Below are 113087 nucleotides of genomic sequence, written 5' to 3' on the forward strand. Positions count from 1 at the left end.
CCTCAATACAACGATTCCAAAACGCAATAGACCATAAATTGGTTCGCGCGAACGAGTCACCTATCCATCGCAATATTGCAAACGCACGTGCTGTTGGATTCGTCTAAATCCATCGAAAATTCGGAATCGTCCGAGCGAGGCAGTTTGCCGTGGTTTCGCCCTATCTGAACAGTTTTATTTCCCGATGAGCGGGTGCCTTTGCTCAGAATTTTTCTCTTCCGCTTTATCTCGATTTAGAGCCTTTTGTGACGCCATTTGAGTGCTTCGCTTGACGGCCAATCCGCGCGATAATCTGCCGCTATTTGGAAATTGGATGGAGCAGGCAGGTATGAAGTATTCCTCAATAATGCGGCGTGCCATGTTGCTCGTGGCCTCGTGTGCGCTGTTGAAGCATGGCGGCTTTGCGCACGCGGCGCAAAGCGCAGAAGCGGCATTGATAGCCGGTATGCGGCCGGTCGTGAGCGCGCCGTCGTCCGACGTCGCCGCGCTGCCTGGCGCGCAGGCGGTCAAGCCCGACCCAACGAACGCTTCAGACGCAGCGAACACAACGAGCGCACCGGACGCACCGGCCAACGATGCGCAGGGCAACGTCGCCGAATTGATGCAGATGATTCACGACGCAAAGCTGAGCGAACTGCGCACCGCCTATAACGGCAGCTATGGCGCGAGTCTGTTCTTCTATTCGCAGCAGGTGACGTACTACGTCGCTTTGTTTCAGAACAAACATTTCTGGCGCGTGATCAAGTCGGAGAACATGGATCGCGCGGAAGCGATTTACGCGGATTTTGCACAGCAAACGGTGCAGCTCTCGGAAGTCGAAATTCGCCGCATACGGTTGCAGGCGCAGAAGGCGTACATCGAAGACATCATTACGATGTCCCAGGATCAGGCGAAGCGCCTGCAGGCCGATCTCGACGTAGCGCGCACGCAGCAGGCCAAGGTCAACGACCATCAGCGGCAAACGCTGGGCGAGGCGGTCACGCTGCATGCCGAGAAGGAAAAGGCGCAGGCGGAACTGCGTCAGGTGCAGAGTGAAGTCATGCAGTTGCAGCGGCAGACGGAGTTTGGATTGCCGGTCTCGAAGCTGCCGTAGTGAATGAAAGAAGCCCGGCTTATCAACAGCCGGGCTTTTTTGTGCCGCGATTTTCCGGGCGGCGTCGCATCGACGCTTACTTCGCGAACTGATCCGGGATCTCGGTCACGCGACGCTGCGACATGTGACTCATCCATTCGCTCGAACTGGCTGCGGGCAGATTGTTCGACATGGCGGAACGGGGCGACGCTACGTCGCGCAAGTGCGTCGCGGCGGACATCGTCACGTCAGCGTATTCGTCGAGACCGAGTTGTGCCGGCGCACGCGGCGAGTAAGCGCCGGCGGCCGACGGTCGGGGCAGCGCTCGGTGCGCAGTTCGCGGGACGGCCATGCGCGGCATGTCGTCGTTCATTGCCGCGAGTCGCGAGGACGGGTTTGCCGCGGCGCTGCGCGCGGTGTGACGGCGGATTTTTTCGCGCGGGCTGTCCACCACTTCGCGGACGGCATTTCGACGACGCGAGAGCGCATTGTTGACCATTGCATGCGCCGCTGCCGTGGCTTCGGTCGAAGCTGGCATACGCGCAGGGTTAGGCACAACGCGCCCGCTTGCGGATGTCATGCTTCCAGGTCGCGCATCGACCTTGCCGGCAGCCGCTTCACTGACTATTTCGCGGACCACCCTGTGGACCGTAGCCGCATCAGGCGCGCGACGCTCCACTGCCTGTACGTCGCGGCTCGCCGTCACCGTGTCCCCGGGCTTCGCCTCGTCGACCGCCTGGCGATGCGCCAGATGAGTGAACGCGATCCACGCAAGCATTGCCGCGCCGCTGAGTGCGCACACGCCGCCTGCCAGCGCTCCCCAATGCGGCGGCGCGCTCCGGGAAAGGGTGGCGAGCGCGGGCCGTTTCACTGCCGGCAGCACCGTTGCTTCGCCAAGCACATGCGGGGCTTGTTCGCGCGGCGCCTCGAATACCTTTGCACGCTTCGCCGTCGCAGGGGAAGCAGAAGCCGCGCCACGCCGTGCGCTCAACGGCACCCATCTGCAAAACGACAGAATGGTCTGGTCGCTCATACAGAAGGTGCGCAGCATCGCTGCATAAAGCGCCTTGAGTTCCGCCCGCCAGCTGTGGCCCGGTGGCAGCAGCGCCCAGTCACGGCCGAAAGGTGCCGGCAGACGATCGAGCGGCCGCAGACGCGGCATTGCAATGGAGCCTTCGATCAGGGTGAGCGGAATGGTGGACATCGGTCTCTCGCGGCGCCTCGTAGTGGGGCCGCCGGTGGGCGGCCGCGGGGTCGTAGGGACTCAGGCCTCGGGCGATGCGGGCGAAGCGCTTTCATGCACGCCGTACGTCGGTGCGCACGCGCCGCTCCGCTTCGCATGCCGCATGCGCGTAAAGCGCAGCGCTCGACACGAACAGATGATGGATGCGTGGGCGCGACACGGTGAAGCCATCGGTTACAGACGATGATGCTTGCAGGCCGCCGATCCGGCCATCAGACAGTTCCGAAAAATAGTGACACTTCACGCAGGCCCGGCTGATACACGGCCGACGGCCTCGCTCCGCGAAAGGTGCGATCAGCGTTTCAGCCTGTACACGTAGCGCAACGCGGTGATGTCGACGCCGCCCATATGATCCGGCTCGGCGCCGACAAACTGCCAGCCCCGTCGTTCGTAGAAGCCGATCGCCGGCGCGTTGCCTTCGAGCACGTACAGATACAGTTGCGTCTCGCCTTGCGCGCGCGCCCAGTCCTCGGCGGCGCGCATCAGCAGCTTGCCGACGCCGATGCCCTGGTAGCCGGGCAGCGCGTGCAGGTTGTCGAGCAGTACACCCCACGCCGACTCCGGCTGCCGTTCGACGCATACGAAGCCGATCGGCTCGCCCGCCAGTTCGGCGATCAGCACGATGCGGCGCTCGCCGCCTGGTGCGCCCAGCCGCGCTTCCCAATAGGCGGCGCGTTCGCGTGTGATTTCACCGTCGAGGAACGCGTCGGGCAGCAGCCCCCGGTATGTGGCCTGCCAGCTGGCGCTGTGGATCGAAGCAATCAGCGCGGCGTCGTCGAGAGTCGCGGGGCGCAGCGAAAGAGCAGGGGTGGTTCGCATCGGGATCGTGTTCAACGGAAATGCCGGGCCGCAAAGTCTACCGCGATGATGGTCGCCTAACGCGACGGTGGGAAGTACGGCCCGTAAGCAACCTGTATGCATTTCGCGACAACGCCATCACCGGTAACATTACCTGGCGCGGCTCCCGCATGAGTCACAACGTTTACCCTGATACCGCGTAAATGTGTTCAGTATGACAATGCCGCGCCCCCGGCGCGTCCTTTCCTTTCTGTTCGCCTGCGGCATCCGCTCGCCCCATCGCGGCGGATTGTTTCAACTGCCTGGCCGTCACGTCCATATGGCGGCAGGCTTCTCAGAGAATGTCATGTCTACTGCGTCACACGCTATTCCTACCCAGGAAGAATCCAAGGTCAAGACAGTTTTCCGCGTGGTCAGCGGCAACTTTCTTGAGATGTACGACTTCATGGTCTACGGCTATTACGCCTCGGCGATCGCCAAGACCTATTTCCCCAGCGGCAACGACTTCGCGTCGCTGATGCTGTCGCTGTCGGTGTTCGGCGCGGGCTTCCTGATGCGGCCGCTCGGAGCGATCGTGCTGGGCGCCTACATCGACCATCACGGCCGCCGCAAAGGCCTGATCCTCACGCTCAGCCTGATGGCGCTCGGCACGCTCACGGTCGCGTCGATTCCGGGCTACGCGACGATCGGCCTCGTCGCGCCGGTGCTCGTGCTGTTGGGCCGGCTGTTGCAGGGCTTCTCCGCCGGGGTCGAACTGGGCGGCGTGTCGGTGTATCTGTCGGAGATCGCCACCAAGGGCAACAAGGGCTTCTATTGCTCGTGGCAGTCGGGGAGCCAGCAGGTCGCCGTGGTGTTCGCCGCGCTGATCGGCGTGCTGCTGAACAAGCTGCTGCCCGCCGACCAGATGACCGCATGGGGCTGGCGCGTGCCGTTCCTGATCGGCTGCCTGATCGTGCCGTTCCTGTTCATGATCCGTCGTTCGCTGAAGGAAACCGAGGAGTTCAAGGCGCGCAAACATCGTCCGAGCATGAGCGAGATCATGAAGTCGATGGCCACCAACTGGGGCGTCGTGCTGGGCGGCATGGGCATGGTGATCATGACCACCGTGTCGTTTTACATGATCACCGCGTACACGCCGACGTTCGGCAAGGAAGTGCTGAAGCTGTCGGCCATCGACACGCTCGTCGTCACGGTCTGCGTGGGTCTGTCGAACCTGGTCTGGCTGCCGCTCGCGGGCGCGCTGTCGGATCGTATCGGCCGCCGTCCGGTGTTGCTCGCGTTCACGATCCTGACCATCGTCACCGCGTATCCGGCGCTGCAATGGCTGGTCGCCGAGCCGTCGTTCGCGCGCCTGTTGGCGGTCCAGTTGTGGCTGTCGTTCCTGTACGGCAGCTATAACGGCGCGATGGTGGTGGCGTTGACCGAGGTGATGCCGGTCGAAGTGCGCACCGCCGGGTTCTCGCTGGCTTACAGTCTGGCGACGACGGTCGGCGGCTTTACGCCGGCGATCGCCACGCTGCTGATTCACGTCACGGGCAACAAGGCGGCGCCGGGTCTGTTCCTCGGCGTGGCGGCGATTTGTGGGCTGATCGCGACACTGGTGCTGTATCGCACGCCGGAGTCGCGCAATCAGTATCGGGCGGCTTGACGGGGCTGTTTGCCCGCTGCGGGTCTGGTTGAGGAAAACCCCGCGTTCGTGAGAACGCGGGGTTTTTTTATTGCGGTGTGGCGTTGCGTGACGTGGCGCCGTGCCGTGCTTACCGTGCTCTGCGTGTGCTCCGCCAACTCGCGACGATCGCGCGGCTTGCGTCACGAACGGGTGCGGCTCGCTAGCCTTTGCGCAATTCGTTCGCCACTACATCGACGACCTCGTCCCACGCGCCGGTCCGCGGTTGACGCACCAGCGTCGCGCCCGGATACCACGGGCTGAGCGTGTCGCCGTCGAACCAGCGCCAATCCGCGGCGAACGGCAGCATCAGCCACAACGGCTTGCGCAGCGCGCCGGCCAGGTGAGCGATGGACGTGTCGATCGACACCACCGCGTCGAGCCGCTCGATGATCGCGGCGGTGTCCGCGAAGTCGCTAATCCGCGTGTCGAAGCGATGGATCGACGCCGCGTGCGGATGCGCGTCGAGCGCCGCCCGTTCGTCGGCGCTCAGGTCGGGCTGCAGCACTATCCAGTCGATGCCCTGAAGCGCGAACAACGGTTCGAGCGCGGCGAGCGGCATTGAACGTGTTTCGTTCTGCTGGATGCGTCCCGACCACGCGATGCCGATCTTGCGTTTGGCCTGGCCGCCGAGCGAGCCGCGCCATTTGCGCCCATACGCGGGCGGCACGTCGAGATACGGCGTGCGCTGCGGAATCGTGTCGAAGCTAGTGTCGAGTGCGAGCGGCAGGCTCAGCAGCGGGCATTGCAGATCGGCGGCGGGGCGCGGCGCGCCCTGGGCGATGAGCGTCACGCGCCAGGCCTGTGCGGCCGGCGCCAGTAAAGGCAGCAGTTGCGGCTGTACTTCGAGCACGACGCGCGCGGCGCGCTGTGCGGCGAGCGGCACGAAGCGCACGAATTGCAGCGTGTCGCCGAAACCCTGCTCGGCATGGATCAGCAGCGTGCGCTGCTCGATCGGCTCGCCGTGCCAGCGCGGCAGCGTCTGGATGACCGGCTGCGCGGCGATTTGCAATCGCCATTCGTACTCTGGCAGTCCACGTGCGAAATCGCGCTGCGCGAGCCACGCGAGCGCGCGGTTCAGGTGCGCGGACGCGAGGTCGGGGCGCAGCCGCAGCGCCTGGTCGAACGCGCGCACGGCGGGCGCATGCGCGTTCAGCGCCTGGTGCGCGGTGCCGAGACTCAGCCACGCAAGCGCGAATTGCGGATCGAGGCCGACCGCGCGCTCCAGATACGGCAACGCCTGCGCGTGACGACCCAGCGCCGCCAGCGCGTTGCCCATCCCGTAGATGGCAGGCGGCAGATTCGGCTGGTAGCTCAGCGCGGCCTCGAACGACGCGACCGCTTCGGCATGGCGGCCGGTGGCGTCGAGCGTATTGGCGAGATTGAAGTGCGCGGCGACGAAGCGCGGCTCGGCGGCAAGCGCCGCCTGGAACCGGGGGATCGCTTCGTCCGCGCGACCCAGCGCGTTCAGCGACATGCCCATGTTGTTCAACGCGCCGGCGTGGCCGGGACGCAGTTCGAGCGCGCGCCGGAACGACGCGATCGCTTCGGTGTGCCGGCCGAGCGCGTGCAGCGCATTGCCGAGGTTGTTATGTGACGAGGCGTCGTCGGGTTGCAGGCGCAGCGATTTCTCGAACGCGTCGGCGGCGTCTTCGTGGCGGCCCAGCGACGCGTACGCGTTGCCGAGGTTGTAATGCGCCATCGGGAACGACGGCGCGAGGGTCAGCGCATTGCGGAACTGTTCGATCGCGTCGTCGATCTGGCCGAGCGCCTTCAGCGCGTTGCCGAGGTTCAGCTGCAGCGCGGCGTCTTCCGGGCGCAGGTTCACCGCGCGCCGCACGAGGGCGGCGGCTTCGGCGTGCTGGCCTTGCTGGTGGCGTAGCACGCCCAGCAGGTGTAACGCGTCGACGTGCTTGGGATTGCCGTCGAGCGTCGCGCGATAGCCGCGTTCGGCATCGTCGAGGCGGCCGTCACGGTGCGCCGCGAAAGCGCGCTCAAATACAGGTTGCATGACGGGGGATGGCATTTGGGTGAGGCAGAGGCCGCATTTTCCCACACTCGCCGGACGACGCTCCGATTTGACCGGTTCCATTGCCATCTATAACATTTGAACATCTGTTCATATGTGTGGCTGCTATGTCTGTTTCGGTGCCGACTTTCATGGGGAATTCTTCGCGGGCTTTGGCTGCTTCTGCCGCTTCCGGCGGTTCCGGCGGTTCCGTTTCGGTTTCCGCTTTGGCTTTGTCGCCTGTGAGCGATCAGGGCGACGCGGCGGATTCGGTCGTGCCGCTGGCCGAGCTGTTCCGCCTGCTCGGCGATCCTACGCGTTTGCGCATCGTGCTCGCGTGCGTCGACGGGCAGCGCGCGGTCGGGGCGATCGCGCAGGGGCTGGACTTATCGCCGTCGCTGGTGAGCCACCACTTGCGGTTGCTGCGCTCGGCCCGGATCGTGCGCGCGCAGCGGCAGGGCAAGCAGGTGTTCTATCGCGCAGCGGATAGCCATATCAGCGCGATGCTGGTCGCCATGCTCGAGCACGTGGCCGAACCGGCCGACGACTTTTCCCAGGACGCGTGATGAAGAAAGCCGATGGGTCGGACCGGGATGATGAACCGCGTGGAGCGCAACAGGGCGGGTTTGCGGGGCTGGGTGCGCATGCAGGGCATCGCCGCGAGCATGGCGATCATGAGCACGGCGGCAACGACCTGAGTGGGCACGACCATAGCGATCACGATCACAGCAAGCACGATCACGCCAAGTCCACCAAAGCCAGCCACGCAAACCACGCCCACAACCACGACGGCCACCACCACCACGTCCACACCCCCGCCGCAGGCCACGGCCGCGCCTTCGCAATCGCCGTCGCGCTGAACGTCGCGATCGTCATCATGCAGGCGGTCTACGGCGTGCTCGCGCACTCCACCGCGCTGCTCGCCGACGCGGGCCACAACCTCTCCGACGTGCTCGGCCTGCTGCTCGCATGGGGCGCCGCGTGGCTCGCCACAAGGCGTCCGTCGGCACGCTACACGTTCGGCTACGGCGGCTCGTCGATTCTCGCGTCGCTGGTCAATGCGGGGCTGCTGCTGTTCGCATGCGGCGTGATCGTCGCCGAGGCGGTCGGACGGCTGATGAACCCGGCGCCGGTGGCCGGGCTCGCGGTGTTCGTCGTCGCGACGATCGGTATGGTGATCAACGGGGTTTCCGCATGGCTCTTCATGCGTGGTCAGAAGGAAGACCTGAACATTCGCGGCGCTTTCCTGCACATGGCCGCCGATGCCGGCATCTCGGCGGCGGTCGCGCTCAGCGGCCTCGTGATTCTTTACACACACTGGCTGTGGCTCGATCCGGTGATGAGCCTGCTCGTGGTCGGGGTGGTGGTGGCGGGCACGTGGGGCCTGTTGCGCGATTCGCTGCGCCTCGCGCTCGACGCGGTGCCGTCCGGCGTCGATCTGCAAAGCATCCGCGACTATCTGGCGGCGCAACCCGGCGTGATCGACGTGCACGACCTGCACGTGTGGGCGCTGTCGACCACTGGCAACGCGCTCAGCGCGCATCTGGTGATGCCGGCGGGCCATCCGGGCGACGAGTGGCTCGATCGCATCGTGATCGCATTGGGCGAGCGCTTCTCGATGCAGCACGCGACGCTGCAAGTCGATCTCGGCACCACCGAGCATCGTTGCGCGATGGATCATGCGCCGCACGCGCATTGACGCATCCAGCAACCCACGACGATATGCACGTTGCATGACGCTGCCCCATACAGCAAGCCAACGCGGGCACTCAATGATGCAGCGCACCGCTAGGCAAATTATCGGCGGCGTACACTAGAGCGGATTGTTGCCTCCGGAGTGCCGCATGGACGCTGCTGCATACGATGCGCCGCCGGTGCTGATCGTCGGCGCGGGTCCCACCGGACTTGCCGCGGCGATGAGTCTGGCGCGTGCCCACATCCCGGTGCGTCTGATCGACAAAGCACCGCAGCCGAACCCGTATTCGCGCGCCATCGGCATTCAGGCGCGCACGCTCGAACTGCTCGAACAGCATCGGCTGATCGAACCGTTTCTCGAACTCGGCCATCGCGCGCGCATCGCCAACCTGTTTTCGAACGGCATGCGTCTCGCGCAACTCGACTTCGACCCGCTGCACACGCGCTATCCCTATCTGCTGTTTCTCGATCAGTGCGTGACCGAGCGTCTGCTCACCGAGCATCTCGCAACCTTGGGCGTGCAGGTCGAGCGCGGCGTCGAACTGACGATGTTTTCGCAAGGCGCCGCGAGCCTCCAGGCAACGCTGCGTCGCGCGGACGGCCACACCGAGACGATGCGGCCGTCGTTCATGATCGCCGCCGACGGCGCGCATAGTTCGATTCGTCATCGGCTGGGTTTGAACTTCGAGGGCAAGTCCTTCGAGCAGACTTTCCTGCTCGCCGATCTGCACGCCGAAACCGATTGGCCCGAAGACGAGTTCCATATCTTCGCGTCGGGCGAGGGCCTGGTGGCGCTGTTTCCGATGGGGCACGGCCGCCATCGGCTGATCGCGGATCATGCGGTCGAACCGCCCGCCGTCGCCGCGCCTCCGAGCCCCGCAGTACTGGGCGAGCCGCCGCTCGACCGGGTGCCGGCGCCGTCGCTGGAGCAATGCAAGGCGTTGATCGCGCGGCGCGTGCGCGAGCGCGTCGACGTGTCCGAGCTGGCCTGGTCGTCGTATTTCCACTTGAATAGCCGGATGGTGGACCGGCTGCGTGTCGGCCGCCTCTTTCTTGCCGGCGACGCCGCGCACGTGCACAGTCCGGCCGGCGCGCAAGGGATGAACACCGGCATTCAGGAAGCGTTCAATCTAGGCTGGAAGCTAGCGCGCGTGCTGAAGGGCGCGGCGCCGGACCGCCTGCTCGATACCTACCACCTCGAACGGCATCCGATCGAGCGCGAGGTGCTGCGGCAGACTGGCTTCATCACACAGATGGCCGAGGCCGATCACGGGCCGCTGAAGCTGCTACGCGAGCGCGTGATGCCGGTGCTGGCCGCGCTCGGTCCACTGCGCGATGCCGCGCGTCTAACCATCAGCGAATTGTCGATCCAGTACCGGCGCAGTCCGCTCACGCTCGAACGGGTGCTCGACGGCGGCCCGCGTGCCGGCGAACGCGCGCCTGATGCGCTGGTGCATGTGGTGGACGGACCGCTTGGACGCGCACCGGGCGTCGGCTGCATTTTCGATTTACACGACCCGGCGTTCTTCTCGCTGTTTCTGCTGGTGCCGCCGCTGCCCGTCGACGATACGCCGCTCGATCCGGCCGCGAAACATGCGCCGCCGCCGGACGCGGAATTGGAGCGGCTCACCGCTGAGGTCGAGCGGCTGTTGCCGGGTGCGGTGCGGATCTGGCGCATCACCGATACGACCGGCGACGGCGGCCCGGCGCTCTCCGAGTCGTATGGACGCACGCGGCCGTCGTTCTATCTGGTGCGGCCCGACGGGTATATCAGCGCGCGCGGGCGTACCGGCTCCGATCTGCTCGGGCTGCTGAGGCATTGCGAAGCGTGGTTTACGGTGGGCGGCGAGATACCGGAGCAGGCCGCCCTGTGATGCCGGCCGCTTTCGACTTGTGCTGCCGATCTTTGACTTTGTGATTGAAGCGATGCGTGAAGCAACGCGGCGCGCGAGCGGTGCGAACCGCAAGCGCGCCCCCTGCTTACGACACCGCCGCCACAGGCATCAACCGCTCGCGATGTTTAACAAGCGCTTCCCTCACGAAGTCCGACATCGCGATGCCGTGCGCGTCCTGCGCGTCGTCGAGCGTCGCCAGCAGCGCGCGGCGCATGCGCGGTTCCCAGAAGCGGCGGATATGATCCGCGACGCCGGCGAGCGCTTCTTCGCGATCCGGCATCGAATCGAAGAAGTCGCCGATGCGGTTCGCCATGTCGATCAGGTTGTCAGTGTCCATCGTCGCCTCACTTGCCCGACGTCGCGTTGGCCAGTTCGCGCTGCTTCAGCAGATCGAGCTGCTCGGTATTGAAGCGCGAATAGTCCTGCTGCCATTGCGACGGTTGTTCGACCGGCGTCACCTGCACCGCGGTCACCTTGTATTCCGGACAGTTGGTCGCCCAGTCCGAGCTATCGGTGGTGATCACGTTCGCCCCCGACTCGGGAAAGTGGAACGTGGTATAGACCACGCCCGGCTGCATCCGCTCGGTCACCTTCGCGCGCAACACGGTCTGTCCCGCACGCGACTCGATGCCGACCCAGTCGCCGGTTTTGATGCCACGTTCCTCGGCGTCGTGCGGATGCAGTTCGAGCCGGTCCTCGTCGTGCCAGCGCGAGTTCTCGGTGCGGCGCGTTTGCGCGCCCACGTTGTACTGCGACAGGATGCGGCCGGTCGTGAGCAGTAGCGGGAATTTGCGGGTGACCTTTTCCGGCGATGCGATGAACTTGGTGATCACGAACTTGCCCTTGCCGCGCACGAAGGAATCGACGTGCATGGTCGGCGTGCCGTCCGGTGCGTCCTCATTGCAAGGCCACTGGATGCTGCCGAGTTCGTCGATCTTGCGGTACGACACGCCGTGGAAAGTCGGCGTGAGACGCGCGATCTCGTCCATGATTTGCGACGGATGCGTGTAGTCCATCTCGTAGCCGAGCGCGCGAGAGAGCAGCACCGTGACTTCCCAGTCGGCATAGCCCGGGATCGGCGGCATCACCTTGCGCACGCGCGAAATGCGGCGCTCCGCGTTGGTGAAGGTGCCGTCCTTTTCGAGGAACGACGAACCGGGCAGCAGCACGTGCGCGTACTTGGCGGTTTCGTTGAGGAAGATGTCCTGCACGACAATGCATTCCATCGACGACAGCGCCGCCGACACGTGATGCGTGTTCGGGTCCGACTGCACGATGTCCTCGCCCTGGCAATACAGGCCCTTGAAGGTCCCATGCACGGCGGCGTCGAACATGTTCGGAATGCGCAGGCCCGGTTCCGGCTGCAGCGTGACGTTCCACGCCTCTTCGAACAGCGTGCGCGTGAGCGTGTCGCTGATATGGCGGTAGCCCGGCAGTTCGTGCGGGAACGAGCCCATGTCGCACGAACCCTGCACGTTGTTCTGGCCACGCAGCGGATTCACGCCGACGCCTTCGCGGCCGACGTTGCCGGTCGCCATCGCGAGGTTGGCGATGCCCATCACCGTCGTCGAGCCTTGCGCGTGTTCGGTGACGCCCAGGCCGTAGTAGATCGCGCCGTTACCTCGGGTAGTCCCGTTGGGACGGCCGCCGCTCGCATAGAGGCGGGCGGCTTCACGCACTTGCTGGGCCGGCACGCCGGTCAGCGGTTCGGTGGCTTCCGGCGCGTTCTCCGGCAGCGCGACGAAATCGCGCCACTGCTCGAACGCGCGCGTTTCGCAGCGCTCGGCGACGAATGCTTCGTCCACCAGGCCCTCGGTGACGATCACATGCGCGAGCGCGTTGACGATGGCCACGTTGGTGCCCGGCCGCAATTGCAGGTGATGCGACGCCTTCACGTGCGGCGTATCGACGATATCGATGCGCCGCGGATCGACGACGATCAGCTTCGCGCCCTCGCGCACGCGGCGCTTCAGACGCGAGCCGAATACCGGATGCCCGTCGGTCGGATTCGCGCCGATCACCATGATCACGTCGGACTTGTCGACCGACGCGAAGGTCTGCGTGCCCGCCGATTCGCCGAGCGTCGTCTTCAACCCATAGCCGGTCGGCGAGTGGCACACACGCGCACAGGTATCGACGTTGTTGTTGCCGAACGCGGCGCGCACGAGCTTCTGCACCAGATAGGTTTCTTCGTTCGTGCAGCGCGACGACGTGATGCCGCCGATCGAATCGCGCCCGTGCTTCGCCTGAATGCGGCGGAACTCCGACGCGGCGTAAGCGATCGCTTCTTCCCAGCTGACTTCGCGCCACGGGTCGGTGATCTTCGCGCGGATCATCGGCTTCGTGATGCGGTCCTTGTGCGTCGCGTAGCCCCATGCGAAGCGGCCCTTCACGCACGCGTGGCCTTCGTTGGCCTGGCCGTTCTTGTACGGCACCATCCGCACCACCTGGTTGCCCTTCATCTCCGCCTTGAACGAGCAGCCGACGCCGCAATACGCACAGGTGGTGATGGCCGAATGCTCGGGCTGGCCGAGCATGATCACGGACTTTTCCTGCAGCGTCGCGGTCGGGCACGCGGCGACGCATGCGCCGCACGACACGCACTCCGATTCCATGAACGGCTGGTTCTCGCTGGCCGCCACGCGCGATTCGAACCCGCGCGCCGCGATGGTCAGCGCGAACGTGCCCTGGGTTTCCTCGCACGCGCGCACGCAGCGATTGCAGACGATGCACTTCGACGGGTCGTAGGTGAAGTACGGGTTCGACTCGTCTTTCTTATCCTTCAGGTGATTCGCGCCGTCGAAGCCGTAGCGCACTTCGCGCAAGCCCGTCACGCCCGCCATGTCCTGCAACTCGCAGTCGCCGTTCGCGGGGCAGGTGAGGCAGTCGAGCGGGTGATCGGAGATGTATAGCTCCATCACGTTGCGGCGCAGCGATTGCAGACGATCGGTTTGCGTGCGAACCTTCATGCCCGCTTCGACAGGCGTCGTGCACGACGCCGGATAGCCGCGCCGGCCTTCGATTTCTACGAGGCAGAGGCGGCACGAGCCGAATGGTTCGAGCGAATCGGTCGCGCACAGCTTCGGCACGTTGACGCCGGCTTCGGCGGCGGCGCGCATCACCGAAGTGCCGGCGGGGACCGTCACCGCCTGGCCGTCGATTTCGAGCGTGACGTCGACGTCCGCGTGACGCGCGGGCGTGCCGTAGTCGGTGTCGTCGAGAAAGGAGCGGCTTGCGCGTTGTTGCGCCTGCGACTTGCATGCGCAGTTACCGGAACCGCAGCCGCCGGTGGGGGAGTTGAACACGTCAGACATGGTGGGTTCCTGGGTCAGGCCGCGGCCGCGTTGGCGGACGCGTCGGCGAGGCCGAAGTCTTCGGGGAAATGGTCGAGCGCGGACAGCACTGGGAACGGCGTCATGCCGCCCATCGCGCACAGCGAGCCGGACACCATCGTGTCGCACAGATCACGCAGCAATTGCACCTGGCGCGTGGAGGTGTCGCCGTTGCGAATCCGGCCGATCACTTCGACGCCGCGCGTGGAGCCGATCCGGCACGGCGTGCACTTGCCGCACGATTCGAGCGCGCAGAAGTGCATCGCGTACTGCGCGAGTTCGGCGAGATTCGACGTGTCGTCATGCACGACCAGACCGCCGTGGCCGACCACCGCGCCGACCGCCGCATACGCCTCATAGTCCATGGGAATGTCCCACTGGCTTTGCGGCAGATACGTGCCGAGCGGGCCGCCCACCTGCACCGCGCGCGCCGGCCGGCCGCTTGCCGTGCCGCCACCGTAGTCGTACAGCAGTTCGCGCAGCGTCACGCCGAACGCGAGTTCGACGAGGCCGCCTTGCTTGACGTTGCCGGCGAGCTGGAACGGCAGCGTGCCGCGTGAGCGGCCCATGCCGTAGTTCTTATAGAACGCCGCGCCGCGCGCAAAGATGACCGGCACGGTGGCGAGCGTGATCACGTTGTTGATCACTGTCGGCTGGCCGAACAGGCCCGCGAGCGCCGGCACCGGCGGCTTCGCGCGCACGATGCCGCGCTTGCCTTCGAGCGATTCGAGCAGCGCGGTTTCCTCGCCGCACACGTATGACCCGGCTCCCTTCGCGACGAACAGCTCGAAGCGATGCGCCTGCGAGCCGAGCACGCTGTCGCCGAGCCAACCGGCGGCGCGCGCGCGGGCGATGGCCGCTTCGAGCGTCTCGATCGAATGCGGGTACTCGCTGCGCACGTAGATGTAGCCGACCGTCGCGCCGGTCACGACGCCCGCGATCAGCATCCCTTCGATCAGCATGTACGGATCGCTTTCCATCACCAGGCGATCCGAGAAGGTGCCCGAGTCGCCCTCGTCGGCATTACAGACGATGTACTTCTGCGCCGCCTGCGCGCCGCGCACCGTGCGCCATTTGATGCCGGCAGGGAAGGCCGCGCCGCCGCGCCCGCGCAGACCGGATTCGATCAGTTCTGCGCAGGCGGCGTCGCCGTCGGTTTGCAGCGCGCGGCGCAAGCCTTCGAGGCCGCCGTGCGCGAGGTAGTCGTCGATGGACAGCGGATCGGTGATGCCGATGCGCGCGAAGGTCAGGCGCTGCTGCTTCTTCAGATACGGAATCTCGTCGACCACGCCGACGCGCCGCGCATGCGCGCCGCCTTCGACGAAGCCGGCATCGAAGAGGGCTGCCACGTCGGCCGCTTCGATGTTCGCGTAGCCGACGCGGCCTTCGGCCGTCGCGACTTCGACGAGCGGTTCCAGCCACAGCAGGCCGCGCGAGCCGTTGCGTACCAGTTCGATCTCGACGCCGCGGCGCGCGGCTTCAGTTTGAATGGCCTGCGCCAGCTCGTCGGCGCCGAGCGCGAGCGCCGACGAATCGCGGGGAACGTAGATGCGCGTCATGCCGTCACCTCCACACATTTGCTGGCGGCGGCGAAGATCGCATCGAACTTCTGCGGCGTGACCTTGGCGTGCAGCGTGCCGTTGAGCATCAGTGCCGGCGACAGCGCGCATTGGCCGAGGCAATACGCCGATTCCAGTTCCACCGTCGCGCCATGTTGATGCGCGGCGTCGAAGCGGCAGCCGGTGTGCGCCTCGATGTGCTGCGCGAGCGCCTCGGTGCCCATGCTGCGGCACGCTTCCGCGCGGCACAGTTGCACGGTGACCGGCGCGGCGGGCTCGCTGCGGAAGTGGTGATAGTAGGTGATGACGCCGTGCACTTCGGCGCGCGACAGGTTCAGCGCACGCGCGAGCGGCGCAACCGCCGCCGGGGGCACGTAGCCGAGTTCGTCCTGAATCGCGTGCAGCACCGCTAGCAGCGACATGCCCGGTAGCGCGTGAGTCTGCACCAGCTGTTCCGGCGCGATGGCGTGAGAATCGTCCAAAGGGGGGCTCCTTCAAAGTCATATATGCACTTGTTATTCATAATACGTGCACGTATGCTTCGTTTATTCGGTATGGGATAGCCGAACAATAGGCGGGTGAATCGGCGCGCGCAATAGGAAAGAGTTCAACATATATGATCAGGATCGAATGTCAGGCGCAGCTGGTGGTGAAAGGCGTGGACGGCCGCGAGGCAAGCCTGTCGGACGTGGTGCCGCTGCTCGCGCTCGTCGACGAATCCGGCAGCATCGCGCAGGCGGCAGCGCTTAAGGGTTTGTCCTACCGGCACGCGTGGGGTTTGCTGCGCAGCATCGAAGAGCGTCTGGGTGGTCCGCTGATCGCGAAGGAGCGCGGACGCGGTTCGGTGCTCTCCGAACTCGGGCAAGCGGTGCTGCGGGCGCAGCGTCTGTGCGGCGAGCGGCTGAACGGCAACATGCAGTCGCTCGCGAGCGAAGTGGCGAGCGACCTGAACCGCTGGCTCGCTTCACCCGCCGACGACGTGCGCATACACGCGTCGCACGGTTACGCGGTGGCCGCGCTGGTGACGGCGCTGGTGGCGAACGATCTGCCGGTCGACATCAAGTACCGCGACAGCGCGGACGCGGTCAGCGCACTGGCGCGCGGCGAGTGCGATCTGGCGGGCTTTCACCTGCCGCTCGGCGAATTCCGCGCGGTCTGCGCCGATACTTACCGGCGCTGGCTCGATCCGCAGCGCCATGTGCTCGTGCATCTCACGCGGCGCAAGCAGGGGCTGTTCCTCGGCAAGGGCAATCCGAAGGGGATCGGCGGCTTGTGCGATCTCGCCCGCGACGACATTCGCTTCGTCAATCGTCAGCCCGGCTCCGGCACGCGTATGTTGCTCGATCTCGCGCTGCGCCAGCTCGGCGTGGATCCGGATCGGGTCAACGGGTATGCGTCGACCGAACTCACGCATTCGGCGATCGCGGCGTTCGTCGCGAGCGGAATGGCGGACGTCGGTTTCGGCGTGGAGCCCGCGGCGCATCACTTCGGGCTCGGCTTCATTCCGATCGTCGACGAGGATTATTACTTCGCATGCGACCGCGCGAATCTCGAACGCGCGCCGCTTGCCGACGTGATCAGGTTGCTGCGCGGCAGCGCGTTTTTGCACAGCGTCGAGCATCTGGAAGGCTATGATCCACGCGACTGCGGCAAGCTGGTCGATCTTGCGGCTGGCCTCGGTGAGCCGCACTGATGCGGCGCAGTAAAAGGCTGCGGTGAGAGGCAGCATTGAGAGCTCGCAGTAAGAGGCCGTAAACATCGCGCTGCCCGTGCCGCTGCGGATCGCTGCCGTTTCGGCTAATCTGTTAGCTTCCGTTCCCGCCTTGACCGCGCGACACGCCGCGCCCAAAACGATATGAAAGTTCTTCTACACGCATGTGCCGCCGCCGCGACGGCGGGTGTGCTGCTCGGCACCATTCCGCTTGCCTTCGCCCAGAATTCCCCCGGCGTGCCGGGCGGCATCCTGCAGGACGAGTTCCGCCTTGCCGAGCATCCGCAAATGCCGTTCGCCGCGTCGGCGCCTTCGGACAAATATCAACACGGCAGTAAGTCGGCCCAGCGCAAGCGCGGCGACATGGGCGACCCGAACGGCTGCAATCTGCAGTGCCCTAAAGACGAGTGACATCTCATTCGCTGCGGCGCCGGCGGTACGCGGGCGCCGCTGTTTGACCGCTGGTGTGCAACCAGCCGGCTGGCGCTCAAGGCTTGGCCGTGTGCCACATGTCCTTGAAGCCGTCTCCCTTCGCATCCCCCGCCTGCTTGTCCGCCGCGTAGCGATATAGCGGATGGCCCTTGTACGCCCATTGCTGTTTGCCGTCGGCGGCCGGAATCAGCGTCCAGTCGCCTGACGGCTTGTCCGTCGGGCTTGCCGTCGCCGCCGGCCAGTTGCTCATGCAGCCGCCGGTGCAGGCGCTCACGCCGGGCGTGGTGTCCTTGTCGAACGTGTAGAGCGTCATGCCGTCCGCGTTGACAAAGCGGCCGTTGCTCACCTTCGGCGGGTCGGCAAACGCGCTTTGTTGCAGCGCGACCAGCACGAGCGGGGCGAGGAAGAGGATCGTCTTGCGCATGATGCGGGCTCCCTGATTGACAACGTGTAGTTCGAGTATAGGCAGCGGGCGGGCAGTCGCGGGCTGCCGTTCGCCTGCCAGCAATAAACGCATGCGTGCGGGTGAATATTCCGCGGGTCGGGGTGATCCCTGGTGGGGCGAGGCGATTTTAGTGGCGAGATTAAATGGATGATTATTGACGAATGCGAATTCGTCGAAGAAATTTGGGAAATTTCTATTTGATATTTGGGATATTTATTATTGTGGATTTTTCTATTTGTTGGCTTATTTTGAAATGCGGTGTTGTTGAACGAGTGATTGATTTATCGTCTGAGACTAAATATCGTGTGAATGGATAATTAAATGACTGGAGTTCGCTTCTGGAGGCGCTGGGCAAGGGAATGTGAGACGCGCCAGAGGGCTGTGGCGGAATGGAGAAATGCGTATTGGGCTCGTATCCAATTCAGGCGGACAGCGCATGCTTTATAAAATAAGATGAAATTTGTCAAATAAAGCAAATTGTGGTTTGTGATTAATTTCTAATGTTAGGATTGCGTCGCTCGATGAGGCGGGGAATTGCTTACGAGCTAATTTGTTCAACCACTAAAAAGGTACTGAAAATGCAAAAGATCAATCGCAATGAACTGGCTAAATCCGCTGTTGCCGGTGGCTGCTGCAAGTGCGCCAACAAGACGACGCCGGTAGCAGCCACGCCGGTTGTCAAGGCGTAATAGTCTGGCATGCCGGGGAGGTCCTAGTGAGGACCTCCCCGGTCCAAAGCGTCAACGTGGAGTGAAACATGGGGTTGTGGGCCACGGCGTCAGTCATGCTGGCTTCGCTGCGGAACAGAATCGCGCATGCAAGGCGCGGACTGCAAAGCGGGTTGATCGCTCGCATGCCGGCTTCGGCAATCGAACCATTCGCCGCTGTCGTGTGGAAAATCCACAGTCTCGTCGACGCGCGCACGCGCTGGAACGGCATTGCGCGCTGCGAGATCGGCCGTGATGTGTTGCGGCTGGCGCCGTTCAACGCAACACATGTGTCGTCCGGCAGTCTGCGCGAAAGCCTGATCGACAAGCGGATCTATTACGGCCGGCTGTCGCGCGGCAGCGAAGCATGGCCGGATCTGCAAGGCGTTGCGGCAACGCTTGCCAGGAAAATCCGTCAGCTGCAGGCCGAGGTGCCGGGGCGGCCCGTCATCGTGTCGCCGTTTCACTACGTATCGCAATACGCAAACATTTACGTGATCGACGAACTGCGCGAAGTGCTCGGGCTCGAATCGATTTCGGTGGTGTCCGGCGTGCCGCGCGACATGTACGGCGACGACCAGACGCTGATCCCCAGCGTGACCGTGCTCTACACGTACGGCGACGGCGACCGCAACGGGCTGGGCCTGCGGGTCGCCCGAACGTTGAGACGCAACGACGTCGCGGTGCTGTTCGCCGATGTGCCGCCGTTCACGCTGCACCGCTACCCAATGGAGACAGTCGGCGTGTCGATATTCGGGCGCGACGCGCGCATTCATAACGGCGTGTTCCGGCTGGGCGCGCCGTTCGATGCAGTGCTGCTGCCGTTCTATCTGCGTTTCAAGCGCGGCCGGTTCAGCGGCGAATTGTTCGAGCCGTTGCCGCTCGCCGATCCCGACGCTCCGCAACGGCTCGCCAAGTGTATCGAAACAGCGGTGGTCGACAACTATCGCGACTGGCTCGTGGCCGGACATCCGTCGATGTACGCGTTCGCGCCGACCCGCTAGAAGCTTATCCGTGAGGCAATCCAGCCGCGCGGCACGACGCCCGCCCCGGGCGGACAGACACGGCGCCGGTTGCCAACCGGCGGCAATGACGCTATGGAACCCATCAATCTTCCCCAGTTCAGGGACGTCTCATGGCGCTGGATCGCGTATTCGACTTCCACGCTCGTGGCCGTCGCGATCGTGTTCGCGTTCGTTCACGACGTCGAATTGAAGCAGGACGTGCGCGCCGAAATCGTGTCGCCAGCCGAAATCAAGATTCAAGGGTTGAGCGGCCTCGTGTCGGATATCTACGTGAGCCGCGCGTCGCGCGTGGCGCAGGGCGAGCCGCTGTTTCGTCTCGACCGCGATTTCTCGCTCGCGAGCAACGGCCTGCAACGCAAAGCTTTCGACGAACACGACCGCGATGAGCAGATTCGCACGAGCGACGCGCAGTACCTTCAGCGCAAGGCCGATCTGAGCGCGCAACTGGATGCCGCGCGGCTCACCGCGCAAAGCCGGCGCGCGGAAATCGCCGCGCTCGACGATCAGATGGCGCAAAACCGCGCGCTCTCCGACGAGGCCGGGCGCAAGCTCGCGCGGCTGGAGTCGGTGGCCGACTACATCACCGCCGACCGGATTGAGCAGGCGAGCGCCGATACGCATCAGGCGAAAGTTGCTCTCGCGCAAAGCGCCGCGCGTCGTCAGCAGGTCGCTGCGGATCTGGGCGCCGCGACGAGCACCCAAACGGGCCTCGGCGCCCAACTCAACGAACTGGATGCGCGCCACGCGCGCGAGTTGCAGGATATTCGCATGCGCTTCGAACAGACCCGTCAGGACGCGACGATTTCCGCGCCGAAAGCGGGCGTCGTGACCTATTCCGGGCTGGTACCGGGGCGCTCGCTCGCGCCGGACGACGTCGTGCTCGTCATCTCGACCGGCGAGAAGGGCGCGTTGCGAGCCGCGCTGCGCATTCCGTCGCGGCGGCGCGGCTTCGTTCGCGAAGGGCAGATCGTGCGGCTCAAGTTCGACGCGTTTCCGTACGCGAAATTCGGCAGCTACCCGGCGCGGATCGACTCGATTTCCCGCACCACCGTTCGCTCGGCGATGTCGCCGGCGAGCGCCTCCGAGCCGAGCAGTTCAGAGGGTGATTACATGGCATGGGCCACGCTGAGCGGCGACACATTCAACTTCGAGCGGCAACGTTTCGACATTCTGCCGGGCATGGTTGCGACGGCGAGTATCGTGATCGAGCGCCGCACCATCGCCGAATGGGTGCTCGCGCCGCTGTTCCGCGTATTGCGAGGTTGACGGTGCGCGCGATCTATCAGAATGAAGTCGCCGAATGCGGTTACGCCTGTCTCGCGATGGTGCTGTCGCACTTCGGCCGGGCGACCGAGGTGCGCGAGTTGCAGGCGTTCAGGCCGGTCTCGGCGAACGGTTTGTCGCTGATGGACCTGTACGACGTCGCCATCGAATTCGGGCTGGCTGTGCAGGCGTACCGTTTCGGCAGCGGCGATCTGGCGAGCGTCAAACGCGGGTCGATCATGCATTTCGGCGGCGCGCATTTCGTCGTGTTCGAGAAGTACGGGCGCGGCTATGTGCAGGTGATCGATCCGGCGACCGGTCGGCGGCGCATTTCGATGGACACCTTCGTCGCCAATGTCTCCGGCTACCTGCTCGAATGCGCGCCGACCCCGACGATGCCGCGCATCCGCAACAAGTCGCGCGTGCCAGCGGCGCTTGCGCGGGTGCGCGCGCTGAATCCGCAGCTCAATGCGCAGATCGCCAAAGTGATGTTCATCGCGTTCGGCAGCCAGTTCGCGATTCTCGCGATGCCTTATCTCGGCAATCTGGTGCTCGACGACGTGGTCGCCGCCGACAACCTGAATCTGCTCAACGTGCTGGTGCTGACGTTTTCCGGCATCTTCGTCGTCGGCGCGCTGAGCCAGTACATCGAGACCTACCTCGTCGAGCTGTTGCACGGCCTCGTGCAGATGAACATGACCGAGGGCCTGCTGGCGAAGCTGCTGAGCAATCCGATTCCGTACTTCGAGAAGCGTCACGTCGGCGATCTGTTCGCGCGCGTGAAGGCGCAGGACGAGATCAGCGTGTACGCGACGCGCACCATGATCGCGCTCGGCATCGACCTGGTTGTCGGCTTGCTCGCGCTGGCTCTGATGCTGGTGCAAAGCCCGCAACTGACGCTGATCGCGCTGCTGATTTTCGTGCTCTACGTGGTGGTGTCGTTCGCGCTGTTCACGCGGATGCGCGACACGCACGCGCTCGTGCTCGAAGAGTCGGCGCGTTGCGACGACACGCTGATCGAGACGATTCGCGGCGCGTCGCTGATCAAGCTGTCGCAGGGCGAGACGCGGCGCACCGCGATCTTCATGGCGAAGTACCGCGCGTATTTCGCGGCGGTCGTGCACAACAGCCGCCTCGGCAGCGCACGCGACGCGATCCTCAAGCTCGTCAATTACGCCGACATGATCGCGATCACCTGGTTCGCCGCGCGCCTGATGCTCGGCGGCGCGATCTCGGTGGGCGTGTTCTATTCGTTTCTGATCTACAAGTCGTTGCTTTCGGAGCGCTTCGCGCACTCGATCAACGCCGCCTTCGCGTACTTCATGCTGAGCGTGCCGGTCGCGCGGGTCTGCGATATCGTCGACGGCGAAGCGGAGCGCTACACGCCGCCGGGCGATATGCACAAGACCGTCGAGGTGCGCAGCTTCGAGCGTATCGACGTGCGCGACGTCACGTTCCGCTACGGCGTGTCGGACCAGCCGGTGCTCAAACACGCGAACCTCGTGATTCGCAAGGGCGACAAGATCGTGATCACCGGCGCGTCGGGTAGCGGCAAGTCCACGCTGTTCAAGCTGCTCGCCGCGGCCGAACCGCTTCAGGAAGGCGAGATCCTGCTGAACGGCATCGCATGGCCGAATCTCACCGTCGACGAAATCCGCCGGCATGCCGTTCATATGCGGCAGGGCGATCTGATCCTGCACGGTTCGATCGCGGATAACGTGTCGCTCTTTGCCGGCAACGCGGACGAAGTGCGTATTCACGCGCTGCTCGATGAGGTCGGCCTGCTGCCCGACGTGATGCGTCTGCCGATGCGCACCCGCACGGTGATCAGCGACACGATCGCGAATATTTCCGCCGGTCAGCGGCAGCGTTTGCTGCTCGCGCGGGCGCTGTACCAGCAACGCGAACTGCTGCTGCTCGACGAACCGACGTCGAATCTCGATCCTGCGTCGGTGCGCAACATCGTCGCGTTGCTGCGGCGTATCGAGCGAACCGTCGTGGTGATTACGCACGACATGTCGCTCGCGGCCGCGTTCGATACACGTTATCGGCTGGTGGACGGCGAGCTGCTGTGCGAGGCGCGTGCGGAGGCGGTCGTCGATGAATAAGCGCACGGTGCCGGGCTTGCTGATCGCGCTCGCCTGCGTCGCTCACGCGAGCACCGCGGCGGCCGTCGATTTGCTCACGGTCGCCGAGCAGGCGGTCGCGCACGACGCGGACCTGGCGGCGTCGCGCGCAGGCTCCAGGGCCGCGCGGCTGGCGGTGCCGAAGGCCCGCGCGGCATTGCTGCCGCAACTGTCGGGCGGCTGGGGGCGCGCGTACAACCGAACCTCCATCGACGGCCTGCCGAGCGACAGCTACTGGCAAAACGGGTGGACCGTCACGCTGACGCAGCCGGTCTTCGACTGGAGTCGTTGGACTACGTACCGCCAGGCCGACTTTGTCAGCGCGCGCGGCGCGCTCGACGCTGCGCGCGCGCAGCAAGGGGCCATCCTGCAAGCGGTGCGCGCGTACTTCGACGAACTCGCCGCGGAAGACGAACTGGCGCGCGCCGATGACTACACGCTCGCGCTCGAACAGCATATCGAGCAGTTGCAGCGCAGGCAGGCGGCAGGCGAGGCGACCGTGATCGACTTGCGGGACGCTGAAGCGGCGCGCGAGCAGGCCCGGCTGCAGCAGACCGATGCCCGCAGCGATTTGCAACTGCGGCGCCTGGCGCTGGATCAGATCACGGGTGAGCCGTTTGCCGGACTGTCGCATTTGTCGGACTCCGCGCTGATGCCGCACCTGAATCCCGACGACCGGGATAGCTGGGTCACGCGGGCTGAAGCGCACGACTACATGGTGCAGTTGAAGCAGATCGACCGGCGGATCGCGCAATTTGAAGTGGAGAAGGCGCGCGCAAGGAATCTGCCGGTCGTGAATTTGACGGCGAGCCATACGCCGGCTGGCGCGGCCTCCGGCTACGTCCGACCGACCACCACCACGACCGCGATGTTATCGGTGACGATTCCGATTTTCGAGGGCGGCGAGACGGACGCGATCATTGACGAAACGCTGGCGCTCGAGGACAAGGCGCGAGAGGAACTGCTCGGCGCAACACGAGTAGCGGGCGCCAGTGCGCGGGAAAACTGGTCGCGCTTTCATGACGGCGTGACGCGGGTCGCAGGGTTGATGCGCGTCGTGCAGACCTCGCGCGCCGCGTTGAGCGCGACGCAGGTGGGCTACAAGGTGGGCAGCCGCACGAGCTCCGATGTGCTGCGGGCAGCGGATTCGTTTTACACGGGTCGTCGCGATCTGATTCGGGCGCGCTATATGACGATTGTGGCGTTGCTGCAGCTCAAGGCCGCGACAGCGACGCTGGACCTGGATGAGGTGGCGCGGGTGAATGGGTTGCTGGTGGGGGCGGGTGCCGCAGAGGCGGGCCGTCTTGCGGTGGATCGGCCGGCGGTGGTGGCAGTGGCTCGCGTGGCCGCTGCTGCGGTGGCGGAGCGCCCGGCGCCTGTGATAGATGAGCTAGGTGTCGCCAGTCAGAACGCGCAACAGACAACGACGAGTGCCGGGCCGCCGGTGATGACCCCGATCGAAGCGCTGCGCCTCGCGCAGCAGAAGGCGCTTTCGGCGACTCGCTGACGAGCGCGGTAGGGCCCATGGCAACAAAAAACCCCGCGAGCCTGCGGCTAGCGGGGGTATTTATAAAACAGTGCTGCTTGCTGCACGATGTTTGGTGGAGGCGGCGGGAATCGAACCCGCGTCCAGAAGCACTCTACGACCAGTTCTACATGTTTAGTTCTGTCATTTAATTTAACCCCAGTGACGCGGACGAACACGCTGCACTAAGGCGATTCACTAGATTTTCGACCCGGATGTCGTGACGCCACCAAGGCTTAACTGACGTATATGACCTCTGTCGGTATTGCTACCGGTCTTGCGACACTAGCCCGTCAGTGAACTAGGCAGAGGACGGCGGCCCTTAGGCTGCCAGTGCGAACGTATCGTCGTTTGCAGTTACGTTTTTCCCATTGATTAACGAGGTGACGGGTCCTCGACATGCCCTAGCCGCTTTGCAACCCCTGTCGAAACCAGGTCGCCCCCGCGGTTCGTTGCTCAAGATTTCTGAGCCAAAGTAGATTTTACAGTAGATTGACGGCCGCGTCCCGACTCATTGGTGCGGCCGCCGCCGCGCTTCAGCCGATCTCGCGCAACAGCTGCTGCAATTCGACCGGCGATTGCACGACATGCTGCGCGTGCCATTGCGTCGGCGGAATGTCGTTGCCGCAGTAGCCGTATGCAGCCGCCACGGTCTTCATGCCGGCCGCGAAGCCCGCCTGCACGTCGCGCAGATCGTCGCCGACGTAGACGACGCGCTCCGGCGCCACGTCCAGCTCGCGCGCAGCGTGCAGCAAAGGCGCCGGGTGCGGCTTCGAATGCGCAGTCGTGTCGCCGCTTACGACGCAGCCCGCGCGCTCCTCGAGGCCCAGTTGCGCGATCAGCGGCTCGGTGAGCCTGGCAACTTTGTTCGTGACGATGCCCCAGCGCACGCCGCGCGCGTCGAGCTCGTCGAGCAATTCGGGGATGCCGGGAAACAGTGTGGTCTCGATGCACAAATCCGCTTCGTAGTTGGCGAGAAACTCCTCGCGCATCGACGCGAATTCGTGATCGTCCGGCCCGATGCCGAACGCCCCACAGAGCAGCCCGCGGGCGCCCGCGGACGCGAGCGGACGCAGGTCTTCGAGCGGCACCATGTCGAGTCCGCGGTCGTGGCGCATCTTGTTGACGGCGGCCGCCAGATCGGGCGCCGTGTCGGCCAGCGTGCCGTCGAGGTCGAACAGCACAGCCTGGCAAAGACCGAGCGCGTCGTCGATGTCTTCGCGTTGGGGCAGGGGGGTAGGATCGCTCATTGTTGAATTCAGTCTGGCGGGTCGGGACGGCTCAGGCGTCGCGTCGGCAGGCGAGCATGTAGTTCACGCCCGTGTCGGCCGACAGCGTGAAATGCTTGCTGAGTGGGTTGTAGACGATGCCTTTGATGTCGGCTGTGCGCAGACCGGCGGCGCGCACGAAGCCCGCCAACTCCGACGGACGGATGAAGCGCGCGTAGTCGTGCGTGCCCTTGGGAAGCATCCGCGCGATGTATTCGGCACCGATTACCGCGAACAAGTAGGACTTCACGTTGCGGTTCAGCGTGGAGAAGAATACCCAGCCGCCCGGCTTCACGAGCGTCTTGCAGGCTTCGACGATAGCGCCGGGCTGCGGCACGTGCTCCAGCATTTCCATGCAGGTGACCACGTCGAACGTGCCCGGCTCGCGGGCGGCGAGTGCCTCGGCGGCGATCTCTTCGTAATCGACGGTTACACCACTTTCAAGACTGTGAAGATCGGCGACGCCGAGCGCCTGGGTCGACAGGTCGATGCCCTTCACATGTGCGCCGAGGCCGGCCATCGACTCGGACAGAATGCCGCCGCCGCAGCCGATGTCCAGCACCTTCTTGCCTGCCAGATGCGCGTGGGCGTCGATCCAGTTCAGGCGAATGGGATTGAGCTCATGTAGCGGCTTGAACTCGGCATTCGGGTCCCACCACCGATGCGCGAGGTCGCTGAATTTCTGTAGTTCGTGGGGGTCGGCGTTGGTCATGACGGAAGCTGCCTCGATGAGAGCGTTGGGCGGGCGCTCGAGGATAAACCCTGAGTATATAGGTCGGGGGACAGGGCGGCAAAAGGGTGGCTGTGGGGACGGCTTGTCGTGTGGCTTCGGTTCGTGGCTTCGTCGCCCGGACATGCGGCGCGTGCGTCCACTACTGCCGGACGGCGCGCTCGCTATCGCACAGCGCGATGTGCATAAAAAAAGCCCCGCCGAAGCGGGGCTTTGATACTGCGGTAACCTGAAGCTTACTGCTTCGGCGTACCCACAACTTCGACTTCCACGCGACGATCCGGTGCGAGGCAGGCGATGAGTTGCTTGCGGTTCTTCTGGTTGCAACCGGTCGTGACCGGGTTGCGACGGCCCTTGCCTTCCGTATAGATACGGTTGGCTTCGACGCCCTTGCTGACCAGGAATGCCTTCACAGCTTGTGCACGGCGCAGCGACAGACGGTCGTTGTACTTGTCCGTACCGATGCGGTCCGTGTGACCCGTTGCGACGACGACTTCCAGGTTGATGCCTTGAATCTTCGCTGCCAGTTCGCTCAGCTTGTCCTTGCCTGCCGGCTTCAGGATAGCCTTGTCGAAGTCGAACAGCGCGTCAGCTTGATACGTAATCTTTTCGCTAGAGATGGCCGGTGCAGGTGCGACCGGAGCCGGCGGGGTCGGAGCTTGAGCAACCAGGGCGCCATCGCACTTTGCGTTGGCCGTTGCCGGCGTCCAGAATGCATCGCGCCAGCAAAGCTCGTTCGTGCCGTTCATCCACACGTATTCGCCAGTACCATTCACCCAGTTGTCGTTCGTAGCTTGTCGCGACGCCGGCACCGACTGCGCCACGGCGGATGCAGCCATAACTGCGGTAGCTGCAATGAACGCGAGCTTTGAAAGTTTATTCATATTTCTCCTCTCGAAATTGAGATTACCGCAGGTTTACTGCGAGCCTGTTGACGAAGACAAGTCATACATTGCTCGAAGTATAACATTGGTGCGGAACAAAAAACGTGGTGTGTAGACTTCGAGCAGTGTCTAACTCTTTGTGCGTTGGCATTTTGCCATATCGTTCCCTTCCGACGATAAAAAAATCCGCCCCCGATCAAATCCCCCTTCAATTGTGGTGCATGCGCAACAGAAGTAATCGCCGGAACGCACCGCCAGTCTTGGCTGAGCGGCGGATTGCCCCACGCACGAATCGCGCCTGGCCGACCCGAATGCGAGGCGGCAACGCGCCCGTTTCGGAGGTCCTGCTAATAGGTATACGTGCCCTGGCCGGGGGCGGATTCGCGGCATGTTAGAATCGCGTAATGCATTGCGCCTGCAATGTCTACGCGAAGGCGCCGTGTACCCGGCGCCTTCGCACGTAAAAGATACGGATAATGGATCAATTCGCCAAAGAGACTCTGCCAATCTCCCTAGAGGAGGAAATGCGCCGTTCGTATCTCGATTACGCGATGAGCGTGATCGTAGGGCGTGCGCTTCCCGACGTTCGCGATGGCCTGAAGCCGGTGCACCGGCGCGTGCTGTACGCGATGCACGAGCTGAACAACGACTGGAACCGCGCATACAAAAAGTCGGCGCGTATCGTCGGCGACGTCATCGGTAAATATCACCCGCACGGCGACACGGCTGTTTACGACACCATCGTCCGGATGGCGCAGAATTTCTCGCTGCGCTACATGCTGGTGGACGGTCAGGGCAATTTCGGTTCGGTCGACGGCGACAACGCCGCGGCGATGCGTTACACCGAAATCCGCATGGCGAAGATCGGCCACGAACTGCTGGCCGACATCGACAAGGAAACGGTCGACTTCACGCCGAACTACGACGGCAGCGAAAACGAGCCGGCCATCCTGCCCGCGCGCATTCCCAATCTGCTGATCAATGGTTCGTCCGGCATTGCGGTCGGCATGGCGACCAACATTCCGCCGCACAACCTCAACGAGGTCGTCGACGCCTGCCAGCACCTGCTCAAAAACCCGCAAGCCACGATCGACGAACTGATCGAGATCATTCCGGCGCCTGACTTCCCGACCGCCGGCATCATCTATGGCGTGGCCGGCGTGCGCGACGGCTATCGCACCGGCCGCGGCCGCGTGGTGATGCGCGCGCTCACGCACTTCGAGGAAATCGACCGCGGCCAGCGCATGGCGATCATCGTCGACGAACTGCCGTATCAGGTGAACAAGCGCTCGCTGCTGGAGCGGATCGCCGAGCTGGTCAACGAGAAGAAGCTCGAAGGCATTTCCGATATCCGCGACGAATCCGACAAGAGCGGCATGCGTGTCGTGATCGAACTCAAGCGCGGCGAAGTGCCGGAAGTGGTGCTCAACAATCTGTACAAGGCGACCCAGCTTCAGGACACCTTCGGCATGAACATGGTCGCGCTGGTCGACGGCCAGCCGAAGCTGCTGAACCTGAAGGAAATGCTGTCGTGCTTCCTGTCGCATCGCAGGGAAGTGCTGACGCGGCGCACTGTATACGAACTGCGCAAGGCGCGCGAACGCGGTCACGTGCTGGAAGGCCTGGCGGTTGCGCTCGCCAACATCGACGAGTTCATCGCGATCATCAAGGCCGCGCCGACGCCGCCGATCGCCAAGCAGGAATTGATGGCGCGTCCGTGGGATTCGTCGCTGGTGCGCGAAATGTTGGCGCGTGCCGAGACGGAAAACGCGTCGGCGGGTGGTCGCGAAGCCTACCGTCCTGACGGATTGAATCCGTCGTTCGGTATGCAGTCCGACGGCCTCTACCGTCTGTCCGATACCCAGGCTCAGGAAATTCTGCAGATGCGTCTGCAACGCCTGACTGGTCTGGAGCAGGACAAGATCATCGGCGAGTACCGCGAAGTGATGGCGCAGATCGCCGACCTGCTGGACATTCTGGCTCGCCCGGAACGCATTACGGCGATCATCGTCGGCGAACTCACGTCGATCAAGGCCGAATTCGGCGATGCGCGCCGCTCGAAGATCGAGCTGAACGCCACCGAGCTGAACACCGAAGATCTGATCACGCCGCAGGAGATGGTCGTGACCATGTCGCACGCGGGCTACGTGAAATCGCAACCGTTGTCCGAGTACAGCGCGCAGAAGCGCGGTGGTCGCGGCAAGCAGGCCACGGCGATGAAAGAAGACGACTGGATCGACACGCTGTTCATCGCGAACACGCACGATCACATTCTGTGCTTCTCGAATCGCGGTCGCGTCTACAGCGTGAAGGTCTATGAAGTCCCGCAAGGTTCGCGGAACTCGCGCGGCCGCCCGATCATCAATATCTTCCCGCTTCAGGAAGGCGAGAAGATTACGGTTGTCTTGCCAGTCAAGGAATTTTCGGCCGACAAATTCGTCTTTATGGGCACCGCGTTAGGAACCGTAAAGAAGACGCCGCTGGAAGCCTTTGGCCGCGTGTTGCGCAAGGGTATTATTGCGGTCGGTCTGGATGACGGCGATTACCTGATCGGCGCCGCCATCACGGACGGTCAGCACGACGTCATGCTGTTCTCGGATTCTGGTAAGGCGGTTCGCTTCGACGAGAACGATGTGCGTCCCATGGGCCGTGAAGCGCGCGGCGTGCGTGGTATGCAGCTCGAAGACGGCCAGAACGTAATCGCGCTGCTGGTGGCCGGCGACGAGCAGCAGTCGGTGCTCACCGCCACCGAAAACGGCTTCGGCAAGCGCACGCCAATCAGCGAGTACACCCGTCACGGGCGCGGCACGAAGGGCATGATCGCGATCCAGACCTCGGAGCGTAACGGCAAGGTCGTCGCCGCCACGCTGGTGGATCATGAAGCGCAGATCATGCTGATCACCAACACGGGCGTGCTGATTCGCACGCGCGTGTCGGAAATCCGCGAAATGGGACGTGCAACCCAAGGTGTTACACTCATCAGCCTTGACGAAGGGACCAAGCTTTCCGGTCTGCAACAGGTTGCCGAGGCGGAAGCGGAAGGTGATGTGGACGCCGACGCCGAAGGTCCTGCCGGAGGCGACAACGGCGGTGAAGACAACGGTGCAGCCTGATCCGCGTCAGCGGCTTCCGGTCTCGGTAACAGGTTGAATGCCGCGCAGGGAACAATGGCGTGTCGGGCCGATACGCATCCCGCGCAGCGCGCAGTTCAAGTTAATTTCTCTTAGGGAGTAATGATGCAAAAACGATTCAAACAACTGATGTTGCTGGCCGCCCTCGTGCCGACCTTCGCCATGGCTCAAGCGCTGCAAAGCCAGGCGCCGGCGGCTCAGGCTCCGGCTGCTGCCGCAGCACCGGTTGACCCGGCCAAGCAGGCTGCGATCAAGGACCTGCTGGACGCAATCGACGCGCAGAAGCTCGTCGGCGCAATCGGCAACAGCGCGCAAATGCAAGCGAAGCAACTGGTTCCGGCCATCCTGTCGGACGCGCTGAGCGAAAACAAGACGATGACGGACAAGCAGAAGCAGGCTGCCGTCCCGACGCTGCAAAAGAACGCAGTGCCGAAGCTGGTTGACGGCGCAGGTCAAGTGTTCGCAACGGACAGCTTCCGTTCGGACGCAATGCAAGCTCAGTACGACGCGTACGCGAAGTACTACAGCACGTCGGAAATCAAGGATCTGACGGCGTTCTACAAGAGCCCGACCGGCCGCAAGTTCATCCAGGTGCAAGACCAGGTTGGCCGCGACGTAGTGAATGGCCTGATGCAGAAGTACATGCCGCAATCGATCAAGGCAACGCGTGATCAGGCCGACAAGGAAGTCGCTTCGGTCAAGCCGGCGGCCAAGTAATTCCAGGGTCGAAGGGCTGCGCTGACACCGTGTGAGCCGCCACCTGGCAGGCTCGCCGGGCACGCCATAGCGCGTGCCGGGTTTGGCGGGTTGGCGGTGACAATGCGATAATGGCCGTTTGCGCAGACGCGCAGACGGCCATTTTCTTTTCGGCGCGGAATTTCGGCGGATTCGTTCCGGTCATTCGCTTCCGCCAGTCCGCGCTAACGGACTCGCGCCGTCTAATCCGCGTGGCCCGTTTCATCGTGGCCGCGTTGCCGGTGGCCACCTTCGCCGTTTTTTGCGCGATCTATCGTTTTTCGCGCCCGCTTCCAGGACTTCACGATGCGCGTCTTTAATTTCTCAGCCGGCCCGGCGGCCATGCCCGAAGAAGTGCTGCGCCAGGCAGCCGACGAGATGCTCGATTGGCAAGGCAGTGGCATGAGCGTGATGGAAATGAGTCATCGGGGCAAAGAATTCATGTCGATCCACGAGGAAGCGCTCGTCGATCTGCGCGAGTTGCTTGCGGTGCCGGCCAGCCATCGCATCCTGTTTCTGCAGGGCGGCGGGCTGGGCGAAAACGCGATCGTGCCGATGAACCTGCTCGGCTCGAAGCCGCGGGCGGATTTCGTCATCACCGGTTCGTGGTCGCAGAAGTCGTTCAAGGAAGCGCAGAAATACGGCAGCGTGCATCTGGCCGCCACCGGACAGACGGCCGACGGCTTCACGCGTGCGCCGGCGCGCGCGGAATGGCAGTTGTCGGACGATCCGGCTTACGTGCATCTGTGCACGAACGAGACCATCCACGGCGTCGAAACGTTCGAGATTCCCGACCTCGGCGATATTCCGCTGGTGGCGGACGCGTCGTCGCACATCCTGTCGCGCCCGATGGACATCGCCAAATACGGCGTGCTGTTCGGCGGCGCGCAGAAGAACATCGGCATGGCCGGCGTGACGGTGGTGGTCGTGCGCGAGGACATGCTGGATCGCGCGCAGTCGATCTGCCCGTCGGCGTTCGAATGGAAGACTGTCGCCGAGAACAATTCGATGTACAACACGCCGCCCACCTACGCGATCTACATTGCCGGGCTGGTGTTCAAGTGGTTGAAGAAGCAGGGCGGCCTTGCCGCGATCGAAGCGCGTAACCTCGAAAAGTCGAAGCTGCTGTACGACGCGATCGACTCGAGCAGCTTCTATCTGAACAAGGTCGAACGTGGCTCGCGCTCGCGGATGAACGTACCGTTCTTCCTCGCCGACGAGTCGCGCAACGAGGATTTCCTGGCCGGCGCGAAAGCGCGGGGAATGGTGCAGCTAAAGGGCCACAAGTCCGTCGGCGGCATGCGGGCGTCGATTTATAACGCCGTCCCGCTCGAAGGCGTCAAAGCGCTTGTCGAATACATGAAGGAATTCGAGCAACGCAGCGCCTGAGTCACACTGACCAGCAGGCGCGCGCATCCTTTCCAGCAGTTACCCGGCAGAGCCGTTTTCACGCATGGACGACGAACTCAATACCCGACTCAAACCCCTTCGCGAACGCATCGACGCGCTCGACGCGCAGTTGATCGCACTTCTGAACCAGCGCGCGGCAGTGGCGCTCGAAGTGGGCGAGGTCAAGAAGCATTTCAACGCGCCGGTGTTCAGACCCGAGCGCGAACAGCAGGTGATCGCGCGTTTGCAGGACATGAGCGAAGGGCCGCTAGCGAGCGAGCACATCAGCGCGATCTGGCGCGAGATCATGGCGGCGAGCCGTGCACTCGAAAAAACCATCAAGGCCGCCTACCTCGGGCCGGTCGGCACCTACAGCGAACAGGCAATGCACGAGTACTTCGGTCAGTCGATCGAAGGCCTGCCGTGCCCGTCGATTGACGAAGTGTTCCGCTCCGTCGAGGCGGGCGCCGCCGAATTCGGCGTCGTGCCGGTCGAGAATTCGACCGAAGGCGCGGTGTCGCGCACGCTCGACCTGCTGCTGCAAACGCAGTTGACGATCGGCGGAGAACTGGCCTTGCCGATTCACCACAATCTGTTGACGCTGAGCGGCGGCCTCACAGGCGTGAAGCGCGTGTGCGCGCATGCGCAGGCGCTTGCCCAATGCCAGCGCTGGTTGTCGACGAACGCGCCGCATCTCGAGCGCCAGGCGGTGTCGAGCAATGCGGAAGCCGCGAGGATGGCCGCGGAAGATCCGACGGTCGCGGCGATCGCCGGCGATCGCGCCGCGACCCATTACGGTCTGCAGGTCGTGAATGCGCTGATCCAGGACGACCCGCACAACCGCACGCGCTTCGTGATGATCGGCAAGCAGCCGGCTGGCCAGAGCGGCTACGATCAGACTTCGCTGATCGTGTCGGTCGTGAACGAGCCGGGCGCGATGGTCAAGCTGCTGGAGCCGCTCGCGCGGCATAGCGTGTCGATGACCCGGTTCGAATCGCGTCCAGCGCGTGTCGGTACGTGGGAGTACTACTTCTACATCGACGTCGAAGGCCATCGCGACGATCCGGCGGTTGCCGCCGCGTTGACGGAACTCGGCGAGAAGGCCGCGTTCCTGAAGATACTCGGTTCGTATCCGCGCGCCCGCTAACGGCAAACAGGCAAGGGACTCGGGCGGCGCTTGGCCGCCCACCCGCACATTCCATATTCATAGTCGTTCGGAGATATTTATGACAGCGTCTTTTGGTCCCTCCTACGTGCGCGCAATCGCGCCTTATATCGCCGGCAAGCCGATTTCGGAAGTGGCCCGCGAGTTCGGTCTGGACGAGGCGACCATCGTGAAGCTGGCATCGAATGAAAATCCGCTCGGCATGCCGGAGTCGGCGCAGCGCGCGATGGTGCAGGCCGCCAGCGAACTCGGCCGCTATCCGGACGCGAACGGCTTCGAGCTGAAGGCCGCGTTGAGCGAGCGCTACGGCGTGCCGGCCGACTGGGTTACGCTCGGCAACGGCAGCAACGACATTCTCGAAATCGCCGCGCACGCGTTCGTCGAGAAAGGCCAGTCGATCGTGTTCGCGCAGTATTCGTTCGCGGTCTACGCGCTGGCCACGCAAGGCGTGGGCGCGCGTGCGATCGTCGTGCCGGCCGTCAAATACGGTCATGACCTCGACGCGATGCTCGCCGCGATCACCGACGACACGCGCCTCGTGTTCGTCGCCAACCCGAACAATCCGACCGGCACGTTCATCGAAGGTCCGACGCTCGAGGCGTTTCTCGACAAGGTGCCGCGCCATGTGGTCGTCGTGCTCGATGAGGCGTACACCGAATATCTGCCGCAGGAAAAGCGCTACGATTCGATCGCCTGGGTGCGCCGCTTCCCGAATCTGCTCGTGTCGCGCACGTTCTCGAAGGCGTTCGGCCTCGCCGGCCTGCGCGTCGGCTTCGCGATTGCGCAGCCCGAATTGACCGACCTGCTCAACCGTCTGCGACAGCCGTTCAACGTCAACACGCTGGCGCAAGCGGCGGCGATCGCCGCGCTGAACGACCAGGCGTTTCTCGAGAAGAGCGCAGCGTTGAACGCGCAAGGCTACCGCCGTTTGACCGAGGCGTTCGACAAGCTGGGTCTGGAGTATGTGCCGTCGGACGGCAACTTCGTGCTAGTGCGCGTCGGCAACGATGCCGCCGCCGGCAATCGCGTGAACCTCGAATTGCTGAAGCAGGGCGTGATTGTGCGTCCGGTCGGCAACTACGGTTTGCCGCAATGGCTGCGTATTACGATCGGCCTGCCGGAAGAAAACGAAGCGTTCCTCGCGGCGCTCGAAAAAACGCTCGCTACCGCGTAAGCGGGGCCCCTTGACCTTTGACCCGCGCGCCTGATCGGCAAACTTATCGGCATGACTGGCGCGCTTTTTCTGTGACCGACGTGGCCGCGTTTTCTTTTAACAAGCTGGTGATTTTCGGTGTCGGCCTGATCGGCGGATCGCTCTCGCGCGCGTTGCGCGAGCGGGGCGAGGCCGAGGGCGCGCGCACGGTGATCGGCGTCGGGCGTTCGTCCGCGTCGACCGAGCGGGCGCGGGCGTTGGGCGTGATCGACGGCGCCGCCGCATTGAACGACGACGCCGCGCTGCGTGACGCGCTGCGCGGCGCGGACTTCGTGTTGCTGGCGGCGCCCGTCGCGCAGACGCAGCCGCTCCTGGAGCGCATTGCGCCGTACCTCGACACTGCCACGATCGTCACCGATGCCGGCAGCACCAAGTCGGACGTGGTCGGCGCGGCCCGCGCGGCGCTCGGCGCACGAGTCGGCCAGTTCGTGCCCGGACATCCGATTGCCGGCCTCGAGTCGAGCGGCGTGGATGCCGCGTTGCCCGACCTGTATGTGAGCCGCAATGTCGTGCTGTGCCCGCTGCCGGAGAATGCGCCAGGGGCGGTCGAACGGGTCGCGGCGATGTGGCGGGCCACCGGCGCCGTCGTGCGCGAGATGACGCCCGAGCAGCACGATCGCGTGTTCGCGTCGGTCAGCCACTTGCCGCACGTGCTGTCGTTCGCGCTGGTCGAGCAGATTCTCAATTCACCCGACGCCGCGTTGAAATTCTCGTTCGCCGCGGGCGGCTTTCGCGACTTCACGCGCATCGCCGCGTCGAGTCCGGAAATGTGGCGTGACGTGTGCGTCGCCAATCGCGCCGCGCTGCTCGACGAACTCGACGCGTACACGGCCGTGCTCGCGCGCCTGCGCACGGCCATCGAAGCCGCCGACGGCGCCGCGCTCGAAGCCGTCTTCGCACGCTCGCGGGTCGCGCGCACCGAATGGCAGGAACAGCGCGCGGCCGGGCTTGCCCAGAGCAACGCGTCGAAATAACCGGAAACTGGACTCAATCATGGAATTCCTCGATCTCGGACCGTTTTCCCGTGCGTCCGGCACGGTTCGTCTGCCTGGCTCGAAGAGCATTTCGAACCGGGTGTTGCTGCTCGCGGCCCTCGCCGAAGGCGAAACGACGATCACGAACCTGCTCGACTCTGACGACACCCGCGTGATGCTCGACGCGCTCGAAAAGCTCGGCGTGCGTCTGAAGCGCGACGGCGACACCTGCGTCGTGACGGGCACGCGCGGTGCGTTTACCGCGCGCCAGGCCGACCTGTTCCTCGGCAATGCGGGCACGGCGGTGCGTCCGCTGACCGCGGCGCTGGCCGTGAACGGCGGCGACTACCGGATCCACGGCGTGCCGCGCATGCACGAGCGGCCGATCGGCGATCTGGTCGACGGCTTGCGCCAGATCGGCGCGAAGATCGACTACGAAGAGAACGAAGGCTATCCGCCGCTGCGGATCCGCCCGGCGCAGATTGCCGCCGACGCGCCGATCCGCGTGCGCGGCGATGTGTCGAGTCAGTTCCTGACCTCGCTGCTGATGACGCTGCCGCTCGTGCGCACCGAAAGCGGCGTGAGCACCGTGCAGGTGGACGGCGAACTGATCTCGAAACCGTACATCGAGATCACGATCAAGCTGATGGCGCGCTTCGGCATCAAGGTCGAGCGTCACGGCTGGCACCAGTTCGTCGTGCCGGCGGGCCAGCGTTACCAGTCGCCGGGCACGATCATGGTGGAAGGGGATGCGTCCTCCGCGTCGTATTTCCTCGCAGCCGGCGCCCTCGGCGGCGGCCCGCTGAAGGTGGAAGGCGTAGGCCGCGCGAGCATCCAGGGCGACGTCGGCTTCGCCGACGCGCTGATCAGGATGGGCGCGAATCTGCAGATGGGCGACGACTGGATCGAAGTGCGCGGCGTCGGGCACGATAGCGGCAAGCTCGAGCCGATCGACATGGACTTCAATCTGATCCCCGACGCCGCGATGACGATCGCCGTCGCCGCGCTGTTCGCGGACGGTACGACCACGTTGCGCAACATCGCCAGCTGGCGCGTGAAGGAAACCGATCGGATCGCCGCGATGGCGACCGAACTGCGCAAGGTCGGCGCGAAGGTGCAGGAGGGCGAGGATTTCCTCGTCGTCACGCCGCCAGAAAAGCTGATTCCGAACGCTGCGATCGACACCTACGACGACCACCGTATGGCGATGTGTTTCTCACTTGTCAGTCTCGGCGGCGTGCCGATCCGGATCAACGACCCGAAGTGCGTCGGCAAGACCTTTCCTGATTATTTCGAGCGCTTTACCGCGCTTGCTCAACCCTGATTCGACCCCGAATCGATTGACGTGCGACTTTTTCGATGAAACCGACCCGTCCCTTTCACCAGACGCCCGTCATTACGATCGACGGCCCGAGTGCCTCCGGCAAAGGCACCGTGGCCGCGCTGGTTGCCGCGAGCCTCGGCTTTCACCTGCTGGATAGCGGCGCGCTGTACCGGCTTGCCGCGCTGGCCAGCCTGCGTTACGGCGTCGCGGCCGAGGACGCCGACGCACTTGTCAAACTGATCGACGACCTGCACATCATGTTTCGCGAGGGGCTGGCGCAGCTTGACGGCGTCGACGTGTCGGCCGAGATTCGCGCCGAGGAAGTGGGCAGCCGGGCCTCGGCGATCGCCGTGCATGCGGCCGTGCGAGCCGCGCTGGTGGCGCGTCAGCGGGCTTTCCGCAAGGAGCCGGGGCTGGTCGCCGACGGCCGCGATATGGGCACCGTGATCTTCCAGGACGCCGTGCTCAAGGTGTTCATGACCGCCAGCGTCGAGGCCCGCGCGGCGCGCCGGCATAAGCAATTGATCCAAAAAGGATTTTCTGCTAATATGGATGACTTGCTCCGGGATTTGCGTGAGCGCGACGAGCGCGACAGTCAGCGCGCAGCCGCGCCACTCAAGCCCGCAGCGGATGCAAAGCTGCTTGATACCTCCGCCTTGTCGGTCGACCAGGCGGTCGAGCAAGTGGTGCAGTGGTATGAAGCTTTAGTCCCGCATGCCTGATGGAAGTACGAATTGCGCATCCGTGCCGGGAGCAGTAGAAATCTAGTTGTCGGTAGGTGCTTCACGATGGTCGTGGAGCGTTGTTTTAACCCTTTAACCCCGCGTGGCATTCGCTTTCTTGGCCGTTGTTGCTGACCGTCCGGCCAGCCGGGCACCGCGAGAACCATGCAAATTTTGATTTTTATGTCCGACCTGCAAACCTCTACCCCGAATACCGAATCTTTTGCGGCTCTGTTCGAAGAGTCGCTGACCAAGCAAGACATGCGCGCCGGCGAAGTGATCTCCGCCGAAGTCGTGCGTGTTGACCACAACTTCGTGGTCGTCAACGCTGGTCTCAAGTCCGAAGCCTACATCCCGCTCGAAGAGTTCCTGAACGACGCGGGCGAGGTAGAAGTGCAGGCGGGCGACTTCGTTTCCGTCGCGATCGACGCGCTGGAAAACGGCTATGGCGACACGATCCTGTCGCGCGACAAGGCGAAGCGTCTGGCTTCGTGGCTGTCGCTGGAAAAGGCTCTCGACAACAACGAACTCGTGACCGGCACGATCACGGGCAAGGTCAAGGGCGGCATGACCGTGATGGTCAACGGCATCCGCGCGTTCCTGCCGGGTTCGCTGGTCGACACGCGTCCGGTCAAGGACACGACCCCGTACGAAGGCAAGACGCTCGAATTCCGCGTCATCAAGCTCGACCGCAAGCGTAACAACGTCGTGCTGTCGCGCCGTGCCGTGATCGAAGCGACCCAGGGCGAAGAGCGCGCGAAGCTGCTTGAAACGCTGAAGGAAGGCGCGATCGTCGAAGGCGTGGTCAAGAACATCACCGACTACGGCGCATTCGTGGACCTCGGCGGTATCGACGGCCTGCTGCACATCACCGACATCGCATGGCGTCGTGTGCGTCACCCGAGCGAAGTGCTGTCGGTCGGCCAGGAAGTCACCGCGAAGATCCTCAAGTTCGATCAAGAGAAGAACCGCGTTTCGCTCGGCATCAAGCAACTGGGCGACGATCCGTGGGAAGGCATCTCGCGCCGCTACCCGTCGGGCACGCGCCTGTTCGGTAAGGTCACCAACATCACCGACTACGGCGCATTCGTCGAAGTGGAATCGGGCATCGAAGGCCTCGTCCACGTGTCGGAAATGGACTGGACGAACAAGAACGTTGCACCGTCGAAGGTTGTGCAGCTGGGCGACGAAGTCGAAGTCATGGTTCTCGAAATCGACGAAGACCGCCGCCGTATCAGCCTCGGCATGAAGCAGTGCAAGCCGAACCCGTGGGACGACTTCAGCCGCAACTTCAAGAAGGGCGACAAGCTGCAAGGCGCAATCAAGTCGATCACCGACTTCGGCGTCTTCATCGGTCTGCCGGGCGGCATCGACGGTCTGGTTCACCTGTCGGACCTGTCGTGGAGCGAAACGGGCGAAGAAGCAGTTCGCAAGTACAAGAAGGGCGACGAAGTGGAAGCGATCGTTCTCGGCATCGACGTCGAGAAGGAACGCATTTCGCTGGGCATCAAGCAGCTCGAAGGCGACCCGTTCAGCAACTTCGTTGCAATGAACGACAAGGGTTCGATCGTCGACGGCGTGGTTAAGACGGTGGACGCGAAGGGTGCAGTGGTTCAGCTGTCGGCTGAAGTCGAAGGCTACCTGCGCGCTTCGGAAATCGCACAAGACCGCGTGGAAGATGCTCGCAACGTGCTGAAGGAAGGCGACAAGGTCAACGCGATGATCATCAACATCGATCGCAAGTCGCGCGGCATCAACCTGTCGATCAAGGCCAAGGATTCGGCTGAGCAACAGGAAGCCATCCGTGGTCTGGCTTCGTCGGATTCGAACTCGGCTGCTACCGGCACGACGAACCTCGGCGCGCTGCTGAAGGCCAAGCTCGACGGCCAGAACCAGTAAGCCTGAGAGGTCTGCTGCAGTATGACCAAATCGGAATTGGTCGCCCAGCTGGCTACGCGATTTCCGCAGCTTGTACTCAAAGATGCGGATTTCGCGGTGAAGACGATGCTTGATGCGATGTCGGAGGCGCTTGCCAACGGTCATCGCATCGAAATTCGCGGCTTCGGCAGCTTCGGCCTCAACCGCCGTCCTTCCCGCGTCGGACGCAATCCGAAGTCGGGCGAGAAGGTGTTGGTACCTGAGAAGTACGTACCGCACTTCAAGCCGGGCAAGGAATTGCGTGAGCGGGTGGATCGCCGCGCGGGCGAGCCGTTGAAGGCTGAAGAGCCGGATGACGACCTGTAAATGTCCCGCTGTGCGTTTTGCAGCGTGGCATTGGTAGCGTCAGCGGCCAAAGCCAGTCGGCAAAAGACCAGAAAAAGCGCCTTCGGGCGCTTTTTTTTCGTCCGTACTTTTCGAGCTGTTTGCTTGTGGCTGATTTGACGTGCTGAATTGCCGTGCCAATTCGCGTATAGGTGCCAAACGTGCCGCAGCTCGCCCTTTGCGGCACAGGACACCTGCCCACGCAGCCCTTTGCAGCAAGCTAAACCTCGCGTAAGTCCGCAATCCGCCAGTTCCTGCCCAGCCGCGAGGGCTTCAATTACAATACGGGTCACTTCGGCGCGGGCAACACCGTGGCGCGACGCGTCATCAAGCCGGCGTCACCCCGCAACTGCCGTCAAGAGAACTCTATGAAATTTATCGTCTGGCTGATCCGTGTGCTGGTGTTCGTGCTGCTGCTGGTGCTGGCGCTCTCCAACACACAACCTGCTACGCTGAATTTCCTCGCCGGCTATGCATGGTCGGCGCCGTTGATCCTGATCGGCCTCGCTTTCTTCGTGGTGGGGCTGCTGGCTGGGCTGGTGTCGTCGATGCCGGCGATGGTGCGCTTGCGCATGGAAAATGGCCGGCTCAAACGCGAGTTGCGCGTCGCACGCGAAACGCCGGTGGTGGTCGAACAGCCACCCATGCCGCCGCTGATCTGAGTTTTCTTCCGCCGCGCGGTTTAAGCGTGGCGTTCCGTTCCCGCTTTCCCGCACATTTGCATTAATCGCATGGATCTAGACTTCTGGTGGCTGCTTGTCATACCCGTCGCTTTTGCGTTCGGCTGGATGGCTGCGCGCTACGACCTCAAGACGCTGCTGTCCGAAAGCGCCAACCTGCCGCGCTCGTATTTTCGCGGCCTGAACTTCCTGCTCAACGAGCAGCCGGACCAGGCGATCGACGCGTTCATCGAAGTGGTCAAGCTCGACCCTGAAACGGTCGAACTGCATTTCGCGTTGGGCAATCTGTTCCGCCGCCGCGGCGAAACGGACCGCGCGATCCGCGTGCATCAGAACCTGTTGAGCCGCGCAGATCTGCCGGTCAGCGAACGCGATCACGCGCTCTACGAACTGGGTCAGGACTTCCTGAAGGCGGGCCTCCTCGATCGCGCGGAGGAAACTTTCCGGTCGCTCGAAACGGGCGACTACGCGTTGGGCGCGCAACGCGCGCTGCTCACCATCTACGAAATCGAGAAGGACTGGGTCAAGTCGATCGACATCGCGCGCCATCTGGAAACGATGGGCGCCGCATCGCTCGACAGGGAAATCGCGCAGTTCCACTGCGAACTCGCGCAGGAAGCGCTGCAGCAGAAAAGCCCGGACGAGGCGCGCCGGCAACTCGGCTTCGCGCTGAAGGCGAACCCGACCAACGTGCGCGCGACGATCCTGTTCGGCGACGTCGACGTGGCCGGCGGCGCGCAGGAAGCGGCCATCGAGCAGTGGCGGCGCGTCGAGGAACAGAACCCGGCCTATTTGCCGCTGGTCGCGGAGAAGGTCATGAAGGCGTACGAGGAGCTCGGCCGTCCTCAGGACGGCGCCGACCTGCTCACGGCGTGGGTCGATCGCCATCCGAGCAACGATCTGCTGGACGTCGCTTATCAGCACGTCGCGTCGCTGCGCGGGACCGACGCGGCGCACGCGCTGGCGCGCGCACAGATGCAGAAGTCGCCGAATCTGGCGGGCATGACGCGTCTGCTCGAGGCGCAGCAAGCTGTCGCGGAAGAGCCGCGGCGCAGCGAACTCGAACTGATGCGCACGCTGATCCGTCAGCGCACCAAAAATCTGCCGCGCTATACGTGCCAGAATTGTGGTTTCAGGGCGCGGCTGTTCTATTGGCAGTGTCCGGGCTGCAGCGGGTGGGAAACCTATGCGCCGCGTCGCGTCGAACCGATTACGGCGTCGAACTGACGCTGCGTTGGCCGCCGCTTCGGGCGTGCGGCCACGGCGCCGCGCATATGGCGCTAGTGCCTGCCCGGGCGGATTTCGCCGCGAGTTCGTCGCCGGCCTCATGACCGGCAATCATCACCGGAACCCTCTACCGGAAAACGTATGAAAATCACCATTATCGGCACTGGCTATGTCGGCCTCGTCACTGGCGCGTGTCTCGCTGAGATCGGCAACGACGTTTTCTGCCTCGACGTCGATCCGCGCAAGATCGAGATCCTCAACAACGGCGGTGTGCCGATTCACGAGCCGGGCTTGCAGGAGATGATCGCCCGTACGCGCGCGGCCGGGCGCATCACGTTCTCGACCGATATCGAAGCGAGTGTCGCGCACGGCGACGTGCAGTTCATCGCCGTCGGCACGCCGCCCGACGAAGACGGCTCCGCCGATCTGCAGTACGTGCTGGAAGCGGCCCGCAACATCGGCCGTACGATGAACGGCTTCAAGGTGATCGTCGACAAGTCGACCGTGCCGGTCGGCACCGCGCAGCGCGTGCGCGCCGTGATCGAAGAAGAGCTGGCCAAACGCGGGCTCGCGACCAGCCCGCAGCACCGCTTTTCGGTGGTATCCAACCCCGAGTTTCTGAAGGAAGGCGCGGCTGTCGACGACTTCATGCGCCCGGACCGCATCGTGCTCGGCATCGACGAGGACGAAGCCGGCCAGCGCGCGCGCGAACTGATCAAGCGTCTGTACGCGCCGTTCAACCGCAATCACGAACGCACGCTGTACATGGACGTGCGCTCGGCCGAGTTCACCAAATACGCCGCCAACGCGATGCTCGCCACGCGCATCTCGTTCATGAACGAGATGTCGAATCTGGCGGACCGGGTCGGCGCGGACATCGAAGCGGTGCGTCGCGGCATTGGCTCGGACCCGCGGATCGGCTATCACTTCCTGTATGCCGGTTGCGGCTACGGCGGCTCGTGTTTTCCGAAGGACGTGCAGGCGCTGATCCGCACCGCCAGCGAGAGCGGCCACAATCTGCGCATTCTCGAAGCGGTCGAGGAAGTGAACGACAAGCAGAAGGACGTGCTGGTGAACAAGATCACGGCCAAACTCGGGGAAGATCTGAGCGGCCGCACGTTCGCCGTATGGGGCCTCGCGTTCAAGCCGAATACCGACGACATGCGCGAGGCGCCGAGCCGTCGCGTGATCGCCGAACTGCTGGCGCGTGGTGCCCAGGTGCGCGCATACGACCCGGTCGCGGTAACGGAAGCGCAGCGCGTGTTCGCGATGGATCTGCACGCGGCACCCGAGCAGCTCGCGCGTCTGACCTTCACCGGCACGCAGGATGAAACGCTCACCGGCGCCGATGCACTCGTGATCGTGACCGAATGGAAAGAATTCAAGAGTCCGGATTTCGTGCATCTGAAATCGGTGCTGAAGTCGCCGCTGATTTTCGACGGCCGGAACCTGTACGAACCGGACGCGATGACCGAACTCGGCATCGACTATCACTCGATTGGACGCCCTTATGCCCAACCCTCTGAACTTCCGGCCAATGCCTGAGGCCGTGCCGGGCGCGCCCGCGGCCACGCCGGCGCCGAAGCTCACGGTCGTGCCGCGCGCCCAGCTCGGCGCGGCGCGCGTGCTGGTGGTCGGCGACGTGATGCTCGACCGATACTGGTTCGGCGACGTGAACCGCATCTCGCCGGAAGCGCCGGTCCCGGTCGTGCATGTGCAGCGCCAGGAAGACCGCCTCGGCGGGGCGGCCAACGTTGCGCGCAATGCAGTCGCGCTCGGCGCGCAGGTCGGTCTGCTATGTGTGGTCGGCCATGACGAACCCGGCGAGCGCATCGTCCAGTTGCTGGGCGAAAGCGGCGTGACGCCGCATCTCGAACGGGATCCGGCGCTTCTCACCACGATCAAGCTGCGCGTACTGTCGCGTCAGCAGCAGTTGCTGCGGGTCGACTTCGAAAACTCGCCGGCGCACGAGGTGCTGCTCGCGGGTCTCGCGCGCTTCGACGAATTGCTGCCGTCGCACGACGTGATTCTGATGTCCGATTACGCGAAGGGCGGCCTGACCCACGTCACGCAGATGATCGCGAAAGCACACGCGGCCGGCAAGCCGGTGCTGGTCGATCCGAAGGGCGACGACTGGGAGCGCTATCGCGGCGCGACGCTGATCACGCCGAATCGCGCCGAGTTGCGCGAGGTCGTCGGTCAATGGAAATCCGAAGAGGATTTGCTTGCGCGCGTGACGAAACTGCGCGCCGAGCTGGCGTTCAAGGCGCTCCTGCTGACGCGCTCGGAAGAGGGCATGACGCTCTTTTCCGACGACGGCATCCTGCATGCTTCGGCCGTCGCACGTGAAGTGTATGATGTCTCGGGTGCGGGCGATACCGTGATCGCCACGCTCGCCGCCATGCTGGGCGCGGGTCTCACGCTGGTCGACGCGGTCGGCCTCGCGAATCGCGCGGCCGGCATCGTGGTCGGCAAACTCGGCACCGCCACCGTCGACTACGACGAACTCTTTCATTGATGCGGCCCGCCAGGGTCCCTGGTCACATGCCTTAGGGCCGCGTGAAAAAGGGATTCGCGGGGCATCAGCTGAACCTGTCGATTGGAGTTAGCGCTTTAGCGCTTACTCCAGTCCCATGCAAAGCTCATTACCGCAGGATCATCATGACCCTCATCGTCACCGGCGCGGCCGGTTTCATCGGCAGCAATCTCGTGAAGGCGCTCAACGAGCGCGGCGAACAACGCATCATCGCCGTCGACAATCTCACGCGCGCCGACAAATTCAAGAATCTGGTCGACTGCGAAATCGACGACTATCTCGACAAGACCGAATTCGTCGAGCGCTTCAGGCGCGGCGACTTCGGCAAGGTGCGCGCGATTTTCCACGAAGGCGCCTGCTCGGACACGATGGAAACCGACGGCCGCTACATGATGGACAATAACTTCCGCTACAGCCGAGACGTGCTCGATGTCTGCCTCGCACAGAACATTCAGTTTCTGTACGCGTCGTCGGCGGCGACGTATGGCGGGTCGAGCCGTTTCGTCGAAGAACGCGAAGTCGAGCAGCCGCTGAACGTGTACGGCTATTCGAAGTTCCTGTTCGATCAGGTCATCCGCCGGGTCCTGCCCGCTGCAAAGAGCCAGATTGCGGGCTTCCGTTACTTCAACGTGTACGGGCCGCGCGAAACGCACAAGGCGCGCATGGCGTCGGTCGCGTTCCACAACTTCAACCAGTTCCGCGCCGAGGGCAAGGTCAAGCTGTTCGGCGAATACAACGGCTATGCGGCCGGCGAGCAGACGCGCGATTTCGTGTCCGTCGAAGACGTGGTGAAGGTCAACCTGTTCTTCTTCGACAACCCGGACAAGTCGGGCATCTTCAATCTGGGCAGCGGCCGCGCGCAGCCTTTCAACGACATCGCGAGCACGGTGGTCAACACGTTGCGCGCGCTGAACAACGAGCCGGCGCTGTCGCTCGCGGATCAGGTACAGCGCGGGCTGATCGAATACATTCCGTTTCCCGACGCGCTGCGCGGCAAATACCAGTGCTTCACGCAAGCCGACCAGTCGAAGCTGCGCACGGCCGGCTACGACGCGCCGTTTTTGAGCGTGCAGGAAGGTGTCGATCGCTACGTACGTTGGCTGTTCGGCCAGGTGTAATTAATTCGGATCCCTCTTTAAACTGGAATCTCCCGGTTGGTGATGGTCGCCAGCCGGTTGTACGAGGGAGATTCCATATGTTTCGAAAAACTCTGGTTACCGCGGCCATGCTCGCCGCTTTCGGCCACGCCTATGCGGCCGTCGACGTCAACACGGCTAACGAGGACGCGCTGCGCGGCATCAAGGGTATCGGTGCGGCCAAAGCGAAAGCCATTCTCGACGAGCGTTCAGCGCATGGCCCGTTCAAGGACCCGGCCGATCTCGGCAAACGCGTCAAAGGCATGGGCGGGCATACCGTCGAGCGCCTGCAGGCGGAGGGTCTCGCTGTCGGTCCGGCTGGCGCGGCTGCTAACACGCAGGTTGCGGCGGCTACACCGGGCAAAGGCGCGGCCGTTTCGGCCGACGCGTCCAAAAGCAATACCGCGGTGGCGGTGAAGAAATAGCCTGGCGCGGGCCGGGCGCGTGGGGCACCCCGCCGCGCGCGCGGTCCGCGACCGTCGTCCCGTTCATGGTCGGAGTGGCAAGAACACTCCTTCAGCTGTCATGCAGATGACTGGCTCCCGCGGTTCTCAGCCGCGGGCTTTTTGCGTGCCGAACTCCGTGTTTGTGCATCGCTGCTGCGCGTCAGGCTGGCGTCGAACGCGAGCGCCGATCCCCGCATGGACCCATGCGGGCAGAAGGGCCGCACGGCAGCCGCGGACACGGTGGTTTAGAATCGCTGGATTGAAGACTCCGCGCATCGACAGCACCAGAAACCGATATGGCTTACAAAACGATTGAAGATACGATCGGCAATACGCCGCTCGTGCAACTCGTCCGGCTCCCCGATGACGAGATCCGCAGCCGCAACAACGTGATTCTTGCGAAGCTCGAAGGGAATAATCCCGCGGGGTCGGTGAAGGATCGGCCGGCTTTGTCGATGATCAAAAAAGCGGAAGCGCGTGGGCGCATCAAGCCGGGCGACACGCTGATCGAATCCACCAGCGGCAACACCGGCATCGCGCTTGCAATGGCGGCGGCCATCCGTGGCTACAAGATGGTTCTGATCATGCCGGAGGACCTGTCGGTGGAACGCCGTCAGAGCATGGCGGCCTATGGCGCGCAGATCGTTCTGACGCCCGTCACGGGCGGCATGGAGTACGCGCGGGATCTGGCCGAACAGATGCAGCGCGAGGGCAAGGGCATCATCCTCGACCAGTTCGCGAATCCGGACAATCCGGCTTCGCACATCGAGGGCACGGGCCCGGAAATCTGGCGCGACACCGAAGGGCGCATCACGCACTTCGTGTCGTCGATGGGGACCACCGGCACGATCATGGGCGTGTCGACGTACCTGAAAACGCAGAATCAGGCGATCGAGATCATCGGTGCGCAACCCGAGGAAGGCTCGCGCATTCCGGGCATCCGCAAATGGCCGGAAGCCTATCTGCCGAAAATTTTCGACCGCAGCCGCGTGGATCGCGTCGAGAATGTGAGCCAGGCCGCCGCGGAAGCCATGGCGCGCCGCATGGCATCGGTCGAAGGCATCTTCGCGGGCATCTCGTCGGGCGGCGCGTGTGAAGTGGCGCTGCGTGTCGCGCGCCAGGTCGAGAATGCGACGATCGTGTTCATCGTCTGCGATCGCGGCGACCGCTATCTGTCGACCGGGGTGTTTCCCGCCTGACGCCTAACGGTGCCGAGCGGCAGCGCTTGGCAACAGAAGGCCAAAGAAAAAGCGCCGGCTCTGAACAGGCCGTCGCTTTTTTCGTTCAAGCATGAGGCGGACTCAGCGCCCGCGACAACTCATTGCGAAGCCCCGTTCGACGGCGCCGCGTTATTGACGGCATTCGCCGCATCGCTTGCTTCCATCTGCGCTTTGACCCGCTGGCCCAACTGATACACCGCGAGCGCATAAAAGAAGCTGCGGTTATAGCGCGTCAGCACGTAGAAGTTCTTCAATCCCAGCTTGAACTCGGTGCCGCGTCCCGGCGACGGCAAATCCACCACTGTCACCGGCGTGCCGGCTTCCGCCGCGACATCCACGCCCGGTTCGTTCAGCAACAGTCCAGCGCGCAGCAGCTGTTCGAGCGGCCAGTGCGGTTCCGGCTGGCCGTCGGCGGCGGCTTGTGCGACGCCCAGGCTGCCGGCATCCGAGCCGATCCGCCACACCACCGGCCGGCCGCTTTCCCAGCCGTTCTGGCGCAGATAGTTGGCCACACTGCCGATCGCGTCCGCCTCGCTCGTGCGCAGGTCGATCTGTTTTTTGCCGTCGTAGCTCACCGCGTACTGCACGATGCTGCTCGGCAGGAACTGCGGGATGCCGATCGCACCGGTATAGGAGCCGAGTACTGTGGTCGGATCGATCTGCGCGTCGCGCGTCCACACCAGATAGTCTTCGAGATTCTTGCGGAAGGTCGCCTGGCGATCGCCGCGATTGGCGGTGTTCGGGTAGTCGAAGCTCAGCGTGGTCAGCGCGTCGAGCACGCGGAAGTTGCCCATGAAACGGCCGTAAATCGTCTCCACGCCGATGATGCCGACGATCACTTCCGGCGGCACGCCGAACTCTTCGTATGCGCGTTGCAGCGTGGCCTGGTTCTCGCGCCAGAAGCGCACGCCGGCATTGATGCGAACCGGGTCGAGAAAGCGCGACTGATACACGCGCCAGTTCTTCACTGTCGGCGACGGCGACGGCGTCACGAGCTTGACCGCGGTCGCCGAATAGCTGACGCCGGAGAACAGCGCATGCAGCGCGGACTCGTCGAAGTCGTAGCGCGCGACCATGTCGTTGATGAAGGCGTCCACGTTCGGATTGTTCGCGTAACGCTGCGGAATGATTTCTTCCTCGAACGTTTGCCCTTGCGGCACGGCCGGCTGCGGCTGACTTTGCGCGACCAGCACCGGCGGCTTCTTGCCGATGTTTTGCGCGAGCGCCGGACTGGTTGCCATGAACATGCACGATGCGACGGACAGTGAGGCGGCCAGCGTGCTGATGCGAAGCCGGTTTCGTGCGGACAGAGCAAGCTTGACGGTCATAGTGAGCGAGGAACGTGGTGCGTGGGAGACAAGGAAAAAGACAGCGAAAAACGGATGGGGCAGTATACCCGACGCCTTCTGCAAAACCATGCGCGACGCGCCACAGCGGCATCGTGTGGTAAGTTGATAAATGTTGGCGCGCCGAGGGCGCGCGCCCCTGGAAGGAGACACGCTGCGCGCGCTTCGAAGGCGCCGCGCCGCAGAAGAAAACCATGGCAACAGGCTTCTATTCCCACGCCGACTGCATGCTGCACGATATGGGGCAGTGGCATCCCGAATGCCCCGCGCGCCTGCAGGCGATCGAAGATCAACTGATCGCGAGCCGCATCGACTCGCTGATCGAGCGCGAGTCGCCGCCGCTCGCCGATGACGCCGCGCTGCTGCGCGTGCATACGCAGGCGCATATCGATTACATCCGCAGTCGATCGCCCGTCGAAGGGAGCGCTGAAATCGACCCCGATACGTCAATGAATCCGCATAGCTTGCAAGCCGCGTTGCGCGCGGCGGGCGCCGCGGTGGCGGCCACGGACGCGGTGATCGAAGGCCGCTACGACAACGCGTTCTGCAGCGTTCGACCACCCGGCCACCATGCGGAGCCGGCTCGTGCGATGGGTTTCTGCTTCTTCAACAACGTCGCGATTGCTGCACGCCACGCGCTCGACGTGCACGGGCTGCAGCGCGTCGCGATCATCGACTTCGACGTGCATCACGGCAACGGCACCGAAGCGGCTTTTTCGGGCGACTCGCGCGTGCTGATGTGCAGCATCTTCCAGCATCCGTTCTATCCGTTCACCGGCGCGGACAATCAGGCGCCCAACATGTGCAACGTACCGATGCCGGCGCGTTCGAAAGGCATGGAGGTGCGCGAGGCGGTGGACATACTGTGGCTGCCGCGCCTGCACGAATTCAAGCCGGAAATGCTGTTCATTTCGGCAGGCTTCGACGCGCATCGCGAAGACGACCTCGGCAACATGGGCCTCGTCGAAGACGACTACGCGTGGATCACCGACCAGATGCGCGAGATCGCGAAACGCTATGCGCGTGGCCGGATAGTCAGTTGTCTCGAGGGCGGCTACAACCTGTCGGCGCTCGGACGCAGCGTGGTCGCGCACGTGCGCTCGCTGGCCGGCATCTGAGTTTGCCGCGCCTCCGGGCTGCATTTGCACAACGCAATGAGGAGCGGGCCATGAATGCCGATGCGCGCAGCGCTTCACTGATCGAGATCGAACACGATGCGTATCGGGTGCCGGGCGTCGTGCTGCTGACGATGAACCGGCCCGACGCGTTCAACGCGCTCTCCGAGGCGCTGCTCGACGAGCTGCAGAGCGCGTTGACGGAGATCGCGCGGTCGCCGGCGCGCGTGGTCGTGATTGCCGGCGCGGGGCGGGCGTTCTGCGCGGGCCACGATCTGAAGGAAATGCGCGCGGCGCCGTCGCTGGTTTATTACCAACAGTTGTTCGCCCGCTGCACGAAGCTGATGATGACGATCCAGCGCCTGCCGCAACCGGTGATCGCGCGAGTGCAGGGCATTGCGACGGCGGCCGGCTGCCAGCTGGTCGCGATGTGCGATCTGGCGGTCGCGGCGGACTCCGCGCGTTTCGCTGTGTCGGGCGTGAACCTCGGGCTCTTCTGCGCGACGCCTTCGGTGCCGCTGTCGCGCAACCTGTCGCGCAAGGCGGCGCTGGAAATGCTGCTTACCGGCGACTTCATCGACGCCGCCGAAGCGAAGCGGCAAGGCCTGGTGAACCGCGTGGTTCCGGCCGACGCGCTCGACTCGGAGCTGGCGCAACTCGCGGCCAGCATCTGCGCGAAACCCGTCGAAGCGGTGAGTGCCGGCAAGGGCCTCTTCTATCGGCAGCTTGAAATGGGCATCGAGGCGGCTTACCAGCTTGCTGGCCAGACGATGGCCTGCAACATGATGGACGACTCGGCGCTCGAAGGCGTGCAGGCGTTTATCGACAAGCGCGCGCCGGAGTGGAAGCGCTAGGCGGCTGCAACAGCCGCGCTCAACGTCCAACCGCGCGCTTTTCAATCCAGTCGATCAGCGCCCCGATCACCCGATCTCGGTCGAGATCGTTCATCGTCTCGTGATAGCTGCCTTCGTGCAGCGTCAGCGTCTTGTCCGGCGACCCCGCATGCTGCCCGAATGCACGGCTGCCTTCGGGCTCGGTGAGTTTGTCGGCGGTGCCGTGATACACCAGCAGCGGCATGCGCAGCCCCGCACGGCCACGCTCGATCCGCGCCATCGCCAGCAGCAGTTGCGCGCCGGTGCGCGCCGGAATCGCGCCGTGATGCACGAGCGGGTCGTTGCGATTGGCATTCACCACCGGTTGAAGACGCGATAGCAACGCGGCGTCGATTTTCATCGCCGGAAAGCTGGGATAGACACGGCTGATTACCTGGCTCATCGCAAGCATCCAGCGCGGCACGTCGCGCCCGGGAGCGAGAGCCGGGCTCGACAGGATCAGGCCGCTCAACCGGCGCCCGGTCGCGTCGAGACGCTCGATCGCATACAGCGCGGCCACCGCGCCGCCCATGCTGTGTCCCAGCAGAAAGAGCGGGGCGCAGCTTTGCGCGGCGGCGTCGAGCAAAGCTTGCGCGTCTAGCAGATAGTCGTCGAAACGTTTCACGTAGGCCCGCTTGCCGGGCGCGTGTCCATGGCCGCGCAGATCGATCGCCACCAGTTCGATGCCGGCCGCGTTCAGCCGGCCGGCCAGTGCCGCATAGCGACCGGCGTGCTCGGCCAGTCCGTGCAGCAGCGCGACCGTCGCGCGCGCCGGCCCGATGGCCGGCCAGCGGTATAGCGGCAAGCTCACGCCGTCGGCGGTCGTGACCGAAGAGCGCGCCTGCGCGCCAGTGTCCTGGTTGCCGCCGCTTGCGCGCACGTGGTGACTTGGGGATGTTTTCATGGCTGCGGCCCGTCCTGATTTTGTGTCGCCCGATCATAGACGCAGCTAGGCTTCGCGCGCGAGCGTCTCGCACCAGCCGCCCCTCTAATACTCATAGGTTATGAAAAGATCGTAATTGATTATTAAAGGGAATGACAACGCTGCGGTAGAATTGCGGCCTCAAATCCCAATAAAAGCAACGGCGGCCGCTTGTCGGGAGCGCACAACGCTCGTCGGCAGACTCCGCCGTTTCGTTTTTCCATGATCGAAATACGCAATATCTCCCAGCGGTTCGCCGGGCCCCGGGGCTGGGTCGAGGCGCTGCACAACGTCAATCTGTCGATCCCGGCGGGCGAGGTGTTCGGCATCATCGGCCGCAGCGGCGCGGGCAAAAGTACGCTCGTGCGCACCATCAACCTGCTGACGCGCCCGTCCGAAGGCAATATCGTCGTCAACGGCCGCGATCTGACCACGCTGCCCGCCGCGCAATTGCGCGAGGCGCGCCGCGAGATTGGCATGATCTTCCAGCACTTCAACCTGCTGTCGTCACGCACGGTCTACGAGAACGTCGCGCTGCCGCTCGAGCTGGCCGGCATGAAGCGCGACGAAATCGAGGCGAACGTGTTGCCGCTGCTCGACCTGGTCGGCCTGTCGGCGCAGAAGGACCGCTATCCGGCGCAGATCAGCGGCGGCCAGAAGCAGCGCGTGGGCATTGCGCGCGCGCTGGCGAGCAAGCCGAAAGTACTGCTGTCCGACGAAGCCACCTCCGCGCTCGACCCCGAGACCACGCGGGCGATCCTCGATCTGCTCAAGCGCATCAATCGCGAACTGAACCTGACGATCGTGCTAATCACGCACCAGATGGACGTGATCAAGCAGGTCTGCGACCGCGTCGCGGTGCTGGACGCGGGCCGGGTGGTCGAAGAGGGCAAGGTGATCGACGTGTTCCTGCAGCCGCATCATGAAGTCACGCGCGCGCTGATCGGCGACGTGATCGCGCAGGAATTGCCGCCCGCGATGAAGGCGCGCGTGGCGCTTCGCCTGAAGACCGGCAGCGGCCACTTGCTGCGTCTCGCCTTCACGGGCTCGGGTGTCGATCAGCCGATTCTGTCGGAGACGATTCGCCGCTACGAACTCGACTTCAACATCCTGCACGGCCAGATCGACGAGATCCAGGGGCAGGCGTTCGGCTCGCTCGCGGTGCTCGCGGGCGGCGAACCGGCGAAGGTGGCGCAGGCGCTGACGTATCTGCGCGAACAGGGTGTGGTGGTGGAGGAGCTCTCGCATGTTGAGTGAAATGTTCGATATGTTCGTCCAGTCGTTCTGGGAAACGCTCGTGATGGTGGGCATTTCCGGACTGGTCGGCGCATTGGTGGGATTGCCGCTCGGCGTGCTGCTGTATCTGACGGATCGGCAGGGCGTGCTGGAGAACGTCGCGGTGAATCGCGTGATGGGTGTGATCGTCAATGCGGTCCGTTCGACGCCGTTCATCATCCTGCTGGTGGCGGTGATTCCGTTCACGCGCCTCGTGGTGGGTTCGTCAATCGGAACGGCGGCCGCAGTCGTGCCGCTGACGATCGCCGCCGCGCCGTTCATCGCGCGTCTGGTCGAGACCGCGCTGCGCGAGGTCGATCGCGGCTTGATCGAAGCGGCGCAGGCGATGGGCGCGACCACCGCGCAGATCGTGTTCAAGGTGCTGCTGCCGGAATCGCTGCCGGGCGTGGTCGCCGGGTTGACGATCACCTTCGTGTCGCTGGTCGGCTATTCGGCGATGGCCGGCGCGATCGGCGGCGGCGGGCTGGGCGATCTCGGCATCCGCTATGGGTATCAGCGTTTTCTGCCGGAAGTGATGTTGACGGTCGTGGTGATCCTGATCGTCTTCGTGCAGCTGGTGCAGTCGTTCGGGGATTGGCTCGTGCGTCGGTTGAGCCATAAATAAACAAGGGTCATCGGAACCCGCTAACAGAATCGGCAGATTCGCAAGAGGTCCATCATGCAACGTCGTTTCATTCTCAAACTGGCCGCCGCGCTTGTTGTCACATCAGGCGCTGTCTCGCTGTTCGCCACCGCTGCGCACGCCGAGGACACGATCAAGGTCGGCGTCACCGGCGGTCCGCACGCGCAGATCATGGACGTCGTGAAGACGGTCGCGGCGAAGAATGGTCTGAACATCAAGATCGTCGAATTCTCCGACTATGTGCAGCCGAACGCGGCGCTAGCCGGCGGCGATCTGGATGCAAACAGCTACCAGCACGACCCGTACTTGCAGGCGCAGGTGAAGGATCGCGGCTACAAGCTGATCCGCATCGCGGACACGGTCACGTACCCGATGGGCATCTACTCGAAGAAGATCAAGACGCTCGCCGAACTGCAGCCGGGCGCGAAGATCGCGGTGCCGAACGATCCGACCAACGGCGGCCGGGCACTCCTGCTGCTGCAAAAGCAGGGGCTGCTGAAGCTGCGCGCCGATGCGGGCCTGAAGGCGACGCCGCTGGATATCGTCGACAACCCGCGCAAGCTGAAGATCGTCGAACTCGATGCGGCGCAAATCCCGCGCTCGCTGAACGACGTGGACGCTGCCGCGATCAACACGAACTTCGCGATGGAAGCCGGCCTGAAGCCGAAGCAGAACGCGATCGCCATCGAAGACCCGAAAGGTCCTTACGTGAACATCATCGCGATCCGCGAAGTCGACCGGAACAAGCCGTGGGTTGCCAAGCTGGTCGCGGCGTATCATTCACCGGAAGTGAAGCAGTTCGTCGACAGCAAATTCGGCGGGTCGGTGATCACCGCGTGGTGAGCCGGCGGCCTTCGGACATCGCAAGACACGACGACAATGGCGAATTAGAGACGTAGGTTATAACCCGGGGTTGCCACCCGGGTTTTTTCGAGATTAAAATAGAACGATCGTTCGATATTGCCGTCACGCTGATGAGGAGCGATATCCTCGTGGTAAAGCGCCCGCGACGACGGCTGCCATAAGGGCAGTCGCTATAATGTCCGTTGGGTTGACGTATTCGTAACTTTGGAGCGTGTGCATGAAAATCCTGGTGCCAGTCAAAAGAGTGGTCGACTACAACGTGAAAGTCCGCGTCAAATCGGATGGCACGGGTGTCGACATTGCGAACGTGAAGATGTCGATGAATCCGTTCGACGAAATCGCGGTGGAAGAGGCGGTGCGTCTGAAGGAAGCCGGCGTGGCGACTGAAGTGATCGCAGTGTCTTGCGGTGTCACGCAGGCGCAGGAAACGCTGCGTACAGCGCTGGCGATCGGCGCGGATCGGGCAATCCTGATCGAGTCCGGTGAAGACCTGCAGCCGCTGGCAGTTGCGAAGCTGCTGAAGGCGCTGGTCGACAAGGAACAGCCGCAGCTGGTGATTCTCGGCAAGCAGGCCATCGACGACGACTCGAACCAGACCGGCCAGATGCTCGCCGCGCTGGCCAACCTGCCGCAAGCAACGTTTGCGTCGAAGGTGGTCGTTGCTGACGGTAAAGCGACCGTGTCGCGCGAAGTGGACGGCGGCGCCGAAACGCTGTCGCTGACGCTGCCCGCCGTGGTCACCACCGATCTGCGCCTGAACGAGCCGCGCTACGTGACGCTGCCGAACATCATGAAGGCGAAGAAAAAGCCGCTCGAAACGATCAAGCCGGAAGACCTCGGCGTGGATGTCACGCCGCGTCTGAAGACGCTGAAAGTCGTCGAGCCGCCGAAGCGCTCCGCCGGTGTGATGGTGCCGGATGTGAAGACGCTGGTCGAGAAGCTGAAGAACGAAGCCAAGGTGCTGTGAGGGAGACGGACGAAATGACGAATCTGGTAATTGCAGAACACGACAACGCGTCGATCAAGGCCGCGACGCTGAACACGATTGCAGCGGCGCAGAAGATCGGCGGTGATATTCACGTGCTGGTGGCGGGTCACAACGCGCAAGCCGCAGCCGATGCGGCAGCGAAGATTGCAGGCGTGTCGAAGGTGTTGCTGGCCGACGCGCCGCAACTCGAAGCGGGCCTCGCGGAAAACGTCACAGCGACCGTGATGAACATCGCGAAGGATTACTCGCACATCCTCGCGCCGGCGACCGCGTACGGCAAGAACATCACGCCGCGTATCGCCGCGAAGCTCGACGTCGCGCAGATCAGCGACATCACCGCAGTGGACAGCGCCGACACGTTCGAGCGCCCGATCTATGCGGGCAACGCCATCGCGACGGTGCAATCGGCTGACCCGATCAAGGTCATCACGGTGCGTTCGACCGGTTTCGACGCAGTGGCAGCCGTTGGCGGCAGCGCATCGGTGGAAAAAATCGAAGCCGCAGCGGACAGCGGAATTTCGCAGTTCGTGAGCCGTGAAGTGACGAAGCTGGACCGTCCGGAACTGACCTCGGCGAAGGTCATCGTGTCGGGTGGCCGTGGTCTGGGCAACGGCGAGAACTACACCAAGGTTCTGGAGCCGCTGGCCGACAAGCTGAACGCAGCGCTCGGCGCATCGCGGGCCGCAGTGGATGCGGGCTTCGTGCCGAACGACTATCAGGTTGGCCAGACCGGCAAGATCGTCGCGCCGCAGTTGTACATCGCGGTGGGCATCTCAGGCGCGATCCAGCATCTGGCCGGCATGAAGGATTCGAAGGTGATCGTCGCGATCAACAAGGATGCGGAAGCGCCGATCTTCAGCGTCGCCGATTACGGTCTGGTCGGCGATCTGTTCACGCTCGTGCCTGAACTCGTCAACGAACTCGGCTAATCGCCGTAGCGCCGCAGCGCCGGGTAAAAGGCGTTTGGCAGCACACGAAGGGCGCAGGACCGAACGAGTCCAGCGCCCTTTTTTTATCAAGGCAGGAGGAGAACGAAAATGAGCTACACGGCGCCGATCAAGGACATGCTGTTCGTGATGAAGGAACTGGCCGGTCTCGAAGATATCGCGACGCTGCCCGGATTCGAGGACGCCAACCTCGACACGGCTCAGGCCGTGCTCGCCGAGTCGGCGAAACTGTGCGGTGAAGTACTGGCGCCGCTGAACGTCGAAGGTGATCGCAATCCGAGCAGCTGGAAAGACGGCGTAGTCACCGCGACTCCGGGTTTCAAGGAAGCTTTCCGCCAGTTCGGCGAAGGCGGCTGGCAAGGCGTGCAGCATCCGCTCGACTACGAAGGTCAGGGCCTGCCCAAGCTGATCGCGACGCCTTGCATCGAAATGCTCAACGCGTCGAACCTGTCGTTCGCGCTGTGTCCGCTGCTGACCGACGGCGCGATCGAAGCGCTGCTGACCGCCGGCAGCGAAGCGCAAAAACAGACCTATGTCCCGAAGCTGATTTCCGGCGAGTGGACCGGCACGATGAATCTCACCGAGCCGCAGGCCGGCTCTGATCTAGCGCTGGTGCGCACGCGCGCCGAACCGCAGGGCGACGGCTCGTTCAAGCTGTTCGGCACGAAGATTTTCATCACGTGGGGCGAGCACGACATGGCGAAGAACATCGCCCATCTCGTGCTGGCGCGCACGCCGAATGCGCCTGAAGGCGTGAAGGGCATTTCGCTCTTCATCGTGCCGAAGTTTCTCGTCAACCAGGACGGTTCGCTCGGTGAGCGTAACGACGTGCATTGCGTGTCGATCGAACACAAGCTCGGCATCAAGGCGAGCCCGACCGCGGTGCTGCAGTTCGGCGACCACGGCGGTGCGATCGGTCATCTGATCGGTGAAGAAAATCGCGGTCTCGAGTATATGTTCATCATGATGAACGCGGCGCGTTTCGCGGTCGGCATGCAGGGCGTCGGTATTTCGGATCGCGCGTATCAGAAGGCGGTCGCGTATGCGAAAGACCGCGTGCAGAGCCGTCCCGTGGATGGTTCCGCGAAGCAGTCGGTCGCGATCATCCAGCATCCTGACGTGCGCCGCATGCTCGCGACGATGCGCGGGCTCACCGAGGCGTCGCGTGCGCTCGCGTACGTCGCGGCGGCTCACTGCGATATCGCGCACCGTCATCCGGACGAAGCGCAGCGCGCCGGGCATCAGGCGCTCTACGAATTCCTCGTGCCGATCGTGAAGGGCTGGAGCACGGAACTGTCGATCGACGTCACGAGCCTGGGCGTGCAAGTGCATGGCGGGATGGGCTTCATCGAAGAAACCGGCGCCGCGCAGTACTACCGCGACGCACGCATTCTGCCGATCTACGAAGGCACGACCGCGATTCAGGCCAACGACCTGATCGGCCGCAAGACCGTGCGCGATGGCGGCAAGGTCGCGAAGTCGCTGCTCGCCGACGTCGCCGCAACGGTCGACGCACTTGGTTCGCAGCAAGGCCCGGCATTCGACTCGATGAAGAAGTATCTGGCGCAGGGCCATCGTTCGCTAAGCGCGGCGGTGGATTTCGTCGTCGCGAATACGAAGGGCGATCCGAACGCGGTGTTTGCCGGCAGCGTGCCGTATCTGAAGCTCGCGGGCATCGTGCTGGGCGGCTGGCAGATGGCGCGTGCGCTGCTCGTCGCAGCTCAGAAGCGCGACGAAGATCCGTCGTTCTACGGCGCGAAGATCGCGACCGCGCAGTTTTATGCAGAGCATGTGCTGCCGCAGGCGTCGGCGCTCGAAGCGTCGATTGTCAGCGCGAAGGGTGGGGAGAGCGTGCTGGCTTTGTCGGACGATCAGTTTTGACGCAACGCTCGCGGCTCGTTGCCGCGGCATGAAAACAAACGGCGCCGCGTGTGAAGTGAGGCGCCGTTTTTCATGGTTGCGTGAGTTCGACCGGGAGCTTGGCCAATGTACGGGTTTGCCAGGCGCGGGGCGCCCGGCGTTCAGTCTTACGCGTAAGCCGGACGATGCGCACCGCCGGTCTCGCCGAGATAGCGATGCACCGACAGGTCATCCGCCTTGATGGCGGGCTGTTTGCCCGACATCACGTCGGCCAGCAACTGGCCCGAGCCGCACGACATGGTCCAGCCGAGCGTGCCGTGGCCCGTGTTCAGGAACAGGTTCGGGACCGGCGTGCGGCCGACGATCGGCGTGCCGTCCGGTGTCATCGGGCGCAGACCGGTCCAGAACGTGGCCTTCGATGTGTCACCGCCGCCGGGGAACAGGTCGTTCACGCACAGTTCCAGCGTTGCGCGGCGCGCCTTGCGCAACGACTTGTCGAAGCCGACGATCTCCGCCATCCCGCCGACCCGGATCCGGTTGTCAAAGCGCGTGATCGCGATCTTGTAGGTTTCGTCGAGCACGGTGGACACGGGAGCCGCCGCTTCGTCGACGATCGGCGCGGTGATCGAATAACCCTTGAGCGGATAGACCGGAATTTTCACCAGACCCGCCAGGAACTGCGTCGAGTACGAACCCAGCGCGACGACGAACGAATCCGCGCGCACCATTTCGCCGCCGCATTGCACGCCGGCGACACGGTCGCCGGACATCGCGAGCGCGTCGATCGGCGTGTTGTAGCGGAACTTGACGCCCAGTTGCTCGGCCAGCGCCGCGAGGCGCGTGGTGAACATCTGGCAGTCGCCGGTTTCGTCGCCCGGCAGACGCAAACCGCCGGTCAGCTTGTGCGACACCGCCGCGAGCGCCGGTTCGGCCTGCGCAAGTTCGGCAGCCGACAGCAGTTCGTACGGCACGTTGGCTTCCTGCAGCACGGCGATGTCTTTCGCGGCGCCTTCGAATTGCTGCTGCGTGCGGAACACCTGCAACGTGCCGCCGGTGCGGCCTTCGTAGTGAATGCCGGTATCGGCGCGCAGCGCCTGCAGGCAGTCGCGGCTGTATTCGGCGAGACGCACCATGCGGCCCTTGTTCACCGCATAACGCGCCGCCGTGCAGTTCTGCAGCATCTGCCACATCCATTGCAGCTGGAATTGCGTGCCGTCGAGACGGATCGCCAGCGGCGCGTGTTTCTGGAACATCCACTTGACGGCCTTCAGCGGAACGCCAGGCGCGGCCCACGGCGACGCGTAGCCCGGCGAGATCTGGCCGGCATTGGCAAAACTGGTTTCGAGCGCCGGGCCGGCCTCGCGGTCGATCACGGTCACTTCATGACCGGCGCGCGCCAGGTAATACGCGGTCGTCACCCCGACGACACCACTGCCCAAAACGACGACTCGCATAGCTGCTCCAGGAAATTCAGAAGAGATTGGAGGGCGGTGCGCTCGTCGATTCGTTCGATTTCATTCGATTCACGAGGTATAACGCTGATCGCCCAGTGTTAACCGCTATACTATTAGCAGTCAGGTAGGTTTTGTTATTGTATTTTCAGAATTTTCAGCAAGAACACCATGCGTACGCAGCGCCAACCCGTCCGGGCCCTCGACAAACTCGATCGCAAGATCCTGCGGCTTTTGCAGCAGGACGGCCGGATGGCCATGAAGGACCTGGCGGAGCAAGTCGGACTGTCGGTGACGCCCTGCATCGAGCGGGTCAAACGGATGGAGCGCGACGGCGTGATCACCGGCTACCATGCGCGCGTGAACCCGGCCGAACTCGGCGCGGCGCTGCTCGTATTCGTCGAGATCACGCTGGATCACAAGAGCGGCAATATGTTCGACCAGTTCCGGCGTGAAGTGCAGAAGATTCCCGAGGTGCTGGAATGCCATCTGGTGTCAGGCGACTTCGACTATCTGATCAAGGCGCGCATCGGCGAGATGGCGGATTACCGAAAGCTGCTCGGCGACATGCTTCTGCAATTGCCCGGCGCGGTGCAGTCGAAGAGCTACGTGGTGATGGAGGAAATCAAGGAAACGCTGGCCATCGCGGTAGGCGATTAGCAAGGCGCCGAGGCAACAGCACATAGGGCTCGACAAACGGCGTAAATACTGTATATTTATACAGGTGTTTTGGGCCGTTTTTTTCGCTTGACCTAGCCGTGGCTAACTCCGACACCCGTACCGTTGAGGAATTCCCAATCGCGCCGCCTGCGCCTCGCAAGGGGCGCGGCGCGGTGACGAACCTGCAAGGCCGCTACGAAGTCGATCAGCGCGAAGCGGTGGACGACGGCTGGCTGCCCGCCGCGCAGGAAGACGACGAGCTCAAGGCGCTGCGCACGCAGGTTTTCGAGGAACGCGCGAAGACCATCCTCACACGCAACGCGTCGCCGGACATTCCGTTCGGCGTGTCGCTGAATCCGTATCGCGGCTGCGAGCACGGGTGCATCTATTGCTTCGCGCGGCCCACGCATAGTTATCTTGGGCTGTCGCCCGGGCTCGACTTCGAAAGCCGGATCTACGCGAAGATCAACGCGCCGGAGCTGCTCGAGCGGGAGTTGTCGAAGAAATCCTATGTGCCCGAGCCGATTGCGCTTGGCGTCAACACGGACGCGTGGCAGCCCGCCGAGCGGGATTTGCGCCTCACGCGCCGCGTGATCGAAGTACTCAGCGAGCGCAACCATCCGTTTGCCGCCATCACCAAATCGTCGCTGATCGAGCGCGATATCGACCTGCTCGCCCCCATGGCGGCGCGCGGGCAATTCATGGCGGCCATCACCATCACCACACTCGACGCCGAGATCGCGCGCACGCTCGAACCGCGCGCGGCCACGCCGTCGCGCCGTCTGCGCACCATCCGCACTTTGAGCGAGGCGGGCATTCCGGTCGGCGTCAGCATTGCGCCAGTGATCCCGTTCGTCACCGAGCCGGACATGGAGCGTGTGCTCGAAGCATGCGCGCAAGCGGGGGCGAGCAATGCGAGCTATATCGTGCTGCGTCTGCCGTGGGAAGTCGCGCCGCTGTTCAAGGATTGGCTCACCGCGCATTTCCCCGACCGCGCGGAGCGGGTGATGAGCCGGGTGCGCGATATGCGAGGCGGCAAAGACTACGACTCGTCGTTCGCCACGCGAATGAAGGGCGAGGGCTTATGGGCGGACTTGCTCAGACAGCGATTCCATAACGCCGTGCGCCGGCTGGGCCTGAACCGGCGCGATCGCGGCATTCTCGATATGTCGCACTTTCGCCGGGGCGAGGCGCCGCAAGCCGAAGAGCCGGTGCGCGTGAATCCGCAACTGAAGCTCTTTTAGCGCGGCGCTCGGCCGGTCATTGCGAGATCGCTTTGGCCGCTTCCACCTGACTTTCGAAGTAGGTCTGGAACGAAAGGGCGAGGCCGGTCATCAGCAGGAATGCGCCGATCAGCAGCGAAAAGATCACCACGAAAATGACGGTCCAGCCGGAGCGGCTTTTGCGTCGCGTGTGCGCATTGAACTGCGCGTCCCATTTTTCATCGGGACGCAGCCCATAGACGATCGCGGCGAGAAACGCGGAAAGTAATGAAACCGCGCCGAAAAAAGCGAGCACCCAGCCGAGGATCGAAGCGCGCTCGCTTGCCACCAGCAGCATGACGCCAGGAATGCCGATCAGCGTACCGAACAGATGAGCCCAGCCGTACACGTCGCGTTTGCCGTACAGATAGAAGCGGTGGGCGCCCAGGCTGCCTAGAAGGAAGGCCAGCGAGGCGGTAATCGTCTTGGATCGGAAGCGCGGGGAAATCGAGGCGGCGGTGGACATGTAGGCGTGGGCGATGTGACAGGCGGTCGAAAGGAGCGGCGCACCGTTGGGTGCGGACCGACGCGCATTCTACGCTCGCCGCGTGCCGAGGGGCACGTGCTGGGTCAGCGTGTTGCGAAGTTACGGGGTTATGCGACTGGACTGTGCTGCGCGGAACCTGGGCGCGTTGGCAGCACGATGATCGCGCTCAGCCTGGAACGGGTGGCGAGGCGGCTGGGCCCGACCGCCATCGCGCGCACAGCTGTCAACACTATGGCGCCGAATACGTCACGCGATAGATCGCGCCGGCGTAGTCGTCGCTGATCAGCAGTGAACCGTCGGGCAACGGCAAGACGTCGGCGGGGCGTCCCCAAACGGCTTCGCCCGGCTGCAGCCAGCCTTCGGCAAAGACTTCCTGGCGCCTGTTGCCGCCGTCCGGGTCGGTGATCACCCGCACCACGCGGTAGCCGACCTTCTTGCTGCGATTCCACGATCCGTGTTCGGCGATGAAAATATTGTTCCGGTACGCAGCCGGAAACATCGAGCCGGTGTAAAAGCGCATGCCGAGCGCGGCGACGTGCGCGCCCAGTTTGACCACCGGCGGCGTAAATCCGCTGCACGGATGGTCCTTACCGAATTCCGGGTCGGGCGTGTCGCCGCCGTGGCAATAGGGAAAGCCGAAGTCCATCCCGGCGCGTGGCGCGCGGTTGAGCTTGTCGCTGGGCACGTCGTCGCCCAGCAGGTCGCGACCGTTGTCGGTAAACCACAGTTCGTGCGTCGCCGGATGCCACGCGAACCCCACCGAGTTGCGTATGCCGCGTGCCACGACTTCATAGTGGCTGCCGTCCGGGTCCATGTGGCCGATCGTCGCGAAGCGGTCGCGGTTTTTCAGGCACACGTTGCAGGGTGCGCCTTGCGGCACATAGAGCTTGCCGTCCGGGCCGAAGGCGATGAATTTCCAGCCGTGATGCGTCTCGGTAGGCAGCGTGTCGATTACGACGGCGGGTTTGGGCGGATCGTTCAGATGAGCGTCGATCGCATCGAAGCGTACAATCTTCGACACTGCGGACACATACAGTGCGCCGTCCCGCCATGCCACGCCCGCCGGCAATTCCAGGGCGGAAGCGATCACGTGGCGGGCTGTCACGCGGCCGTTTTGCAGTTCGAGCGCATAGACATGCCCGTCGAAACTGCCTACGTAAAGAATGCCCTTCGGCGAGAGCGCCATCGCACGTGCGCTCGGCACGGCGTCCGACAAAACCTCGATGTGAAAGCCCGGCGGCAATTTGATGCGCTCGACAGGCAGTGCGGCGACCGCCGTCAGGGTCTGGCCGGCGAGCAACGTGGCCGCCGCGAAGCGCAGCGCGCGGCGGCGCGAGTTGTGCGTCCGGCAGGCAAACCACATGAATACGAGAAGAAGGGCGGGTAAAAAAGCAGTCGGCGGCAGCAGTTTCACGGGCGCTCCATCAGGTAATCCGGGCGTTCTGGCGTGGTCCTGGGCCCTTTTGCGGATGGCCGGCGCGGCCCGGTCACTCAGTTTATCCCGGTAAGTGTTTGTTATGGCGTCGGTTTCCCGCTATAATCGCGTGTTTCAGTCGTTCCGAACCCCGGTTTTCAAGGATTCTAGTATGGTCATCATCCGCTTGGCTCGTGGCGGCTCCAAGAAGCGCCCGTTCTACAACATCGTCGCAACCGATTCGCGTAGCCGTCGTGACGGCCGCTTCATCGAGCGCGTCGGCTTCTACAACCCGGTCGCTACGAAGGGTGAATCCCTGCGTATCGCTCAAGATCGCCTGACGTACTGGCAAGGTGTTGGCGCACAACTGTCGCCGACCGTCGAGCGTCTCGTGAAGGAAGCGCAAAAGGCGCAGCCGGCTGCTTAATGGTAGCTCGCATGCGTATCGTCGTCGGTTCGGCCGGCGGCTCGCGCAGCTTGCGTGAGCAGTCCGATGCGCGAGTTGTTTTACTGAAGCAGACGTCGAAGCTGGTAGCGAGGTTTTCTCATGTCCGAGCGTGAGTCCGGCAGTTCAGGTCGCGTGAAGGCAAAAGCGGCAGCTTCGCGCGCGAAGACGTCTGGTCAGGCGCCGTTCGGTGCATTCGTCCGCAAGCCGGTCGACCGGGCCGAAGGCGGGGCGCAAGCCCAGGTTGCACAAGTCGGTTCCGCTGCAGCAGAAATGCGCGCGGAAACGGTGGAAAGCTGGCCGGCCGATGCGGTCGAGGTCGGCGCAATCGTCGACGCTTACGGCCTCAAAGGTTGGGTCAAGGTAGCCGCGCATGCGGATGCCGGGCATGGCGGCGACGCTTTGCTGAGCGCGAAGCGCTGGTGGCTGCTGAAAGGCCACGAGCGCAAGTCGGCGCCGTCATTGCAGGCAAAAACGCATAGCGACAGTGTGGTTGCCCATCTGGGCGGCGTCACTGACCGCGACGTGGCGCTGGCACTGCGCGGCTCTCGCGTCTATATCAGCCGCAGCGAGTTTCCGGCCCTCGAAGCCGACGAATTCTACTGGGTCGACCTGCTCGGCATGGATGTGGTGAACGTTGCCGGAGTCAATCTCGGCAAGGTCGCAGACATGATCGACAACGGTGCGCACTCGGTGTTGCGCATCGAATATCCGGCTACCGACAAAAACGGCAAGCCGGTCGCAGGCGAGCGTTTGATCCCGTTCGTCGGCGTCTATGTCAAAACGGTGGACCAGGCGGCGAAGCAGATCATCGTCGACTGGGAAGCCGATTACTAAAAACATTCGCTGAATGGAGAGAGCGATGCAGTTCGATGTCGTGACGCTCTTTCCTGAAATGTTCCGCGCGCTGACCGACTGGGGTATCACCAGCCGTGCCGCGAAGCAGGAGCGCTATGGGTTGCGTACGTGGAATCCGCGTGATTTCACCACCGACAACTATCGCACAATCGACGACCGCCCTTACGGCGGCGGACCCGGCATGGTGATGCTGGCAAAGCCGTTGGAAGATGCGATCGGCGCGGCGAAAGCGGCGCAGGCGGAGCAGGGCATCGGCGCGTCGCGCGTCGTGATGATGTCGCCGCAAGGCGCAACGTTGAATCACGAGCGCGTCATGCAATTCGCCGCCGAACCCGGCCTGATCCTGTTGTGCGGGCGTTATGAAGCGATTGATCAGCGTCTGCTCGACCGAGTCGTCGACGAAGAGGTCAGCCTCGGCGACTTCGTGTTGTCGGGTGGTGAATTGCCCGCGATGGCGTTAATGGATGCGGTCGTGCGCCAGTTGCCCGGCGTGTTGAACGACTCGCAGTCGGCGGTGCAGGACAGCTTTGTCGACGTACTGCTGGATTGTCCGCATTACACGCGCCCTGAGGAATACAACGGCGTGCGTGTGCCCGATGTGCTGCTCGGCGGCCATCACGCGGAAATCGAGGCGTGGCGTCGGCGTGAGGCGCTGCGCAACACGTTGCACAAACGGCCCGATCTGATCGTGAAGGCCAGAAAGAACAAGATGTTGAGCCGTGCCGACGAGGCATGGCTCGCGAGTCTCGCGAAGGAAGAATCGAAGGCGTAAAGCCGGCGGTCTTTCGAGCGGACACCAGGCGGCGCCGCACATGCGTATTCGGCGCCAGATGTGAACCCATCCTCTATCGGGGCCGTAGCCGCAAGGCAGGTACGAACGCCGACAAGATGGATCCAGGAGTCAGTAATGAATCTGATTGCAAAACTCGAGCAGGAAGAAATCGCGCGCGCCCTCGGCGAGAAGACCATCCCCGACTTCGCTCCGGGCGACACGGTGATCGTCAGCGTGAACGTGGTTGAAGGTACGCGTAAGCGTGTTCAGGCTTACGAGGGCGTCGTGATCGCCAAGCGTAACCGTGGTCTGAATTCGTCGTTCATCGTCCGCAAGATTTCGTCGGGCGAAGGCGTCGAGCGTACGTTCCAGACGTACTCGCCGTTGCTGGCAAGCATCGTCGTGAAGCGTCGTGGCGACGTGCGTCGTGCGAAGCTGTACTATCTGCGCGAACGTTCGGGCAAGTCAGCCCGGATCAAGGAAAAGCTGGTCTCGAAAGACCGCGCTGCTTCCCAGGCGTAAATGCTGTAAGAAAAAGCACCCCTCGCGGGTGCTTTTTTGTTTGCCAGGTCAAAATAGCGGCATGCCCCTTATCCGCTTATTCAGAGAGACCCGTTGACCCGCCCCATCTTTGAGCCTGAAACACTCCCTGTCGAAGCCACTGGCGCACATCTCCCGCCAGTGGCCGCCGAGCGCCTCACAGCTGATGGCCTGCGCGCGCGTTTCGAGCAGCGTCTTGCCTGGGCGCCGGAGCCTGTCGTCGAAGTGCAATGGCGCAACACGCCGGGCGATCCGCGTGTTGCCTCAGTGCTGGTGCCGCTGGTAGTCCGCGATCACGGGCTGACCGTGCTGCTCACGCAGCGTGCCGACCATCTGAACGATCACGCCGGCCAGGTGAGTTTTCCCGGCGGCCGCCAGGAACCCTTCGATGCCGACGCTATCGCTACCGCGCTGCGCGAAGCACAGGAAGAGGTCGGCCTCGCGCCGTCGCGAGTGGAAATTCTCGGTGCCTTGCCCGACTACCTGACCGGCACCGGCTTTTGCGTGACGCCGGTGATCGGTCTCGTGCATCCGCCGTTCGCATTGAAAATGGATGAGCTGGAAGTGGCCGAAGTCTTCGAAGTGCCGCTCGCTTTTCTGATGGACCCCGCGAATCACGAGGAGCGCGTGTTCCGTTACGAGGGCGGCGAGCGCCGCTTTTTCGCGATGCCGTATCCGCGCAGCAAATCCGCGGGGGCGAGCGGGCAGGGCGTCAGCGAAGTCGGCGGGCACCATTTTATCTGGGGCGCCACAGCGGCGATGCTGCGCAACCTGTATCGCTTCCTCGCTGCGTGAAGCGCGCCGGACTGTGCAGTCGTTGGCTCTTTGTCAGTGTCTGCACTCAGACGAATCCGACCCTGTGCTATCGTTATAAAACAATCGTAAAAACTTAAAAAGCACGGCGCATCGCATGACTTTTTTCTCCGTATTGCTGGCTCTGATCATTGAACAGGTTCGCGCGCTGTCACCGAATAACCCGGTGTCCGCGCTGCTTCAATACCATGCGGAGTCGGCGGCGCACGGATTCGATGCCGGCAAGCCCAAGCATGGCCTGCTCGCGTGGCTTGTAGTGGTGGTGCCCTGGACGCTGGCGGTTGCGCTCGTCTACTACGTGCTGTATCACATTCACTTCGCGCTGGCGTTCTTGTGGAACGTCGCGGTGCTGTACTTCACGCTCGGCTTCCGCCAGTTCAGCCACTATTTCACGGATATTCATCTCGCGTTGAACAACGACGACGTGCCGCGCGCGCGTGAAATTCTGAATGAATGGACCGGGCTCGATACCGTCGATATGCCCGTCAGCGAGATCGTCCGTCATACGCTGATTCACGCGGTGGTCGCATCGCATCGCCATGTGTTCGGCGTGTTCTTCTGGTTCCTGATTCCGGTCGGGCCGGCGGGCGCGGTGCTGTACCGGATCGCCGAATACCTGGCGCGCGCATGGGCGCGTCCGGCAGACGATCGGACCGCCGCGTTTTCGAGCTTCGCGCAGCAAGCGTTCTTCGTGATCGACTGGGTGCCGGCGCGGTTGACGTCGCTGGGATTTGCCATCGTCGGGAATTTCGAGGATGCGATTTATGCGTGGCGCAATCATGCGCGTCAGTGGCCCGATACGAACGACGGCGTGTTGCTGGCCGCCGGAAGCGGCGCGCTGGGCGCGCGTCTGAGCGGCCCGCTTGCCGAACCGTCCAGCCTCGACGCGCTTGCTACCGGCGATGGCGGCCCGATGCAGGTCGGCGACGACTGCACGCCGCGCACGTTGCAATCGGCGGTGGGGTTGGTGTGGCGCGCGGTGGTGCTGTGGATGATTCTGCTGTTGATGCTGACCATCGCGGTGTGGCTCGCTTGATACGGCCACACTAGCTGGCGCAGCGCATGAAAAAGCCGGGTCATTTACCCGGCTTTTCTTATTGCATCGGCCAACGCGGCCTTGCGTTTGATAGGCGCGGCGCGCGGCCTACTCATTGCATCATTCCCCACGGTAACAGACGTCTCGCGCGCAACCGCCTTCTGCCTCATCCATCCAACGGATCACGCGCCGTCCCGCACTGCCAGCACACCGTGAATTGCGCTTCGAGCGTCTCTCCGCACTGACGGCATTGCCAATTGGGCGAGCCCGCCGCCGGTCCATGCGCAGCCGCATCGATCAAACGCCGGGCCATCGCCTCGTCGCGTTCATCGACGAGCCACAACTCCGGCGCGCACTGGTCTGCCGGAATATCGCCGAGCGCGCCGTTCAGATAGCGGTTGTGCAACTCGCAACGGATTCCCGCGGTCGCCAGCACGTTGACCCAATGCTGTCCGGTGATCAGATTCGGCGCGCGCATCAGTTTCATGTCAGCGGACGATCTGGCTGGCTTCGTGCACGAGTTGCGCATACAACGCATGCCGTTCCCGGCGGATGCGGCCGTCGGAGACCGCTTCGAGAATCGCGCAGCCCGGCTCGTGCAAGTGATGGCAGTTGTAGAAGCGGCAGTTCGGCAGCAGCGGCCGGAACTCCGGGAACGCGCGTTCGAGCCGGCCTTCGGTCAGATGATGCAGGCCGAATTCCTGAAAGCCCGGCGAGTCGATCAATGCACCGCCTGCGCCGCTGCCGTCGACGTTCGGCAATGGATAGAGCCGCGTAAAAGTGGTGGTATGGCGCCCGCTATTGAGTGCCGTCGAGATCTCGCGCGTGGCGACTTCCGCATCAGGAATCAGCAGGTTCACGAGTGTCGACTTGCCCATACCGGACTGTCCCAGCAGCAGCGTCGAATGACCGCGCAGATGTTCGATCAAAGCGGCACGAGCGGCCTCGGGCTGCATCTTGATCGACACCTCGACGACCGTATAGCCCAACGCGCGATACGGCTCCAGCCGTCTGCGCGCGCCGTCGAGCGCACCGGTCACGTCGATCTTGTTCAGCACGATCAACGGCTTCAGCTGGTTCGCGTCGGCGGCGACCAGTGCGCGGCCGAGCAGGTCTTCGCTGAAATGTGGTTCGGTGGCGAGCACGATCAACAGCTGATCGAGATTGGCGGCGAACAGTTTCGACTTGTACTGATCCGAGCGATACAGCAGATTGCGCCGTTCGCCGATCTCGACGATCACGCCCTGGTCCGCGGAGGTCGGCTCGTAAATCACGCGATCGCCAACCGCCACCTCGCTGCGCTTGCCGCGCGGGAAGCACTGGAGCATCGGGCCGCCGTCTTCGGGCGCGACCAGATAGTGGCGGCCATGCGCGGCCACCACGAGGCCGCCTAGGCGCGGGCTGGACGGCGCGCGCGGCGCTTTCGGGGAGCGGCCGCTCATGCGTGCCGCAGCAGACGGTCGATCCGCTGCGACGCCGGCGGATGCGAGTAATAGAACGCGGTGTAAAGCGGATCGGGCGTCAGCGTCGACGCATTGTCCTCGTACAGCTTGACAAGCGCGTTGACGAGGTCTTGCGCATCGGTCTGCGTCGCGGCGAACGCGTCGGCTTCGAACTCGTGCTTGCGCGAGCTGAGGCTGCCGAGCGGCGTGACGAAAAACAGGAACACCGGTAGCGCGAGGAAGAACAGCACGAGCGCAAGGCCACTGTTGCCGCCCAGCAGCGACGGCCGCACGCCCAGGCCTTCGTAGAACCACACGCACTGCGAAAGCCAGCCGAGCAGCGCGAGCATCACGAGGCTGATCGCGAAAGTGACGAGCATCCGCTTGATCACATGGCGGCGCTTGAAGTGGCCGAGTTCGTGCGCGAGCACGGCTTCGATCTCGCTGCCCGACAGGCGCGCGAGCAGCGTGTCGAAGAACACGATCCGCTTGGCCGCGCCGAAGCCGGTGAAGTACGCATTGCCGTGCGCCGAACGGCGGCTGCCGTCCATCACGAAGAGGCCCTTGGCGGCGAAGCCGCAGCGTTGCATCAGGGCTTCGATGCGGCTTTTCAGCGCTTCGTCCTTGAGCGGTTCGAACTTGTTGAAGAGCGGCGCGATGAACGACGGATACAGCACCAGCACGAGCATCTGGAACGCGACCCAGACGATCCACGTCCACAGCCACCACAGGTCGCCCGCCTGTTTCATCAGCCACAGCACGACGAACAGCAGCGGCAGGCCGAACGCGGCGCCGAGCAGCGTGCCCTTGATGCGATCCAGGAAGAAGATGCGCTTGCTCATCCGGTTGAAGCCGAAGCGCTGTTCGATCACGAACTGCCGGTAATAGTCGAACGGCAGGTCGATCACGCCGGTGATCGCGATCACCGCGACGATCAGCGCGATCTGGCCGACGTAGTCGCGGCCGAGCCAGTCGGAGATCGCCAGATCGAGCGCCTGCACGCCGCCGAGCAGCGTGAGGCCGATCAGCACGGCCGCGCCGACGATGATCTCGATCATCGTGAGGCGGGTGCGCTCGATGGTGTAGTCGGCGGCGCGCTGGTGCGCGGTCAATGCGATGGTGCCGGTGAACTGGCTCGGCACCTGTTCGCGATGGGCGGCGACGAAGCGGATTTGCCGCGACGCGAGCCAGAGTTTGGTGCCGACCATCGCCATGACGGCGACGACGAACAATGCGGTGAAGTACAGGGTGGGCATCCGGGGATTCCGTGGTATCTATGCGAGAATTATATGTTTCTTCCCGCCTCACGGCGGGGCGACATGGTCAAACCGGCTCAAACCGGCTCGAGCCAGGCGCTCAAACCAATCTCAAACGAACAATTGCCGTGGCAAGCGGGCTCGCACAGAAGCCGTCTGCCAGGCCATCAGGGTTGCCTTCATGACTGACATCATCGCATCCACCGAACAGCCGCCGCTCGTGCGCAGCGACATGAATCTCGTTTGGCTGGACATGGAAATGACCGGGCTCGAGCCCGACTCCGACCGCATCATCGAAATCGCGGTGGTGGTGACGAATTCGACGCTTGACCGGCTGGTCGAAGGTCCGGTGCTGGCGATTCACCAGAGCGACGAGACGCTCGCCAAGATGGATCAGTGGAATCAGAACACCCATGGCCGGTCGGGGCTGATCGACCGCGTGAAGGCGTCCACCGTCAGCGAGGCCGACGCCACCGAGCTGATCCGCGATTTCCTCGCGCAGTACGTGCCGCCCGGCAAGTCGCCGATGTGCGGCAACTCGATCTGCCAGGACCGCCGCTTCATGGCGCGCTGGATGCCGGATCTGGAGAGCTTCTTTCACTACCGCAATCTCGACGTCAGCACGCTGAAGGAGCTGTGCCGCCGCTGGCAGCCGGCCATCTACAAGGGTTTCCAGAAGCGCGCGATGCACACGGCGCTGGCCGACATCCACGAGTCGATCGACGAACTGAAGTACTACCGCGAGCACTTCCTGATTCCGTCGGCGCCGGACGCGTCCGCCAGCGCCGAATAAGCGCTAGGCCGGCCGGGGCGCGCGCACCGCGTTCTTCGGCCGGAATGCCTTCACCACGTCGGTATTCGTTTCCACATACGGGCCGCCGATCAGGTCGATGCAGTAAGGCACCGCCGCGAAAATGCCCGGCACCTTCACCGCGCCGCCCGTGCCTGCCGTGCCGTCTGCAGCCGTATCGCGCAAGCCCTCCAGCGTTTCCCTGATCGACTTCGGCTGACCCGGCAAATTGATGATCAGCGCCGCGTGATCCGCCGTTTCGCGGATTACCGCCACCTGGCGCGACAGGATCGCGGTCGGCACGAAATGCAGGCTGATCTGCCGCATCTGCTCGCCGAAACCGGGCATCTCCTTCGTCGCGACCGCAAGCGTCGCCTCGGGTGTGACGTCGCGGCGGGACGGGCCGGTGCCGCCGGTGGTCAGCACCAGATCGCAGCCGGCTTCGTCGACGAGTTCGACGAGCGTCGCGGAAATAGTGGGTGCATCGTCCTGAATCAGCCGGGTGAGCACCTGCCACGGCGAGCTCAATGCCGCGCCCAGCCACTCCTGCAGCGCCGGAATGCCCTTGTCCTCGTACACGCCGCTCGACGCGCGGTCGCTGATCGACACGAGGCCGATCACGATCTCGTCCGGGTGCCGGCGAATGGGCTTACTCATCGCGCTCGTCATCGTCGTCTTCCGGGGCGTCGTCAGCGTCGGAATCGCTCTGCGCGGACGGGCCGTCCGCGTTCTTGATCCACTGGAACAGTTCGCGGAAATAGCGCGGCGGCTTGCTTTGCTGCGCTTCCTTGCGGGCGTTGCGGATCAGCGTGCGGCCCTCCTGCGGGTCGGCATTCGGGTGCAGGCGGATGAACTCGGTCAGCGCGGCGTCGTCGGCGAGCAGTTTCTCGCGGGTGCGCTCGATCCAATGGAGCTTGGCCGTTTCCGCCTTGTTGACGCCGTTGTAGGTGTCGAGCGCGGTGCGCAGCGCGGCGGTTTCCTCGTCGAGCAGCGAGCGCATCACGCGGCCGACGTATTGCACCTGGCGGCGCTTGCCTTCGTGGTCGGTGATGCGGCGCGCTTCGCGCACGGCGTCGTCGAGTTTTTCGGGCATGGGCATGCGCTTGAGCGCGTCTTTGGGCAGCGCGATCAGCGCCGCGCCTAGCTCCTGCAGCTCGTGCATTTCGCGCTTGAGCTGGGACTTGCTGGGACGGTCGTAGCCGTTTTCGTCGACTTCCGGCGCGGCGGATTCGATGGGTTGAATGCGGGTTTTGCGTGTCATGCCGGTATTGTAGCGTGCCGCGCCCGCCGCACCCGCGCTGGCGGCGCGCACGAGGGCTTGCGCCTCGTGAAGCGACTCACGCGGGGGCAACCCGCAGGCAGTTGGCAGACAACGCCCGGACAACCAGCCGGCAACCCGCGGCGAGGCACGCAAGCCTCAGCGATTGCCAGGTACGGCGGCGCGTACCTTGCTATGATCGCGGGATGCGTAAACCACCACGCGCGTGTCCGGGCAATGAGCAGCATGAGCATGAGCGTGGCATGTGCGAACACCCAGGGCCGCTCGGCCCCGAACAGGACGGCAACGACAATGGCAGCAGACATGGACGTCAAGCAGCGCTTTTTTCCGCATACCCAGGATGAACTGAAGGAAATCGCCTCGGACATCCTTCGTCACGCGAAGTCGCTCGGCGGCACCGACGCGGCAACCGAAATCTCCGAGGGCGACGGCCTGTCCGTCTCCGTGCGGCGCGGCGAAGTCGAGACGATCGAACACAACCGCGACAAGATGGTCGGCGTGACGGTGTTCATCGGCAACAAGCGCGGCAATGCGAGCACCTCGGACTTCTCGTCGCAAGCTTTGAAGGACACGGTCGCGGCGGCGTACAACATCGCGCGCTTCACCGCGGAAGACGACTGCGCCGGCCTTGCCGAAGCCGAGCTGCTCGAAACCGCGCCGCGCGATCTCGATCTGTATCACCCGTGGAATCTGTCCGCCGACGAAGCGGTGGAAATCGCCCGCCGCTCGGAAGACGCCGCGTTCGCGACCGATCCGCAGATCAAGAACTCGGAAGGCGCGAGCGTGTCGGCGCAGCACTCGCAGTTCGTGCTGGCCACCTCGCGCGGCTTCCTCGCGGGCTATCCGTACTCGCGCCACTACATCGCGTGCGCGCCGATCGCGGGCAGCGGCCGCAACATGCAGCGCGACGACTGGTACACCTCGACCCGCAGCGCCTCGGAACTGGCCGACCCGGAAGCGGTGGGCCGCTACGCGGCGCAACGCGCGCTCGCGCGCATCGGCGCGCGCGGTCTCGATACGCGCAAGGTGCCCGTGCTGTTCGAAGCGCCGCTCGCCGCCGGGCTGCTCGGCGCGTTCGTGCAGGCCACGAGCGGCGGCGCGCTGTATCGCAAGACCTCGTTCCTCGTCGATAGTCTCGGCAAGCCGGTATTCGCGCCACACGTGCAGATCGTCGAAGATCCGCACGTGGTCCGCGCGATGGGCAGCGCGCCGTTCGACGAAGAAGGCGTGCGCACCAAACAGCGTTCGGTGGTGAAGGACGGCGTGGTGGAAGGCTACTTCCTGTCCACCTATTCGGCGCGCAAGCTCGGCATGCAGACCACCGGCAACGCGGGCGGCTCACACAACCTGTCGCTTCGCAGCTCGAACACGCGTCCCGGGGACGACTTCGAAGCGATGCTGAAGAAGCTCGGCACCGGCCTGCTGCTCACCGAACTGATGGGGCAGGGCGTGAACTACGTGACGGGCGACTACTCGCGCGGCGCGTCGGGCTTCTGGGTCGAGAACGGCAAGATCCAGTATCCGGTCGAGGAGATCACGGTGGCGAGCACGCTGCAGGAGATGTTCCGCCATATCGTCGCGATCGGCGCGGATACGATCACGCGCGGCACCAAGCAGACCGGCTCGGTGCTGATCGAACGGATGACAATCGCGGGGCAGTGAGCGGTTGGGGCCGCAGGGGCCGAGTCCCGGCGGCGCAGAAAACAAAAACGCCACGCAAAAAAATCTGCGTGGCGTTTTTTATTGCGCGTGACGCGTAACGAGTTAAGCGTTGCGCTTTCCAGCACCCTTGCGCTTGTACGTGACGAATGCATAGTCGAAATCGTTCGGTGCATGCGCACGATGCGTCTCGTGCGCGACTTCTTCCCACTCGTCGTCATCGAGCTTGGGGAACGTCGCGTCGCCGTCGAAGTCCGCGGAAATCTCGGTGACGATCAGCTTGTCCGCGAGACGCAGCCCTTCCACGTACAACTGCGCGCCGCCGATCAGAAACGCTTCCGGCGCCTGGTCCTGACCGGCGAGCCGCAGCGCGTCCGCGAGGGTCGTGGCGGCGTCGCAGCCCTGAAAGCGGCGCGTCGCATCCCGCGTCACGACGATGTTGCGGCGTCCCGGCAACGGCCGGCCGATCGATTCATGCGTCTTGCGGCCCATGATGATGGGCGCGCCCATCGTGGTGCGCTTGAAGAACGCGAGGTCTTCGGGCAGTCGCCAGGGCAACTGGTTGTCGCGGCCGATCACGCCGTTGTTGGCGCGAGCGACGATCAGAGTGAGCGTCGTCATCGAATGGAAAGGGGAACGTAACCGGACCGATTCTACCTGACGCGCCGGCGCGGGCCGCGGCGCGGCCCTCCTGGTCATTCACCGGCAGCGTCATTCGTGCGGCGGATCGTCCGCGGCGAATGGCGTCTTCTCGCCGGCACCACTCAATTCGCGCAGGCCGTGAAGACCCATCAGCCGGTACAGCGTGACGCGCGAAATGTTCAGATCCACCGCCGCCTCGTTCTGCCGGTGCCGGTGCCGCGGCAACGCCGCCTCGATCGCGCGTTTCCCGGCGGCTTCACGTGCTTGCGTCAGCGTCATGGTCTGCTGTTCCGTGAACTGCGCGAGGTCGAGGTCGTCGGCGGAAATCAGCTTGTTCTCGGCCATCACGATCGCGCGGCGCACGCGATTGATCAACTCGCGCACATTGCTGGGCCAGTTGTAGTTGTACAGCGCCTCGATCGCGGACGGCGTGAAACGGCGGATCTTGCGCGCGCTGTCGGCTTTGAACTTGCGCAGGATGTGATGCGCGAGAATCTCGATGTACCTGCCGCGCGCGCGCAGCGGCGGCTCGTCCACACGCAGCACGCAGAGCCGGTGAAACAGGCCGGCGCGAAAGCGCCCGTCGCGCATCGCCTCTTCCAGGTCGACGTGGGTGGCGGAAATGATCCGCAGGTCGACCGGAATCGATTCGCGCCCGCCGAGCCGCTCGATCTTGCCTTCCTGCAGAAAGCGCAGCAGGCTCGCCTGGCTTTCGAGCGGCAGATCGCCGATTTCGTCGAGCAGCAGCGTGCCGCCGTCGGCGGCTTCGACCCGGCCGATCTTGCGCTGATTGGCGCCCGTGTATGCGCCACGCTCGTAGCCGAATAGTTCGGACTGCAGCAGATGATGTGGAATCGCCCCGCAATTGATCGCCATGAAGGGCGCCTTGTGGCGCGGCGAGCGCTCGTGAATTGCGAGCGCGGTCAGCTCCTTGCCGGTGCCCGACTCGCCGGAGATGAACACGCTCGCGTCGGTGTTCGCCACCTTGCGGATCGGGCGAAAAAGCTGCTGCATTGCCTCGCAGGTGCCGACCATCTCGTCGTCGCCCGACTCGCTGATGGGCGGCGCGAGTTCCGGCTCGCACAGCGTGACCATGCCGAACGCGTGGCCGACCAGGTAGTCGACCGTTGCGTTCGCCACCGGCATCTTCACGAAGTCGAAACAGTAGTGGCGCACGAGCCGCCGCGCGAGTGGGTCGTTGAGCCGCTCGCTGCTGGCCGCGCCGCCGTTCGTGACGGTGATCTGATGGGCCTGCGCGTTGTCGAGACCGGGTGTCTGGTTGAGCGTGAACGCGCCGGTTACGCCGGCGCCCGCGCCGCTGGCGATGGTCGAGCCGGCGCGGGCTCATTTCAAACCTCGGAGCCAGCCGCCCAGTACATTCGACAGCGGCGGGAGCGCACCCGTCACCGACGAGCTGATGGTGCCGCCGATGCCGGGCGTGGGGCCGACGCCGCCGTCGGCATTGAGCGCGATGTTGTTGCCGGTCGCCTTGCCGCTCAGGATCTGCGTGACCGCCTGCATGCCGGTGCCGCCGAGCGCGCCGCCCGCGACCACACCGCTTGACCCGTGCGCGTTCGTCAGATCGGAGTCGCCCACGAGTTGGGCGATGGCCGGATTGAACGAGTTGGCCGGGAAGTGGTGGCGCGCACCGCGACCGGGTCCTGGTCGCGCGGCACGGGCACGAAGGCGTCGCGCGGCGTGACCGTGCGCTCGACGACGATGTCGCCCGGATTGACGACTTGCTGCGCGACCGCAGTGTCGGCGAAGCATGCGGTGAGCAGGACGAGAGCGCTTGCGAGGGCGGCCGGGAGCCCGGTGAGGGCGAGGGCTGGCGACGCCGCCCGCGAGCTATGCGCGCGCGGCGTCCGGATGGAGGTAGTCATGTCTCGGTCCTTTCTTTTTGTCTTCTCGGCGCGCGGTGTTTTCGATCCGCGCTGCCTCTGCTGAATCGCAAATCGGTTCGAGCTACTTTCTCTGGTACGTGGCGACGTTGCCTTGGGCGGCGCGCGCGGCGTCGACCGGGATCGGCAACGGCGACGGCGGGGCGATCTCGTCCCACAGCGTCACGCGGCCGCCGCTGCTGCCGCGCGTTAGCTGCGGCGTCGCGCCGACCATCAACATGCCGACCGCGCCGCCGCGTTGGCGCGACAGCACCTGGTCGTCGAGAGAAATATCGTTCACGGACGCATCATCGGCGGGATCGCCCAGCGCATCGATCGCGAACTGGCCGGATTCACTGGCCGCGCCGGCCGTCGCATCGGACGAGGTTGCGGCGACGCTGTCGACTTCGAGGTTTGCCCCGGCGAAATCTGCCAGCGTGGCGGATAAAGCCTGTGTGGCTTGGGCATGGACCTCGGTGGGCAGCACGATAAGGGCGATTGCCGCGCACAGGGCCGCGCACGCTGCGATGCCGATTTGGTCGATGCGGGAAGCGGGTCGCATTGATGGGTCTCCTGGATGCATGGCATTTAGCGAAACGTGTGCCACCGCTCGCAATCCGTTGATGCGTATGGATGCGATCTACATACCTTGGAGACTTATTCGACAAATCAGACAAAAACGTTTCAGCGCTGAAACGATAGGCACAAAATACCTGTAATTCGTTAATCTGGCGGGTACAAACTACCTTCGGGTGAACGCCAGGAAAAGCGCTTCCACTAATGTTTTATTCGTCGGCTGAATAAATGGTTATCAGCCGCCGAGCCTTGGTGGGAAAGGACTCCGTGATTAAATTCGTATAATTGTTTTCCAAGCGGCGGACGTATAGTAAGCTCTCGAAAACGGCTTCAGATTTAAAAAAGGCCGCAAACAGGCCGTCTCAAACACACACGCCGCTTTTCTTGGGGATCAGCTGTCCGCACGGAATGGAATGGCCGTTCGGGTTTTGCGATTCGCGAATCCCGAATGAGTCAGCGTGTCTGAATTGCAGTTCAGGTGCGTGCGTCATCCTTAACGTTCGTTGACGAGAGGATCTGAATAATGGAACCCGCAACGCGGCAACTGATTTACGTTTCACGCGATCCGAGCGCGGAATTGAATACCAGGTTTCTCCAGCGCGGCTGGCATGTCGAAGTCGTGGGATCGGCGCGCGACGTGCGCCGGGCGGTTCGCGCCGGAGCGGCGGCGGGCGGCCTGCTCGATCTCTCCAGCGATTTCCAGCCGCACGAAATCGCCGCTTTCGAGTCCTGCCTGACCATGCCGAACGTCGGCTGGGTGGCAACCACCATGCCCGGCCAGCTGCGTGACGCCGCTTTGCGCCGGCTCGTGCGCGACTATTGTTTCGACTATGTGACGGTACCGTATTCGGGCGATCGCATCGTCGATTCCGTCGGGCACGCTTACGGCATGATCTCGCTGGGCGAGCCGGCTTCGAACGATGGCTCGCAAGGCGCCGAAGGCGAAATGGTCGGCTCGTGCGACGCGATGCTCGCGCTGTTCCGCTCGATCCGCAAAGTGGCGATGACCGACGCGCCGGTGTTCATCTCGGGCGAATCGGGCACCGGCAAGGAACTGACGGCGGTCGCGATTCACGAACGCTCGGCGCGGCGCAACGCGCCTTTCGTGCCGATCAACTGCGGCGCGATCCCGCCGCATCTGCTGCAATCGGAACTGTTCGGGTATGAACGCGGCGCGTTTACCGGTGCCAATCAGCGCAAGATCGGCCGGGTGGAAGCGGCCAACGGCGGCACGCTGTTTCTCGACGAAATCGGTGATCTGCCGCTCGAGAGCCAGGCGAGCCTGTTGCGCTTCCTGCAGGAGCGCAAGGTCGAGCGGCTGGGCGGCCACGGCGCGATCGACGTGGATGTGCGGATCATTTCGGCGACGCACGTCGACATGACGGCCGCGATGATCGAAGGACGCTTTCGTTCCGACCTCTATCACCGGCTGTGCGTGCTGCAGATCGACGAGCCGCCGCTGCGCGCGCGCGGCAAGGACATCGAGTTGCTTGCGCGCCACATGCTGGAACGTTTCAAGAAGGATGCGAGCCGCCGCTTGCGCGGCTTCGCGCCCGATGCGATCGCGGCGCTGCATAACTACGGCTGGCCGGGCAATGTGCGCGAGCTGATCAACCGCGTGCGGCGCGCAATCGTGATGTCCGAGGGCCGCGCGATCACGGCGCGCGATCTCGAACTGGCCGAGTATGTCGAGATCGTGCCGGTGTCGCTCGCGCAGGCGCGTGAAGCGGCCGAACGTCAGGCGATCGAACTCGCGCTGTTGCGGCATCGCGGGCGGCTTGGCGACGCCGCGCAGGAACTCGGTATCTCGCGCGTGACGCTGTATCGTCTGCTGTGCTCGCATGGGATGCGGCATATGGAGGGCGAGCCGCTGTCCACGCCACTTGGCAATTTGCCGGCGTCGGTACCGCATCTTTAGGGCGCGTTGCAGGAGAGTGGCGAGGCGCAAGCCGCTTGGGGGCCCATTGGGCTCCCCGGTAGACCCTTCAAGACCGGTGTGGGCTGGAGATGGCCTCAACCAGGCTGGCGTTGACTGATGACCTGGCTTGGTCTGAGCTGCGTTTGACGTGAGCTTCTACGGCGGGGCCGCTTGTCACCGTGCGTTACTGTCTGTCAATCACCACACCTTCCCTTCAGGGCGGCTTCTCCGCCGATATTTTCTTCGCCTCTCGCCACGACCGGACGCTGACCGGTTGCGCTTGTTAAAATCGGGTTTTCCGCTCAATCCCCCGCGGCGCGCGCATCGACATTGCGCGTGCGCCGCGTCGAAGGAACCCGCATGAAACAATACCTGGACCTCGTTCGCACGATTCTCGATACCGGCACGTGGCAGGAGAACCGCACCGGCATCCGCACCATCAGCATGCCGGGCGCGATGTTGCGCTTCGATCTCCAGCAGGGCTTTCCCGCTGTCACGACGAAAAAACTGGCGTTCAAGTCGGCAGTGGGCGAACTGGTCGGGTTTCTGCGAGCGTCGCGCAATGCCGCGGATTTCCGCGACCTCGGCTGCAAGGTGTGGGATGCGAACGCCAACCAGAATCCGCAGTGGCTCGCCAATCCGTACCGGCAGGGCCCGGACGATCTCGGCGACGTGTACGGCGTGCAGTGGCGCCAGTGGCCGGCGTACAAGGTGCTCGACGCCGGCGCGAGCGCGCAGCTTGCCGACGCCAGCGCGCGCGGCTTCCAGGTGGTGACCGGATTCGAAGAAGACGGCAGCCCTAAAGTGCTGCTCTACAAGGCGATTGATCAGTTGCGCCAATGTCTCGATACGATCATGCAGAACCCCGCCGACCGGCGCATTCTGTTTCACGCCTGGAACCCGGCGGTGTTGGACCAGATTGCGCTGCCGGCTTGCCATCTGCTTTATCAGTTTCTGCCGAACGTCGCGCGCCGCGAAATCTCGCTGTGTCTGTACATTCGCAGCAACGATGTCGGGCTCGGCACGCCGTTCAACCTGACCGAAGGCGCGGCGTTGCTGCATCTGGTCGGACGCTTGACGGGATACACGCCGCGCTGGTTCACGTATTTCATCGGCGATGCGCACATTTACGAGAACCAGCTCGATATGTTGCAGCAGCAGCTCACGCGTGAGCCCTATGAGAGCCCGACTCTGGTGATTTCGGATCGCGTGCCGGAGTACGCGAAAACCGGCGTGTATGAACCCGAGTGGCTGGAGAAGATCGAGCCTGCGGATTTCTCGCTGGTCGGTTATCGGCACCACGAGCCGTTGACCGCGCCTATGGCGATTTGAGCGCGCGTCGGCGGCCGGTTTCGCTCGTGTGACGAAAAAACCCGCGATGTGAATCGCGGGTTTTTTCATGCTGCCGTTCGCGCGTGCCGTTCCGCGCGGCAGGTGGCAACGGGCCTTAGGTCGGCGGTGTTCAGCCCTTGTGATGCTCGTCGCGGTTGCCGCCGCCGGAGTGTTGCTCGGCGTGTTGCTGCTGCGGTTGTGGTTGCGGACGCGGCTGCTGCATCTGCTGCGGACGAGGTTCAGGGCGCGGCTGCTGCATCTGCTGCGGGCGTGGTTCGGGACGCGGTTGCTGAACCTGCTGCGGCCGCGGCTCCGGACGCGCCATCTGCATCGGCTGCGAATGAAACTCCTGACGCGGCGGCTGCGCCTGCATCTGCGCAGGACGCTGCCCCTGCGCTTCAGCCTGTCGTTGCGCTTGCTGCCGGGCCTGAAATTCTTGCTCCCGCGCCTGCTGCTGCGCCGCCGGATTCTCCACCGGACGCGGCGGCACGCTGTGCTGTTGCATCCCGGCATTCGCCTGCCCGCCGGTGCCGGGCTGCTGTCCGAATCCCGGCCGCCCCGGCTGCTCCTGCGGACCGCCACGCTGCTGTGCCGCCGGATTCTCCACCGGACGCGGCGGCACGCTGTGCTGTTGCATCCCGGCGTTCGCCTGCCCGCCGGGACTGGGCTGCTGCACAAAACCTGGCCGCCCCGGCTGCTCCTGCGGACCGCCACGTTGCTGCCCCATCGGCGTATGCGGCTGCGTCCACACCGGCTCGTGGCCGCCGTTCGCACCCGGCTGCCGACCCGCCTGCTGCGGCATCCCCATCCCATGCTCCTGCGCGTAACCCGCCGGGATGCCGCCGCCCGCTTGCGGCGGCCGCGGCACACCATTCGTCGGATGCGCCATTTCGCCTGATTGCTGCTGGCGCTGATTGTTGACCATCTGCGGCGGCATCCCCGGCCGGCCTTGCGGCTCGCCCGCATGCGGCCCCCGAGCGGCGCCAGCACCTTCGCGCGGTCGCTGTCCCGCCTGTTGCATACCACTGGGCGCACCAGGCATCGGCGCACCCGCCGCCGCGCCCGGCGGCCGTCCCGGGATATGAGACTGCACGACCCGCACGTTCTGCGCCGGCAGCGCGCTTGGCCCGCCCGCCATATGCGCGGGCACCGAGGTCCGCACGATAGGCTGGCCGCCCCCCGGCACCCGTCCGCCGCTTTGCGCGAAACGCTGCGCGAGGCTGTCGTGATAAGCGGCCGGCATCGCGGGACTGCGGGTCGCCATCACCGGACGCGCGACAACGCCAGCCGGCGGCCGGTAGTTCGCGTTGCGCAGACCCGGTCCGAAGCTCTCCCGCACCGGAGCGATCCCCGGCCCGCCTGGGTTGAACCGCGCGTGGTGCCATTGTCCCGGATCGACCTTCTGCGCGAAGCGTCCGACCGGCTGCCCGTGCACGAACGCAGTCGCCGGCACGGCAGTCAGGCCGCCGTGCGCGCGATAGTTGACGTACGTGTTGTGGATGCTCACATTGCGGTTGTACTGGTTGACGCGGCTGTAGTACCGCTCGCTCCAGTGATCGCGGCCTCCCCAATGCGGATGCCACGGCTCGCCCGGGCCGAGCGGAAACCACGCGACGCCGGCCGCCACGATCCCGCCGACCGCCAGATTCACGCCCCAGTCGGGCACGCCACCGCCTTCGTCGTCGCCGACGAAGGCGACCAGGGCCGGCGCATAGACCGGCGGCGCGTCGGCTTCGACCGGTCCCGGCACCCACGCCCACGTATCGTCCATCTGCACCCAGCGGCCGTAGTGGTACGGCGCGAAGCCCCACGGCTGGTCGTCGACCCAGGTCCAGCCCCACGGCGCCTGCCAGACCCAATGGCCGTCGTGGTAGGGCGCCCAGCCGGCGGGCGTGGCGCGCGGCACCCACACCTCGCCGTATTGCGGGCTGCTGCGCCACGTGCCGTTGGCGTCGAGATCCTGATAGCCGGGCACGTCGCGCGACACGTACTGCGCCGACACCGAGCGGTCCTCCGCGGCATCGCGGCTCACGGCCCATTGATCGAGGCTGTCGAGCCCGGGCACCTGGTCGTCGGCGAGCTGTTGCAAGTTGGTGCCGCCGAAGCGGATCTGCCGGCCTGCGGCGACCGGCACCTGGCCGCTGTCGCCGTACACGGTCGCGCTGCCGCTGCGCACGGTGACGGTGGTGCTGCTGCCGTCCGGTGCGACGTCGACGCGGTAGTCGCCGGGGCCGTTCACGCCGAGCGCGATGTTCGGCGTGTCGATTTCATACGACGAACCCGGCGGCAGTTCGCGCACGCGGGTCGACAAGGTGCCTTGCGCGACTTTCAGCTGGGCGCTGCTGTCGTCGAGATTGAGCACGTCGAGGCTGGTGGACTGGCCGAGCCGCACTGCCGTCGAGCCGATGTGCAGCTCGGAGCGCGCGTTCTGGTCGTTCCAGAGCTGGTCGCCGGCGGTGAGCGGGCGGTTGATCTGTGCGTAGGACCAGTCGGTGGCGCCGGCGGGCTCGGTGGTCACGGTGCCGGCGGTGTAGTTCAGCCGCGCGATGCGCCCCGGCGGGTCGGTGTTCTGGCTGGCCGCGGCGTCCTGGGGCGCGGATGGCATGTCCTGCGCCAACGTGGCCTGCGTGGCACACAGTAGGACGGCGGTGGCGATCAACGTGTAGCCCGGCAAGCGGTGCGTCGAAGGGGGGCGGGCGGTGACTGTTCTCATGACTTATCTCCAACGGACACAGCGATCTGCTTGGTCCGTAAGTCACTCTACCCGCGGCGTTTGTTTCAAGGCCCCCACTTTTGTAAGGCCACGGCATCGGCGTGTAACAAAAAATCTCGCGCCCGGCTGGCTGCCGGTTTTGGTACGGCAGTTGACCGGTTCGCCGCGCGGTTGTCGGGGTCGTCGCTCGCACGGGCGGACGGCTCACGCCGCCAGAAACGCATCGAAATGACGGTGGCCCGCAGGCGTGACGCGCAGGATGCGCGGCCGCTCGGTCCGTTCGACCCAGCCGTGCGTCGACCACGCGTCGAGCAATGCCGCGCCGAGCGCGCCGCCAAGATGCGGACGCCGCTCGCTCCAGTCGGGGCACGTGCACGCGAAGCGGCGCCGGCGACTCTTCGGGGCGGACAGGTCGATGCCCCATTCGGCGAAGCGCGCGGCGCCGTCGGCGGTGGCTTCGAGCGTCGCGCCGTGAAGCGTCAACAGACCGCGCTCGACCAGCCGCTCGAACACCTGCACCGACAACTCGCCCGCCATGTGGTCGTAGCAGGTGCGGGCGTAGCGCATGTCGAGCGGCACGGTGCGCGCCGGACGCGGCGTCGCGCGCTGCGGCGCGCTGATTTGCGCGACGTTCGCGAGCGCTTCGATCGACGCGGCAATGTCGGACGACGCGATCCGGAAGTAGCGATGCCGGCCGCGCACTTCAAGCGCGAGCAGGCCGCCGTCGGTAAGGCGCGCGAGATGCGCACTGGCCGCCGACGGCGAGAGTCCCGCGATCATCGTCAGTTCGCCGGCGGGGCGGGCGCTGCCATCCATCAGCGCCCACAGCATCGCGGCGCGGCCCGGATCGGCGAGCAGCGCGCCGATCCGGCTGAGGCCTGGAAAATGGTTCGGTTCGTCAGTTAGGGTGGCGGGCATCTGGCGTCTCCAAGGGCGGCGCGCGAAGCGCCATATGGTCCACTGTAGCGGGCTGCGCTATTCGATGTTTCAGCTTAGCGTGAACAATGGCTTGCGGCGGCTACGAAAATCCGGCACGGCAGGCCGGGGCGGGGGCTCGCATTGGCCTGACTGCCGTGTCGTGCCGCGCCGGCCGGCGTCGCGGCGTCGCGATGGCCAGCCAGGCTAGAATCGAAGTCTGTCTTTGCAGGAACACGATGTCATGAAAACTTTCTTTGCCGTCGCCGCCGCGGTGCTGCTGTTCTCCGCCTGCGCGCAGGGCGGCGCCGGGTCCGGCTCCGGCGCGGGCACCGGCAGCATCAACATGTACGGCACAATCGACGAAGGGATTAGCTTTCACAATTAGGCGCACGATCCAGCGCGAGTGCTGCCCGCCTAAAGTGGAAATTCCACGGAAAGCTAGCGGAAAGACTCGAGCGCTCGCTGGCAAAAAATCAGGGCCACAAGCCGCCCAAAGCTGCCACGCCGTCAACATTGCGCTCGTATAATCGCCCCCTTCCAATGCATCCGATTGACCGGAGTCAAGATGAGTACCCCTCCCGTAGCGCCGCTGGACCGTTCGGAAACCACTTTCCGCTTTCTTGCCGAGCCGAGCTCGGTCAACTTCGGCGGCAAGGTGCACGGCGGCGCGCTGATGAAGTGGATCGACGAGACCGCGTATGCGTGCTCGGCGGTATGGTCGGGACGCTATTGCGTGACGGTCAGCGTGGGCAATATCCGCTTTCGCCGGCCGATTCTGGTCGGCAACCTGGTCGAGTTGCGCGCGCGGGTCGTGGCGACGGGCCGCACCAGCATGCACATTCACGTATCGGTGCAGGCGGGCGACCCGAAGGGCGGCGAGCTGTTGCAGACCACCGACTGCCTGGTCGTGATGGTCGCCGTCAACGAGAACGGCCATCCGGTGCAGGTGCCGGCTTTCGTGCCGCAGACCGAAGAGCAGAAACGCCTCGCCAAATACGCGATGGATGTGAAGGAAGCGCTCGACGCTATCGTCGAACTCAAGCCGGACGAAGTGGCGCAGGGCAAGATTTAAGCGGCGCGCGCGTGGGGCGCTGGTCAGGAGCCCCTAAAGGCCCGCAAGGGCTGCGCGAACCGTAGCGTTCGCGCAGCCGGTGATTCAACGTCGGTTGCGGCGGGCCCAAAGCACGCTGCGTGAGGGAGCAGGTCGTTGCGCCGGCCGCGCGGCGACTCGCCAGAGATCAACCCGGCGAATTTCCCACCATATCCTTCGGCCGCACCCATTCGTCGAACTGCTGCTCGGTGACGAAGCCGAGCGCGAGCGCCGACGCCTTCAGCGTGGTGCTTTCCTTGTGCGCCTTCTTCGCGATCTGCGCGGCCTTGTCGTAGCCGATGTGCGGATTGAGCGCCGTCACCAGCATCAACGATTCGTTCAGCAAAGTATCGACGCGCTCACGGTTCGGTTCGATGCCCACCGCGCAATTGTCGTTGAAACTGCGCGCGCCGTCGGCGAGCAGACGAACGGATTGCAGCACGTTGTGGGCGATCATCGGCCGGAACACGTTCAACTCGAAGTTGCCGCTCGCGCCGCCGATATTCACCGCGACGTCGTTGCCGAACACCTGCGAGCACAGCATTGTCAGCGCTTCGGACTGGGTCGGGTTGACCTTGCCGGGCATGATCGAGCTGCCCGGCTCGTTCTCCGGAATCGACAGTTCGCCGAGCCCGCAACGCGGGCCGCTCGCGAGCCAGCGAATGTCGTTGGCGATCTTGTTCAGGCTCGCCGCGACGGTCTTCAACGCGCCGTGCGCGAACACCAGCGCATCGGCGGCGGCCATCACCTCGAACTTGTTCGGCGCCGACACGAACGGCAAGCCGGTCAGCTTGCCGATTGCGGCCGCCACCTTGTCGGCGAACTGCGGATGCGCGTTCAGACCCGTGCCGACCGCGGTGCCGCCTTGCGCGAGTTCGTACAGATGCGGCAGCGCCGATTCCAAGTGACGGATGCCGTGTTCGAGCTGCGCGACATAGCCCGAAAATTCCTGGCCGAGCGTGAGCGGCGTGGCGTCCTGCAAGTGCGTGCGGCCGATCTTGACGATATCGGCAAACGCCTTCGCCTTGCCGTCGAGCGTGCCGCGCAGCGTCTTCAGCGCCGGCAGCAGATGCTTGACGATCGCGTACGCGGCGGCCACATGCATCGCGGTCGGGAACACGTCGTTCGACGACTGGCCACGATTCACGTCGTCGTTCGGATGCACCTTGCGCGCTTCGCCGCGCTCGCCGCCGAGCAGTTCGCTCGCACGGTTCGCGATCACCTCGTTGAGGTTCATGTTGGTCTGGGTGCCGGAGCCGGTCTGCCAGACGGCGAGCGGAAATTCCTCCGCATGCTTGCCGTCGATGATCTCGTCGGCGGCCTGCATGATCGCGCGGGCCTTGTTTTCGTCGAGCACGCCGAGGCCGAGGTTCACCTCGGCGGCCGAGCGCTTGATGACGGCCAGCGCGGTGATCAGCTCGGGCGACTGTTTCTCGGTCGAAATACGGAAGTTCTGCAGCGAGCGCTGAGTTTGCGCGCCCCATAGACGCGCGTTCGGCACGGCGATTTCACCGAACGTGTCACGTTCCAATCGTACGTCTTCGGTCATGTTTCACTCCGCTTCTCAAAGTTCTGCGTTGACAGGCAATAGGGAGAATAGTCCCGTTAGCACGTTCCGGTATAACCCTGCTTGTGGATCGAAAATGTACGTGCGGCGCGTGCCGTTCTCGACGTCGCTCCACACGAGCGGCGAGAGCGGCGCGCCGATCGAGCGCAGATAGGCGAGATGGGCGTCGTCGGCTAGCGTGACGCGATAGCTTTCCTCGGGCGACGTGCCGTGCTCGAAGATCCGCGCGACCTGGCCCGCGAGCTGCGGGCTGTGGATCACCAGCGCCAGTTCGGTGTTCAGATTGGCCGAGCGGGGGTCGAGGTTCATCGAGCCGATCACCAGAATCTCGTGGTCGATCACATAGGTTTTCGCGTGCAGGCTGGCGCGCGAACGCGAGCCGGCGATGCCCGCGGGCGGGGTTTCCTGGCGCGGCTTGAACTCGTACAGCTCGACGCCTTGTTGCAGCAGCGGCACGCGATACGGACTGTAGCCCGCCTGCACGGCGACCGCGTCGGTCGCGGCGAGCGAGTTGGTCAGCACGGCGATGCGCACGCCACGGTGCGTCAGTTCGCCGGCCGCCTTGACACCGGCATCGTGCGGCACGAAGTACGGCGACACGATCAGGAAGTCGTGGCGCGCGTCGTGCATCAATTCGCGCAGCCGCTGCATCGGCGGACTGACGTAGTCCGGCGACGGATGCTCGATCTTCTCCGGCAGGTCCGCCTTGAATTCGGCGGGCGCCCAGATGAGACCGAGTTGCTCGCTCGTGATCTGCGACGCGAGCGGCGTCGCGTTTAGTGGTTTCGCGTTGTACGGATCGGCGTTGGTGCGCCAGTGCTGGCGCAAGTCGTCGCGTGTCTGGTCGAGTTCCTTCGCGTCGAATTTTTGCTTGTTCAGCGCCCGCAGCGGATACGAGAGGCTGCTGTTCCAGTAGTCGTCGAAACTGGCCGAGATGTCGGCGGCGATCGGGCCGGCGGCCAGTACGTCGAGGTCGCGGAACTGCAGCGTTTCGCTTGCGCTGAAATACTCGTCGCCGAGATTGCGGCCGCCGATGATCGCCAACTGGTTGTCCGCGATCATCGCCTTGTTGTGCATGCGGCGCGTGAAGTGGCCGATCTGCGTGAACAGGTTCGTGGTGCGTTCGAACATGCCCTCCTGCGCGCTGCCGAACGGATTGAACACGCGGATCTCGATGTTGTCGTGCGAGTTCAGGCCCGCCATCACGCGGTCGATGTCCTTGAAGTTCAGATCGTCGACCAGCATGCGCACCCGCACGCCGTGATCGGCCGCATACAGCGCGGCGCCGAGCAGCAGCTTGCCGGTGGTGTCCTCGTTGGCGATGTAGTACTGCATGTCGAGGGTCTTGGTCGCCGCGCGTGCGAGCGCGATGCGCATCTGCAACGCATCGGTGCCGTTCGACAGCACACGAAAACCCGACTGCCCCGGATGCGCGGCTTCGAGCGGCGCGAGCGCGATGCGCAGCGGGGTGGTCGCGGTGGCGGGCTGCGCGTGCGTGACCGGACGGTCGAACGCGGTGGCGGGCGGCTTGCTCGCGCAGGCGGTCAGTAATGCCGCCGCGCAGCACAGCAGGAAAATATGCCTCGTCGTCCCCCAAGGGGACTTCTTTCGGGGCGTGCTGAATGAGCGGTTGCGTTGCAGTGCGCTTTGATTCTGTTCGTGATGCCCCGGCACGCTGTCATCCCCTTGTTTGCAAGCTTCTCGTGACGGCAGCACGGATGCTTGCTCACGCTGTCGAGAAAAGCATTCTAAGGGGAATTGGGGCGGGCGGTTTTCGTGCTGCCGTGTGAATGCGGCGACGGGACTTTGGTGGCGTGCAGATTGCGCAGCGGCCTTTGCCGGGACGTGGTGAGCGTGCCGACAAAGGCGGTGGTTGATTCGATGCGCTCATGTCGAGCGCTGCCGCGATCGCATTTTTGAACTGTGATCGCGGCGCGCGGCGAGTTCGCGTTAGCCGCGCCCGGCGTTCAACGCGCGCTCGCCATCCGCATGCGTGGAGCCTTTCGCCGGACGTCCCGCCCAGTGGCCCGCGAGCAGCGAGCCGGACAGGTTGTGCCAAACCGAGAACAACGCGCCCGGCAACGCCGCAATCGGCGTGAAATACAGCTTGCCGAGCGTCGCGGCGAGGCCCGAATTCTGCATGCCCACTTCGATCGCGAGGGTGCGGCAGACGGCTTCGTCGAAGCCGAGCAGACGCCCGCCCCAGTAACCGCCGAGCAGGCCGATGCCGTTATGTAGCACCACGCCCAGCATGACCACGAGGCCGACCGACGCGATGCTCTTCTGCGTGCCGCCTACCACCGCGCCGATGATCAGCACGATCGCGACCATCGAGATCAGCGGCAGGATCGGTTCGATCTTGCGCACCGTCTTGCTGAACAGATGGTTGATGATCAGGCCGACCACGATCGGCAGCGCGACGATCTGCAGGATGCTCATCAGCATGCCGTGCACGTCGACGGCGATCGACGCGTCCACGTAAAGTCGCGTGAGAAGCGGCGTCGCGAACACGCCGACGAGCGTCGACAGCGCGCTGATCGTCACCGACAACGCGACGTCGCCGCGCGCCAGATAGATCATCACGTTCGAGGCCGTGCCGCTCGCGACGCTGCCGACCAGCACCATGCCGGCGGTCAGGTCCGGTGGCATGCGCAGGGCCTTGGCGATCACCCAGGCGGCGAGCGGCATCACGAGGTAGTGCAGCACGATGCCGGCGAGCACCGGCGCGGGTCGCGTGAAGACGCGCTGGAAATCGGCCACGGATAACGTGACGCCCATCGCCAGCATGATGATCGTGAGCAGCGTGGTGACGTGCGGCGCGATGCCCGTGAACGACGCCGGCGAGAAGTACGCAGCGATCGAAACGAGCACGGCCCAAAGCGGGAATAAGCGGGTGACGCGGGCAAGCATGACGGGTGGTCCTTTTTGTTTTATCGCGAGAATCGAGGGAACGTCGAGTGGCCGAGCGGGCCAGCAGGCGCGGCGGCGTTCGGAAGTCCGCCGCGCGAACGCGGCGAACCATGCGGGCAATGGTGAGCCTGCGGGCGGCGCTGGCCTTTGTGGGGCGTGCAAGCGGAATCCCGCCGCGTGGCGCGGGTGGGCGCCGCTGGGCCGGGAACGGCATTTTACCTTTTGACGGCCGGGCGGCTGCAGAGGGCTGGGCGACCTTTGTTGCGAAAGCGCGGCGGTGGGTCGTTCAATGAGGAGATGGTGACGCGGCGCGGCGCGGCATGTCTCGCGCGAAACGAGTTCGCACGAGTGCATTCGAACTGGCAAGCGGCAAGCGGCAAGCGGCAACCCGCAACCCGCCCCCAGTCACCCCGATCCAAAAGGCGGCGTCACAGCCGCCGCCGGCACGCGCCGCAAGCTCAGCTTATGAAACCGCAGCGTCATCAACAACGCGACGCTCGCGAGGCCAGCCGCCAACCCCCACCACAAACCGCGCGCGCCGAGGCCGAAGTGAAACGCCAGCGTATAGCCGGTCGGAAAACCGATCACCCAATAACCGAACGCCGCGGCGATCATCGGCACGCGCGTGTCCTTCAACCCGCGCAGGCAACCGGAACCGACCGTCTGCATCCCGTCGACGATCTGGAAAATCGCCGCTACGCCCAGCAGCGAACTCGCCAGCGCGACGGTCGGCGCGTTGGCCGGGTCGTCGAGATGCAGATAGAGGCCGACGATCCAGTGCGGCGCGGCGATCAGCACGATCCCCGATAGCGTCATGAAGCCGACACCGAGCGCCAGCGCGACGAAACCCGCATGGCGCGCGGCCAGCGGCTGCCCGGCGCCGGCCCAGAAGCCGATCCGGACGTTGGCCGCCTGGCCGATCGCGAGCGGCACCATGAAGGCCACCGACGCGACGTTCAACGCGATCTGATGCGCGGCCAACTGCGACTCGCCGAGCAGGCCGATCAGCAGCCCGGTGGCGAGAAAGAGCGTCGACTCGACGCCATAGGTGATCGCGACCGGCCAGCCGATGCCGAACAGTTCGCCCATCAATGGCACGTTCGGCCGCGTCGCGACGACGAAATGGCGGAAGCGCGGCCGCAGATGCAGCAGCGCCATCAGTACGAGCGCGGTCAGCCAAACCGTGATCGAGGTCGCGGCCGCCGAGCCCAGAAAGCCGAGCCGGGGCAGCCCATAAGCGCCGTGGATCAGCCCGTAATTCAGGAACGCGTTGACGCCGACGCTCGCGATCGACACCCACAGCAGGCGTCTCGCCGCACCGATCGCCGGCAGGAACGAGCGCATCAGGCCGACGCCGATCAGGCTGGCGGGCGCGCCCCAGCGCAGCACCGCCGCGTATTCGCCGACGTTATGCGCGAGCAGGCCGGGCTCGCCGAACGCGAGCAGGATCTGCGACGCGAACGACAGCAGGATGAACGCCGGCACCGACAGCAGCACCGACAGCACGAAACCGGTCCAGTAGATATGCGGCACGCGGCCATCGTCCTGCGCGCCTCGCGCGTGCGACACGCTCACGCTGACCGAAGTCAGCACGCCTTGCAGCAGCGTCACCACGACGAAGAACAGGTTCGCGCCGAGCCCGCCGGCCGCGAGCGCATCGGGGCCGAGCGAGCCGAGCAGGATGGTGTCGGTGACGCTCATCGCCATTTGCGAGAGCTGCGCGATCGCGAGCGGCGCGGCGAGCCGGGCAGTGTCGGCCGCGTGGCGGGAGTAGGTTGGCGGCCGGGCGGCCACCCGGGTGAAGCCGGATTGAGTCATGAAGCGCTTGACGGCGGAAGTGGCAGCAGTGTCACGGGGCGCGTGAGGCGCGCGTCGCTCGCTTCGTACGCTGGCGGCGGCGCGTTGCAGCGGCAACGTGTTCAGCAGCGGGGAAGGAAAGCAGTGCTTCGTGAGCCGCTCGTGTTGGCCAAAGGGTTTGTCTGTCGAAACCAACAGCTTATTGCGTCGCCCCGGCGATGTCGATGGAAGACGCACGATTCTGGTGCGCGCGACGCTGCGAATTTCCGGACTGGCGGCACGGCAGGCGCGCCGGACTTGGCGGACGTGGCCTCAATGTGGCTCGTGGACCGCGATCCGTGTATCGCCGAGCAGCACGACCTGGCCCGCGCGGATTTTGCAGGTTTTGCGTGTTTCGACCCGGCCGTCGACGGTCACGGCGCCCTCCGCGACCATCATTTTGGCTGAGCCGCCGCTGTCCGCGAGCCCCGTTATCTTCAGGAGATTGTGCAGTTCGACGTAGTCGCCGGTGAGCGTGAAATCGAGGTTGGGCATGGCGTTTGCACCTTCAGGCAAAGGGTTCGCATCATAAGGCACAAGCTTGCCCTGGATGAAGCCCGCGGTCCGCGCGGCCCCCGCGCAAGCAAATGCAAGCAGTTGTTATCCGATTGTCGGAAAGTGAAACGTTGCGTAACACGGCTCGTACATCGCAGAATTCGCTAGTAAAGTGCGGATACGTAGCAAAGATTGCTGGATTTTCATCGAAAGCCAGCGACCAGAAGACCGGGCGAGGTACGCGGGACATCCCATCCCAACCGACCGCTGGACACGACGCCCGCGTCACAACAACTTTAGAGAGGATTAGCCATGACCCAGATTCGTTCGCTCCTGATCGGTACCGCCCTCACGGCTTTTGCCGCCACCGCCGCCGTGGCGCAGACCGTGCAACCGGCCGCAGGGCTCAGTGGCCAGGCTCAGATGCAAACGCAAGGCGCGGATGTCGCGCCCGCAGCTCCCGCCGCGCAGGGCGTGCAGCCGGTGACGCCGGCGCCTACCCGCCTGACGGCGTCGGGTTCGACCGATCCGCTGGTGCAAAAGCGTGACGCCAACGCGAAGGCGAATGCGGAATATCGCGCGTCGAAGAAGGCGTCGAAGGCGGCAATGACGGATCAGCAGAAGGCCGCCAAGGCGCAGTACAAGGAGCAGGTGCACGACGCGAAGATCAACCAGAAAGCAGATAAGCAGGCCGCCAACAACGAAATGAAGATGAACATGGAAGGGCAGGCTGCAACTCAGGTTGATGGCGCTGACGTGAAGCACTAAGCCAGCCGCGAAGCGCGGGCGTGGCGGCAGAGGTGTGTGGTCACGCCGTGCTTTGGCTTGGTCTGGATGCAACTGTCGGGCGAGGAGCGCGTCGCGCAGGCTGCGCACCCCCGGCCCTTTTGCTTCAGCCCGGATTTTCAGCGGGACGCTGCCGTGCCGCTTTGAAATTGAAAAGCACCGCGCAGCGCGTCGTACGACGTTTGAGGGAGGTGTTGGATGAGTATCACCAGGTCCACAAAGAACCGGATTTATGCCGCGTTGATCGCGGGTTGTCTGTCGTCGGTCGCGTTCGCGCAGGCGAGCGACCCGGCTGCGGCGCCCGTCACCCACGCCGACAAGCAGGCCGCGAAGGAACAGTCGAAGGCGGACAAAAAGGCCGCAGTCGCTCAGGCCAAGGCGGACAAGAAGAAAACCGAGGCTCAGGCCGACGCCGACAAGGCCAATGCCGATGCCAATCTGAAGGACGCGAAGAAGCAGTAGTTGTCTGCGTCGCAGGCAGGGGAGGTCGATCTCACGTCTTCCGCTTTGCTCGCGAAACAATGAATGGCCCGTCGCGCGAAAAGGTGCGCACGGGCCATTTTATTTTGAGATCCGTGCGTTCGCGTCGAGCCGACTCGCGTAGCTTTGCAGCAACTCGGGCTGTGCCCATCCCAGTCGAGCCATCGCAGCTACAAGCCGGTTCGGCCCCGCTCCCAAGCGGCCGTCAAAAAAAGGGGCGCTTGTCGCCAGCAGTTGTATGGATATACAGTATGCGTCGCCATCCTGTGTCCATCCAAACGTCCAGACCCAACGTGCTCTCCGTCGCTGAATCTCCGCCGCCGTCCGATACCGCCGCCTGGCTCACGAAGCTCAACGACGCCCAGCGCGAAGCCGTCGAGTATGGCGCCGACACACCCAATGCGCCCCTCGGCGCGCTGCTGGTGATCGCGGGCGCCGGCTCCGGCAAGACCAACACGCTCGCGCATCGGGTCGCCAATCTGGTGGTGAAGGGCGCCGATCCGCGCCGCATCCTGCTGCTGACTTTTTCGCGTCGCGCGGCGCTCGAAATGACCCGCCGTGTCACGCGCATCGCCGGCGCGGCGCTCGGCGCGCGGGCCGCGCTCGCGCAGGGGCTGACGTGGTCGGGCACGTTCCACAGCGTCGGCGCGCGGCTGCTGCGCGAATACGCCGATCTGATCGGTCTCGCGCCGTCCTTCACGATCAACGACCGCGAAGATTCCGCCGATCTGATGAACCTGGTGCGCCACGAACTCGGGCTGTCCGCGAAAGAACGGCGCTTCCCGGCCAAGGGCACGTGCTTTGCCATCTATTCGCGCGTCGTGAACACCGGGGCCTCGCTCGGCCAGGTGCTCGACAACGCGTTCCCGTGGTGCCGCGAATGGGAAGCCGACCTGCGCATGCTGTTCGCCGCATATGTCGACGCGAAGCAGAAGCAGAGCGTGCTCGACTATGACGATCTGCTGCTCTACTGGTCGCACATGGCCGCGGAGCCTGCCATCGCGGCCGACCTGTCGGCGCGCTTCGACCACGTGCTGGTCGACGAGTATCAGGACACCAACCGCCTGCAGGCGTCGATCCTGCTCGCACTGAAGCCGGACGGGCGCGGCCTGACCGTGGTCGGCGACGACGCGCAGTCCATCTACTCGTTTCGCGGCGCGACCGTGCGCAACATTCTCGATTTCCCCGCGCAGTTCGACCCGCCCGCGCGGCAGGTCACGCTGGAGCGCAACTACCGGTCCACTGCGCCGATCCTGGCCGCGTCGAACGCGGTGATCGAACTGGCCAGCGAGCGCTACACGAAGAATCTGTGGACCGACAAGGCGTCGGCGCAACGCCCGCGTCTGGTCACTGTCGCCGACGAAGCCGATCAGGCCCGCTACATCGTCGAACAGGTGCTCGAAGCGCGCGAGCAGGGGATGAAGCTGAAGTCGCAGGCGGTGCTGTTTCGCGCCGCGCACCACAGCGCCGCGCTGGAGATCGAACTGACCCGGCGCAACATTCCGTTCGTCAAGTTCGGCGGGCTGAAATTTCTCGATTCGGTGCATGTGAAGGACGTGCTCGCGGTGCTGCGCTGGGCGGAGAATCCGCGCGACCGCGTCGCCGGTTTTCGCGTCGTGCAGTTGCTGCCGGGCGTGGGGCCGGCCACCGCGGCGAAGGTGCTCGACGAGATGGTTGCGCGCGCGGGCGGCGGCAATCCCGCCGATACCGCCGCGAGCGCACTGGCTGCGTTCGCCGCGCCCGCCCGTGCGCAGGAGGACTGGCACCCGTTCGTCAAGCTGATGTCGAGCGTGTACGGGCGGCAGACGCCGTGGCCCGCCGAGTTCGAGATGGTGAGGCGCTGGTACGAGCCGCATCTCGAACGCAATCACGAGGACGCCGCGATCCGTCATGCGGACGTGTTGCAGATGGAAAGTATCGCGGGCACGTATGCGTCGCGCGAGCGCTTTCTGACCGAGCTGACGCTCGATCCGCCCGATGCCACCAGCGACGAATCGGGCGTGCCGCTGATCGACGAGGACTACCTGATCCTGTCGACGATTCATTCGGCGAAGGGGCAGGAGTGGCGCAACGTGTTCGTGCTGAACGGGGTCGACGGCTGCATTCCGTCCGATCTCGGCACCGGCAGCGAGGATGAGATCGACGAGGAACGGCGCCTGTTATACGTGGCGATGACGCGCGCCAAAGAAGATCTGCATATCGTCGTGCCGCAGCGGTTTTACGTGCACAACCAGGCGCATATGGGCGATCGTCATGTGTGGGCGTCGCGCACGCGCTTCATTCCCGCGCATCTGATGCCGCTGTTCGATGCTTATGCGTGGCCGCGCGTGCCGGAGCCGAGCGCGCCGACAGCAGCGGGGCTCGCGGCGGCCGCGAAGGCGAAGGTCGAGATTGGCGCGAAGCTCAGGAAGATGTGGGATTGAAGCGCGGCGGCGTGCGTTGAGGTGATTGGGCGCAGGGGGGAGCATGGTGGCGTGTGCTCCTGCGCCGCAGAAAGGGGCGAGTTCTTATGGCCGCAGAACCGCAGAACCGCAGAACCGCAGAACCGCAACGCCGTAGTCCAGCTGATGTTCGCTGCTGACCCCACGCTCGAACTCAGCGCGACTATCGTTGCTGTTGCTGTTGCTGTTGCTGAGGCACCGGACGCGGCGGCACGAAGAAATTGCGCAGCCATGCCGCGAGGCGTGAAAACACGTCGTACGGCTCCTCGACGAAAATTTCCGGCTTGAGCAGGCGCAGATACTCCATGATCTGCTGCGCTTCCTGCTTCTGGAACGAGCCATGCGAGATGCCCAGCCGCAGCAGCCCGCGCAGTTCGCCGAGCTTCTCGCGCGCGGTGCTGCCCACGCTCGTTTCGCACGCTACCTTGGCCTCGTAGACCCGCTGACGCAACGATTCCACCAGCCGCCATGCGGGCGTCTGCATGACTTCCTCGAGCGCCTGGATGTCCTGCGCCGCGCTCTTGATCTGCGCGGCGAGCGGGTCGACCAGCGCCGCGTCGCCTTCCGCTTCCTTGACGATCGCTGCAGCCCAGTCGCGGCACTGCTTGACCAGCTCTTCCGGCGTCCATTCCGAGCGCGCTGCGAAGCCGAAACCGAACTCGCCCGCCTGCCGCATCAGAATCGCGACGACATCCGGGAATTCCTTGTCGAGCGTGCGCTTCGCCCACGCGTACTGGCCGCCCTGCAGCATCCGTTGGACCGCGTGTTCGGTCAGCGGCACCATGTTGTCGAGCAGCTTGGCGCGCAAGAAGTCCTCAAACGACGGCGTCGCGAACTGCGGATCGAGCTTCAGCGAAACCCGCAGAAAAGCGTCGAAGTCCTTGCGCAGCGACGCAAGGGTCTCGTCCTTGAGCTTGAGGGTGATTTGACCCATGTGTTATCCCGTTTGGTCCTGCCGCACGGCCTCGTCACGTCGTCCGGCCGCGTGCGGACCTTGGGCGACGCGACGCCAGATGCCGACGCGGTTGATGCCTGCCTGTTGCCGCGTAACCAGCGGGATGAATCCCGATGCGCGGACCTCGACTTCTTATCGGCGGATTGGACGGAAACTTGAGGCCGTGCGGGTGATGGGGGGACCCTTTAGAAGGATGTGTCGTTGGCTGGACGTGTCGCTGGCGTGTGTCGCACGTCATGCGAGCCGGACGACGCCGATCTCTTGAGGGCGGGCGGGCGGCGGGCAGTGGCTTTGAAGGGAGGCGCCGCCAGCTGGATGCGTCGCTGGCGTGTGTCGCGCGTCATGAGAGCCGGACGACGCCGATCTTGAGGGCCTGCGGGTGGCGGGTAGTGGCTTTAGAGGGAGGCGCCACTAGCCGGATGCGTTGCTGCCGTGCGTCGCATGTGACGTGGGCGGGATGGCGCCGACGCCAATGTCGCCGCGCGGCGGCAAGTGCCTACTTGAGCACGACGCATTGCCAGGCAAAGAACACCGTCAGGCCGACCGCGATGGTCAGCAGCGGCCGACGCGTCAGCGCGCTGACGACGACGGCGGCCAGCGCGCCGACCAGCTGCGGATTGCGCCAGGTCAGTTCGGCATTAATGCCATGCGGCGAAACCGCCATCGGCACGATGATCGCCGTGAGCACGGTAACCGGCACAAAACCGAGGGCGGTGCGCACCAGTGGTGAAAACACCAGCCGGTCGCCGAGCACGAACACGGCCGCGCGGATCACCCACGTGATGACCGCCATGCCGAGGATCAGAACGACGTAGTTCATCGGGCGGCCTCCGCGGTTTCGCGCGAGCCGCGCAGATTGGGGCGCGACATCGACAACAGCACGCCGACCGCCACGCCCGCAAACACTGCGCCGAGCAGACCCAACTTGTACGGCCACGCCTGCCAGAAAAAGGCCAGCGTGCCTGCGGTCGCGGCGGCCGCGATGTAGCGCAACGCGACGAGTTGCGGCACGACGATCGCGATGAAGGTGGCGACCATCGCGAAATCGAGCCCGAGCGATTGCAGGCCGGGGAAGGCCGCGCCGAACAGCAAGCCGGCGATGGTCCACAGCTGCCAGTTCAGGTACATCGCGAGGCCCGCGCCGAAGAAATAGTGCGGACCGACCGTGCCGGGTTCGCGATGCCGGTAGTGTTCCCACGCGACCGCGAAGACTTCGTCGGTGAGCAGCGCGCCGAGTGCCCAGCGCCAGCGGGCCGACAGATGCGCGACGTGCGGCGCGAGAGTCGCGCTGTACAGCACGTGACGCAGATTGACGACGAGCGTGGTAGCCCAGATCACGGCAAAACTCGCGTGGCCGGCGATCAGGCCGAGCGCGATGAATTGCGCGGAGCCAGCGAACACGACGAGCGACATCAACTGGCCGTGCCACAAATGCAGCGGGCCGGATGCGACGAGCGTGCCGAAAATAACGCCGAACGGCGCCGCGCCGACCATCATCGGGATGATGTCGCGTGCGCCGGCCGTAAATTCCTTAAGGTGGCCTGTGCGGATGGGCTGGTCTTCAGGTGAATGGGTCAATGCTGCCTCCTTGATTGGGCAAGCATAGCGAGGGGTGGTAGGGCGCGCTTGTACGTTCTTGCGGCGAATGGGCGTGGGCGGGCGGTTGGACGTGGTGGTAGCGGTGAGCGCCGGTCGCGAGGAATGGTGGGAGTGCGGAAAGCGGCAAGCTGAGTGCGAAGGACAGAGGGGGAGAGGAAGAGGGCGGAGCTAGAGGCAGAGGATGAGAGGCGAAGGGGCAAGCCAAAGGACCGAGACGAAGAGACGGAGGCGAAAGGACGGAGGCGAAAGGACCGAGGCGAAAGGACGGAGGCGAAAGGACCGAGGCGAAAGGACCGAGGCGAAAGGACCGAGGCGAAAGGACCGAGGCGAAAGGACGGAGGCGAAAGGACGGAGGCGAAGAGACGGAGGCGAAGAGACGGAGGCGAAGAGACGGAGGCGAAGAGACGGAGGCGAAGAGACGGAGGCGAAGGGGCGGGTGCGAGAGGCGAGAGGGCCAACGCCAGCCCGCAACGCGCAGCGAGGGTCTGTCATAAATTTTGTGTTTAAGACATAACACGTAACTCAAGGAGCATGTATGCCACGCAAACCAAGGCCGGCCGTCGAGGCCTCGCCGGTCTTGCCGTCCATTCCGAAGGAACTGATCGACCTGTTTGTGAAGGGGCCGATGACCGCCGAGGCGGTTCAGGCCGCGTCCGCCGCGTTCAGGAAGGCGCTCATCGAGCGGGCGCTGGGTGCGGGGTTGGGTCACGATCTGGGCTATCCGTCAGGCGCTGAAGGGCTGTCCCAACGCCTCCACGCCGCCTCAGACCCCCTGCCACCGTCCGGGCGGCACCCCGAACATGCGCCGGAAATGCCGCGTGAAATGGCTCTGATCCGTGAAGCCGCTAGCCGCGGCGACATCCGTCACTGAAACCCCTGCGCGCAACGGCGCGAGCGCGCGTTGCAAACGTACCTGATTGCGCCACGCGTGAGGCGGCAAGCCGGTCGCGTGGGCGAAAAGGCGCGCCGCGTGAAACGGTGACAACCCCGCTGCCCGCGCCACCTCGGCAAGCGTAACGGGCTCGACGAGATCGCCAGTCAGACGCTCCTGCATGATCGCGACGCGAGCATCGTCGGCAGCGATGGGCGAAGGCGCCGGCTGCGTGCGCGAGTAACGGACCAGCAGCGTGGACAGCGCGTCGAGCATCGCGGCTTCGGCGGCAAGCGCATCGTCGCCCGCTTCCAGCAGACGATGCGCGCACGCGAGCCGCGTCGCGAGATCGGGGTCGCGGATCACGCCGGGCGCAAACCACGGCTGCGCCTGCGGCTTGCCGCCGAGTTCATTGGCGAGGTCGTGAAGGAAATCCACCGGCGCATACAGCACGCGATACCGCCAGCCCGCCGCGACCGCCTTCGAGCCCGTGTGCAACTCGCCGGGATTGATGATCGGCACGCTGCCGGCCTCGGCGACATAGTCGGAACCGCGATACCGATAACCCTCCGCACCCGCGACGATCACCGGGATCGTGTACGCATCGTGCCAATGCGGCGTGAATTCGTGATCGTGATATTCGGCCGTGAGCAGGTCGGCGCCGGGCAGAAGCGGCGTGCGCCAGTAGCGGGCGGAATCTCGGAAACGATGGGCTGCGGTCATGATGGAGGTCCGGCTGGACCGGTCAGTGTAGCGCGTCGCGAGCGCTCGCGGCGTGGGCCATTGCCTGTGCCGCGAGGCGTCTTGCCGTAAGCCGGCGCTTACTTGACGGGGATCGTCGTGCCGGCCGGCATCGGCACGGCGCTCACGCTGTTTTTCGCGCTGCCGCTGACGACCCGGTCGCTATAGGTGAGGTACACGAGCGTGTTGCGCTTCGGGTCGACCACACGCACCACATGCAGCGACTTGAAGATCAGCGACATGCTTACGGAGAACACGTCCGCCTGCTGCTTCACCGGGCCCGTGAAATGAACCGCGCCGACCTGGCGGCAGGCGATCGACGCCTCGGTCGGATCTTCGGCAATGCCGAGCGTGCCCTTGACGCCGCCGGTGCGCGCGCGCGACACATAGCAGGTCACGCCTTGAACGATCGGATCGTCATAGGCCTCGACGACCACCCGGTCGGAGCCTGTGATGTGGAAGTTGGTATTGACGCTGGCGACTTCTTCGCTGTGTGCCGAAGACAGTAGCATGACGGTGGCGGCTGCAAGCGCGATGCGCAATGAGATGGGTTTCATGGATTGCCGAAGAGAGCGCCTGGGTTGGGCGCGAGACGCGCCGGGAAACCATCATCGTATAACGGCATGCCCCGGAGAGGGTCAGGGCCTGGGAGCCAGACGACGCGCGTTGGCCCGCAGCGGGTTCAGCAACGGATGACACCTAACGGGCGGCAAAAACGTCAGCGTCGAGCCAACCACGCCGCGATCCGTCATCGAGAAAAACGTGGCGCGCAGACTAATCGCGCAAAACAAAAAGGCCCGCACGGATGCGGGCCTTTCAAAATTTTGGCTCCTCGACCTGGGCTCGAACCAGGGACCTACGGATTAACAGTCCGGCGCTCTACCGACTGAGCTATCGAGGAACAGCAGTACAACTTGATCTACATAAAAAAGCCCGTCTTGGTTAACGGGCTTTTGCAATTCTTGGCTCCTCGACCTGGGCTCGAACCAGGGACCTACGGATTAACAGTCCGGCGCTCTACCGACTGAGCTATCGAGGAACAGAACAACAACAGCAGAGAAGCGAAATTGTAGGGGCAGCTTTTGTGCCTGTCAATACCCTGCGTTCATCTTGATTTCATCCGGTTGCGGCGGGGCGTGTGACAGGCGGCTGCGCTCAGCGCGCGAGCAGCGCGAGCTTTTCCTTCACGTCCTTGAATTCGTCGGCTTCCGGCAGCGGCGCCTTGGTCTTGGTGATGCTCGGCCAATTCTTTGCCAGATCGGCATTCAGCTCGATGAAGTCCTGCTGGTCGCCCGGCACATCTTCTTCGGCGTAAATGGCGTTCACCGGGCACTCGGCTACGCACACGGCGCAGTCGATGCATTCATCGGGGTCGATCGCGAGGAAGTTGGGACCTTCGCGAAAGCAGTCCACCGGGCACACATCGACGCAGTCGGTATAGCGGCACTTGATGCAGCTTTCGGTCACAACGTGAGTCATTCAGGCAGCTCCTGCATGCGGAATCAGGGAAGGCGCAAACGCCAAAAACGCTATTGTAACGTAACGTCAAGAGGCGTATGCGGCATCGGCCGACGCCTTTTATATGTTTTCGTGATTAGTTTATGGCGCCGCGCGGGGACTTTCTTCGGGGCGCGCAACGAGAGCCCGCCGGCGCACTGACGCCTCGCGCATTCGGGTAACATGCGACAGTTCGGCGCATGGGCGCGCCGCACGCGCACGGGTGAGCCAGGCCTTTTGAGTCGGGCCTTTTCGTTTTTCCAGCGGTCAAGTTCGCACCATCATGATTATTACTTCGCTGCTCGATACCGATCTGTATAAGTTCACGATGATGCAAGTGGTGTTGCATCATTTTCCCGCCGCGAACGTGGAGTACCGTTTCCGCTGCCGCACGCCGAATGTCGATCTCGTGCCGTATATCGCCGAGATTCGCGACGAAGTGCGCAAGCTCTGCGACCTGCGCTTCACCGACGACGAGCTCGACTACTTGCGGCGCATGCGCTTCATCAAGGGCGATTTCATCGAGTTTCTCGCGCTGTTTCATCTGAACGAGAAATACATTTCGATCGAACCGTCGCCGAAGGGCAATGGCGAAATCGACATCGAGATCAAGGGGCCGTGGCTGCATACGATCCTGTTCGAGATCCCGATGCTCGCGATCGTCAACGAGGTCTATTTCCGCAACACGCAGCAAACGCCCGACTACAGCGAAGGGCGCGGCCGCCTCGTCGAGAAGATGCAATTGCTGGGCGCGCGCCCCGAATTCGCCGACTGCAAGATCGCCGACTACGGCACGCGCCGCCGCTTCTCGAAGCAATGGCACGAGGAAGTGACCCTCACGTTGAAAGACGGTCTCGGCGAACAGTTCGCCGGCACCAGCAACGTCTTCTACGCGATGAAGCACAGCCTCACGCCGCTCGGCACGATGGCGCATGAATACCTGCAGGCGTGCCAGGCGCTCGGCCCCCGGTTGCGCGACTCGCAGATCTTCGGCTTCGAAATGTGGGCGAAGGAATATCGCGGCGACCTGGGTATCGCGCTGTCCGACGTGTACGGCATGCAGGCCTTCCTGCGCGACTTCGACATGTACTTCTGCAAGCTGTTCGACGGCGCGCGTCACGATTCCGGCGATCCGTTCGACTGGGGCGAGCGCCTGCTCAAGCACTACGAGGCGAACCGCTGCGACCCGCGCACCAAGATCCTCGTGTTCTCCGACGCGCTCGACATTCCGAAAGTGCTGCAACTCTACGAACGCTTTCGCGGCCGCTGCAAGCTGGCCTTCGGCGTCGGCACCAATCTGACCAACGACCTCGGCTACAACCCGCTGCAGATCGTCATCAAGATGGTTCGCTGCAATGGTCAGCCGGTGGCGAAGCTGTCGGATTCACCCGGCAAGAACATGTGCGAAGACAAGGCCTACCTCGCGTACTTGCGGCAGGTGTTCGGCATCGCCCAGCCGGATGAAGAGGCGGCGAAGTAACGCGCTTCACGCGCTGCCCGGGTTCATGCAACTGCTCGCGTGGTCATCACTTTGAACCCGCGGGCGCCGCCTCGCAATATGCCGTTCGGCCAGGGTGTTCGCGCGAAGGGCGGCCGGTATAATCCTCGTCACTTCGCACGGCTGTCGACATGAGGGTTTCGCATATGGACACATCGATTGCCCGCCGCAACATCCTGGCGCGCATCCGCGCCGCGCAAGGACACGAGCCCGAGCCGTCCGCTGCCGAGCGCGACGCCGCGGCGGACTATCTCGAGCGCCATCCGGCTGGTCCGCGTCCGGAGATGCCGGCCGACCTGAGCGCCCGCTTCATCGAAGAAGCGCAGAAACTGGCGACCACGGTCGACACGGTTCAGACGCTCGCCGACGTGCCGGCCGCGGCGCATCGCTACCTCACGGAACACGGGTTGCCGCTACAGGCTATCGCGTGGCAAACGCTGCAGGATCTGCAGTGGGCCGAAGCCGGCCTCACCGTCGAATTCCGCAAGCCGCAAGACGGCGACGTGGTCGGTCTCACCGGCTGCTTCTGCGCCACCGCCGAGACCGGCACCCTCGTGCTGCTGTCCGGGCCGCAAACCTACGCATCAGCCAGCCTGCTGCCGGAAACGCACATTGCCATCGTGCCGGCTTCGCGCATCGTCGCGGGGCATGAGGACGCGTTCGGCCTGATCCGCAAAGAGCGCGGCGAACTGCCGCGCGCAGTCAATTTCGTCTCCGGGCCTTCGCGCACCGGCGATATCGAACAGACCATCGTGCTCGGCGCACATGGCCCGTACCGGGTGCATGTGATCGTCGTGCAGGGTGCCTGAGCGAGTAACGCGGCTACGCTCCAACGCGCGCCTGGCCGCTCGCCGTACTCGCAATAAAAAGGAATTCAAGAATATGAAAGGGCATGCCGTGTGGGCGAGGATGTCGCTCGCCGTCGCACTGACACTGGTCGCGTCGTCTCAACCGGCGTCTGCCGCGACGCTCGACGGTGCGAGTCTGTCGGCGCTGTGGGGCCTGCCGTTCGCGGGCGTGCTGCTGTCGATCGCGGTATTTCCGCTAGTCGCGCCCGCGTTCTGGCATCACCATTTCGGCAAGATCGCGGCTGGGTGGGCGGTCGCGTTTCTCGTGCCGTTCGCGCTCAGCTTCGGTGTGCACGAGGCTTTCGGTGAACTGGTGCATGCAATGCTTGCCGAGTACGTTCCGTTCATCGTCCTGCTGACGGCGCTTTACACGGTCGCCGGCGGCATCCGCGTGCGCGGCAATCTGCATGGCACGCCGCGCGTGAATACTGCGATTCTCGCGCTCGGCACGTTGCTGGCGAGCGTGATGGGCACGACCGGCGCGGCGATGCTGCTGATCCGTCCGCTGCTGCGCGCCAACGACAATCGCCGGCACGTGGTCCATGTGGTCGTGTTCTTCATTTTTCTCGTGGCGAACGTGGGCGGTGCGCTGTCGCCATTGGGCGACCCGCCGCTCTTTCTCGGCTTCCTCGAGGGCGTCAGCTTCTTCTGGACCACAGTGCACCTCGCGCTGCCGATGCTGTTCGTCAGCACCGTGCTGTTGGCTGGCTTCTATGCGCTCGACTCGTACTACTTTCATCGGCGTGAAGAGGAGCGCTCGCGCTTTCTAGATCCGACGCCCGAGGGCGCGCCGCGCGGCATCGACGGCAAGATCAATTTTCTGCTGCTCGCCGCGGTGATCGGACTCGTGCTGATGAGCGGGCTATGGCGGCCGGCGGTGACGTTCGACGTGTTCGGCACCCCGGTGGCGTTGCAGAATGCGTTGCGCGATATCGCGCTGATCGCCGTTACGTTGCTGTCGCTCGCGTTGACGCCGCGCGCGGCGCGCGCGGGCAACGACTTCAACTGGGCGCCGATCGAGGAAGTGGCGAAACTGTTCGCCGGCATTTTCGTGACGATCGCGCCGGTCATCATCATGCTGCGCGCCGGCGAGGCCGGTGCGTTCGCGGGCGTCGTCCATCTGGTCAACGATCCTGCCGGCCAGCCGCGCGACATCATGTACTTCTGGGCGACCGGCCTGCTATCTTCGTTTCTCGACAACGCGCCGACCTATCTCGTGTTCTTCAACCTGGCCGGCGGCGATGCGCAGAAGTTGATGACTACCGGCGCGACCACGCTCGCCGCGATTTCGGCCGGCGCCGTATTCATGGGCGCGAACACGTATATCGGCAACGCGCCGAACTTCATGGTGAAAGCGATCGCACAGTCGCGCGGGGTTCGCATGCCGAGTTTTTTCGCGTTTATGGGCTGGTCCGGCGCGGTGCTGCTGCCGCTCTTCGCGCTCACCGGCTGGCTGTTTTTCTGACGCTGATTTCGACGCCGAGGCATTTCCGCTCGACGCGCTATACGGAGAATTGCAATGCAGAAGATCCTCGTCGCCCGTTCGATCTTTCCCGATGTGATCGAACGGCTCAAACAATATTTCGAAGTCGACTGGAACCAGGGCGACGTGCTGCCGGCAGACGAACTGAAGCGCCGTCTCGCGGATAAGGACGGCGCGCTGACCGCGGGCGAGCCGATCGACGCGAGCGTCCTGGCGGGGGCGCCGCGTCTGCGCGCGGTGTCGAACATGGCGGTGGGCTACAACAACTTCGACATGGCCGCGTTCAACGCCGCGAACGTGCTCGGCACCAACACGCCGGACGTGCTCAACGAGTCGACCGCCGACTTCGGCTGGGCGTTGATGATGGCCGCGGCGCGCCGTATCGCCGAATCGGAGCACTGGCTGCGCGCGGGCAAATGGCAGAAGTGGAGCTACGACGGCTTTCTCGGCAACGATCTGTACGGCTCCACGCTCGGCGTGATCGGCATGGGCCGGATCGGCCAGGCGCTGGCGCGTCGCGCGAAGGGCTTCAACATGCAGGTGATCTATCACAACCGCTCGCGCGTGGCGCCGGAGATCGAGGCCGAGCTGAACGCGGAATATGTATCGAAGCAGGACCTGTTGCGCCGCGCCGATCATGTCGTGCTGGTCGTGCCGTACTCGAAGGAAAGCCATCACACGATCGGTGCGGCCGAACTCGCGCTGATGAAACCGACCGCTACGCTCACCAACATCGCACGTGGCGGCATCGTCGACGACGCGGCGCTGGTCGAGGCGCTGCGCTCGAAGCAGATCGCGGCTGCCGGTCTGGACGTGTTCGAGGGCGAGCCGCATCTGAATTCGGATCTGCTGAGTGTGCCGAACGTCGTGCTGACGCCGCACATTGCGAGCGCGACCGAAGCCACGCGCCGCGCAATGGCGAATCTCGCCGCGGACAACCTGATCGCCGCGCTCGGCGAAGGGCCGCGCGCCGGCCAGCCGCCGAATCCGATCAACCCGGATGTGATGGGCAAGGCGCGTTCATGATGATGATTCTGGAGGCGGCCGTCGCGGTGCTGGCGGTCGCATTGGTCATCGCGGTGGCGCTGCTGCTGCGCGTTCAGGGCCGCGCGGACGACCACGAGCAATTCGAACTGCTCAACGAACGCATGGATGTCGCCGCGGACACGCAAGCGCACGCGAACGAGCGCCTCGAACGGCAGTTGCGCAACGACATCGCCGAGACGGCGCGGGTGTCGCGCACCGAGCAGAGCAGTGGCTTCGCGCACTTTCAACAGACGCTCGCGGCGCAGTTCAGCAGCATGACTACGGTGCAAAGCGGCAAGATCGACGGTTTCGCACAGCAGCTCGACGCGGTGCGTCAGAGCCTGCAGGCACAAGCCCAGCAGGCGCGCGACGAACAGGGGCGCACGCTCAAACAGTTCGGCGACACGCTGAGCCTGCAACTGGGACACCTCACCGAGGCGAACGATCGGCGCTTCGCCGAAGTGCGCGCGACCATTGAACAGCGGCTCAAGGATATCGAGGCGAACAACTCGGGCAAGCTCGAGGAAATGCGCCGTACCGTGGACGAAAAACTGCACGCCACGCTCGAACAGCGTCTGGGCGAATCATTCAAGCTGGTGTCCGACCGGCTCGAGCAGGTGCATCGCGGGTTGGGCGAGATGCAGACGCTGGCCGCCGGCGTCGGCGATCTGAAGAAGGTGCTCACCAACGTCAAGACACGTGGCACGTGGGGCGAAGTGCAACTGGAAGCGTTGCTCGAACAGTTGCTCACCGCCGATCAATACGCGAAGAACGTCGCGACGGTGCCAAAGAGCGCGGAGCGCGTCGAGTTTGCGATCCGCTTGCCGGGACGTGCGGAGCAGGGCGCCGCAGCGGCCCCCGTCTGGCTGCCGATCGACGCCAAATTCCCGCGCGAAGACTACGAGCGTCTGATCGAAGCGCAGGAACGCGCCGATCCGATCGCGGTGGAAGAGGCGTCACGCGCGCTCGAAGCGCGGATTCGCGCGGAGGCGCGCACGATCGCCGAGAAGTATGTGGCGCCGCCGCACACCACCGACTTCGCGTTGCTGTTCCTGCCGACCGAAGGCCTGTATGCGGAAGTACTGCGCCGGCCCGGACTCACGGACCTGCTGCAGCGCGACTACCGCGTGACGATTGCGGGACCGACCACGCTGACCGCCCTGCTCAACAGTTTGCAGATGGGCTTTCGCACGCTCGCGATCGAAAGGCGTTCGAGCGAGGTGTGGCAGGTCCTCGGCGCGGTAAAAACGGAGTTCGGCAAATTCGGCGACGTGCTGGCGAAGACCAAGGCGCAGCTGGAAACCGTCACGCGTTCGATCGAAGCGGCGGAAACGCGCACGCGCATGATGAGCCGCAAGCTGCGTGACGTCGAGGCGTTGCCGGGAGAGGATGCAAGTGGCGTTCTCGGCGACGCGCTGTCCAGCGTGGACCCCGACGAGCAATAAGGTTGCAGCAAGGCTGCGCGGGGAGCGGGCGGCCCGGCGAGAAGGCTAGACGCCGTCGGCTTTACCCGCGCCCGCGGCCATCTGCTGGAGCGCATCGCCCGTCACTCGCACCACGCGCCAGTCCGGCAACACGGTCGCGCCCATCTTCTGATAGAAGCCGATCGCGGGCTGATTCCAGTCCAGCACCGTCCACTCGAAACGCGCACATTGCCGCTCCACCGCCAGGGCCGCAAGGCGCCGCAGCAACGCGGTGCCGAGGCCGCTGCCGCGTTGCGAGGGTTGCACGTACACGTCTTCGAGATACAGCCCGCGCCTGCCGGCGAAACTCGAATAATTATGGAAGAACAGCGCATAACCGACGATGCGTCCCGCGTCTTCCGCGACCAGCGCTTCGATCGAGGGCCGCGCACCGAATAGCGCGTCGAACAGACCCTCTTCGGTCGCGACAAAGACGTGCGTGAGGCTTTCGAATTGCGCCAGTTCGTACGTGAGCGCGAAGATGGCGCCGGTGTCCGCGGGCGCGGCGGCGCGGATGGTCGCGGGCATTACGCCTCTTCCGGCGCGTCGGTCAGATGAATTTCAATGCCGCCGAAGCGCGACGCAACCCAGTTGTACGCGTGGCAGGCGATCCACAGCAGCACGAAGCCGAGGATCGCATTCAGCAGCAGCGCGCTGAATACCGTGCTCAATTCCACCGAGCCGTAGCGAATGAACGCGACCAGCACGCCCAGCAGCACGATCGGCACCGAGAACGTCAGGTACACGAGGATGAGCGCTTTGGCCGTCTGTCCAGGTGCAATGAACGAGATCTGTTTTTTCATGTAGGTCCAACCCGTGTGTCGTAGTAGTAATGGGTAAAGCTGTAAACGGCCGCTCGCGCAAGCGTTATACGAGACCGTCGAATAGCATGATCGCCACGCGTTCTCCGTCGGCAATCGCGCCTTCGTCATGTCCGAGCACGATAAAGCAATTGGCTTCGCTCATCGAACTCAGCACGCCCGAGCTTTGCGAGCCGGTCGGCGTGACGTGCCAGTATCCGTGCGCGTCCTGCTCCGCGACGCCGCGCTGGAACTCAGTGCGGCCGGCGCGTTTTCGGATGGCCTGGCGGCTCGTCGCGTGAATCGTCGGCAGCGGGGGCGGCGTCGCGCCGGACATCATCAGCAGCACTTCGCGCACGATCTGATAGAACGCCACCATCACGGCGACCGGGTTGCCCGGCAAGCCGAAGAATAGCGCCGGCTGCCCGGCGCCCGGCCGCGCGCCGGACCAGAGGCGGCCAAACGCGAGCGGCCGGCCCGGGCGCATCGCCAGACTCCAGAAGGCCACGTCGCCGAAGGTCTGCAGCAGTTGCCTGGTGAAATCTGCCTCGCCAACCGACACGCCGCCCGAGGTCAACACCACGTCGGCGCTCGCCGCGGCGCTGCGCAAAGCGGCTTCCAGCGCGGCGGGCTCGTCGCGCACCACGCCGAGATCGAGCGCATCGACGTTCAGGCGGCGCAGCATCGCAAACAGCGTGTAGCGGTTGCTGTCGTACACGGAGCCTGCATCGAGCGGCTCGCCGAGCGAGCGCAATTCGTCGCCGGTCGAAAAGAACGCGACGCGCAGGCGCCGCCGCACATGCACTTCGCCGATCCCGAGCGACGCCAGCAGCCCGAGGTCCGACGCCCGCACGATGCGGCCGGCCCGCAGCGCGGCATGGCCGCGCGCGAGATCTTCGCCGGCGAGGCGGCGATTGGCGCCGGGCGCGACGACGTCGGCCGCGAAACGGATCGACGCCGCATCCGCGCTGCGCTCGACCAGTTCCTGCGGCACGACCGTGTCGCAGTCTGCGGGCATGCAGGCACCCGTCATCACGCGCACGCATTGGTTCGTCTCGACGCGGCCCGCGAAAGGATGCCCGGCCAACGCCTTGCCGACGATCGTCAGGTCGATGGTGGATGCTTGCGCGGCCAGCGCCGCGCGCTTGAACGCGTAGCCGTCCATCGCGGAATTGTCATGCGAAGGAACGTTGATCGGCGACACGATATCGGCGGCGAGCACGCGGTCGAGCGCGTCGCGCAATGCCACGCGTTCGACGGCCGTGACCGGTGCGGCCCACTGGCGAACAATGGCCTGTGCGGCCGAAACGGGTAGCGCGTGAGGATCGTATTGCGCGACGCAGCGGGAAAATTCGTTAGGCGTGGTCATGAAGGGCTGGGCGTCGCGACCGGAGAAGGGCGCGGCTGTTGCCGTGCGGCCGGGCGGATATCAACCGGGGTCTCGATCGCGTTCGAGGTCGGCGAGTTCTTGTAACGAGTTGGCATTGTAAAACGCGCGCTCGTCGGTAAAGACGACTTCCACCGTCCTGTGGCGTGCGTACCACGCGCGGACTTTGCGTTCGCCGGCGTCCAGAAACTCAGAGAGGTCGTCCGCGAGTCCGGTGCGAAGCAGCGCGAAGACGGGGTGAAGGGACGTGTTGCCGTCGGCGTCGGCGGTCGTGGCGGTGGCGATGTCGGCCTGGTTTGCGTTTAGCGCGTGCGCGAGGCGCGCGGCGAGATCGGCGGGCAGCCACGGTGAGTCGCAGGGCGCGCTCAGCAGATAGGGGGTGGCGCTCGCGCGCAGCCCGGCAAGCAAGCCCGCCAGCGGTCCCGGGAAGCCGGGCAGCGTGTCGGCCACGATCACAGCGCCGAACGGCGCGCCGAGCGCGGCGTAGGTATCGGGATGACGGTTGGCGCTGATCAGCAGCGCGCCGGCCTGCGGCGCCAAGCGCCTCAGCACGTGGGCGGCGAGCGGCTCGCCGTGCAGCGTTTGCAGGCCCTTGTCGACGCCGCCCATGCGCACGCCGCGCCCGCCCGCGAGCAGCAGGCCGGTGATCTGTTCACGCGTGATTTGCATGCGCCGGGCGCTCACCCGCCGATGTACGACATCTCGACGCGGCGGCCAGCGTGCTCGCGCGAGTCGGCCGGGTAGCTGCCGCGCAGTTGCGAATAGCGGTCGCTACGGCCTTGCCAGATTTCCGCGATGGCGGTGGCGATCTCGGCGTCGCTCGCGCCGCTGCGCAGCAACGCGCGCAGGTCGTGACCCGACGATGCGAAGAGGCACAAGTACAGCTTGCCCTCGGTCGACAGGCGCGCGCGAGTGCAACTGCCGCAAAATGCGCGCGTGACGCTCGAAATCACGCCGATCTCGCCGCTGCCGTCCACGTAACCCCAGCGCTGCGCGGTCTCGGCGGCGCTGTGCGCTTCGAGCGGCACGAGCGGGAACTGCTCGGCGATACGCGTCACCACGTCGGCCGATGGCAATACTTCAGCCATGTTCCAGCCGTTCGACGTGCCGACGTCCATGTATTCGATAAAGCGCAGCACCGTGCCCGAGCCTTTGAAGTGGCGCGCCATCGGCAGGATTTCGCCGTCGTTGGTACCGCGCTTGACGACCATGTTGACCTTGACCGGCGCGAGCCCCACCGCGTGCGCCGCGGCGATACCGTCCAGCACGTCGGCAACCGCGAAGTCGGCGTCGTTCATGCGGCGAAACAGCGTGTCGTCGAGCGCGTCGAGACTGACGGTGACACGGGTCAGTCCGGCGTCTTTCAGGCTCCGGGCCTTGCGTTCCAGCAGCGAGCCGTTGGTGGTCAGCGTCAGGTCGATTGGGCGGCCCGCCGGCGTGGTCAGCTGCGCGAGCCGTTCGATCAGGAATTCCAGATTTTTGCGTAACAGCGGCTCGCCACCTGTCAGACGAATCTTTTCGACCCCGTGTGCGACGCTAAGCCGCGCCAGCCGTTCGATTTCCTCGAAGCTCAACAAGGCGTTGTGCGGCAGGAATGCGTAGTCCTTGTCGAACACCGCTCGCGGCATGCAGTAGACGCACCGGAAATTGCAGCGGTCCGTTACCGAAATGCGCAGGTCTCGCAGCGGACGCGACATCGCGTCGTGCAGCACGCCATGAGGCGTCTGCAGGGGGCCGGCAATGACCGGCGCCGCGCTGAGGTCGGCAACTGGGATGATGCGTCGGGACATGAGGTGTTTCTTCTGGTGCTCGAGTGGACGGCTAGATAGTCATTCTATCGGAAATGCTTTTGACCACAGCGGGGAGCGGGCCTTGTCGGGTATACAGGGAGCGGCATGTCGCGGCGCGTGCGCCCTGCCGTTTGCGTCCGTAAAAGCAAAAAGCCCGCCGGGTAGGGCGGGCTTTTTTAGTGCGGCGGGCTAGCTTACTGCGGGTGCTTCGCCGTTTCCACTTGTTGCATCGGCGCGTTGTCGAGCGGTGGCACCGGCTTGCGCTCACGCACCACCCGGGCCGGCTTGGCGGTCTGCGCAGCGGCTTCCTGCGCGGCACGCCATTTGGCGGTGTCGGTATTCACCCAGACAAGACCGGCCTGTTCCAGCACCGGCTGCAGGGCTTCTGCGGGCACGGCGCCGCGCGGCGCCTGCACTGCCTGCGCTGCTGCGGGGACAGGTGCCGGTTCGATCGCAGCCGGCTCCGCCGCAGTTTCGGCCTGGACCGGCTGCGCTTCGACTATCTCGGCTTGCGGCGCCGGCGTCACTGCCGGTGCTTCGATCACCACAGCCGGAGCCGCAGCGGCCGGCGCTTCGACTGCCGGCACTTCGCTATGTGCCGGCGCCGGAGCTTCGGCACGGGCGACCGGTTCGACCTGCGAAACCGTCTCGCCGGCCGCCGGTGCGGGTTGTGCCACCGACGCTTCCGTAACCGGCTCAGCCGTAACCGGCTCAACCGCAGCCGGCTCAACCGCAGCCGGCGTGACCGGCGCTTGCTCGACCGGTACCGTCGTTTCCGTCTTCGCAGCCATCTCGGCGGCGAGAGCCGGCGTTTCGGTTGCCGCGTGCAGTTCGGTCACGACGGCGGTCTCGGTCGCGACAGCCGCGACCACCACTTCCACCGGCGTCACTTCCTTTGCTTCGCTGACTTCCGCTTTGTGTTCGACCGGCTGTTGAGCCGTGCGCACCGGTGCGTCGTCGCTCACGCTGAGGTTGTCGCCTTCGGCTTCCGCGACGTCCGCTGCG

General features: G+C 64.4%; 100 protein-coding genes, 2 tRNA genes, 1 other RNA gene and 3 pseudogenes (1 of these 106 running past the window's edge). 59 read left to right on the forward strand and 47 right to left on the reverse strand.

Going from position 1 to position 113087, the window contains the following annotated elements:
• Positions 1-328: 328 nt before the first annotated feature.
• Entirely contained in the window at positions 329-1093 is a 765-nt protein-coding gene (locus tag P0D89_RS04815) for a DUF2968 domain-containing protein (protein WP_408366103.1), read from the forward strand.
• A gap of 76 nt (positions 1094-1169) precedes the next feature.
• On the opposite strand, the gene P0D89_RS04820 is transcribed toward P0D89_RS04815, so the two are convergent.
• Positions 1170-2276 carry a hypothetical protein gene (locus tag P0D89_RS04820; RefSeq protein WP_408366105.1) on the reverse strand — a complete coding sequence of 369 codons (1107 nt, stop codon included), beginning with the start codon at positions 2274-2276 and terminating at the stop codon, positions 1170-1172.
• 333 nt (positions 2277-2609) lie between these two features.
• Positions 2610-3134, reverse strand: coding sequence for a GNAT family N-acetyltransferase (locus P0D89_RS04825; protein WP_408376212.1), 525 nt, complete (start codon positions 3132-3134; stop codon positions 2610-2612).
• A 325-nt stretch (positions 3135-3459) separates the two neighbouring features.
• Here P0D89_RS04825 and P0D89_RS04830 point away from each other — a divergent pair, with 325 nt between their 5' ends.
• On the forward strand, positions 3460-4761 hold the full coding sequence (locus P0D89_RS04830; RefSeq protein WP_408366107.1) for an MFS transporter: 1302 nt from the start codon (positions 3460-3462) through the stop codon (positions 4759-4761).
• A 181-nt stretch (positions 4762-4942) separates the two neighbouring features.
• Here P0D89_RS04830 and P0D89_RS04835 read toward each other — a convergent pair whose 3' ends face one another.
• On the reverse strand, positions 4943-6790 hold the full coding sequence (locus P0D89_RS04835; protein ID WP_408376213.1) for a tetratricopeptide repeat protein: 1848 nt from the start codon (positions 6788-6790) through the stop codon (positions 4943-4945).
• 239 nt (positions 6791-7029) lie between these two features.
• On the opposite strand from P0D89_RS04835, the gene P0D89_RS04840 reads away from it, so the two are divergent.
• The 3 genes from P0D89_RS04840 to P0D89_RS04850 all read left to right on the forward strand — a co-directional run bounded on the left by P0D89_RS04840 (position 7030) and on the right by P0D89_RS04850 (position 10356).
• Positions 7030-7353 (forward strand): ArsR/SmtB family transcription factor, encoded by a 324-nt coding sequence (locus P0D89_RS04840; protein ID WP_408366111.1) that lies wholly within the window; start codon positions 7030-7032, stop codon positions 7351-7353.
• Positions 7353-8486, forward strand: coding sequence for a cation diffusion facilitator family transporter (locus P0D89_RS04845; protein WP_408366113.1), 1134 nt, complete (start codon positions 7353-7355; stop codon positions 8484-8486). The genes P0D89_RS04840 and P0D89_RS04845 overlap by 1 nt, the downstream gene beginning before the upstream one ends.
• A 145-nt stretch (positions 8487-8631) precedes the next feature.
• Positions 8632-10356 carry an FAD-dependent monooxygenase gene (locus P0D89_RS04850; RefSeq protein ID WP_408366115.1) on the forward strand — a complete coding sequence of 575 codons (1725 nt, stop codon included), beginning with the start codon at positions 8632-8634 and terminating at the stop codon, positions 10354-10356.
• A gap of 106 nt (positions 10357-10462) precedes the next feature.
• On the opposite strand, the gene P0D89_RS04855 is transcribed toward P0D89_RS04850, so the two are convergent.
• From P0D89_RS04855 to P0D89_RS04870, 4 genes are read right to left on the reverse strand one after another with little or no spacing between them, the layout of a single operon-like run.
• Complete coding sequence (locus P0D89_RS04855; protein ID WP_408366117.1) at positions 10463-10714, reverse strand: formate dehydrogenase subunit delta; 252 nt, start codon at positions 10712-10714, stop codon at positions 10463-10465.
• A gap of 7 nt (positions 10715-10721) precedes the next feature.
• The gene (gene fdhF / locus P0D89_RS04860) at positions 10722-13691 is read right to left on the reverse strand and encodes a formate dehydrogenase subunit alpha (protein WP_408366119.1); all 2970 of its coding nucleotides are present in this window, start codon (positions 13689-13691) and stop codon (positions 10722-10724) included.
• A gap of 14 nt (positions 13692-13705) precedes the next feature.
• The gene (locus P0D89_RS04865) at positions 13706-15268 is read right to left on the reverse strand and encodes a formate dehydrogenase beta subunit (protein ID WP_408366121.1); all 1563 of its coding nucleotides are present in this window, start codon (positions 15266-15268) and stop codon (positions 13706-13708) included.
• A complete protein-coding gene (locus P0D89_RS04870) occupies positions 15265-15750 on the reverse strand; it encodes an NAD(P)H-dependent oxidoreductase subunit E (protein WP_408366123.1) in 486 nt (161 codons plus the stop codon). The genes P0D89_RS04865 and P0D89_RS04870 overlap by 4 nt, the downstream gene beginning before the upstream one ends.
• A 134-nt stretch (positions 15751-15884) precedes the next feature.
• Between P0D89_RS04870 and P0D89_RS04875 the strand changes: the two genes are divergently transcribed.
• Both P0D89_RS04875 and P0D89_RS04880 read left to right on the forward strand, forming a co-directional pair.
• A complete protein-coding gene (locus P0D89_RS04875) occupies positions 15885-16961 on the forward strand; it encodes a substrate-binding domain-containing protein (protein WP_408366125.1) in 1077 nt (358 codons plus the stop codon).
• 162 nt (positions 16962-17123) lie between these two features.
• The gene (locus P0D89_RS04880) at positions 17124-17390 is read left to right on the forward strand and encodes a hypothetical protein (RefSeq protein WP_408366127.1); all 267 of its coding nucleotides are present in this window, start codon (positions 17124-17126) and stop codon (positions 17388-17390) included.
• Positions 17391-17466: 76 nt separating this feature from the next.
• Here the strand turns inward: P0D89_RS04880 and P0D89_RS04885 are convergent, their stop codons facing one another.
• Positions 17467-17835 (reverse strand): COG4315 family predicted lipoprotein, encoded by a 369-nt coding sequence (locus P0D89_RS04885; protein WP_408366129.1) that lies wholly within the window; start codon positions 17833-17835, stop codon positions 17467-17469.
• 805 nt (positions 17836-18640) lie between these two features.
• Here P0D89_RS04885 and P0D89_RS04890 point away from each other — a divergent pair.
• The 4 genes from P0D89_RS04890 (at position 18641) to P0D89_RS04905 (ending at position 24484) form a co-directional block, all read left to right on the forward strand.
• A complete protein-coding gene (locus P0D89_RS04890; RefSeq protein WP_408376214.1) occupies positions 18641-19567 on the forward strand; it encodes a lysophospholipid acyltransferase family protein in 927 nt (308 codons plus the stop codon).
• Between the two features lie 93 nt (positions 19568-19660).
• Positions 19661-20854, forward strand: coding sequence for an HlyD family secretion protein (locus P0D89_RS04895; RefSeq protein WP_408366133.1), 1194 nt, complete (start codon positions 19661-19663; stop codon positions 20852-20854).
• Positions 20855-20856: 2 nt separating this feature from the next.
• Positions 20857-22959: a peptidase domain-containing ABC transporter gene (locus P0D89_RS04900; RefSeq protein ID WP_408366135.1), complete on the forward strand. Its 2103-nt coding sequence runs from the start codon at positions 20857-20859 to the stop codon at positions 22957-22959.
• Positions 22952-24484, forward strand: coding sequence for a TolC family outer membrane protein (locus tag P0D89_RS04905; protein ID WP_408366137.1), 1533 nt, complete (start codon positions 22952-22954; stop codon positions 24482-24484). Before P0D89_RS04900 ends, P0D89_RS04905 begins: the two co-directional genes overlap by 8 nt.
• Before the next feature lie 92 nt (positions 24485-24576).
• Here P0D89_RS04905 and ssrA read toward each other — a convergent pair.
• The 4 genes from ssrA to ompA all read right to left on the reverse strand — a co-directional run bounded on the left by ssrA (position 24577) and on the right by ompA (position 27384).
• Positions 24577-24946, reverse strand: a transfer-messenger RNA (tmRNA) gene (gene ssrA / locus P0D89_RS04910).
• 92 nt (positions 24947-25038) lie between these two features.
• Positions 25039-25752 carry a phosphoglycolate phosphatase gene (gene gph / locus P0D89_RS04915; RefSeq protein ID WP_408366139.1) on the reverse strand — a complete coding sequence of 238 codons (714 nt, stop codon included), beginning with the start codon at positions 25750-25752 and terminating at the stop codon, positions 25039-25041.
• A 31-nt stretch (positions 25753-25783) separates the two neighbouring features.
• Positions 25784-26482: a bifunctional 2-polyprenyl-6-hydroxyphenol methylase/3-demethylubiquinol 3-O-methyltransferase UbiG gene (gene ubiG, locus P0D89_RS04920; RefSeq protein ID WP_408366141.1), complete on the reverse strand. Its 699-nt coding sequence runs from the start codon at positions 26480-26482 to the stop codon at positions 25784-25786.
• Between the two features lie 254 nt (positions 26483-26736).
• Positions 26737-27384, reverse strand: coding sequence for an outer membrane protein OmpA (gene ompA, locus P0D89_RS04925; RefSeq protein WP_408366143.1), 648 nt, complete (start codon positions 27382-27384; stop codon positions 26737-26739).
• 476 nt (positions 27385-27860) lie between these two features.
• Here ompA and gyrA point away from each other — a divergent pair, with 476 nt between their 5' ends.
• From gyrA to cysM, 17 genes are all read left to right on the forward strand, one after another.
• A complete protein-coding gene (gyrA, locus tag P0D89_RS04930) occupies positions 27861-30497 on the forward strand; it encodes a DNA gyrase subunit A (protein WP_459252668.1) in 2637 nt (878 codons plus the stop codon).
• A gap of 123 nt (positions 30498-30620) precedes the next feature.
• Positions 30621-31232 carry a DUF2059 domain-containing protein gene (locus P0D89_RS04935; protein WP_408366147.1) on the forward strand — a complete coding sequence of 204 codons (612 nt, stop codon included), beginning with the start codon at positions 30621-30623 and terminating at the stop codon, positions 31230-31232.
• 324 nt (positions 31233-31556) lie between these two features.
• Positions 31557-32639, forward strand: coding sequence for a 3-phosphoserine/phosphohydroxythreonine transaminase (gene serC, locus P0D89_RS04940; RefSeq protein WP_408366149.1), 1083 nt, complete (start codon positions 31557-31559; stop codon positions 32637-32639).
• A gap of 64 nt (positions 32640-32703) precedes the next feature.
• Positions 32704-33786 (forward strand): prephenate dehydratase, encoded by a 1083-nt coding sequence (gene pheA, locus P0D89_RS04945; RefSeq protein WP_408376215.1) that lies wholly within the window; start codon positions 32704-32706, stop codon positions 33784-33786.
• Positions 33787-33865: 79 nt separating this feature from the next.
• Positions 33866-34978 carry a histidinol-phosphate transaminase gene (gene hisC, locus P0D89_RS04950; protein ID WP_408357273.1) on the forward strand — a complete coding sequence of 371 codons (1113 nt, stop codon included), beginning with the start codon at positions 33866-33868 and terminating at the stop codon, positions 34976-34978.
• A gap of 71 nt (positions 34979-35049) precedes the next feature.
• Positions 35050-35991, forward strand: a complete 942-nt coding sequence (locus P0D89_RS04955) for a prephenate dehydrogenase (protein WP_408357271.1) — start codon at positions 35050-35052, stop codon at positions 35989-35991.
• 19 nt (positions 35992-36010) lie between these two features.
• Entirely contained in the window at positions 36011-37315 is a 1305-nt protein-coding gene (aroA, locus tag P0D89_RS04960) for a 3-phosphoshikimate 1-carboxyvinyltransferase (protein WP_408357269.1), read from the forward strand.
• Positions 37316-37350: 35 nt separating this feature from the next.
• Positions 37351-38037 (forward strand): (d)CMP kinase, encoded by a 687-nt coding sequence (gene cmk / locus P0D89_RS04965; RefSeq protein ID WP_408357267.1) that lies wholly within the window; start codon positions 37351-37353, stop codon positions 38035-38037.
• A gap of 165 nt (positions 38038-38202) precedes the next feature.
• Entirely contained in the window at positions 38203-39936 is a 1734-nt protein-coding gene (gene rpsA / locus P0D89_RS04970) for a 30S ribosomal protein S1 (RefSeq protein WP_408357265.1), read from the forward strand.
• A 21-nt stretch (positions 39937-39957) separates the two neighbouring features.
• Positions 39958-40281 carry an integration host factor subunit beta gene (locus tag P0D89_RS04975; RefSeq protein ID WP_007180889.1) on the forward strand — a complete coding sequence of 108 codons (324 nt, stop codon included), beginning with the start codon at positions 39958-39960 and terminating at the stop codon, positions 40279-40281.
• A 386-nt stretch (positions 40282-40667) separates the two neighbouring features.
• Entirely contained in the window at positions 40668-40961 is a 294-nt protein-coding gene (locus tag P0D89_RS04980) for a LapA family protein (protein WP_091800094.1), read from the forward strand.
• A 69-nt stretch (positions 40962-41030) separates the two neighbouring features.
• Positions 41031-42206 (forward strand): lipopolysaccharide assembly protein LapB, encoded by a 1176-nt coding sequence (gene lapB / locus P0D89_RS04985; protein ID WP_408357263.1) that lies wholly within the window; start codon positions 41031-41033, stop codon positions 42204-42206.
• A 141-nt stretch (positions 42207-42347) separates the two neighbouring features.
• On the forward strand, positions 42348-43751 hold the full coding sequence (locus P0D89_RS04990) for a UDP-glucose dehydrogenase family protein (RefSeq protein ID WP_408357261.1): 1404 nt from the start codon (positions 42348-42350) through the stop codon (positions 43749-43751).
• Positions 43717-44724, forward strand: a complete 1008-nt coding sequence (gene rfaE1, locus P0D89_RS04995) for a D-glycero-beta-D-manno-heptose-7-phosphate kinase (RefSeq protein ID WP_408357259.1) — start codon at positions 43717-43719, stop codon at positions 44722-44724. Before P0D89_RS04990 ends, rfaE1 begins: the two co-directional genes overlap by 35 nt.
• Positions 44725-44867: 143 nt before the next feature.
• Entirely contained in the window at positions 44868-45860 is a 993-nt protein-coding gene (rfaD, locus tag P0D89_RS05000) for an ADP-glyceromanno-heptose 6-epimerase (RefSeq protein WP_408357257.1), read from the forward strand.
• Between the two features lie 77 nt (positions 45861-45937).
• Positions 45938-46303 carry a ComEA family DNA-binding protein gene (locus P0D89_RS05005; protein ID WP_408357255.1) on the forward strand — a complete coding sequence of 122 codons (366 nt, stop codon included), beginning with the start codon at positions 45938-45940 and terminating at the stop codon, positions 46301-46303.
• A gap of 317 nt (positions 46304-46620) precedes the next feature.
• Entirely contained in the window at positions 46621-47523 is a 903-nt protein-coding gene (cysM, locus tag P0D89_RS05010) for a cysteine synthase CysM (protein ID WP_408357253.1), read from the forward strand.
• 119 nt (positions 47524-47642) lie between these two features.
• On the opposite strand, the gene mltB is transcribed toward cysM, so the two are convergent.
• Positions 47643-48791 carry a lytic murein transglycosylase B gene (mltB, locus tag P0D89_RS05015; RefSeq protein WP_408357251.1) on the reverse strand — a complete coding sequence of 383 codons (1149 nt, stop codon included), beginning with the start codon at positions 48789-48791 and terminating at the stop codon, positions 47643-47645.
• Positions 48792-49084: 293 nt separating this feature from the next.
• On the opposite strand from mltB, the gene P0D89_RS05020 reads away from it, so the two are divergent.
• Together P0D89_RS05020 and P0D89_RS05025 are read left to right on the forward strand one after the other, a co-directional pair.
• Positions 49085-50008, forward strand: coding sequence for a histone deacetylase family protein (locus P0D89_RS05020; RefSeq protein WP_408357249.1), 924 nt, complete (start codon positions 49085-49087; stop codon positions 50006-50008).
• Positions 50009-50058: 50 nt separating this feature from the next.
• Positions 50059-50859, forward strand: coding sequence for an enoyl-CoA hydratase (locus P0D89_RS05025; protein WP_408357247.1), 801 nt, complete (start codon positions 50059-50061; stop codon positions 50857-50859).
• Between the two features lie 19 nt (positions 50860-50878).
• Here P0D89_RS05025 and P0D89_RS05030 read toward each other — a convergent pair whose 3' ends face one another.
• A complete protein-coding gene (locus P0D89_RS05030) occupies positions 50879-51781 on the reverse strand; it encodes an alpha/beta hydrolase (protein ID WP_408357245.1) in 903 nt (300 codons plus the stop codon).
• Positions 51782-52021: 240 nt separating this feature from the next.
• Between P0D89_RS05030 and P0D89_RS05035 the strand changes: the two genes are divergently transcribed.
• The 6 genes from P0D89_RS05035 to P0D89_RS05060 all read left to right on the forward strand — a co-directional run bounded on the left by P0D89_RS05035 (position 52022) and on the right by P0D89_RS05060 (position 58397).
• Positions 52022-53056 carry a methionine ABC transporter ATP-binding protein gene (locus tag P0D89_RS05035; protein WP_408357242.1) on the forward strand — a complete coding sequence of 345 codons (1035 nt, stop codon included), beginning with the start codon at positions 52022-52024 and terminating at the stop codon, positions 53054-53056.
• A complete protein-coding gene (locus P0D89_RS05040) occupies positions 53046-53699 on the forward strand; it encodes a methionine ABC transporter permease (protein WP_408225918.1) in 654 nt (217 codons plus the stop codon). Before P0D89_RS05035 ends, P0D89_RS05040 begins: the two co-directional genes overlap by 11 nt.
• A 54-nt stretch (positions 53700-53753) precedes the next feature.
• Positions 53754-54560, forward strand: a complete 807-nt coding sequence (locus P0D89_RS05045; RefSeq protein WP_408357240.1) for a MetQ/NlpA family ABC transporter substrate-binding protein — start codon at positions 53754-53756, stop codon at positions 54558-54560.
• 238 nt (positions 54561-54798) lie between these two features.
• Positions 54799-55548, forward strand: a complete 750-nt coding sequence (locus P0D89_RS05050; RefSeq protein WP_408357238.1) for an electron transfer flavoprotein subunit beta/FixA family protein — start codon at positions 54799-54801, stop codon at positions 55546-55548.
• A 14-nt stretch (positions 55549-55562) separates the two neighbouring features.
• Positions 55563-56498: an electron transfer flavoprotein subunit alpha/FixB family protein gene (locus tag P0D89_RS05055; RefSeq protein ID WP_408357236.1), complete on the forward strand. Its 936-nt coding sequence runs from the start codon at positions 55563-55565 to the stop codon at positions 56496-56498.
• A gap of 108 nt (positions 56499-56606) precedes the next feature.
• Positions 56607-58397 carry an acyl-CoA dehydrogenase gene (locus tag P0D89_RS05060; protein WP_408357234.1) on the forward strand — a complete coding sequence of 597 codons (1791 nt, stop codon included), beginning with the start codon at positions 56607-56609 and terminating at the stop codon, positions 58395-58397.
• Positions 58398-58543: 146 nt separating this feature from the next.
• On the opposite strand, the gene P0D89_RS05065 is transcribed toward P0D89_RS05060, so the two are convergent.
• A complete protein-coding gene (locus tag P0D89_RS05065) occupies positions 58544-59830 on the reverse strand; it encodes a D-amino acid dehydrogenase (RefSeq protein ID WP_408357232.1) in 1287 nt (428 codons plus the stop codon).
• A 168-nt stretch (positions 59831-59998) separates the two neighbouring features.
• On the opposite strand from P0D89_RS05065, the gene P0D89_RS05070 reads away from it, so the two are divergent.
• Positions 59999-60487: an Lrp/AsnC ligand binding domain-containing protein gene (locus P0D89_RS05070; protein WP_408357230.1), complete on the forward strand. Its 489-nt coding sequence runs from the start codon at positions 59999-60001 to the stop codon at positions 60485-60487.
• A 98-nt stretch (positions 60488-60585) separates the two neighbouring features.
• Positions 60586-61731 (forward strand): PA0069 family radical SAM protein, encoded by a 1146-nt coding sequence (locus P0D89_RS05075; protein WP_408357228.1) that lies wholly within the window; start codon positions 60586-60588, stop codon positions 61729-61731.
• A gap of 16 nt (positions 61732-61747) precedes the next feature.
• Here P0D89_RS05075 and P0D89_RS05080 read toward each other — a convergent pair whose 3' ends face one another.
• Together P0D89_RS05080 and P0D89_RS05085 are read right to left on the reverse strand one after the other, a co-directional pair.
• Entirely contained in the window at positions 61748-62215 is a 468-nt protein-coding gene (locus P0D89_RS05080; RefSeq protein ID WP_408357226.1) for an NINE protein, read from the reverse strand.
• 250 nt (positions 62216-62465) lie between these two features.
• Complete coding sequence (locus P0D89_RS05085) at positions 62466-63599, reverse strand: PQQ-dependent sugar dehydrogenase (protein ID WP_408357285.1); 1134 nt, start codon at positions 63597-63599, stop codon at positions 62466-62468.
• A 223-nt stretch (positions 63600-63822) separates the two neighbouring features.
• Here P0D89_RS05085 and rpsP point away from each other — a divergent pair, with 223 nt between their 5' ends.
• The 6 genes from rpsP (at position 63823) to P0D89_RS05115 (ending at position 68114) form a co-directional block, all read left to right on the forward strand.
• Complete coding sequence (gene rpsP / locus P0D89_RS05090) at positions 63823-64077, forward strand: 30S ribosomal protein S16 (protein WP_013090118.1); 255 nt, start codon at positions 63823-63825, stop codon at positions 64075-64077.
• A 120-nt stretch (positions 64078-64197) separates the two neighbouring features.
• A complete protein-coding gene (gene rimM, locus P0D89_RS05095) occupies positions 64198-64932 on the forward strand; it encodes a ribosome maturation factor RimM (protein WP_408357224.1) in 735 nt (244 codons plus the stop codon).
• A 25-nt stretch (positions 64933-64957) separates the two neighbouring features.
• On the forward strand, positions 64958-65725 hold the full coding sequence (gene trmD / locus P0D89_RS05100) for a tRNA (guanosine(37)-N1)-methyltransferase TrmD (RefSeq protein WP_408376216.1): 768 nt from the start codon (positions 64958-64960) through the stop codon (positions 65723-65725).
• Positions 65726-65860: 135 nt separating this feature from the next.
• The gene (gene rplS / locus P0D89_RS05105; protein ID WP_367836222.1) at positions 65861-66247 is read left to right on the forward strand and encodes a 50S ribosomal protein L19; all 387 of its coding nucleotides are present in this window, start codon (positions 65861-65863) and stop codon (positions 66245-66247) included.
• Between the two features lie 93 nt (positions 66248-66340).
• Positions 66341-67060, forward strand: a complete 720-nt coding sequence (locus P0D89_RS05110) for a CoA pyrophosphatase (protein ID WP_408357219.1) — start codon at positions 66341-66343, stop codon at positions 67058-67060.
• 115 nt (positions 67061-67175) lie between these two features.
• The gene (locus P0D89_RS05115; RefSeq protein WP_149673599.1) at positions 67176-68114 is read left to right on the forward strand and encodes a CobD/CbiB family protein; all 939 of its coding nucleotides are present in this window, start codon (positions 67176-67178) and stop codon (positions 68112-68114) included.
• Positions 68115-68280: 166 nt separating this feature from the next.
• Here P0D89_RS05115 and P0D89_RS05120 read toward each other — a convergent pair whose 3' ends face one another.
• Genes P0D89_RS05120 through P0D89_RS05130 form a run of 3 tightly spaced genes read right to left on the reverse strand, consistent with a single transcriptional unit; the run spans position 68281 to position 70812 of the window.
• Positions 68281-68601 (reverse strand): putative signal transducing protein, encoded by a 321-nt coding sequence (locus P0D89_RS05120; protein WP_408357217.1) that lies wholly within the window; start codon positions 68599-68601, stop codon positions 68281-68283.
• Position 68602: 1 nt separating this feature from the next.
• Positions 68603-69556, reverse strand: coding sequence for a ribosome small subunit-dependent GTPase A (rsgA, locus tag P0D89_RS05125; RefSeq protein WP_408357215.1), 954 nt, complete (start codon positions 69554-69556; stop codon positions 68603-68605).
• Positions 69553-70812 carry a M48 family metallopeptidase gene (locus P0D89_RS05130; RefSeq protein ID WP_408357213.1) on the reverse strand — a complete coding sequence of 420 codons (1260 nt, stop codon included), beginning with the start codon at positions 70810-70812 and terminating at the stop codon, positions 69553-69555. Before P0D89_RS05130 ends, rsgA begins: the two co-directional genes overlap by 4 nt.
• 181 nt (positions 70813-70993) lie before the next feature.
• Between P0D89_RS05130 and orn the strand changes: the two genes are divergently transcribed.
• On the forward strand, positions 70994-71605 hold the full coding sequence (orn, locus tag P0D89_RS05135; RefSeq protein ID WP_408357211.1) for an oligoribonuclease: 612 nt from the start codon (positions 70994-70996) through the stop codon (positions 71603-71605).
• A gap of 3 nt (positions 71606-71608) precedes the next feature.
• Here the strand turns inward: orn and mog are convergent, their stop codons facing one another.
• Together mog and yjgA are read right to left on the reverse strand one after the other, a co-directional pair.
• Positions 71609-72259 carry a molybdopterin adenylyltransferase gene (gene mog, locus P0D89_RS05140; RefSeq protein ID WP_408357209.1) on the reverse strand — a complete coding sequence of 217 codons (651 nt, stop codon included), beginning with the start codon at positions 72257-72259 and terminating at the stop codon, positions 71609-71611.
• Entirely contained in the window at positions 72252-72863 is a 612-nt protein-coding gene (yjgA, locus tag P0D89_RS05145; RefSeq protein ID WP_408357283.1) for a ribosome biogenesis factor YjgA, read from the reverse strand. Before yjgA ends, mog begins: the two co-directional genes overlap by 8 nt.
• A gap of 309 nt (positions 72864-73172) precedes the next feature.
• Here yjgA and pmbA point away from each other — a divergent pair, with 309 nt between their 5' ends.
• Complete coding sequence (gene pmbA / locus P0D89_RS05150; protein ID WP_408357207.1) at positions 73173-74543, forward strand: metalloprotease PmbA; 1371 nt, start codon at positions 73173-73175, stop codon at positions 74541-74543.
• 102 nt (positions 74544-74645) lie between these two features.
• Here the strand turns inward: pmbA and P0D89_RS05155 are convergent, their stop codons facing one another.
• The 4 genes and pseudogenes from P0D89_RS05155 to P0D89_RS05170 all read right to left on the reverse strand — a co-directional run bounded on the left by P0D89_RS05155 (position 74646) and on the right by P0D89_RS05170 (position 77624).
• Positions 74646-75161 carry a dihydrofolate reductase gene (locus P0D89_RS05155; protein ID WP_408357204.1) on the reverse strand — a complete coding sequence of 172 codons (516 nt, stop codon included), beginning with the start codon at positions 75159-75161 and terminating at the stop codon, positions 74646-74648.
• Between the two features lie 90 nt (positions 75162-75251).
• A pseudogene (locus P0D89_RS05160) lies at positions 75252-76400 on the reverse strand (sigma-54 interaction domain-containing protein); the annotation flags it as partial.
• Between the two features lie 126 nt (positions 76401-76526).
• Positions 76527-77065, reverse strand: a pseudogene (locus P0D89_RS05165) (FapA family amyloid fibril periplasmic chaperone).
• A gap of 82 nt (positions 77066-77147) precedes the next feature.
• Positions 77148-77624 carry a hypothetical protein gene (locus P0D89_RS05170; protein WP_408357202.1) on the reverse strand — a complete coding sequence of 159 codons (477 nt, stop codon included), beginning with the start codon at positions 77622-77624 and terminating at the stop codon, positions 77148-77150.
• Between the two features lie 537 nt (positions 77625-78161).
• Between P0D89_RS05170 and P0D89_RS05175 the strand changes: the two genes are divergently transcribed.
• Both P0D89_RS05175 and P0D89_RS05180 read left to right on the forward strand, forming a co-directional pair.
• The gene (locus tag P0D89_RS05175; protein WP_408357200.1) at positions 78162-79556 is read left to right on the forward strand and encodes a sigma-54 dependent transcriptional regulator; all 1395 of its coding nucleotides are present in this window, start codon (positions 78162-78164) and stop codon (positions 79554-79556) included.
• A 360-nt stretch (positions 79557-79916) separates the two neighbouring features.
• Positions 79917-80888, forward strand: coding sequence for a thymidylate synthase (locus tag P0D89_RS05180; protein ID WP_408357198.1), 972 nt, complete (start codon positions 79917-79919; stop codon positions 80886-80888).
• Positions 80889-81018: 130 nt separating this feature from the next.
• Here P0D89_RS05180 and P0D89_RS05185 read toward each other — a convergent pair whose 3' ends face one another.
• Entirely contained in the window at positions 81019-83601 is a 2583-nt protein-coding gene (locus P0D89_RS05185; protein ID WP_408357196.1) for a DUF6600 domain-containing protein, read from the reverse strand.
• Between the two features lie 204 nt (positions 83602-83805).
• Entirely contained in the window at positions 83806-84519 is a 714-nt protein-coding gene (locus P0D89_RS05190; RefSeq protein WP_408357194.1) for an ArsR/SmtB family transcription factor, read from the reverse strand.
• 241 nt (positions 84520-84760) lie between these two features.
• Between P0D89_RS05190 and P0D89_RS05195 the strand changes: the two genes are divergently transcribed.
• Together P0D89_RS05195 and P0D89_RS05200 are read left to right on the forward strand one after the other, a co-directional pair.
• Positions 84761-84904: a hypothetical protein gene (locus P0D89_RS05195; protein ID WP_408357192.1), complete on the forward strand. Its 144-nt coding sequence runs from the start codon at positions 84761-84763 to the stop codon at positions 84902-84904.
• Between the two features lie 180 nt (positions 84905-85084).
• A complete protein-coding gene (locus P0D89_RS05200) occupies positions 85085-85591 on the forward strand; it encodes an acyl-CoA thioesterase (RefSeq protein WP_408357190.1) in 507 nt (168 codons plus the stop codon).
• A gap of 166 nt (positions 85592-85757) precedes the next feature.
• Here the strand turns inward: P0D89_RS05200 and fumC are convergent, their stop codons facing one another.
• The 5 genes from fumC to P0D89_RS05225 all read right to left on the reverse strand — a co-directional run bounded on the left by fumC (position 85758) and on the right by P0D89_RS05225 (position 92417).
• Positions 85758-87158, reverse strand: a complete 1401-nt coding sequence (gene fumC, locus P0D89_RS05205; RefSeq protein ID WP_408357188.1) for a class II fumarate hydratase — start codon at positions 87156-87158, stop codon at positions 85758-85760.
• A 15-nt stretch (positions 87159-87173) separates the two neighbouring features.
• Complete coding sequence (locus tag P0D89_RS05210; RefSeq protein ID WP_408376217.1) at positions 87174-88850, reverse strand: phospholipase D family protein; 1677 nt, start codon at positions 88848-88850, stop codon at positions 87174-87176.
• A 276-nt stretch (positions 88851-89126) separates the two neighbouring features.
• Complete coding sequence (gene panS, locus P0D89_RS05215) at positions 89127-90086, reverse strand: ketopantoate/pantoate/pantothenate transporter PanS (RefSeq protein WP_408357184.1); 960 nt, start codon at positions 90084-90086, stop codon at positions 89127-89129.
• 405 nt (positions 90087-90491) lie between these two features.
• Complete coding sequence (locus tag P0D89_RS05220; protein WP_408357182.1) at positions 90492-91904, reverse strand: MATE family efflux transporter; 1413 nt, start codon at positions 91902-91904, stop codon at positions 90492-90494.
• Positions 91905-92195: 291 nt separating this feature from the next.
• Positions 92196-92417 carry an RNA-binding S4 domain-containing protein gene (locus P0D89_RS05225; RefSeq protein WP_408357180.1) on the reverse strand — a complete coding sequence of 74 codons (222 nt, stop codon included), beginning with the start codon at positions 92415-92417 and terminating at the stop codon, positions 92196-92198.
• A 312-nt stretch (positions 92418-92729) separates the two neighbouring features.
• Here P0D89_RS05225 and P0D89_RS05230 point away from each other — a divergent pair, with 312 nt between their 5' ends.
• The 3 genes from P0D89_RS05230 to P0D89_RS05240 all read left to right on the forward strand — a co-directional run bounded on the left by P0D89_RS05230 (position 92730) and on the right by P0D89_RS05240 (position 96106).
• Positions 92730-93185, forward strand: a complete 456-nt coding sequence (locus P0D89_RS05230; protein WP_408357178.1) for a hypothetical protein — start codon at positions 92730-92732, stop codon at positions 93183-93185.
• A 216-nt stretch (positions 93186-93401) separates the two neighbouring features.
• Positions 93402-93665 carry a hypothetical protein gene (locus tag P0D89_RS05235; RefSeq protein ID WP_408357176.1) on the forward strand — a complete coding sequence of 88 codons (264 nt, stop codon included), beginning with the start codon at positions 93402-93404 and terminating at the stop codon, positions 93663-93665.
• Between the two features lie 311 nt (positions 93666-93976).
• Positions 93977-96106, forward strand: coding sequence for an ATP-dependent helicase (locus P0D89_RS05240; RefSeq protein ID WP_408357174.1), 2130 nt, complete (start codon positions 93977-93979; stop codon positions 96104-96106).
• A gap of 181 nt (positions 96107-96287) precedes the next feature.
• On the opposite strand, the gene P0D89_RS05245 is transcribed toward P0D89_RS05240, so the two are convergent.
• The 3 genes from P0D89_RS05245 to P0D89_RS05255 form a co-directional block, all read right to left on the reverse strand.
• Positions 96288-97058, reverse strand: a complete 771-nt coding sequence (locus tag P0D89_RS05245; protein ID WP_408357172.1) for a DUF4088 family protein — start codon at positions 97056-97058, stop codon at positions 96288-96290.
• Positions 97059-97575: 517 nt separating this feature from the next.
• Positions 97576-97899, reverse strand: a complete 324-nt coding sequence (locus tag P0D89_RS05250) for an AzlD domain-containing protein (RefSeq protein ID WP_408357170.1) — start codon at positions 97897-97899, stop codon at positions 97576-97578.
• Complete coding sequence (locus P0D89_RS05255; protein WP_408357168.1) at positions 97896-98657, reverse strand: AzlC family ABC transporter permease; 762 nt, start codon at positions 98655-98657, stop codon at positions 97896-97898. The genes P0D89_RS05250 and P0D89_RS05255 overlap by 4 nt, the downstream gene beginning before the upstream one ends.
• A 556-nt stretch (positions 98658-99213) precedes the next feature.
• On the opposite strand from P0D89_RS05255, the pseudogene P0D89_RS05260 reads away from it, so the two are divergent.
• Positions 99214-99414 (forward strand): annotated as a pseudogene (locus P0D89_RS05260) (IS256 family transposase); the annotation flags it as partial.
• Positions 99415-99441: 27 nt separating this feature from the next.
• On the opposite strand, the gene P0D89_RS05265 reads toward P0D89_RS05260, so the two are convergent.
• The 5 genes from P0D89_RS05265 to fdxA form a co-directional block, all read right to left on the reverse strand.
• Positions 99442-100272 (reverse strand): helix-turn-helix transcriptional regulator, encoded by an 831-nt coding sequence (locus P0D89_RS05265; protein ID WP_408357166.1) that lies wholly within the window; start codon positions 100270-100272, stop codon positions 99442-99444.
• Positions 100273-100370: 98 nt separating this feature from the next.
• Positions 100371-100847 carry a CreA family protein gene (locus P0D89_RS05270; RefSeq protein WP_408357164.1) on the reverse strand — a complete coding sequence of 159 codons (477 nt, stop codon included), beginning with the start codon at positions 100845-100847 and terminating at the stop codon, positions 100371-100373.
• A 268-nt stretch (positions 100848-101115) separates the two neighbouring features.
• Positions 101116-101191, reverse strand: a tRNA-Asn gene (locus tag P0D89_RS05275).
• Positions 101192-101253: 62 nt separating this feature from the next.
• Positions 101254-101329 (reverse strand) — tRNA-Asn (locus P0D89_RS05280).
• A 116-nt stretch (positions 101330-101445) separates the two neighbouring features.
• On the reverse strand, positions 101446-101769 hold the full coding sequence (gene fdxA / locus P0D89_RS05285) for a ferredoxin FdxA (protein ID WP_408226050.1): 324 nt from the start codon (positions 101767-101769) through the stop codon (positions 101446-101448).
• Positions 101770-102070: 301 nt separating this feature from the next.
• Here fdxA and pncB point away from each other — a divergent pair, with 301 nt between their 5' ends.
• From pncB to P0D89_RS05310, 5 genes are all read left to right on the forward strand, one after another.
• On the forward strand, positions 102071-103267 hold the full coding sequence (gene pncB / locus P0D89_RS05290; protein ID WP_408357162.1) for a nicotinate phosphoribosyltransferase: 1197 nt from the start codon (positions 102071-102073) through the stop codon (positions 103265-103267).
• Between the two features lie 164 nt (positions 103268-103431).
• A complete protein-coding gene (locus P0D89_RS05295; RefSeq protein ID WP_408357160.1) occupies positions 103432-104094 on the forward strand; it encodes a LutC/YkgG family protein in 663 nt (220 codons plus the stop codon).
• A gap of 73 nt (positions 104095-104167) precedes the next feature.
• Complete coding sequence (locus tag P0D89_RS05300) at positions 104168-105598, forward strand: sodium:proton antiporter (RefSeq protein ID WP_408357158.1); 1431 nt, start codon at positions 104168-104170, stop codon at positions 105596-105598.
• Between the two features lie 54 nt (positions 105599-105652).
• Positions 105653-106642, forward strand: a complete 990-nt coding sequence (locus P0D89_RS05305; protein WP_408357156.1) for a 2-hydroxyacid dehydrogenase — start codon at positions 105653-105655, stop codon at positions 106640-106642.
• Entirely contained in the window at positions 106639-108087 is a 1449-nt protein-coding gene (locus tag P0D89_RS05310) for a DNA recombination protein RmuC (protein WP_408357154.1), read from the forward strand. Before P0D89_RS05305 ends, P0D89_RS05310 begins: the two co-directional genes overlap by 4 nt.
• 45 nt (positions 108088-108132) lie before the next feature.
• On the opposite strand, the gene P0D89_RS05315 is transcribed toward P0D89_RS05310, so the two are convergent.
• The 6 genes from P0D89_RS05315 to P0D89_RS05340 form a co-directional block, all read right to left on the reverse strand.
• Positions 108133-108633, reverse strand: coding sequence for a GNAT family N-acetyltransferase (locus tag P0D89_RS05315; RefSeq protein WP_408357152.1), 501 nt, complete (start codon positions 108631-108633; stop codon positions 108133-108135).
• Positions 108633-108908: a hypothetical protein gene (locus P0D89_RS05320; protein WP_074764961.1), complete on the reverse strand. Its 276-nt coding sequence runs from the start codon at positions 108906-108908 to the stop codon at positions 108633-108635. The genes P0D89_RS05315 and P0D89_RS05320 overlap by 1 nt, the downstream gene beginning before the upstream one ends.
• A gap of 64 nt (positions 108909-108972) precedes the next feature.
• Positions 108973-110274 carry a molybdopterin molybdotransferase MoeA gene (moeA, locus tag P0D89_RS05325; protein WP_408357150.1) on the reverse strand — a complete coding sequence of 434 codons (1302 nt, stop codon included), beginning with the start codon at positions 110272-110274 and terminating at the stop codon, positions 108973-108975.
• Positions 110275-110334: 60 nt separating this feature from the next.
• Positions 110335-110961 carry a molybdenum cofactor guanylyltransferase MobA gene (gene mobA, locus P0D89_RS05330; protein ID WP_408357148.1) on the reverse strand — a complete coding sequence of 209 codons (627 nt, stop codon included), beginning with the start codon at positions 110959-110961 and terminating at the stop codon, positions 110335-110337.
• 11 nt (positions 110962-110972) lie between these two features.
• Entirely contained in the window at positions 110973-112082 is a 1110-nt protein-coding gene (moaA, locus tag P0D89_RS05335; protein ID WP_408357147.1) for a GTP 3',8-cyclase MoaA, read from the reverse strand.
• Positions 112083-112276: 194 nt separating this feature from the next.
• Positions 112277-113087: the final stretch of an Rne/Rng family ribonuclease gene (locus P0D89_RS05340; protein WP_408357146.1), read on the reverse strand. The gene runs 2447 nt beyond the window's last position; only the last 811 of its 3258 coding nucleotides appear in the window; its start codon lies beyond the right edge, outside the window; it ends in the stop codon at positions 112277-112279.

The organism is Paraburkholderia sp. RL18-085-BIA-A (genome assembly GCF_046027075.1).
Lineage (GTDB): Bacteria > Pseudomonadota > Gammaproteobacteria > Burkholderiales > Burkholderiaceae > Paraburkholderia.

What these genes read in the sequence shown, in the direction of transcription:
- gyrA (WP_459252668.1), top strand. Translation starts at nt 27,861, where the DNA reads ATGGATCAATTCGCCAAAGAGACTCTGCCAATCTCCCTAGAGGAGGAA.
- P0D89_RS05230 (WP_408357178.1), top strand. Translation starts at nt 92,730, where the DNA reads ATGACCCAGATTCGTTCGCTCCTGATCGGTACCGCCCTCACGGCTTTT.
- P0D89_RS04980 (WP_091800094.1), top strand. Translation starts at nt 40,668, where the DNA reads ATGAAATTTATCGTCTGGCTGATCCGTGTGCTGGTGTTCGTGCTGCTG.
- P0D89_RS05060 (WP_408357234.1), top strand. Translation starts at nt 56,607, where the DNA reads ATGAGCTACACGGCGCCGATCAAGGACATGCTGTTCGTGATGAAGGAA.
- moeA (WP_408357150.1), bottom strand. Translation starts at nt 110,274, where the DNA reads ATGACCACGCCTAACGAATTTTCCCGCTGCGTCGCGCAATACGATCCT.
- P0D89_RS05115 (WP_149673599.1), top strand. Translation starts at nt 67,176, where the DNA reads ATGACTTTTTTCTCCGTATTGCTGGCTCTGATCATTGAACAGGTTCGC.
- P0D89_RS05030 (WP_408357245.1), bottom strand. Translation starts at nt 51,781, where the DNA reads ATGAAAACATCCCCAAGTCACCACGTGCGCGCAAGCGGCGGCAACCAG.
- P0D89_RS05185 (WP_408357196.1), bottom strand. Translation starts at nt 83,601, where the DNA reads ATGAGAACAGTCACCGCCCGCCCCCCTTCGACGCACCGCTTGCCGGGC.
- P0D89_RS04820 (WP_408366105.1), bottom strand. Translation starts at nt 2,276, where the DNA reads ATGTCCACCATTCCGCTCACCCTGATCGAAGGCTCCATTGCAATGCCG.
- P0D89_RS04825 (WP_408376212.1), bottom strand. Translation starts at nt 3,134, where the DNA reads ATGCGAACCACCCCTGCTCTTTCGCTGCGCCCCGCGACTCTCGACGAC.
- ubiG (WP_408366141.1), bottom strand. Translation starts at nt 26,482, where the DNA reads ATGACCAACGCCGACCCCCACGAACTACAGAAATTCAGCGACCTCGCG.
- gph (WP_408366139.1), bottom strand. Translation starts at nt 25,752, where the DNA reads ATGAGCGATCCTACCCCCCTGCCCCAACGCGAAGACATCGACGACGCG.
- P0D89_RS04855 (WP_408366117.1), bottom strand. Translation starts at nt 10,714, where the DNA reads ATGGACACTGACAACCTGATCGACATGGCGAACCGCATCGGCGACTTC.
- aroA (WP_408357269.1), top strand. Translation starts at nt 36,011, where the DNA reads ATGGAATTCCTCGATCTCGGACCGTTTTCCCGTGCGTCCGGCACGGTT.
- P0D89_RS05315 (WP_408357152.1), bottom strand. Translation starts at nt 108,633, where the DNA reads ATGCCCGCGACCATCCGCGCCGCCGCGCCCGCGGACACCGGCGCCATC.
- cysM (WP_408357253.1), top strand. Translation starts at nt 46,621, where the DNA reads ATGGCTTACAAAACGATTGAAGATACGATCGGCAATACGCCGCTCGTG.
- P0D89_RS05130 (WP_408357213.1), bottom strand. Translation starts at nt 70,812, where the DNA reads ATGCCCACCCTGTACTTCACCGCATTGTTCGTCGTCGCCGTCATGGCG.
- rfaD (WP_408357257.1), top strand. Translation starts at nt 44,868, where the DNA reads ATGACCCTCATCGTCACCGGCGCGGCCGGTTTCATCGGCAGCAATCTC.
- P0D89_RS04850 (WP_408366115.1), top strand. Translation starts at nt 8,632, where the DNA reads ATGGACGCTGCTGCATACGATGCGCCGCCGGTGCTGATCGTCGGCGCG.
- rsgA (WP_408357215.1), bottom strand. Translation starts at nt 69,556, where the DNA reads ATGAGCGGCCGCTCCCCGAAAGCGCCGCGCGCGCCGTCCAGCCCGCGC.
- P0D89_RS05085 (WP_408357285.1), bottom strand. Translation starts at nt 63,599, where the DNA reads ATGTGGTTTGCCTGCCGGACGCACAACTCGCGCCGCCGCGCGCTGCGC.
- P0D89_RS05175 (WP_408357200.1), top strand. Translation starts at nt 78,162, where the DNA reads ATGGAACCCGCAACGCGGCAACTGATTTACGTTTCACGCGATCCGAGC.
- P0D89_RS04865 (WP_408366121.1), bottom strand. Translation starts at nt 15,268, where the DNA reads ATGACGCGCATCTACGTTCCCCGCGATTCGTCGGCGCTCGCGCTCGGC.
- orn (WP_408357211.1), top strand. Translation starts at nt 70,994, where the DNA reads ATGACTGACATCATCGCATCCACCGAACAGCCGCCGCTCGTGCGCAGC.
- P0D89_RS04890 (WP_408376214.1), top strand. Translation starts at nt 18,641, where the DNA reads ATGCTGGCTTCGCTGCGGAACAGAATCGCGCATGCAAGGCGCGGACTG.
- yjgA (WP_408357283.1), bottom strand. Translation starts at nt 72,863, where the DNA reads ATGACACGCAAAACCCGCATTCAACCCATCGAATCCGCCGCGCCGGAA.
- P0D89_RS05050 (WP_408357238.1), top strand. Translation starts at nt 54,799, where the DNA reads ATGAAAATCCTGGTGCCAGTCAAAAGAGTGGTCGACTACAACGTGAAA.
- P0D89_RS05300 (WP_408357158.1), top strand. Translation starts at nt 104,168, where the DNA reads ATGAAAGGGCATGCCGTGTGGGCGAGGATGTCGCTCGCCGTCGCACTG.
- P0D89_RS05305 (WP_408357156.1), top strand. Translation starts at nt 105,653, where the DNA reads ATGCAGAAGATCCTCGTCGCCCGTTCGATCTTTCCCGATGTGATCGAA.
- rpsA (WP_408357265.1), top strand. Translation starts at nt 38,203, where the DNA reads ATGCAAATTTTGATTTTTATGTCCGACCTGCAAACCTCTACCCCGAAT.
- moaA (WP_408357147.1), bottom strand. Translation starts at nt 112,082, where the DNA reads ATGTCCCGACGCATCATCCCAGTTGCCGACCTCAGCGCGGCGCCGGTC.
- lapB (WP_408357263.1), top strand. Translation starts at nt 41,031, where the DNA reads ATGGATCTAGACTTCTGGTGGCTGCTTGTCATACCCGTCGCTTTTGCG.
- serC (WP_408366149.1), top strand. Translation starts at nt 31,557, where the DNA reads ATGCGCGTCTTTAATTTCTCAGCCGGCCCGGCGGCCATGCCCGAAGAA.
- P0D89_RS05320 (WP_074764961.1), bottom strand. Translation starts at nt 108,908, where the DNA reads ATGAAAAAACAGATCTCGTTCATTGCACCTGGACAGACGGCCAAAGCG.
- P0D89_RS05220 (WP_408357182.1), bottom strand. Translation starts at nt 91,904, where the DNA reads ATGACTCAATCCGGCTTCACCCGGGTGGCCGCCCGGCCGCCAACCTAC.
- P0D89_RS05025 (WP_408357247.1), top strand. Translation starts at nt 50,059, where the DNA reads ATGAATGCCGATGCGCGCAGCGCTTCACTGATCGAGATCGAACACGAT.
- P0D89_RS05310 (WP_408357154.1), top strand. Translation starts at nt 106,639, where the DNA reads ATGATGATGATTCTGGAGGCGGCCGTCGCGGTGCTGGCGGTCGCATTG.
- P0D89_RS05195 (WP_408357192.1), top strand. Translation starts at nt 84,761, where the DNA reads ATGAAAACTTTCTTTGCCGTCGCCGCCGCGGTGCTGCTGTTCTCCGCC.
- P0D89_RS05235 (WP_408357176.1), top strand. Translation starts at nt 93,402, where the DNA reads ATGAGTATCACCAGGTCCACAAAGAACCGGATTTATGCCGCGTTGATC.
- pheA (WP_408376215.1), top strand. Translation starts at nt 32,704, where the DNA reads ATGGACGACGAACTCAATACCCGACTCAAACCCCTTCGCGAACGCATC.
- P0D89_RS05270 (WP_408357164.1), bottom strand. Translation starts at nt 100,847, where the DNA reads ATGAAACCCATCTCATTGCGCATCGCGCTTGCAGCCGCCACCGTCATG.
- P0D89_RS04935 (WP_408366147.1), top strand. Translation starts at nt 30,621, where the DNA reads ATGCAAAAACGATTCAAACAACTGATGTTGCTGGCCGCCCTCGTGCCG.
- P0D89_RS05065 (WP_408357232.1), bottom strand. Translation starts at nt 59,830, where the DNA reads ATGCGAGTCGTCGTTTTGGGCAGTGGTGTCGTCGGGGTGACGACCGCG.
- P0D89_RS04845 (WP_408366113.1), top strand. Translation starts at nt 7,353, where the DNA reads ATGAAGAAAGCCGATGGGTCGGACCGGGATGATGAACCGCGTGGAGCG.
- P0D89_RS05190 (WP_408357194.1), bottom strand. Translation starts at nt 84,519, where the DNA reads ATGCCCGCCACCCTAACTGACGAACCGAACCATTTTCCAGGCCTCAGC.
- P0D89_RS04830 (WP_408366107.1), top strand. Translation starts at nt 3,460, where the DNA reads ATGTCTACTGCGTCACACGCTATTCCTACCCAGGAAGAATCCAAGGTC.
- P0D89_RS04875 (WP_408366125.1), top strand. Translation starts at nt 15,885, where the DNA reads ATGATCAGGATCGAATGTCAGGCGCAGCTGGTGGTGAAAGGCGTGGAC.
- trmD (WP_408376216.1), top strand. Translation starts at nt 64,958, where the DNA reads ATGCAGTTCGATGTCGTGACGCTCTTTCCTGAAATGTTCCGCGCGCTG.
- P0D89_RS04895 (WP_408366133.1), top strand. Translation starts at nt 19,661, where the DNA reads ATGGAACCCATCAATCTTCCCCAGTTCAGGGACGTCTCATGGCGCTGG.
- fumC (WP_408357188.1), bottom strand. Translation starts at nt 87,158, where the DNA reads ATGACCGAAGACGTACGATTGGAACGTGACACGTTCGGTGAAATCGCC.
- cmk (WP_408357267.1), top strand. Translation starts at nt 37,351, where the DNA reads ATGAAACCGACCCGTCCCTTTCACCAGACGCCCGTCATTACGATCGAC.
- panS (WP_408357184.1), bottom strand. Translation starts at nt 90,086, where the DNA reads ATGCTTGCCCGCGTCACCCGCTTATTCCCGCTTTGGGCCGTGCTCGTT.
- P0D89_RS05020 (WP_408357249.1), top strand. Translation starts at nt 49,085, where the DNA reads ATGGCAACAGGCTTCTATTCCCACGCCGACTGCATGCTGCACGATATG.
- mobA (WP_408357148.1), bottom strand. Translation starts at nt 110,961, where the DNA reads ATGCAAATCACGCGTGAACAGATCACCGGCCTGCTGCTCGCGGGCGGG.
- P0D89_RS05080 (WP_408357226.1), bottom strand. Translation starts at nt 62,215, where the DNA reads ATGTCCACCGCCGCCTCGATTTCCCCGCGCTTCCGATCCAAGACGATT.
- P0D89_RS04815 (WP_408366103.1), top strand. Translation starts at nt 329, where the DNA reads ATGAAGTATTCCTCAATAATGCGGCGTGCCATGTTGCTCGTGGCCTCG.
- P0D89_RS05250 (WP_408357170.1), bottom strand. Translation starts at nt 97,899, where the DNA reads ATGAACTACGTCGTTCTGATCCTCGGCATGGCGGTCATCACGTGGGTG.
- P0D89_RS04835 (WP_408376213.1), bottom strand. Translation starts at nt 6,790, where the DNA reads ATGCAACCTGTATTTGAGCGCGCTTTCGCGGCGCACCGTGACGGCCGC.
- P0D89_RS05200 (WP_408357190.1), top strand. Translation starts at nt 85,085, where the DNA reads ATGAGTACCCCTCCCGTAGCGCCGCTGGACCGTTCGGAAACCACTTTC.
- pncB (WP_408357162.1), top strand. Translation starts at nt 102,071, where the DNA reads ATGATTATTACTTCGCTGCTCGATACCGATCTGTATAAGTTCACGATG.
- P0D89_RS05035 (WP_408357242.1), top strand. Translation starts at nt 52,022, where the DNA reads ATGATCGAAATACGCAATATCTCCCAGCGGTTCGCCGGGCCCCGGGGC.
- rfaE1 (WP_408357259.1), top strand. Translation starts at nt 43,717, where the DNA reads ATGCCCAACCCTCTGAACTTCCGGCCAATGCCTGAGGCCGTGCCGGGC.
- P0D89_RS05040 (WP_408225918.1), top strand. Translation starts at nt 53,046, where the DNA reads ATGTTGAGTGAAATGTTCGATATGTTCGTCCAGTCGTTCTGGGAAACG.
- P0D89_RS05155 (WP_408357204.1), bottom strand. Translation starts at nt 75,161, where the DNA reads ATGACGACGCTCACTCTGATCGTCGCTCGCGCCAACAACGGCGTGATC.
- P0D89_RS04990 (WP_408357261.1), top strand. Translation starts at nt 42,348, where the DNA reads ATGAAAATCACCATTATCGGCACTGGCTATGTCGGCCTCGTCACTGGC.
- P0D89_RS04975 (WP_007180889.1), top strand. Translation starts at nt 39,958, where the DNA reads ATGACCAAATCGGAATTGGTCGCCCAGCTGGCTACGCGATTTCCGCAG.
- P0D89_RS04905 (WP_408366137.1), top strand. Translation starts at nt 22,952, where the DNA reads ATGAATAAGCGCACGGTGCCGGGCTTGCTGATCGCGCTCGCCTGCGTC.
- P0D89_RS05005 (WP_408357255.1), top strand. Translation starts at nt 45,938, where the DNA reads ATGTTTCGAAAAACTCTGGTTACCGCGGCCATGCTCGCCGCTTTCGGC.
- P0D89_RS05055 (WP_408357236.1), top strand. Translation starts at nt 55,563, where the DNA reads ATGACGAATCTGGTAATTGCAGAACACGACAACGCGTCGATCAAGGCC.
- mltB (WP_408357251.1), bottom strand. Translation starts at nt 48,791, where the DNA reads ATGTTCATGGCAACCAGTCCGGCGCTCGCGCAAAACATCGGCAAGAAG.
- rimM (WP_408357224.1), top strand. Translation starts at nt 64,198, where the DNA reads ATGTCCGAGCGTGAGTCCGGCAGTTCAGGTCGCGTGAAGGCAAAAGCG.
- pmbA (WP_408357207.1), top strand. Translation starts at nt 73,173, where the DNA reads ATGGCAGCAGACATGGACGTCAAGCAGCGCTTTTTTCCGCATACCCAG.
- fdhF (WP_408366119.1), bottom strand. Translation starts at nt 13,691, where the DNA reads ATGTCTGACGTGTTCAACTCCCCCACCGGCGGCTGCGGTTCCGGTAAC.
- P0D89_RS05245 (WP_408357172.1), bottom strand. Translation starts at nt 97,058, where the DNA reads ATGGGTCAAATCACCCTCAAGCTCAAGGACGAGACCCTTGCGTCGCTG.
- P0D89_RS05295 (WP_408357160.1), top strand. Translation starts at nt 103,432, where the DNA reads ATGGACACATCGATTGCCCGCCGCAACATCCTGGCGCGCATCCGCGCC.
- ompA (WP_408366143.1), bottom strand. Translation starts at nt 27,384, where the DNA reads ATGAATAAACTTTCAAAGCTCGCGTTCATTGCAGCTACCGCAGTTATG.
- P0D89_RS05265 (WP_408357166.1), bottom strand. Translation starts at nt 100,272, where the DNA reads ATGACCGCAGCCCATCGTTTCCGAGATTCCGCCCGCTACTGGCGCACG.
- fdxA (WP_408226050.1), bottom strand. Translation starts at nt 101,769, where the DNA reads ATGACTCACGTTGTGACCGAAAGCTGCATCAAGTGCCGCTATACCGAC.
- P0D89_RS04885 (WP_408366129.1), bottom strand. Translation starts at nt 17,835, where the DNA reads ATGCGCAAGACGATCCTCTTCCTCGCCCCGCTCGTGCTGGTCGCGCTG.
- rpsP (WP_013090118.1), top strand. Translation starts at nt 63,823, where the DNA reads ATGGTCATCATCCGCTTGGCTCGTGGCGGCTCCAAGAAGCGCCCGTTC.
- P0D89_RS05070 (WP_408357230.1), top strand. Translation starts at nt 59,999, where the DNA reads ATGCGTACGCAGCGCCAACCCGTCCGGGCCCTCGACAAACTCGATCGC.
- P0D89_RS05225 (WP_408357180.1), bottom strand. Translation starts at nt 92,417, where the DNA reads ATGCCCAACCTCGATTTCACGCTCACCGGCGACTACGTCGAACTGCAC.
- hisC (WP_408357273.1), top strand. Translation starts at nt 33,866, where the DNA reads ATGACAGCGTCTTTTGGTCCCTCCTACGTGCGCGCAATCGCGCCTTAT.
- rplS (WP_367836222.1), top strand. Translation starts at nt 65,861, where the DNA reads ATGAATCTGATTGCAAAACTCGAGCAGGAAGAAATCGCGCGCGCCCTC.
- P0D89_RS05180 (WP_408357198.1), top strand. Translation starts at nt 79,917, where the DNA reads ATGAAACAATACCTGGACCTCGTTCGCACGATTCTCGATACCGGCACG.
- P0D89_RS05045 (WP_408357240.1), top strand. Translation starts at nt 53,754, where the DNA reads ATGCAACGTCGTTTCATTCTCAAACTGGCCGCCGCGCTTGTTGTCACA.
- P0D89_RS05170 (WP_408357202.1), bottom strand. Translation starts at nt 77,624, where the DNA reads ATGCGACCCGCTTCCCGCATCGACCAAATCGGCATCGCAGCGTGCGCG.
- mog (WP_408357209.1), bottom strand. Translation starts at nt 72,259, where the DNA reads ATGAGTAAGCCCATTCGCCGGCACCCGGACGAGATCGTGATCGGCCTC.
- P0D89_RS05120 (WP_408357217.1), bottom strand. Translation starts at nt 68,601, where the DNA reads ATGAAACTGATGCGCGCGCCGAATCTGATCACCGGACAGCATTGGGTC.
- P0D89_RS04880 (WP_408366127.1), top strand. Translation starts at nt 17,124, where the DNA reads ATGAAAGTTCTTCTACACGCATGTGCCGCCGCCGCGACGGCGGGTGTG.